97 protein-coding genes (2 of these 97 running past the window's edge) are annotated in these 115,343 nt (G+C 49.9%); 38 read left to right on the top strand and 59 right to left on the bottom strand.

Annotation, left to right across the window (positions count from 1 at the left end; translation table 11 throughout):
• Nucleotides 1-1,737, bottom strand: the 5' portion of a protein-coding gene (locus V5T57_RS02325; RefSeq protein WP_332889546.1) for a methyl-accepting chemotaxis protein. Its footprint begins 291 nt before the window's first position; 1,737 of the gene's 2,028 nt are visible here — the first part of the coding sequence; its start codon is at nt 1,735-1,737; its stop codon lies off the left edge, out of view.
• Between the two features lie 646 nt (nt 1,738-2,383).
• On the opposite strand from V5T57_RS02325, the gene V5T57_RS02330 reads away from it, so the two are divergent.
• Entirely contained in the window at nt 2,384-3,712 is a 1,329-nt protein-coding gene (locus V5T57_RS02330; protein ID WP_332889547.1) for a deoxyguanosinetriphosphate triphosphohydrolase, read from the top strand.
• Here the strand turns inward: V5T57_RS02330 and V5T57_RS02335 are convergent.
• From V5T57_RS02335 to V5T57_RS02345, 3 genes are all read right to left on the bottom strand, one after another.
• Nucleotides 3,709-4,029, bottom strand: a complete 321-nt coding sequence (locus tag V5T57_RS02335) for a hypothetical protein (protein WP_332889548.1) — start codon at nt 4,027-4,029, stop codon at nt 3,709-3,711. The genes V5T57_RS02330 and V5T57_RS02335 overlap by 4 nt on opposite strands.
• A gap of 303 nt (nt 4,030-4,332) precedes the next feature.
• Nucleotides 4,333-6,111: a hypothetical protein gene (locus V5T57_RS02340; protein ID WP_332889549.1), complete on the bottom strand. Its 1,779-nt coding sequence runs from the start codon at nt 6,109-6,111 to the stop codon at nt 4,333-4,335.
• Nucleotides 6,112-6,218: 107 nt separating this feature from the next.
• Nucleotides 6,219-6,929 carry a LexA family protein gene (locus tag V5T57_RS02345; protein ID WP_332889550.1) on the bottom strand — a complete coding sequence of 237 codons (711 nt, stop codon included), beginning with the start codon at nt 6,927-6,929 and terminating at the stop codon, nt 6,219-6,221.
• 510 nt (nt 6,930-7,439) lie between these two features.
• On the opposite strand from V5T57_RS02345, the gene V5T57_RS02350 reads away from it, so the two are divergent.
• Nucleotides 7,440-8,327 (top strand): NAD(P)-dependent oxidoreductase, encoded by an 888-nt coding sequence (locus V5T57_RS02350; protein ID WP_332889551.1) that lies wholly within the window; start codon nt 7,440-7,442, stop codon nt 8,325-8,327.
• Between the two features lie 26 nt (nt 8,328-8,353).
• Nucleotides 8,354-9,901 (top strand): tetratricopeptide repeat-containing sulfotransferase family protein, encoded by a 1,548-nt coding sequence (locus tag V5T57_RS02355; protein ID WP_332889552.1) that lies wholly within the window; start codon nt 8,354-8,356, stop codon nt 9,899-9,901.
• 98 nt (nt 9,902-9,999) lie between these two features.
• Here the strand turns inward: V5T57_RS02355 and V5T57_RS02360 are convergent, their stop codons facing one another.
• Together V5T57_RS02360 and phoU are read right to left on the bottom strand one after the other, a co-directional pair.
• Nucleotides 10,000-10,407, bottom strand: coding sequence for a c-type cytochrome (locus V5T57_RS02360; RefSeq protein ID WP_332889553.1), 408 nt, complete (start codon nt 10,405-10,407; stop codon nt 10,000-10,002).
• Between the two features lie 378 nt (nt 10,408-10,785).
• A complete protein-coding gene (gene phoU, locus V5T57_RS02365; protein WP_332889554.1) occupies nt 10,786-11,496 on the bottom strand; it encodes a phosphate signaling complex protein PhoU in 711 nt (236 codons plus the stop codon).
• Between the two features lie 364 nt (nt 11,497-11,860).
• Between phoU and V5T57_RS02370 the strand changes: the two genes are divergently transcribed.
• Nucleotides 11,861-12,688 carry an ion transporter gene (locus V5T57_RS02370; RefSeq protein WP_332889555.1) on the top strand — a complete coding sequence of 276 codons (828 nt, stop codon included), beginning with the start codon at nt 11,861-11,863 and terminating at the stop codon, nt 12,686-12,688.
• A gap of 60 nt (nt 12,689-12,748) precedes the next feature.
• On the opposite strand, the gene V5T57_RS02375 is transcribed toward V5T57_RS02370, so the two are convergent.
• Nucleotides 12,749-13,747: an AEC family transporter gene (locus V5T57_RS02375; protein WP_332889674.1), complete on the bottom strand. Its 999-nt coding sequence runs from the start codon at nt 13,745-13,747 to the stop codon at nt 12,749-12,751.
• Between the two features lie 43 nt (nt 13,748-13,790).
• Between V5T57_RS02375 and V5T57_RS02380 the strand changes: the two genes are divergently transcribed.
• Together V5T57_RS02380 and V5T57_RS02385 are read left to right on the top strand one after the other, a co-directional pair.
• Entirely contained in the window at nt 13,791-14,045 is a 255-nt protein-coding gene (locus V5T57_RS02380) for a DUF2164 domain-containing protein (RefSeq protein ID WP_332889556.1), read from the top strand.
• 76 nt (nt 14,046-14,121) lie between these two features.
• Nucleotides 14,122-14,904: an endonuclease/exonuclease/phosphatase family protein gene (locus V5T57_RS02385; protein WP_332889557.1), complete on the top strand. Its 783-nt coding sequence runs from the start codon at nt 14,122-14,124 to the stop codon at nt 14,902-14,904.
• Nucleotides 14,905-15,084: 180 nt separating this feature from the next.
• Here the strand turns inward: V5T57_RS02385 and V5T57_RS02390 are convergent, their stop codons facing one another.
• The 5 genes from V5T57_RS02390 to V5T57_RS02410 form a co-directional block, all read right to left on the bottom strand.
• The gene (locus tag V5T57_RS02390; protein WP_332889558.1) at nt 15,085-16,854 is read right to left on the bottom strand and encodes an AMP-dependent synthetase/ligase; all 1,770 of its coding nucleotides are present in this window, start codon (nt 16,852-16,854) and stop codon (nt 15,085-15,087) included.
• A complete protein-coding gene (locus V5T57_RS02395; protein ID WP_332889559.1) occupies nt 16,775-18,928 on the bottom strand; it encodes a 3-hydroxyacyl-CoA dehydrogenase NAD-binding domain-containing protein in 2,154 nt (717 codons plus the stop codon). The genes V5T57_RS02390 and V5T57_RS02395 overlap by 80 nt, the downstream gene beginning before the upstream one ends.
• Nucleotides 18,925-20,241 carry an acetyl-CoA C-acetyltransferase gene (locus tag V5T57_RS02400; RefSeq protein WP_332889560.1) on the bottom strand — a complete coding sequence of 439 codons (1,317 nt, stop codon included), beginning with the start codon at nt 20,239-20,241 and terminating at the stop codon, nt 18,925-18,927. Before V5T57_RS02400 ends, V5T57_RS02395 begins: the two co-directional genes overlap by 4 nt.
• On the bottom strand, nt 20,238-22,580 hold the full coding sequence (locus tag V5T57_RS02405; RefSeq protein WP_332889561.1) for an acyl-CoA dehydrogenase: 2,343 nt from the start codon (nt 22,578-22,580) through the stop codon (nt 20,238-20,240). Before V5T57_RS02405 ends, V5T57_RS02400 begins: the two co-directional genes overlap by 4 nt.
• 186 nt (nt 22,581-22,766) lie before the next feature.
• Entirely contained in the window at nt 22,767-23,828 is a 1,062-nt protein-coding gene (locus V5T57_RS02410; RefSeq protein WP_332889562.1) for a YiiX/YebB-like N1pC/P60 family cysteine hydrolase, read from the bottom strand.
• Nucleotides 23,829-24,194: 366 nt separating this feature from the next.
• Here V5T57_RS02410 and V5T57_RS02415 point away from each other — a divergent pair, with 366 nt between their 5' ends.
• From V5T57_RS02415 to V5T57_RS02430, 4 genes are read left to right on the top strand one after another with little or no spacing between them, the layout of a single operon-like run.
• On the top strand, nt 24,195-26,282 hold the full coding sequence (locus V5T57_RS02415) for a TonB-dependent copper receptor (protein WP_332889563.1): 2,088 nt from the start codon (nt 24,195-24,197) through the stop codon (nt 26,280-26,282).
• Nucleotides 26,283-26,306: 24 nt separating this feature from the next.
• Nucleotides 26,307-27,173, top strand: coding sequence for an energy transducer TonB (locus tag V5T57_RS02420; RefSeq protein WP_332889564.1), 867 nt, complete (start codon nt 26,307-26,309; stop codon nt 27,171-27,173).
• An 11-nt stretch (nt 27,174-27,184) separates the two neighbouring features.
• A complete protein-coding gene (locus V5T57_RS02425; protein WP_332889565.1) occupies nt 27,185-27,796 on the top strand; it encodes a MotA/TolQ/ExbB proton channel family protein in 612 nt (203 codons plus the stop codon).
• Nucleotides 27,793-28,200, top strand: coding sequence for an ExbD/TolR family protein (locus V5T57_RS02430; protein WP_332889566.1), 408 nt, complete (start codon nt 27,793-27,795; stop codon nt 28,198-28,200). Before V5T57_RS02425 ends, V5T57_RS02430 begins: the two co-directional genes overlap by 4 nt.
• 51 nt (nt 28,201-28,251) lie before the next feature.
• On the opposite strand, the gene V5T57_RS02435 is transcribed toward V5T57_RS02430, so the two are convergent.
• The 13 genes from V5T57_RS02435 to V5T57_RS02495 all read right to left on the bottom strand — a co-directional run bounded on the left by V5T57_RS02435 (nt 28,252) and on the right by V5T57_RS02495 (nt 41,489).
• Nucleotides 28,252-29,655: an MBOAT family O-acyltransferase gene (locus V5T57_RS02435; protein ID WP_332889567.1), complete on the bottom strand. Its 1,404-nt coding sequence runs from the start codon at nt 29,653-29,655 to the stop codon at nt 28,252-28,254.
• Nucleotides 29,636-30,766: a hypothetical protein gene (locus V5T57_RS02440; protein ID WP_332889568.1), complete on the bottom strand. Its 1,131-nt coding sequence runs from the start codon at nt 30,764-30,766 to the stop codon at nt 29,636-29,638. The genes V5T57_RS02435 and V5T57_RS02440 overlap by 20 nt, the downstream gene beginning before the upstream one ends.
• Before the next feature lie 50 nt (nt 30,767-30,816).
• On the bottom strand, nt 30,817-31,701 hold the full coding sequence (gene speB, locus V5T57_RS02445) for an agmatinase (RefSeq protein WP_332889569.1): 885 nt from the start codon (nt 31,699-31,701) through the stop codon (nt 30,817-30,819).
• Between the two features lie 339 nt (nt 31,702-32,040).
• Nucleotides 32,041-32,823, bottom strand: a complete 783-nt coding sequence (gene fliP, locus V5T57_RS02450) for a flagellar type III secretion system pore protein FliP (RefSeq protein WP_332889570.1) — start codon at nt 32,821-32,823, stop codon at nt 32,041-32,043.
• Complete coding sequence (locus V5T57_RS02455; RefSeq protein ID WP_332889571.1) at nt 32,823-33,206, bottom strand: flagellar biosynthetic protein FliO; 384 nt, start codon at nt 33,204-33,206, stop codon at nt 32,823-32,825. Before V5T57_RS02455 ends, fliP begins: the two co-directional genes overlap by 1 nt.
• A 255-nt stretch (nt 33,207-33,461) precedes the next feature.
• A complete protein-coding gene (gene fliN, locus V5T57_RS02460) occupies nt 33,462-33,878 on the bottom strand; it encodes a flagellar motor switch protein FliN (RefSeq protein ID WP_332889572.1) in 417 nt (138 codons plus the stop codon).
• A 38-nt stretch (nt 33,879-33,916) separates the two neighbouring features.
• A complete protein-coding gene (gene fliM, locus V5T57_RS02465) occupies nt 33,917-34,915 on the bottom strand; it encodes a flagellar motor switch protein FliM (protein WP_332889573.1) in 999 nt (332 codons plus the stop codon).
• A 113-nt stretch (nt 34,916-35,028) separates the two neighbouring features.
• Nucleotides 35,029-35,529 carry a flagellar basal body-associated FliL family protein gene (locus V5T57_RS02470; RefSeq protein ID WP_332889574.1) on the bottom strand — a complete coding sequence of 167 codons (501 nt, stop codon included), beginning with the start codon at nt 35,527-35,529 and terminating at the stop codon, nt 35,029-35,031.
• A gap of 153 nt (nt 35,530-35,682) precedes the next feature.
• The gene (locus tag V5T57_RS02475; RefSeq protein WP_332889575.1) at nt 35,683-37,167 is read right to left on the bottom strand and encodes a flagellar hook protein FlgE; all 1,485 of its coding nucleotides are present in this window, start codon (nt 37,165-37,167) and stop codon (nt 35,683-35,685) included.
• Between the two features lie 110 nt (nt 37,168-37,277).
• Entirely contained in the window at nt 37,278-37,952 is a 675-nt protein-coding gene (locus V5T57_RS02480; RefSeq protein ID WP_332889576.1) for a flagellar hook assembly protein FlgD, read from the bottom strand.
• 468 nt (nt 37,953-38,420) lie between these two features.
• A complete protein-coding gene (locus V5T57_RS02485; RefSeq protein WP_332889577.1) occupies nt 38,421-39,530 on the bottom strand; it encodes a flagellar hook-length control protein FliK in 1,110 nt (369 codons plus the stop codon).
• Nucleotides 39,531-40,017: 487 nt separating this feature from the next.
• A complete protein-coding gene (locus V5T57_RS02490) occupies nt 40,018-41,013 on the bottom strand; it encodes an NAD(P)H-dependent flavin oxidoreductase (RefSeq protein WP_332889578.1) in 996 nt (331 codons plus the stop codon).
• A gap of 116 nt (nt 41,014-41,129) precedes the next feature.
• A complete protein-coding gene (locus V5T57_RS02495) occupies nt 41,130-41,489 on the bottom strand; it encodes a hypothetical protein (protein ID WP_332889579.1) in 360 nt (119 codons plus the stop codon).
• Nucleotides 41,490-42,637: 1,148 nt separating this feature from the next.
• Between V5T57_RS02495 and V5T57_RS02500 the strand changes: the two genes are divergently transcribed.
• The 11 genes from V5T57_RS02500 to V5T57_RS02550 all read left to right on the top strand — a co-directional run bounded on the left by V5T57_RS02500 (nt 42,638) and on the right by V5T57_RS02550 (nt 55,566).
• Nucleotides 42,638-45,967 carry a hybrid sensor histidine kinase/response regulator gene (locus tag V5T57_RS02500; protein ID WP_332889580.1) on the top strand — a complete coding sequence of 1,110 codons (3,330 nt, stop codon included), beginning with the start codon at nt 42,638-42,640 and terminating at the stop codon, nt 45,965-45,967.
• Nucleotides 45,968-46,057: 90 nt separating this feature from the next.
• Nucleotides 46,058-46,579 (top strand): chemotaxis protein CheW, encoded by a 522-nt coding sequence (locus tag V5T57_RS02505; RefSeq protein ID WP_332889581.1) that lies wholly within the window; start codon nt 46,058-46,060, stop codon nt 46,577-46,579.
• A 512-nt stretch (nt 46,580-47,091) separates the two neighbouring features.
• The gene (locus tag V5T57_RS02510; protein WP_332889582.1) at nt 47,092-48,087 is read left to right on the top strand and encodes a methyl-accepting chemotaxis protein; all 996 of its coding nucleotides are present in this window, start codon (nt 47,092-47,094) and stop codon (nt 48,085-48,087) included.
• Between the two features lie 85 nt (nt 48,088-48,172).
• A complete protein-coding gene (locus V5T57_RS02515; RefSeq protein ID WP_332889583.1) occupies nt 48,173-48,490 on the top strand; it encodes an STAS domain-containing protein in 318 nt (105 codons plus the stop codon).
• Between the two features lie 16 nt (nt 48,491-48,506).
• Nucleotides 48,507-50,201: an ATP-binding SpoIIE family protein phosphatase gene (locus tag V5T57_RS02520; protein ID WP_332889584.1), complete on the top strand. Its 1,695-nt coding sequence runs from the start codon at nt 48,507-48,509 to the stop codon at nt 50,199-50,201.
• 18 nt (nt 50,202-50,219) lie between these two features.
• On the top strand, nt 50,220-51,575 hold the full coding sequence (gene cheB, locus V5T57_RS02525; protein WP_332889585.1) for a chemotaxis-specific protein-glutamate methyltransferase CheB: 1,356 nt from the start codon (nt 50,220-50,222) through the stop codon (nt 51,573-51,575).
• Nucleotides 51,576-51,635: 60 nt separating this feature from the next.
• Nucleotides 51,636-52,544 (top strand): CheR family methyltransferase, encoded by a 909-nt coding sequence (locus V5T57_RS02530; protein WP_332889586.1) that lies wholly within the window; start codon nt 51,636-51,638, stop codon nt 52,542-52,544.
• Nucleotides 52,545-52,553: 9 nt separating this feature from the next.
• A complete protein-coding gene (locus V5T57_RS02535) occupies nt 52,554-52,931 on the top strand; it encodes a response regulator (protein WP_332889587.1) in 378 nt (125 codons plus the stop codon).
• 90 nt (nt 52,932-53,021) lie between these two features.
• Nucleotides 53,022-53,480, top strand: coding sequence for a chemotaxis protein CheX (locus V5T57_RS02540; RefSeq protein WP_332889588.1), 459 nt, complete (start codon nt 53,022-53,024; stop codon nt 53,478-53,480).
• A 115-nt stretch (nt 53,481-53,595) separates the two neighbouring features.
• Nucleotides 53,596-53,955, top strand: a complete 360-nt coding sequence (locus tag V5T57_RS02545; RefSeq protein WP_332889589.1) for a response regulator — start codon at nt 53,596-53,598, stop codon at nt 53,953-53,955.
• A gap of 123 nt (nt 53,956-54,078) precedes the next feature.
• On the top strand, nt 54,079-55,566 hold the full coding sequence (locus V5T57_RS02550; protein ID WP_332889590.1) for a CBS domain-containing protein: 1,488 nt from the start codon (nt 54,079-54,081) through the stop codon (nt 55,564-55,566).
• Nucleotides 55,567-55,640: 74 nt separating this feature from the next.
• Here V5T57_RS02550 and V5T57_RS02555 read toward each other — a convergent pair whose 3' ends face one another.
• From V5T57_RS02555 to V5T57_RS02595, 9 genes are all read right to left on the bottom strand, one after another.
• A complete protein-coding gene (locus tag V5T57_RS02555) occupies nt 55,641-55,970 on the bottom strand; it encodes an STAS domain-containing protein (protein ID WP_332889591.1) in 330 nt (109 codons plus the stop codon).
• 140 nt (nt 55,971-56,110) lie between these two features.
• Complete coding sequence (locus tag V5T57_RS02560; protein WP_332889592.1) at nt 56,111-56,437, bottom strand: STAS domain-containing protein; 327 nt, start codon at nt 56,435-56,437, stop codon at nt 56,111-56,113.
• A 162-nt stretch (nt 56,438-56,599) separates the two neighbouring features.
• Entirely contained in the window at nt 56,600-57,997 is a 1,398-nt protein-coding gene (gene der, locus V5T57_RS02565) for a ribosome biogenesis GTPase Der (protein ID WP_332889593.1), read from the bottom strand.
• Nucleotides 57,998-58,399: 402 nt separating this feature from the next.
• A complete protein-coding gene (gene bamB, locus V5T57_RS02570) occupies nt 58,400-59,581 on the bottom strand; it encodes an outer membrane protein assembly factor BamB (RefSeq protein ID WP_332889594.1) in 1,182 nt (393 codons plus the stop codon).
• A gap of 10 nt (nt 59,582-59,591) precedes the next feature.
• Complete coding sequence (locus V5T57_RS02575; RefSeq protein ID WP_332889595.1) at nt 59,592-60,293, bottom strand: tetratricopeptide repeat protein; 702 nt, start codon at nt 60,291-60,293, stop codon at nt 59,592-59,594.
• A 115-nt stretch (nt 60,294-60,408) separates the two neighbouring features.
• Nucleotides 60,409-61,647 carry a histidine--tRNA ligase gene (hisS, locus tag V5T57_RS02580; RefSeq protein ID WP_332889596.1) on the bottom strand — a complete coding sequence of 413 codons (1,239 nt, stop codon included), beginning with the start codon at nt 61,645-61,647 and terminating at the stop codon, nt 60,409-60,411.
• Nucleotides 61,644-62,768, bottom strand: a complete 1,125-nt coding sequence (gene ispG / locus V5T57_RS02585; RefSeq protein ID WP_332889597.1) for a flavodoxin-dependent (E)-4-hydroxy-3-methylbut-2-enyl-diphosphate synthase — start codon at nt 62,766-62,768, stop codon at nt 61,644-61,646. Before ispG ends, hisS begins: the two co-directional genes overlap by 4 nt.
• Before the next feature lie 21 nt (nt 62,769-62,789).
• Nucleotides 62,790-64,415, bottom strand: coding sequence for a helix-turn-helix domain-containing protein (locus V5T57_RS02590; RefSeq protein WP_332889598.1), 1,626 nt, complete (start codon nt 64,413-64,415; stop codon nt 62,790-62,792).
• A 261-nt stretch (nt 64,416-64,676) separates the two neighbouring features.
• A complete protein-coding gene (locus V5T57_RS02595) occupies nt 64,677-66,410 on the bottom strand; it encodes an NAD+ synthase (RefSeq protein ID WP_332889599.1) in 1,734 nt (577 codons plus the stop codon).
• A gap of 107 nt (nt 66,411-66,517) precedes the next feature.
• Here V5T57_RS02595 and hisC point away from each other — a divergent pair, with 107 nt between their 5' ends.
• The gene (gene hisC, locus V5T57_RS02600) at nt 66,518-67,603 is read left to right on the top strand and encodes a histidinol-phosphate transaminase (RefSeq protein WP_332889600.1); all 1,086 of its coding nucleotides are present in this window, start codon (nt 66,518-66,520) and stop codon (nt 67,601-67,603) included.
• 99 nt (nt 67,604-67,702) lie between these two features.
• Nucleotides 67,703-68,602, top strand: coding sequence for a DMT family transporter (locus tag V5T57_RS02605; RefSeq protein WP_332889601.1), 900 nt, complete (start codon nt 67,703-67,705; stop codon nt 68,600-68,602).
• On the opposite strand, the gene V5T57_RS02610 is transcribed toward V5T57_RS02605, so the two are convergent.
• From V5T57_RS02610 to V5T57_RS02620, 3 genes are all read right to left on the bottom strand, one after another.
• Nucleotides 68,591-69,586 (bottom strand): glyceraldehyde 3-phosphate dehydrogenase NAD-binding domain-containing protein, encoded by a 996-nt coding sequence (locus tag V5T57_RS02610; protein WP_332889602.1) that lies wholly within the window; start codon nt 69,584-69,586, stop codon nt 68,591-68,593. The genes V5T57_RS02605 and V5T57_RS02610 overlap by 12 nt on opposite strands.
• A 117-nt stretch (nt 69,587-69,703) precedes the next feature.
• Nucleotides 69,704-70,516 carry a hypothetical protein gene (locus V5T57_RS02615; RefSeq protein ID WP_332889603.1) on the bottom strand — a complete coding sequence of 271 codons (813 nt, stop codon included), beginning with the start codon at nt 70,514-70,516 and terminating at the stop codon, nt 69,704-69,706.
• Nucleotides 70,517-70,526: 10 nt separating this feature from the next.
• Entirely contained in the window at nt 70,527-71,333 is an 807-nt protein-coding gene (locus V5T57_RS02620) for a type II secretion system protein (RefSeq protein ID WP_332889604.1), read from the bottom strand.
• Nucleotides 71,334-71,549: 216 nt separating this feature from the next.
• Here V5T57_RS02620 and V5T57_RS02625 point away from each other — a divergent pair, with 216 nt between their 5' ends.
• The 7 genes from V5T57_RS02625 (at nt 71,550) to V5T57_RS02655 (ending at nt 78,136) form a co-directional block, all read left to right on the top strand.
• Complete coding sequence (locus tag V5T57_RS02625) at nt 71,550-72,050, top strand: hypothetical protein (RefSeq protein ID WP_332889605.1); 501 nt, start codon at nt 71,550-71,552, stop codon at nt 72,048-72,050.
• A 21-nt stretch (nt 72,051-72,071) separates the two neighbouring features.
• Entirely contained in the window at nt 72,072-72,428 is a 357-nt protein-coding gene (locus V5T57_RS02630) for a DUF190 domain-containing protein (protein WP_332889606.1), read from the top strand.
• Between the two features lie 291 nt (nt 72,429-72,719).
• Nucleotides 72,720-73,559: a phosphate/phosphite/phosphonate ABC transporter substrate-binding protein gene (locus V5T57_RS02635; protein WP_332889607.1), complete on the top strand. Its 840-nt coding sequence runs from the start codon at nt 72,720-72,722 to the stop codon at nt 73,557-73,559.
• A gap of 37 nt (nt 73,560-73,596) precedes the next feature.
• Complete coding sequence (locus V5T57_RS02640; RefSeq protein ID WP_332889608.1) at nt 73,597-75,507, top strand: ATP-binding protein; 1,911 nt, start codon at nt 73,597-73,599, stop codon at nt 75,505-75,507.
• Nucleotides 75,508-75,527: 20 nt separating this feature from the next.
• Nucleotides 75,528-76,397, top strand: coding sequence for a response regulator (locus V5T57_RS02645; protein ID WP_332889609.1), 870 nt, complete (start codon nt 75,528-75,530; stop codon nt 76,395-76,397).
• A 21-nt stretch (nt 76,398-76,418) separates the two neighbouring features.
• Nucleotides 76,419-77,060, top strand: a complete 642-nt coding sequence (locus V5T57_RS02650) for a response regulator (protein ID WP_332889610.1) — start codon at nt 76,419-76,421, stop codon at nt 77,058-77,060.
• An 11-nt stretch (nt 77,061-77,071) separates the two neighbouring features.
• Entirely contained in the window at nt 77,072-78,136 is a 1,065-nt protein-coding gene (locus V5T57_RS02655) for an HD domain-containing phosphohydrolase (RefSeq protein ID WP_332889611.1), read from the top strand.
• A gap of 206 nt (nt 78,137-78,342) precedes the next feature.
• Here V5T57_RS02655 and V5T57_RS02660 read toward each other — a convergent pair whose 3' ends face one another.
• Nucleotides 78,343-83,094, bottom strand: coding sequence for a zinc-ribbon domain-containing protein (locus V5T57_RS02660; protein WP_332889612.1), 4,752 nt, complete (start codon nt 83,092-83,094; stop codon nt 78,343-78,345).
• A 421-nt stretch (nt 83,095-83,515) separates the two neighbouring features.
• On the opposite strand from V5T57_RS02660, the gene ftsE reads away from it, so the two are divergent.
• The 4 genes from ftsE (at nt 83,516) to V5T57_RS02680 (ending at nt 86,756) form a co-directional block, all read left to right on the top strand.
• Complete coding sequence (gene ftsE / locus V5T57_RS02665) at nt 83,516-84,187, top strand: cell division ATP-binding protein FtsE (RefSeq protein ID WP_332889613.1); 672 nt, start codon at nt 83,516-83,518, stop codon at nt 84,185-84,187.
• Complete coding sequence (ftsX, locus tag V5T57_RS02670) at nt 84,184-85,191, top strand: permease-like cell division protein FtsX (RefSeq protein WP_332889614.1); 1,008 nt, start codon at nt 84,184-84,186, stop codon at nt 85,189-85,191. Before ftsE ends, ftsX begins: the two co-directional genes overlap by 4 nt.
• Before the next feature lie 139 nt (nt 85,192-85,330).
• Nucleotides 85,331-85,714: a glycine cleavage system protein GcvH gene (gene gcvH / locus V5T57_RS02675; protein ID WP_332889615.1), complete on the top strand. Its 384-nt coding sequence runs from the start codon at nt 85,331-85,333 to the stop codon at nt 85,712-85,714.
• Nucleotides 85,715-86,270: 556 nt separating this feature from the next.
• Nucleotides 86,271-86,756, top strand: a complete 486-nt coding sequence (locus V5T57_RS02680; RefSeq protein ID WP_332889616.1) for a Ros/MucR family transcriptional regulator — start codon at nt 86,271-86,273, stop codon at nt 86,754-86,756.
• Between the two features lie 251 nt (nt 86,757-87,007).
• Here the strand turns inward: V5T57_RS02680 and V5T57_RS02685 are convergent, their stop codons facing one another.
• On the bottom strand, nt 87,008-87,340 hold the full coding sequence (locus V5T57_RS02685) for a hypothetical protein (protein ID WP_332889617.1): 333 nt from the start codon (nt 87,338-87,340) through the stop codon (nt 87,008-87,010).
• 166 nt (nt 87,341-87,506) lie between these two features.
• Between V5T57_RS02685 and V5T57_RS02690 the strand changes: the two genes are divergently transcribed.
• Entirely contained in the window at nt 87,507-88,469 is a 963-nt protein-coding gene (locus tag V5T57_RS02690; protein WP_332889618.1) for a glycoside hydrolase family protein, read from the top strand.
• Nucleotides 88,470-88,482: 13 nt separating this feature from the next.
• Nucleotides 88,483-90,105 (top strand): hypothetical protein, encoded by a 1,623-nt coding sequence (locus tag V5T57_RS02695; protein ID WP_332889619.1) that lies wholly within the window; start codon nt 88,483-88,485, stop codon nt 90,103-90,105.
• Between the two features lie 74 nt (nt 90,106-90,179).
• On the opposite strand, the gene uvrA is transcribed toward V5T57_RS02695, so the two are convergent.
• Nucleotides 90,180-93,017, bottom strand: a complete 2,838-nt coding sequence (uvrA, locus tag V5T57_RS02700; RefSeq protein ID WP_332889620.1) for an excinuclease ABC subunit UvrA — start codon at nt 93,015-93,017, stop codon at nt 90,180-90,182.
• A 47-nt stretch (nt 93,018-93,064) separates the two neighbouring features.
• Between uvrA and V5T57_RS02705 the strand changes: the two genes are divergently transcribed.
• A complete protein-coding gene (locus V5T57_RS02705; protein WP_332889621.1) occupies nt 93,065-93,700 on the top strand; it encodes a precorrin-2 dehydrogenase/sirohydrochlorin ferrochelatase family protein in 636 nt (211 codons plus the stop codon).
• On the opposite strand, the gene rlmD is transcribed toward V5T57_RS02705, so the two are convergent.
• The 18 genes from rlmD to ndhC form a co-directional block, all read right to left on the bottom strand.
• Entirely contained in the window at nt 93,697-94,974 is a 1,278-nt protein-coding gene (gene rlmD, locus V5T57_RS02710; RefSeq protein WP_332889622.1) for a 23S rRNA (uracil(1939)-C(5))-methyltransferase RlmD, read from the bottom strand. The two genes, V5T57_RS02705 and rlmD, sit on opposite strands and share 4 nt — an antisense overlap.
• A gap of 183 nt (nt 94,975-95,157) precedes the next feature.
• Complete coding sequence (aroC, locus tag V5T57_RS02715; protein WP_332889623.1) at nt 95,158-96,246, bottom strand: chorismate synthase; 1,089 nt, start codon at nt 96,244-96,246, stop codon at nt 95,158-95,160.
• A 90-nt stretch (nt 96,247-96,336) separates the two neighbouring features.
• Nucleotides 96,337-97,119, bottom strand: coding sequence for an enoyl-ACP reductase FabI (locus V5T57_RS02720; protein WP_332889624.1), 783 nt, complete (start codon nt 97,117-97,119; stop codon nt 96,337-96,339).
• Between the two features lie 150 nt (nt 97,120-97,269).
• Nucleotides 97,270-98,448, bottom strand: a complete 1,179-nt coding sequence (locus V5T57_RS02725; RefSeq protein WP_332889625.1) for a class I SAM-dependent methyltransferase — start codon at nt 98,446-98,448, stop codon at nt 97,270-97,272.
• Between the two features lie 79 nt (nt 98,449-98,527).
• On the bottom strand, nt 98,528-99,979 hold the full coding sequence (gene nuoN, locus V5T57_RS02730; protein WP_332889626.1) for an NADH-quinone oxidoreductase subunit NuoN: 1,452 nt from the start codon (nt 99,977-99,979) through the stop codon (nt 98,528-98,530).
• A gap of 76 nt (nt 99,980-100,055) precedes the next feature.
• Nucleotides 100,056-101,549: an NADH-quinone oxidoreductase subunit M gene (locus V5T57_RS02735; protein ID WP_332889627.1), complete on the bottom strand. Its 1,494-nt coding sequence runs from the start codon at nt 101,547-101,549 to the stop codon at nt 100,056-100,058.
• A 38-nt stretch (nt 101,550-101,587) separates the two neighbouring features.
• Nucleotides 101,588-103,507 (bottom strand): NADH-quinone oxidoreductase subunit L, encoded by a 1,920-nt coding sequence (gene nuoL, locus V5T57_RS02740; RefSeq protein WP_332889628.1) that lies wholly within the window; start codon nt 103,505-103,507, stop codon nt 101,588-101,590.
• A gap of 42 nt (nt 103,508-103,549) precedes the next feature.
• Entirely contained in the window at nt 103,550-103,852 is a 303-nt protein-coding gene (gene nuoK, locus V5T57_RS02745) for an NADH-quinone oxidoreductase subunit NuoK (RefSeq protein ID WP_011715164.1), read from the bottom strand.
• A gap of 5 nt (nt 103,853-103,857) precedes the next feature.
• Nucleotides 103,858-104,445 (bottom strand): NADH-quinone oxidoreductase subunit J, encoded by a 588-nt coding sequence (locus V5T57_RS02750; RefSeq protein WP_332889629.1) that lies wholly within the window; start codon nt 104,443-104,445, stop codon nt 103,858-103,860.
• Nucleotides 104,446-104,457: 12 nt separating this feature from the next.
• Nucleotides 104,458-104,952 carry an NADH-quinone oxidoreductase subunit NuoI gene (gene nuoI / locus V5T57_RS02755; protein ID WP_332889630.1) on the bottom strand — a complete coding sequence of 165 codons (495 nt, stop codon included), beginning with the start codon at nt 104,950-104,952 and terminating at the stop codon, nt 104,458-104,460.
• 15 nt (nt 104,953-104,967) lie between these two features.
• Nucleotides 104,968-105,999, bottom strand: coding sequence for an NADH-quinone oxidoreductase subunit NuoH (gene nuoH, locus V5T57_RS02760; RefSeq protein WP_332889631.1), 1,032 nt, complete (start codon nt 105,997-105,999; stop codon nt 104,968-104,970).
• Nucleotides 106,000-106,105: 106 nt separating this feature from the next.
• Nucleotides 106,106-108,499 (bottom strand): NADH-quinone oxidoreductase subunit NuoG, encoded by a 2,394-nt coding sequence (gene nuoG / locus V5T57_RS02765; RefSeq protein ID WP_332889632.1) that lies wholly within the window; start codon nt 108,497-108,499, stop codon nt 106,106-106,108.
• A gap of 14 nt (nt 108,500-108,513) precedes the next feature.
• Nucleotides 108,514-109,788, bottom strand: coding sequence for an NADH-quinone oxidoreductase subunit NuoF (gene nuoF, locus V5T57_RS02770; RefSeq protein ID WP_332889633.1), 1,275 nt, complete (start codon nt 109,786-109,788; stop codon nt 108,514-108,516).
• A gap of 25 nt (nt 109,789-109,813) precedes the next feature.
• A complete protein-coding gene (gene nuoE, locus V5T57_RS02775) occupies nt 109,814-110,326 on the bottom strand; it encodes an NADH-quinone oxidoreductase subunit NuoE (protein ID WP_332889634.1) in 513 nt (170 codons plus the stop codon).
• Between the two features lie 30 nt (nt 110,327-110,356).
• Nucleotides 110,357-111,550 carry an NADH-quinone oxidoreductase subunit D gene (locus tag V5T57_RS02780; protein WP_332889635.1) on the bottom strand — a complete coding sequence of 398 codons (1,194 nt, stop codon included), beginning with the start codon at nt 111,548-111,550 and terminating at the stop codon, nt 110,357-110,359.
• 10 nt (nt 111,551-111,560) lie between these two features.
• Entirely contained in the window at nt 111,561-112,124 is a 564-nt protein-coding gene (locus tag V5T57_RS02785; RefSeq protein ID WP_332889636.1) for a complex I 30 kDa subunit family protein, read from the bottom strand.
• Nucleotides 112,121-112,630, bottom strand: coding sequence for a NuoB/complex I 20 kDa subunit family protein (locus V5T57_RS02790; protein WP_332889637.1), 510 nt, complete (start codon nt 112,628-112,630; stop codon nt 112,121-112,123). Before V5T57_RS02790 ends, V5T57_RS02785 begins: the two co-directional genes overlap by 4 nt.
• Nucleotides 112,621-112,977, bottom strand: coding sequence for an NADH-quinone oxidoreductase subunit A (gene ndhC / locus V5T57_RS02795; protein ID WP_332889638.1), 357 nt, complete (start codon nt 112,975-112,977; stop codon nt 112,621-112,623). Before ndhC ends, V5T57_RS02790 begins: the two co-directional genes overlap by 10 nt.
• Nucleotides 112,978-113,959: 982 nt before the next feature.
• Here ndhC and V5T57_RS02800 point away from each other — a divergent pair.
• Nucleotides 113,960-114,586: a hypothetical protein gene (locus V5T57_RS02800; RefSeq protein ID WP_332889639.1), complete on the top strand. Its 627-nt coding sequence runs from the start codon at nt 113,960-113,962 to the stop codon at nt 114,584-114,586.
• 132 nt (nt 114,587-114,718) lie between these two features.
• Here V5T57_RS02800 and V5T57_RS02805 read toward each other — a convergent pair whose 3' ends face one another.
• Nucleotides 114,719-115,343, bottom strand: partial view of a CoA-binding protein gene (locus tag V5T57_RS02805; protein WP_332889640.1) — the 3' portion only. 2,126 nt of this gene lie beyond the right edge of the window; the window shows 625 of its 2,751 coding nt (coding positions 2,127-2,751); its start codon lies beyond the right edge, outside the window — the gene reads right to left on this strand; it ends in the stop codon at nt 114,719-114,721.

Below are 115,343 nucleotides of genomic sequence, written 5' to 3' on the forward strand. Positions count from 1 at the left end.
TAAGGATCGTGAAGCTTCACCCATTTGATTGGTCAGCGAGCCCATTTGGTTGGAGACATCATCGGTAATCACAGCGGTTTGGTCCATGGTTTCTGAAACCCGCTTGAGGATAAGCTCCTGCTCATCCGCAACTTGATTAAGGCCGGTGTTTTCTTGATGGATACGCTGGATAACCGCGGTCATCTCTTTACTGCCACGCGAGGCTTGCCCTGTGCCATCTTGAATACTATCGACCTGCAAACCAATGTTTGAGGTGGCCTCAGCCGTTTGCCGCGCCAACTCTTTAACCTCATTGGCCACCACCGCAAAACCTTTACCTGACTCACCCGCCCCTGCAGCTTCAATGGAGGCATTGAGCGCCAACATGTTGGTCTGTTCTGCAATATCATTAATAAGATCAACGACCTTACCAATCTCCTGTGCGGATTTTTCTAACTCCCCAGCCAGGGTATTGGTGGACTCTGCCTGATCGGCGGCTTTTTCAGAACCCTGTCCAGCACTGGTACAGCGATGACGCATCTCCCGTACCGCCTCTTCCAGTTCCTGAACCGCTTCACGAACCGTATGAACCGCACCGCGGTTCTGACTCGCACCTTGGTTGATCGATTCTAATGAGTTATCCACATGCTTTACGGCATCAGCCACACCGGTTAACCCTGCATCTGCTTGTTCACTGGCCGCAGAGATGGCACTCATATCCGTACTCATGTGTGCAATCGCTTCAGATATGGTACGCAGGTTATCATTACTATTACCCACAGAGACCGAAACCTCTTCCATCTTCTGGCTGACTTCCTTCGAGATATCACACGCCTCATTGGCATGACTACGCATATCGCTGGCACCATGGGTTAAATGGCTAGAGACATCCAACAATTTTTGTGAAGCCATACCCATACTTTGTGACTGTTGAGTAATCTCCTGCACCAATTGCTGCAAAGATTGGGTCATACGTAACATGGCGTTAATGATGCTGTCGGGCTGACTCTGCTGTGCTTTTTGTACAGCCTTAGGGTTAATGACCAAATTACCACTGGCAACCTTAGAGGCCATTTCAGAGAGCTGTTTGGGTTCACACCCCAATGAACTGAGAATGGATTTACCCACCACATAGCCAATAACAATCGTCAACAACAGGGCAAAGAACAGATAGATGCCAGCCTCCAGGCCATCTTCAAAAAAGATCTCATCGACATCATCAATGTAAATACCTGAACCAATAATCCAGCCCCATGGTTTAAACAGTTTTACATAGGATACTTTAGGTGAGGGAATTTCCGCTTTAGGTTTGGTCCAGTGATAATCCACCAAACCCGCCCCATCCCCTTTAACCTCTTCAACCATGGCGTTGAAGAGAAATTTACCCGCTTTATCTTTAACTTTAGAGAGATCTTTACCATCCAGCTGAGGTTTCAGTGGATGCATAATCATGGTGGGGTTTGTATCGTTAATCCAGAAGTAGTTACCGCCATCATAACGAAGAACCTTAACCATCTCCTTGGCCATGGTTTGGGCATCGGTGCGGCTAAGCTCACCTAACTTCTCAAGCTGTTGGTAGTGCACCAACAAGCTATAAGCTGCTTCAACTTCCATTTGAATAAAGCTGTAACGATCTTCCAACATTCGATCTTTTTTGGAGTCGATAAACTTCAACCCAATAAAAATCATAAACAAACTGGCCAAACCAATAATCATGCCCAAACGGGCACGCAAAGTATAATTGGAGAGATTACCCATGATGTCGGTCCCCACCAGACGCTTTTGACAAACCCAAGCACAGGCTACAAAACAACCTTTTTTTGTAGCGAATTGTACAACCTTACACAGCCTTCACTGGCTTTTTATTGAGTAAATGTATCAACACAATGTGGTAACACGAGATCTTTAACAAAAATACTGCTTATAACTTCTACTAGAAATGATCATTTGAATATAAGCCATTCATTCTTATAATCGATTTAGCCATCCAATACTTTGATAGGATATCATAAATTTTGAATCTCACAAATTATTACGCGTATTTTGTTGTGTAAAATAGAGATCTATACTTATATCTTTGCATATTAGTTTATGTACATATTCTGCAATAAGCCTTATTTAACGGAATAACCGATATTCTTACGATCTATAAAGGTTTTGCTGTTTTTGTTATATCCTTAGCTTCACGCTATAACCCATTAAAAAGCATGCTACATATATGTTGAGTAATATAACAACAATTGGTTCCCATTCACATAAAGCATGACTTTAAAAATGCTTACTTAAAGCCTTTTTTTGATCTTCAAGGTTGCATGCGCACACCTATGGCATCATAATGTAATGGTTATATTTTCATATATTTAGCCTGCGACAACCCCTGTTAATTCTTTTGGTAATGACACCTATGCAGATCCCTTGGCAACAACTGTTAAGCACCCAACGTCATGGTAATCGATCTCGTAGTAGTTTTGATCGCCGCAACGCGTTTGAGACCGATCTGGATCGCATTACCTTTTCCACACCCTTTCGTCGGTTAAAAGATAAGACGCAGGTACATGCGCTGCCAGACAACGATCATGTGCGCAACCGGTTAACACATAGTTTAGAAACAGCATCGGTGGGTCGATCTTTGGGCGTGGCAGCCGGTGATCGATTAATGGATGAACAGGGCGGCTGTGACGGGTTAACCCCCTCCCACTTTGGCAATGTGGTACAGGCTGCTTGTCTGGCCCATGACATTGGCAACCCACCCTTTGGCCATGCCGGTGAGGATGCCATTCGTCGCTGGTTTAAAGAAAACCAGTCTGTTCTTGATGCGTTAACCGACGATCAAAAGACAGATTTTTTATCATTTGAGGGTAATGCACAGGGTTTTCGCATACTTACTCAGCTGGAATATGGACGTCAGGAGGGGGGCTTACGACTAACCCATGGGGTTTTGGCGGCTTTTAGTAAATATCCCCGCAGTGGGCGCTCTATGACCATACATAATGCGGCACAAAGAAAGAATGGTCTCTATCAATCGGAATTAGATGCCTTTGCACAGGTCGCTCAGAGTACCGGTTTAAAGCCAATCAACGATCAAGCTTGGCAACGGCACCCGTTGGCTTATCTTATGGAGGCCGCTGACGATATCTGTTACGCCCCCATTGATCTGGAAGATGGCTTTGAACTGGGGTGGATCTCCTACCCAGAAATTCGGGCGTTGCTGGATCCCATCGCTCAATATGCCATTCGCGAACGTGGTTCCCAACTGGAACAAGTGCGTTTTTTGCGCACCATGAGCATCGCCAAGCTTATTGGTGCCGCCGTCGACCAGTTTATTGAACAGCTACCAGAGATCATCTCTGGCACCTTTAGCCAAACCCTCGTGGGCAGCAGCCCTTTAGGTGATGCCGTTAAACAAGCCAAACAAGCCGCACGTGAGAAAATTTTTAATCATGAAGCGGTTGTTTTGCGTATTGCCACAGGTCATCGGGTACTCACCGGTTTAATGGATATTTACTATCCGGTGTTTATGGCTCTCCATCAACAGCAGTGGCAGATCGAACAACTACCCAGCTATGAAAGGCACTTAGCCCATCTACTTGGGGAAGATCTGCTACAGACCATGCAGGAAAAACCCACCCAGAGTACATATGCGGTTTTACAGTGTTTAACGGATACCATCTCCGCCATGACCGATGGCCAAGCGATGCGATTATTCAGACGTTTAAATGGTATTGAACTTTAAAGAATGGCCAGACCAACCAGAAGTGCCACATACATACCATAGAGTGCCACCCCTATAATGGGCAGCAAGCGTCCGATAAAGGCATAGAGGATCGGAAAGAGACTGAGGGTGAGGTAAACAAGAAAAACCACCAGCAATCGGGTGGTCAGTGGTTCGCTGCTTAAACCGTGCAGAGCACTACCTTCAACCCACCCCAGGTGGGTCAGTATTTCCAACCCACCACGAGCCAGAAAAACCATGGTGATCACCCCGTGGGTGACCACCATGGCTCGACTAACTGGCTGTAGAGATTGAAACCAGGCTTTTAAAGTGGGCATGCCATTTCCTAATCCCGGCATGAAGCACAGCAACTAGCTTCCTGAAAATGCATAAAAAAAACCCAACCAGCGGAGAGCCGATCGGGTCAGCAAGAGTTTGCACGCTGATAATTATAAAACAGTGCGGTACGTTTACAAACCCTTTTTTTAACTTTTCGGTGCTTTTTTTTGAGAAACCCCTGTAAAGAGGGGAATTAGACAGTAGAAAAGCGAAGATAGGATGGCCCAATTAGGATAGCGAAGGCACCTAGACGTGGGACCGTTTCAACAACTACCTCTTTTTCAACCCGCTGACAAGGGATTTTACGCACCTGCTGCGGCTCTTCCATCCCATGGTAGGATAGCGGGCCGCCAAGGCTCCCAAGTCCAAAGCCCTTGACGCTGATCACAACTCCCCCGCAACCGCCAAAGTGGAATACGTTGCAAATGGTCTGGTGCATCCTGGTCTTGATCGTAAAAGCGGGCTGCCGCTTGGCCATTTGGCTGATTAAACCAATGCTGCATGACCAGTTGATAGAGATTGGCCATATGCCCACCTTCAACCGGCAGGTCTGACCACCCCCCGGTACTGCTATAAAGGGCCAATAGAGGTGCAAAGCGGTGCTCTAAACAGCGTTTTTTACCCAACTTCACCCCTTCATGCATGGCACCCCCATGAATGATAATGATTAAAGGCCGGTGGGCAAAAAGCTTTTTCAGAGCCTCTACCTTGGCCAGAACCGCGCCATTGAACCCTTTTAAAGCCATCATAAAACGCATGCGCTGGTGGGCACGCCACAACCCATCACCATATGGATTTTCAACCATCAGCTTAGGTAGCGCCAAATGTTCCATCACAAAAAGGGGGCGTTTATCTTGTGGCAAATTTGTATAGCGATAGGACAGAGCCTGATGGAGTAGCCGTTGGGACTGGATATGCTGAACCTTTTCTATGCGCTGATGTAACGCTGGCCAAGGAATGGCTCGTAATAATTGCTGCTCCAATGGGTTTAAGACGGGGTTTGTGGTGATGTGTAGATTTTCACCCATGTGTGACAAATAGGGTGCCTGCTGTTGGGCATCCATATAATAGGTACGGTACCCTTGGCTTTTAATAAAATGCAACCAGGGGCGTTGGGCCATCTCCTCTTTGACCAGCCACTGCAACCAGGTGTGGGAAAGCGGTTGTTCCAACACCTGTTCAAACAGCTTGGTTTCCATACCCCACATGGCCCATAGCGCCATGTCTGGTTGGGGGTGGTTCATCAAGCTGTCTTCAATAATCCGAAAACCTGCCTTGCTTAACCCTTGCTGGAAGGCAACATTTTTACCATAGGCGTTTGCTTGCAGTACATCCGCACGGGGATAGCCTTGCAGCTGAATTTGAACAATGACTGGGGCTGCATCGTGTTTAAAGGGCTGGTTTTGTACGGCACCCACCCCTTGAAGTTGCTGTTTAAAAGCTCGTAACTGCTGCAACTGGGGCCAGGGTAGCCACTGGCTGAAAAGCGCCATCCAAAACATCACCACGACACCATTAAGCACCACCGTTACAGCAGGACCCCACTGCGGACGTACCATCAAGTACCCCCAAACGGTACCGATCAAAAAGGTCGCCGCCCATAAAGGGTCCCACACCATCAATACGGCTGTGATGACAGCACTGCCCAGCATAATAGGGCTCCAGTAACGCAGCCGTTTATCCCATAACAGCACCCCCCCCCATACCGCCAAAAGCAGGATAAGCAGCGCAGCCCAGCTTAATGAGGGCAGAGCGATGGGGCCCATGGTGCCGATAAATAGATAGAGGGTATGTGCATGGTCTAACAGAAAGGAGGTCGCGGGTTCTGTCAATAGAACCATCAGCGTAAATACCGCCGCTCGGTGCGCGGTACGTAACAACCATAGCCCAAACAGATAGATCAACAGAGCCAGTGAATAGAGCAGAAACAACGGCCGGACAGCCTGCTCCAGTGCAAACAGGTGGGGTGCTTGCAAAATCCACCACACCACAGGTAGAGGCACCAGTAGCAATAAATACCACGGTAAGGTCGGAAAACGGCACCAAGCGGTACCCAGTGCATGCCACAGTGTCTTGCCCATGGTCACCACGCAATGGTTTACAATGGCCACGATGGCCTATCTGTTTAGAAACAGATCATACCACTTTGGTTCAATTGCAACCATGGACAGCCAATGGCTAAACAGACCTAGTTGATGCAGGGGTCCAAATCAATAACCACCTGACGCACCACACCCAGCAAGGTGTAACGATGGTGTGATAGATCAACAATGGGATAACGTGGATTAAGGGGCTTTAAATAACGCGCGCCACCTTCCAAAACAAGCTGTTTAAAGGTCGCTTCCGGTTCACCTTCTAGATGCACCACAACCAGATAATTGTTTTCTGCAACGCAACTTGGGTCTACTAAAATGGTTGAACCCTCTGGCACCTTAGGTTCCATAGAGTCACCATGTACGCGTAACGCATAGGCGTTTTCACCAAAAGCCTTGGTGACCTCTACAGACTCTTGCAGCTCTGCGTCCATCTCCACCAAACTGGTCTGCACCCAGCTCATCACGTCAGACCAATTGAGGACAGGCAGTTGGCGAACCATACGGTTTGGATCACCGGGCATTAACTCCCGCAGGGGACCTTTACCAATGGCCAACCACTCCGGCCGAACACCCAGCACTTGGGCAAACTCAGCGGTATAACCTGAACGTTTGGTATGCCCAGCGCACACATGCTGTACGGTTTGAGGACGAATACCCACCCGCCGGGCTAATTCTGATTGTGACATACCTGCTTGATCCAAGGCTTGGCACAGACGATCACCCAACGTAGATATTTCACCAGCAGGGACGGTTAAGTTATGCGTTGAGGAGAGGGGGTTATCCTCGCTCAAATGTCTTTTCATCTTTATATCCTTATGTGCGGATAAATGACCGTTTAACGCGCCTTACAGAGAAATACCGTCACCCCTAACCGTATATCTCTATTGCACAGGCCACATGTGGCCCTAGCCAAAGGTTACTATGTCGCACCAATGCTAAATGTATCTGGCTTAATGTTCCCTCTAATCGACACCCTAATTAAGCAACCGGTCAAAGCAAGATGGCTCGTTCATCTTGACCTAGAAACAATGATTGCCCACAATTCCCTATACCGCATGAAATATGGCAGATCATTGCTTGCCGAATATGACACATTTTGTCAGTTTTTATCGTGAACTTTCAAGATATTGGCATACACCCTATATGCCTTACACCCATACAAGAATAACACATTATCACATCCATCCGGAAACGTGAATTCTAATTTAAAGGGTAACATTTTGTTCCATTAATAACTCTTTAGGTAACAAACAGCGGACATTACATTTATTGATTGATCGTTTAAAACTCCCTATGAACAAAGGAAGTCAGTGATGCAAAAGATTGGATTTATTGGGCTCGGCATTATGGGATCGGCCATGGCTAACAATTGCCACAACGCTGGATACCCCATCACCGTATATAATAGAAGTTTTGATAAGCTGACACCTTTTGTTGAGAAAGGTATTGCCACCACCAAGACACCACGAGCCTTAGCGGAACAGTGTGATATCTTGATCATTATGGTCAGTGATCCTGAAGCATTATTGGCCATTTTAACAGACGATGAAGGCATTATTGACACAGAATTGACAAATAAAGTGGTGATCAACGCCAGCACGGTCTCTGTGGAAGCCAGTGAACACGCAGCCAAGTTGGTTGAAAAGGCGGGGGGCACCTTCCTCGATGCACCGGTCTCAGGAAGTAAAATTCCCGCCCAAACCGCCAAACTGGTCTTTTTAGCGGGTGGCGATAGCTCAGTTATGGACCGTTGTGAAGATCTACTACTCACCATGGGTAGCAGCATGATCCGCTGTGGTAAGGTCGGTGATGGTACCCGTATGAAGCTGGCGATGAATCTTCTAATGTCAGGCATGGTCCAGGCGTTGGGTGAAAGTTTAATGTTGGTTCGCCAAAGTGGGCTGGATGATCAACTGTTCATGCAAGCGGTTAAAAACAGTGTTCTCTTTGCCCCTATTTTGGGCATGAAAGGTGAGGCATTCCTCAACCGTGATTTTGATGCCCACTTTCCCTTACATCTCCTGTTTAAGGATCTTAATCTTATTCAGGATGAAGCCCGTCAAAATGGCGTTTCTCTACCGGCCGGTGAAGCGATTCGTCACTGCTATGCACAAGCCATGGAGCAGAATCTTGGTGGCCTAGATATTGCTGCCATACTACAAATTTTGGAACAATACGCCGGGGTAAAAACCCAGACGTAAATTTTATCAAGATCTGTAGGTGACACATGTCCAGCAGCCCCCCATCCCAACTGCAACGGCTCCTGGCAGATGCTGAAGAACATCTGCTACGGGGCCGTTTACCCACCGCCTGGAACCAGCTGGATCGTGCCCGACGTAATCATCCCAATGATCCTGGTATTTTGGCTTTAATGACGCAGATCCAGATCGAACGCGGGGATGGTCTACAGGCCGAAAAACTGGCACTTATGGCCACCACAGCCCACCCCAATGATGGTCGTGGCCATTTGGCCCTGGGAGATGCACAGGCACTGTTGGGCAAAAGTGATGACGCTGAAAACAGTTGGAAAACTGCAGCACGTTTGGAGGGAAGCGACCCAGAGCCCCATGTACGTATTGCGCAATTGGCAGAAAAAGAAAAACGCTTTGCTGAGGCAGAGAGTGCTGCTGATCGGGCACTTGCTCTGAAAAGTGATCATATTCTGGCCACATTCATTCGTGCCCGATGTGATGCGATTCGCAATCAACCTGATCAAGGGGCCAAACGGTTACTTAAACTCTCTATCGGCAATATGCTACCTGCCGAGCGTGTCGGTTACTATTTTGAATTGGCTCACCATCAACGGGACGCACGCCGTTTTCAACAAGCCTTTGAAAGCTACAGTGAGGCCAACCGACTACAAGGCCTCATGGGTAAAGAGGGTACACCCCCACCCAGTGCTGAACAGCTGATGCCGGAGCTGGTTAAATGGACAGCCCAACTAACCCCCCAATGGGTTGCCACCCATACCCCTGCCCTACCACCCGAAGGCGCTGAGCCGGTCTTTATTGTGGGCTATCCCCGCAGTGGATTAACCTTGCTGACCCAAATGCTTGCTGCACATCCTCGATTGGTGGTGATGAGTGGTTACCGGTTACCTGAAGAGATCCGAGCCCTCTTGGGGCCACAGGGCTATCCGCAAGGTTTGGCACAACTGGATGCGCCGCGCATCCGCGCCATGCGGCAAATGTACTACAAAAAGGTACAGAGCGTTGTCGGTGAACTGCCCCCAGCCGCTACTTTGCTGGATGTCCACCCACTCCACCTGTTGGATCTACCCTTAATTCAGCGCATTTTTCCCACTGCCCGGATTATTCATGTGGTTCGACACCCTATGGATAGTGTTCTGCAATGTTATATCCGGCAGGATCAAAGCCATGATCCCGCAACCCTTAGCGCAGGTTCTATTAAAGGTGCGGTGGCGCTTTATGTGGCGATGATGAACTTCTTCAATACCAGCCATCGGGTCAAACCACTACCAACGATGTTTTTGAGGTATGAGTCGATTATTGAGAACATGCCTCTGGCGCTTCAGGGCATGCTCAAATTTTTGAACATTGTGTGGGATGATGCCATACGCCGTTACCGTGGGGTACCTATGCGGCGCCTGTACACGCAACATGAGCTGGCCGAGCAGATCGACCCTTTGCATGGCCGACAAGTGGATCTATGGCCATCATTTCATCAAAATTTGCGCCCTTTTATACCGATGCTGGACCCATACGCACAGTTCTTGGGATATCCCAAGCTCAGCACCATTCCACCAAGGCGTTAATTCTGGTTGGTATGTCGATCACAAAAAAAGCCCAAACCCTGAAATAGGGTTTGGGCTTTTTTTATAATGACGACAACGGTCGCAAAAAAGATTGCGACTTACTTGTTGCCTGCCAAGAACTCAATGATAGCTTTACGATGCTTAGCGTTCTTTGCACCTTTAAGCTTGAAAGTCATTTTGGACTTAGCTTTTTTGTCACCCAAGAACTTGCGAAGGAACTTGGTGGGGTCCTGAAGGTACTCATCCAGGTTAGTCTCATCCCAAACCAAGCCTTTGGCGCCAGCGCCAGGCAGAACAGATTTTTTGTTGTACTTGAACTTGGCATTGGTACCAGCAGTAGCACCCATAATGGCAAACAGGTTAGGACCTTGCTTACCTTTTTTGCCAGATTCCCAACTGTGGCAGGCACGGCACTTCTTCATGGCTTTGTCGCTAGCGGCTTCAGCGGTACCGGCAAATCCAGCAACAGTCATCGCGGCAGCCAGGGCAATGTGGGCAAACTTCATGGTTGTGTTCCTCCAAAAACTACGGCACAAGTAGAATCAGATGTTTTGTCTGAGTTGCGGATTTTAGCCCATTTGTTTCACTGGGCCAACAAAAATGGTGACAAAGCAGTACGATAAGTAACCATTTTTGGTAGCAATACTGAGACATCTACGCACCTAAACCTATATTGTACCTGGGATATCTGTAATTTCCAGAATGTATGGTTGCAAATTGTTTTTTTTATTACAATTGCGGTCATCATCCTCGGATTTACCTATAAATAGGCAAACAACAGGTCCATTTTTTGATCTTGCCCAACTTTATTTTTATAGATAAAGGGAGCGCCTATCCTACCATAAGCGCTCCCTTATCTCATTCACCCGATGGACCCAAGTGACTTAACCCAGTATGTGGGGTGTGCGATCGGCTTTAGGCCGAGGTTCTCGAATAGGCTCACCTGTGATCATAAAATAGATATCTTCGACCACACTGGTCAGATGATCACCCATCCGTTCCATATCTCGTGCCATGAATAGAATATGTGTTGAACCACTGATTTCATCATGGTGGTTGGTCATATGCTGTAGCGTTTCACCAAATATGGTGTTGTGCAACACATCCACCTCTTCATCCCCACTCCATACACGCAAGACCTTACCGATATGCTTTTGGGTATAGGCCTCTATACACTCCTTAATACCCTCTGCCACACAGTTGGCCATTTGCATCATGGGTTCAATCGAACAGTGAAGTGTTTGATCACTCAGGGTATGGATACGACGTGCAACATCTTTGGTGTAATCACCCATGCGTTCTAAATGTTGGGCCATTCGCATGGCGGTAATGGCAACCCGCAGGTCCACCGCCACAGGTTGACGCAGTGCGATAAAGCGTAACGCTAGCCGTTCTACTTCCACCTGCATGGCATCCAGCTTTGCATCTTCTACAACCACACCATCGGCTAGCTCAGCCTGCATACCACGCAGTGCCTGAATAACCGTATCCAACTGGGCACCAACTTGGGTCAGCATATGCAAAATTTGCTCTTCTATACCCTTCAGATCCCCATCGACTGCACGAAATATATGGTTGGGTAATGGCGCATTCATCGCCTGCCTCCTTGGCTCGTGTCTATAAGGGCATCACCCTTCCACACGATGACTAAACTGTGATGAATATCTCTTTCCATACTCATTCATCCCAATGAATCAACCGCTGTTTCGTCTCGCTCTAAGCGATATTTCAATGACTTACAGCAGGAACGACTCACGGAATTCTTCTTTTCATCTCCATAATGTCATGCAATCTTCATATTGTCGACTATTCTTTGTCAAAAACAAGGTGGCTATTTTTTTTCAACCCACTCAACAGGGGGTGCAAAGTCGTTTGGGGGAACCTATATATAGGAGCGCATCTCTTATACCCTTCTAGGGGTTAAGAACGATTTTGCTTTATTAAGAAGGTACATGTGACATGAACGTATGGTTCGAGACACAGCTGTTAAAGTTTGAAAAGCTGCGTAATAACAAGCTATTTGAGCTTATGGTGATCTTTGTGATCATCTTCTCCGCTCTGGTCATTGGTGCCAAAACCTTTGAGGTCGGTTCAACACTGGATGTTGTATTGAATCTCTTAGATGTTGCCATCACCATCTTCTTCCTGGTGGAAATCAGCATTCGGATGTTGGCAGACCGCTCGTTAAAAAAGTTTTTTAGTCAGGGTTGGAATGTCTTCGATTTTATCATTGTCACCATCAGCCTTATCCCCATGGCAGAGGCTGATTTGGCACTGGTTGCGCGTCTGCTGCGCATCTTCCGGGTATTAAGACTGGTTTCCATTATCCCAGAACTACGTATTCTAATCAGTGCGCTGTTTCGTGCCCTGCCCCGTATGGGCTATGTGGCACTGCTTATGTTCATCATTTTCTACATCTACGCGGCACTGGGTAGTTTTCTGTTTGAAGGGGTTAATCCCATCTTATGGGGGGACATCGCCATTGCCCTGTTAACACTTTTCCGGGTCTCCACATTTGAGGATTGGACCGATGTGATGTATGAGACCATGGAGGTCTACCCATTAAGCTGGATCTTCTACCTGACTTTCATCTTTTTAACCGCTTTTGTGTTTTTAAACATGATGATCGGTATTGTGGTGGATGTGCTTCAAGAGGAGCATGAAAAACATAACCGGGAAACCGGCGAGGGAGAAGCAGGCGAAGTGCATCAACTGGTTATACAGAATGAAGAACTCAAAGAGCGCTTAACCCGTATTGAGGCGCTGCTTTTAAAAAACCAAGCGTGAGTATAACCCCCCCCGCTCCGCCTAACCGATTTGGTGGATAAGACGTAGCGGGGGAGTTTTTTATTTTAGGATATACAGCAACGCCAAAGGCATGCTGACCACACTGGCCAGATTACCCATCAAAACCATAGCCGCAACCTGTTTAGGCTCCTGATCAAAGCGTTCTGCCATCATATAATTCAGTACCGCTGGCGGAAGCACCGCAAAAAGAATTAAATAGGCCAAATGGTTCTCAGGTAACGGGATAAAGGGCATAACCATCAGTAACGCCAATAAGCCGCTCAGCGGACTCACGATGCCCGAGAGCAGGCCGATACGCCAATGACTCAGATCCATAGAGGTCAGGCGTACCCCCAAAGAGAACAGCATCAAGGGAATAGCCACCTGGCCCAGCATGGTAATGGGCAAGGCGACCCCATGGGGCAGTTGCCAACCCTGAATACTAAACAGCAAACCAGCGATTGAACTGAGGATAATGGGGCTACGTAGCAGGGCTGCAATACCTGCTTTGGCATTCAGCATCCAGCTACCCAGCGTAAAGTGCAGGGTGTTTTCCACCATAAACAGAATAATCGCAGCAGGTAGTGCTTCCTCACCAAACGCCAATACGGCCAAAGGAATACCCATGTTTCCCGAGTTGGTAAACATCATGGGGGGAACAAAGGTTTTCCATGCATATCCGCCCCACCGGGCAACTGGCCATGCCAACAGACCAGAGATCAGTACAATCAGTAAAGCAGCCAACGCCATCCATCGGTAGGTCACCAGATCCGGGGTTTGCCTGGATAACACATCAAAAATCAATGCCGGGATAAAGACATCAATCGAGATACGGTTAACCAACGCCATATCGGGTTGATGACGTCGCCCATAGAGATACCCCACACCAACCATGGCCAGGATAGGGAACAGAATTTCAAACAGCTTTTGTGCCAGTAACATGGGGTTTACATATCGTTTTAAAAAGGGAAGAAGAGGCTGAGCATAGTCAGGGTATGCCATGGGATCAAGCAGATAGATTTTGATGCCTATGCAGATCCACAATAACCATGTCAACATGGCCACTGTAAAGACCCTTACCTCACCTTAAAGGATACTGACCATGGATCCCCAGCCCTCTCTCACCCCCCAACAACGGGATCATTTAGTCAATAAGCTGAAAGCCTATTTATTGGATGAGATGGAGCTGGATGCCGGACGGTTTGAAACCGAGTTTTTGTTGGATTTCATTACCAAAGAGATGGGGGGGTATTTTTACAACCATGGACTTAAAGATGCTCGAGCCATTCTAGAAGCCAAGCTGGTGCAGATTGATGATGAAATTTATGAAAAAGAGATGCCCACTGACCATGTGTAAAATCAACCGCTCCCCCTGTTGTATTAAAACCAAGCGGTCCAATCTATGGTTTGCGCTGCTGTTAGGCTTAGCTGTGATGAGCGGGTTACCAACAGCAGTCCAGGCAGACATGAATGTGGCCACCTGGAATATCTATGGCGGACGCAGTGCCCCAGATAAACGCTATGATGCACTTTTTAATATTCTGCAACCACTCAAGCCCCATGTCATTGCCCTGCAAGAGGTAGATGAACCCTTTTTGCACAGGGCCGTTCAACAGCCAGCTTTAGGCAACCATAAGGCTGTTTCCACCCCGGACTGTCTGCAAGGTGGTTTGGCTTTTTTGGTCAACCTACCGGTTATGCACCGGTACTGCCTGGATCTACCCGGTCCCCTGGGGCGTAAAGCACTGTTTGTAGAAGTGAAGAAAAAGGGCCAAAACTGGCTCTTTGTGACCCTGCATCTTGAGAGTTTTTTAGAGGACGGGCCTTGGCGTCAAAAGCAGTTGGCTAAGATCAAACCCCTTTTCCAACGCTACCCTGCACCGCATAAAGTTCTACTGGGGGATTTTAATTTTGGTGATGCTGAGCATAAAACCGCAGCGGTGTTAGCATCCTTTCAGCTCCTGGATATCTGGCGTCTACGCCACCCTGGGCAACCCGGTTTTAGCTGGGACCGTACCCGCAATTACATGGCCGACCGCAACAGCTTTGATCAGGAACCCAGCCGCCGTTTGGACCGGATACTCCTAAAATCGTCCACCATGCAGCCTAAGCATATAACCCTGTTGGGCACACAATCCATTGGCGCTGCAGCCCTGCCTTGGCAAACCTTGTTTCCATCCGACCATTTTGGGTTATTTGCTCAGTTTGCAGAATAACCGCACCATTAACCTTGGCTCAGAGCTGAGAACCCGCACACCATGTGCCCCACGTTCGATAGAATACAACAAGGGTGCAGCCCTATGTGGCCGCACCCTCGGGCAGTGAGACGCATCTCGGGGAGGCATCGACGGACGCACCCCACTCGCCTCAAACCATCATCCCTGACGGCTCGTCTCTCAATGACCCTGATAGAGCTGCTCAATCAGTGTTTGATAACGGTTTAATACCGCACGGCGTTTTAACTTCAAGGTTGGTGTTAACAGACCATTATCAACGGTCCAGCTCTCCTCCACCACAGCGACACGTATAATCTCTGCATAGCGGGGAAAACCGTGTAGAAGTTCGTTAATACGCGCGACCAGGGCCACTTCATCCCATATTTTACCCTCGGCCACTTCAGGATTAAGCACCACCAAAGCTGCCAAATAGGCACGCCCCTCACCCAACACCATCACTTGGTTGAACAGAGGATCCAACTGGATCGCCCCTTCAACATCGGCTGGTGGTACCTTGCGACCGGTAGCAGTTACCAAAATCTCTTTGATCCGACCCACCACTTTAATGTGGCCCTCTGCATCAATCTCCCCTTTATCACCGGTATGGTACCAGCCATCTTGATCAATGGCGGCGTGGGTGGCACCAGGATCATGCCAGTAACCGGTCATGACACCAGGCCCTTTGACACAGAGCTCCCCTTGCCGGTTCAGCCGTACTTTGACACCCGGTAAAGGCTGACCCACCGAACTGGGTTCATTGTCCGTAGGGGTGTTAACACTCACCACAGGCGCGGTCTCTGTTAAACCATAACCCTGGACCAGCGGTAACCCCATACCCAGAAAAAAACGGGAGATGGTTGGATCCAACGGAGCACCACCCGATACCGCCAAACGTAAACGACCACCCAGCTTTTTTAACAACTTATTCGCAACAATCGGTTTAAGAAGTGGCCAGATCATGCCTTTAAAGTGGAAACCACTTTTACCCTGTTGGTGTAAAAAGTGATCCCAACCACTCTCAACGGTATGGCTGAATAGGCGTACCTTCCAGTGTGGTGCATGCTGCAATTTAGCCAGCACTTCACTATGGATACGCTCAAAAATACGGGGGACTGAAATCAATACCGTCGGTTGCATGGCCGCTAAATCTTCAGAGAGATAGGGAATACCCCGCGAAAAAGCGACCTCACACCCGGCCATCATGGGTAGATAGCAACCGGCGGTACGCTCCAACGCGTGGGATAGAGGCAAGAACGATAAAAAGCGGTCATCGGTATACGCATCAATACGTTTTAGTGAAGCTGCAGCATTGAAGAGTATGTTGCGATGACTGAGCATCACCCCTTTGGGCGGACCCGTCGTACCTGATGTATAGACCAACGTGGCCAGACCATCTGGATCTGTCGCACCAGCCATACGCAACCAAGGGTGTGTCCCTTGGGGTAACCAATCTCCCGCAGCTTGGCACCGACCACAACTATCGCTACAGTGACCTTGTAAAATCACCACTGTTTTCAGTTTTGTAGCGTCATATAAATGGGGTTCCAGTACGCGCCATTGAGACTCATCCTCCATGAGCAACAGCTGAACGCCTGCATCCTCCAAAATATAGGCCATCGCCTCTGGCCGATCATGGGGGTAGAGCGGTACCACCACCAACCCCAGGCTCATACAGGCCATATCAAACAACACCCACTCCATACGGTTGGGCATGCATATAGCCACACGTGCGCCCTGTTTTAAATTCTCTCGGCGTAGGGCCGCTTGCCACTGGGCCGCTTGATGGGCCGCTTGTGACCAGGTATGGGGCTCCCATCGGGGTGCCCGATCTTCAGCAAACTGCCAATAGGCAATGCTGTTGGGTGAGCGCTCAAGACGCGTGCGGAACAGGTCCGGTAGAGTGGGTGTCCGCTCCACCGGGATCAGATCGATGCCATGATGCATCCACATGGCGTGCCTCCCTCTCTTGTATCCAGTACCGTAATGATGGTTCCATCCATCCACTATGGGTCTGGAATCGTGATCCAAAATGAACTTCTAACTCTTTAAACAGGGTTATGGTGGGAATCTCGCCCAAGGTAGCGGCGTAGCCCATGGGCCCCCCACGGAAGGGGGCAAAGCCGGTCCCAAAGACCATACCTGCATCCACCAAATCTGCATCCTCCACAACCCCCTCTTGGAGTATGGCCACCGCTTCATTAAGCATGGGCAGTATCAGACGGTGGGTAATATCCCGCGCCTCCATAAAGGCACGACCCCGGCTACCGGGCTTAGGTTTACCCCGACCATATTTATAAAAACCCTGGCCAGATTTACGCCCCACATGGCCCCCATCCACCAGCTCCAACAATCGTTGTGGTACCCCGCCTGTCACGGTACCAGCCAACTCACGGGCCACCGCTTTACAGACATCCAGACCCACGGCATCTGCCAGGGCCAACGGCCCCATCGGCATACCAAAACGCATAGCCGCGACATCAATGCGGCGCATATCTACCCCTTCATCCACCATACGCACCGCTTCCATCAAATAGGGCATCAAGACACGGTTAACCAAAAAGCCAGGGCGGCTTTTAACCGGTAGGGGTAGACGTTTGATTGCCGTCACAAAACGGTAACCCATCTGTAAACCCTTGGGGTTGGTTTGGGGACCTTCCACCACCTCAACCAAAGGCATTTTGGCCACGGGGTTAAAAAAGTGTAGGCCCAACAACCGCTCTGGTTTAGTCAATCCACTGGAGAGTTCTTCTAAAGGAATGGCCGAAGTATTGGTGGCCAAAAAGGCATCGGCCCGCATACGGGGTTCCAGATCAGCGTAGAGCTTCTGTTTGGCCTGGACATCTTCAAAGATGGCCTCAATAACCAAATCCGCATGACACACACCATCCCCTTTCAGGTCCGGCATCAAGCGGTCCAAAAAATCACGACGGGCATGGGTACTGAGCCGTTTCTGTTTGGCCAGGGTTTGTGCCTCCTGGATCGCCCGCCCCAATAACTCAGGAGAGAGCCCTTGCAGGGAGACCCGCATGCCTTGGAAAGCACACCACACTGCAATTGCCCGCCCCATCACCCCATCACCCACCACATGCACATGGTTGGGAAGGGTCGCTTCACCCTGTTTAGCCAACCCTTTAAGACGATCTTTCAGGTGGAATAACCGAACCAACTGCTGGGTCGCATTACTGCCCATCAACGGTGCAACACCCTCTTGTTCCCCCATCATGGCACGGTCATGACTGCCCATATTATGCTGCCAGTGATCCAATAGGGCATGGGGAGCTGGATAGTGATCGATGGGGGCTTTTTTATTGACCTGACGGCGAATGATAGCAGCGGCCAATTTACGCCATACCGGCAAGATTAACAGTCGGTCCATAAGGGGACGACGTTGGGGTTTGGGTGGATGACTGAGCATATCACGAGCCGCTCGTTTCATCAGCCGTTCTGGGGCAATTTCATGAACCACCCCCAGGTTGAGAGCCTGTTTGGGATGGAGCAGTCGACCGGTAAGCATCATCTGTATCGCCGGCAGTTCCCCAATGGTACGACAGAGCCGCCATGTACCACCCCATGCAGGGAAAATACCCAACTGCACTTCCGGCAGGCCCATACGGGTTTGGGCGTCAGAACAGGCAATACGGTAATCACACGCCAAGGCCAGTTCCAGACCACCCCCCATACAGTGCCCATGTATCAAAGCCATGGTGGGATAACTGGTATGGGCCAAACGATCCATAACCCGCTGCCCAGCCTGGACCAACTCTTCCGCTTCATCCTGATGTTTAATGGCGGAAAAAGCTTGAATATCCGCACCTGCAAAAAATCCTGCTTTTTTGGCTGATTGAACCATTAAAGCCGCAGGGGCCCACTGTTCCAACTGTACCAAGATGGTGTGCAGCTCCTCTAACACAGAACGGGATAGAAGGTTAGCACTGCGGTCCGGGTTATCTGCGGTTAACCAAACCACACCCGCATCATCCCGTTCCCAACGCCAGTAACGTCCGATACAGCGAGGATTTTTCATGATTGACCTCCCATACCATCGACCAACATAGCCCCACCCTGCCCGCCACCGATACAGAGAGCCGCCACACCACGTTTTAAATGGCGTTGCTTCAAGGCGTGGAGGAGATGCAGGACAATACGGGCACCACTGGCCCCGACCGGATGCCCCAAACTCACAGCACCACCATCCACATTCAAACGGGCTGGGTTGATACGACCAATGGGCATGCTACTGTCGAGCATCTCTTTACAGTAAGGACCATCGGCCAAAGCTTCGTTACAGGCCATCACTTGCGCCGCAAAGGCCTCATTAATCTCCCATAGATCAATACTGCTCATATCCATCTCCAGCGCCTTCAACAGGGGCGCGATGGCATGGGCCGGACCCAACCCCATTTGATCGGGTGCCAAACCAACCCACTGGGCCGGATGGAGCTGGCCTAAGGGTTGTAAATCATGGGCTGTGACCACAGCTTCACTGGCCAACAACAACATGGCGGCACCATCGGTAATTTGGGCACTGTTGCCTGCAGTTATACGACCGTGGGGGCGATCAAAAGCCGGTTTAAGTTTAGCCAGCTTCTCTTCCTGACTGTTCACACGGATACCATCATCCCAATCGTAGTGGCGCCCTTTGGCATCATAGAGCGGCGTCACCTCATCACTCATACGCCCCTCCTCCCAGGCTGCAGCAGCCCGTAGGTGGCTACGTACGGCGAAGGCATCCATCTCCCCCCGTTTAATACCAAAGCGGTAAGCCAAATTTTCTGCCGTCTGGCCCATGGAGAGACCTGTTGTCGGATCGGTCAGCGCTTTAAGCAGAGTGATCACCGGTGCCATAAAACCAGGACGCCATCCCATCAGGGTACGTAGCTTGGCCATAGGGCTACGGCTACGGGCCAAACGCCCCATCCACCCGGCAAAGCCACTGTTAAACTGTAGCGGGGCACGAGACATAGCCTCGACACCACCTGCCAGAATCAATTCAGCTTCGCCCCGTGCAATACGCCGAACAGCCGTATCCAGCGCCTGCATGCCCGAACCACAGTTACGCTGGACGGTCCAAGCGGGTATACGTACATCACAACCCAGACGCAGCGCCACCACACGGGCAATGTTGACCTCATCCGCACCCGGTGCGACACATCCCATGATGACTTCATCCAGGGCATCGGCCTGAAAGGGCTGCCGCATCAACAGCGCACGACCCGCTTGCAACCCCAGGTCAGAGGCACTGAAAGGGTTGGGGGAACCGTTGGTCTTAAGGAAGGGCGTACGTAACCCATCCACCACATATACAGGTTGCATTGAATTGTGTTCGTGGGTATTCATGCGGCCACCTCCTCTCCCAGCCAGCAGACAGCGGGAAACTCATCAACCCGCACCACCTGCATACGGCGTTCTAGTGCATCGGCAATACGTCTGGCCTCCATGGGTGTGATCACCCCCTCGTTGGCCGCGGTTTGCAGATACCCCTCCGGCAGGTGCAATCCTTCTGAAAGAATGGGCTCCCAACGCCGCTGTTTCATCCACTGGGTAAAGCGTTTTTCAGCTTCATCAGTCCGCTCTGTTGCGATAAAAGCAGCCTCCAGCTCACCCATAGCATCGTTCTCATCCCCACGACCTAGGTAGATACCGGCCGTCAGTCGATCTCTGGCCGGACCACTTGTTTGCATGATGGTAGCGATGGTGTGCAGGTGGTGTTGGGGTAAGGTCTGTTGTGACATACCCGTTGGGAACACTGCCAAACGCATAACCCCGGCCACCAACCGATCTGGAAAGTTAACCACCACCGCCATCAACGCCTTGCGCACCCGTAACAGGCTATCTTGCAGGGCAGCCTGCATGATGGGACGATCTTTTTCAGGATACCCTTCATCCCGAAAACGGTTGAGAATGGCCGAGGCCATGTAAAGATGGCTCAAGGCATCGCCAAACAGTGCTGAGATCGACTCTTTACGCTTTAAAGAGCCCCCCAAACGGGCCAAAGCCAGGTCAGACATAAAGGCAAATGCTGCACTCCAGTGACTGATCTGACGGTAACCCGCAAGTTCAGCAGGATTAACCGACTCTGGAATGGCTGCAGTCTGGTTGCCAAACAGCGCATAACGGAAAGCCCGGAACCCATTGCCCAAGGTATAGCGAACATGCGACCATAACAGATGGTCAAACTGGTCTAGACGATGGGGTTCCGGCCCCTCACCGGTCACCGCTTCCATCTCTTTAAGTAGATAAGGGTGGGCACGGATGGCCCCTTGACCAAAGATCATCATGGTCCGGGTTAGAATGTTTGCCCCCTCGACAGTAATACCAATGGGAATGGCTTGATAAGCGTGGGCCAGGAGGTTATGTGGCCCCCGACATATGGCGGTTCCCCCCCAGACATCCATGGCATCATTGATGGTCTCACGCATACCCTCGGTCAGGTGGTACTTCACAATACCTGCCGCCACACTGGGTCGCTCCCCTTGATCCAGAACCGTAACGGTCAGACCACGCGCAGCTTCCATACGGTAAGCATGAAGACCAATCCGACCCAGGGCCTCCTGCACCCCTTCAAAACGACCGATGGAGAGACCAAACTGTTTGCGTACTCTGGCATAGTTACCACTGGCCCGTGCGGCCAGTTTGGCCGCACCCACACTGAGTGCAGGTAGGGAGATACCCCGCCCTTCGGAGAGACAAGCCATAAGCATGCGCCACCCTTGACCAATACCCTTTTCGCCCCCAATCAAAAATGACATCGGAATAAAGACATGGTGGCCACGGGTAGGACCGTTGAGAAAAGGCACACCCAAGGGGTCATGCCGGGTACCAATGGAGATCCCTTGTAGTTGGGTAGGAATAAGCGCCAGGGTGATGCCTAGATCCCTCTGGTTACCGATCAGGTTATCGGGATCATAAAGACGGAATGCCAACCCCAGAAGGGTGGCCACCGGGGCCAAGGTGATATAGCGTTTATCCCAGTTTAGGCGGATACCCACCATGCTCTCCCCCCTAAAACGACCTTTACACACCACACCACTGTCCGGTATGGCCCCAGCATCACTACCCGCACGGGGGCTGGTCAAGGCAAAACAGGGAATTTCACGGCCATCGGCCAAACGGGGTAAATAGTGGTTTTGTTGCTCAGAGGTGCCGTAGCGCATTAACAGTTCTGCAGGACCCAATGAGTTGGGCACCATCACCGTTACCGCGGTGGTCACACTGCGGCTGGCGATTTTGGTAATGACTGCGGAGTGACCACGGGCTGAGAACCCTAACCCCCCATAGCGACGGGGGATGATCATGCCAAAAAAGCCCTCTTGTTTCAGCATCTCCCACACATGGTGCGGCAGGTCATTGGTCTCCTGCTTAATCCGCCACTCATCCAGCTGAGCACAGAGCCGCTCCACTGGCCCATCTAAAAAAGACCGTTCATCCCGGCGCAGACTATCCGGAGGAAGCTCGGTGAGCTTCTCCCAATCCGGTTGGCCAGAAAAGAGCTCCTGCTCCCACCAAACAGAGCCACTTTCCAGGGCTTCCCGTTCGGTTTGGGAGAGTGGTGGCATGGCACGTTTCATCTGCACCATGATCGGTTTTGAGATCCAGCGGCGTCGCAGATTTGGTGTAAACAGGACCACCAATAGGGTGGCCACTGGAAGACCCAGCATCCATAGCCACATAGTCATGATTGCCTCCCATGATCTGGTGCTATGGGGAAAAAAACCGGATGCGGTTAAGTGGGCTTGAGTAGATGTCCAGGTCGTGTCTATTGCTACATCACACCACCTGTATGTTGGGTTCAAGGGGCACCAAATGGTGTCAGGGCATACATCCCAAAACTTCCTGTGCCGTCTGGCTAAAACCCATACATTCTACTCAGCCTTGTGTTCCTCCTTACCGCCACGGTCTTCACGATCTGATCCCCGTAGCTGTAGATGGGTCCGGTTAAGCCAACGCACCGCGCGGCTCCACCGTCCTTCATCGTTATCATCCCAATGGAACGCCAACCATTGGGGGCGCTCCATATCTGGCAAATGCACGGTGGCTTCCTTCCACCAACTACGCATCTGCCCCTCTGCCCATTGAGCCGGCCGCCATGGCTGCTCCTGGGTTAATATTTCCGTACCAGGGGGGTAACACTCCCGCGCCCCGTTGCAGATCCACCCCTCGGTATCCCAAGGTAAGGATCGATACTCTTCGGCTTCCCCTAACAAGGGGTATTTCACCACCTCAAAATAGGGTGAATGATCAAAATCTCTCGGCATGGTCAGCCGTACATTCCGTCTAAACAGCTTAAGATCTCCCATCTCATCCCGTTTTATCACCGGTAGAATGGGATAATTAACCGCACCATAGGCTTCCGCCAACATGGTGGAACAAACGGTACTGGCCACTTCACCAGCATTATGATCAAACAGGGAGGAACGCCAACGGCGAGGAATAATGCTATAGGGCAGCAGAAAACGCCCCAAATCAAGAATCTGGCGCACATCATATTCAAAACCCAGACGGGCAATGGCATAGAGTATCGCCCGATCCCGATCCCGATCATTTAGCCCATGGGGCCGACAGATACGTAGATGATCGTTGCGATACGCACGCAGTGGCGTCACCACCGTCCCTTTACCCAGTACCGCCTCAATAACCAGCGGTTCGTTTGGATCTCCTTCATAGTGTGCAGCAACTTGACGACGCAAGGCTGCATCCTTCAAATCCCTTAACTGCCCCACATAGAGCGCAGCATGGGACCACGTACTCTGGGTGATGGTCTTGATCACCTCGGCGATACGGCTGCGGCCTTCAACCAAAATGACATCACACGGTTTTAACTCGGTGCGCATTCGATCAAAGTTACAAACAGCCATGCCCTCTGGTGGACTCTCCTCCATCAGGTATTCGATGAGACGCCGCATCCATCTTTGTAAGATGGCCATAACGGCTCGCCTCCCCTGAAGATACCCATGCTTGATCAAAGCCATAAGGTATCTATGAAAAAACAGTGGGCACAATGCCCATAAAAACAATACATTATCTTTTTTTTAAGGATTCACAACTTAAATATAGGACATCATTATTACTTAATAAGTTCCATTTAGGTACCCATTAGGTTCTTCATTACTCACAGCCAAGCCCTACAAAACCCAAAGTGGGGGATATAACCGATAGGTTGTGGCAATTCACACATAACACCCGACGAATATTATCTTTAACTCATTGTTATATTTGATTATGCAAGATGGTACAAAGGTTGCCCAAGGCGAAGGGTTACACAAACCCTTAAATTGTTAGAGGCAACTTGAATGAAAGCGCAGACCCGCTTGGCCATGTTGACGGCACTGATGACCCTGCCTGCTTCCACCCTATGGGCACAGGAGAGCACCACCTTGGGTACCTTAACGGTCGAGGATACCCAATTGCAGGGTGATGGTGCGGCGACCCTGTTTATGGATATGCGCAACAAGGGACCTGTGGCAGATGGTGGGGAGCTGTTAAAAACCATTCCCGGTATTTCAGCCGCCCGTAAGGGGGGGCACGGTTTGGACCCTTATATTCGTGGTCAGAGCCAAACCCGCTTAAATGTACTCTTGGATGGTGCCTTTGTGCATGGTGGCTGCCCTAACCGTATGGATCCCCCATCCGCTTATGGTGCCTCAGAAACCTATGAGTCTGTCACCATCCTTAAAGGGGCACAAAGTGTCGAACATGGCGCAGGGGGTAGTGGGGGTGTGGTGCTGTTTAAACGCCACACAGAACGGTTTGATGAGGATGAACCCTACCGAGGTAAAGTTGGGGGGGGGTACCGCGCCAATGCCAAGGCAATGGAAGGGTATCTGGATCTGGCAGGTGGCTCCTCCAGTGCTTATATTCGTCTGGTCGCCAACCATAGTGATGGTAATGACTATAAAGATGGCGACGGTAATGCCGTACGCAGCTCATATACGGAAAGCAGCGGTAATCTTATGTTGGGCTGGACCCCCAACGATACGGATCGGGTTGAGGCCTCTCATGAAGCGACCCATGAAAGTGATGTGCTGTTTGCCGGTGCGGGTATGGACTCCCCCTTTACCCATAACGATGTTACCCGACTTAAATTCTCCCGAGCATTAAGCGGTGGTTTGATGGAGAAGCTCGAAGGTCAACTGGCTTTCTCACAAGTTGAACACCTGATGGATAACTACAGTCTCCGCACCCCTGCAGCGGCGGCCATGTATATGAAAGCCCCTTCTACCTCCGATACGCTAACCGGTAAACTGGTTCTGAATATGAGCTATGCCGGTATGGATCTAAAACTTGGGGCTGATCATCAAGGCAATGAACGTAATGCCATCCGCTACCGGGGTACTGTTGGTGCGGTCACCAACCTACAATCCTATTTATGGCCAAATGTTACCACCCGCAGCAGCGGTGCCTTTGGTGAAGTGAGCCAACCCCTGGGTGAGCAGAGCCTGTTCAAAGCCGGTTTACGCTATGACTATGTGCGGGCCGATGCCGGCAACACCCACGCCACACCGGATGATGCCATGGGTGCTGTGGCCAAATTAAGCGGCCATGATCTCTATACGACCTACTATGGCCAGTCCACCGATGCGAGTACCGAACATAATGTGGGGGGTTTTCTACGCTATGAACGGAACTACTGGGGTGGTAAAGGCAACTGGTATGTGGCCCTAAGCCGCACCGTGCGTACGGCCGATGCCACCGAACGTTATATGGCCGCCAACCACAACTCCAGTGAAGATAGTCGTTGGGTCGGCAACCCATTTATTAAACCTGAAAAACATCACCAGTTTGATGTCGGTACCCGCTTTAACTGGCGTGGTTTGCAAAGTGACATCAGTCTCTTCTACAACCGTGTGGATGACTACATTCTACGGGATCGGGACCATAGTTCCAGCGGTGCAGGCAACGCCACCGTCTATAACAATGTAGAGGCCACACTGTTTGGTGGTGAAGCTGCCTTCACCTACGGGTTTGCCCCCCACTGGACCGGTGGCGTGACCTTGGCTTATCTGTATGGTCGCAATGAGACCTATGAATCTGCCCTGGCCCAGATTGCACCTTTAGAGGCGGGCTTTACCCTGGATTACAGTGAAGAGCAGTGGGACTTTGGTGGCAAATGGCGGGTGGTGAGCAAACAGAGCCGTGTGGATGATGACAGCAGCACAGGCACCGGGTTGGATACGGGGCAAACAGCTGGTTTTTCGACCTTTGATATTTACACCGCCTATCGACCCCTGGAACGTTGGACCTTTAAAGCCGGTGTCAACAATCTGCTGGACAAGCGTTATGCTGAGCATCTGAACGACAGCAGTACCTTTGATACCACCCAGAGCCAGGTCAACGAGCCAGGCCGAACCCTTTGGTTTACCGTGGGTACTGAGTTTTAACGGTTGGGCCTGTTAAGAAAAACTGTGGCTTTTGTGGTTGCCTGTGGCGTGCATGCTGGGGTGTGGTGGGGGTTGGGTCAATCTGCACCAACCTCCACCTCTTCACTTCAGCAGGATCAGCATGCCTTTCAACTGGTGATGTTACCAGCACCCCAGCTGTTACCAGAGCTGCCCACAGCCCAAGCCTTAGAGCCACAGACCCTACCACCTCTTATAGAACCAACAGCCCCCGAAGCACCGGTCCATGCGCCCGAGCCACCCCAGGAGACAGCCTTGGCCGAGGCTGAACCTGAGCTACCTCAGGAAACCGCATGGGCAGAGGCTATACCTACGGCTGTTATTAAATCGGAGCCTTCTATCCTCCCGACCCCACAACTCAGCCAGGAGGCTCCGACGGCACCACCCCACCCGAGGGTGGTGCCAACCCCTAAACGTCGTCCCACCCCCAAACAGGTTGCCAAGCCTCGCACCCAACCGCTGCAACCGGCTGTACGGCCACCTGTCGAGCCAAAACCGACCATACAGCAGCCTATTACGGCCGGAACCTACTCAAGTCCCTCGGTTCCTAAACAACCGATCCAGGCTCAACGCACCCTAAAGGGGCAACCCGCTGTGAAGCGATACACCCCTCCCCAGTATGGTCACAACCCCCTACCGCCCTACCCACGTAAAGCGCGTAAGCGTGGGGTGCAAGGGACCGTTCTACTGACGGTTGAGGTATTAAAAAATGGTGCGGTTAAAACCATAACCATCACCCAAAGCTCAGGTTCACGGCTGTTGGATCGTGCCGCACGCCGTGCTGTTAAGCGGTGGCATTTTACCCCAGCCCAACGGGGTGATCGGGTGGAGGCTGCGACCGTTCGGGTCCCCATTCGGTTTCAACTTAAGTAAGGAGTTTTTCCATGCATGATCTTTGGTTTGGCTGGTGGCAGGATGCCGATTGGGTGGTACGTTCCGTTTTTATGACCCTACTGTTTGCCTCACTCATCAGCTGGAGTGTCATACTGTATAAATGGGTTCAACTACGCCATCTATTGCACGGGGAGCGTACGCTTTTTACCGCCTGCCAAGATCCATCTACCCAACCCGTTTGGCGATCCAACATGCCATCTGCCCAGCTTCAAGCACATATGCATGCTTTAACAGCAGCACAGCACCATGCCATTGAACGCATCTTGGCACAGTTGTTAAAGCAGCAACGGCTTAAACTGGAAAATGGGCTCTCCATCCTGGCCAGTATTGCCGCTTCTGCACCGTTTATCGGTCTTTTTGGTACGGTCTGGGGCATTATGCATGCCTTACAAGGTCTGGGTGCTCAATCCACCGTCTCTCTGGATCTGGTAGCAGGACCGGTTGCTGAAGCGTTGGTGGCAACGGCGCTGGGCCTATTTGCGGCGATCCCTGCCCTGTTGGGTTACAACATGCTGGTACGTCTACTTAAACGGGTGATGGGGTATCTGGAGGGTATTGCAGTGTATCTCAGTGTTCAGGACCAAAAGGGGATCCAACCATGATGGGGTTACCTGGTGATGAAGATGATCAGGTCCTGCATGAGATCAACGTTACACCGCTGGTTGATGTGATGTTGGTTTTACTGGTGATCTTTATTATTGCCGCGCCGCTTATGGCCCGCGCACTTCAAGTTGACTTACCCCAGGTAGAAGCAGCTATGTTTCAAGAATCAACCATTATGGATTTAACCGTTCAATCCAATGGGCAGTGGCTACTCAATGGTGAGCTGCTCACCCATGAACAGATGGAGAGCCGGTTAAAGCAAGAGATGGCCAGCAGCCCCTCCTCCATTGTCCGTCTCTCTGCAGCGGCGGATACACCTTATCACCATGTCGCCCAGGTTATTGCCATTGCCAAGCGGCACGATGTTAAACGCTTGGCTTTTGCCACCCAGGCCAGACCATAATCCATACATCATGTATACCGTGGCTATTGCGCTCACGATCAAAAGGTTGAGCTAAAATTGAAAATAGATAAAGTCCGCCATGCGCTCAGCATGCAGAATACTGATTAGAAACAGCAGAACCGATGTGGCCAAATAGTAGGGAATACCCGGCAGTTGCCACAGACCACTGCGCATCCACCGGTGGTGCCAGCGTGCCCATAAGGCATGTAACCAGATCGGCAAACTGTATAGAAAGACGGTAAACAGGATATAGAGCCCTGCCAAGCGCTGATCTGGTGACTCCCCAAAGGGGGTTAAGGTCAGATCATGCATCAGATAGCCCAGATCACCTTCCCGGAATATCAACCACCCTATATTGGTAAACATAAACATCACCAAGATCTGAATGACCTTGGGTGGATGCCAGGATGTGGGGACAAAATGATCCATACCCCGATACAAGAGAATCAACAGACCATGATAGGTCCCCCAGATTACAAAATTCCAACTGGCCCCATGCCATAAACCACAGAGCGAAAAGGTGATCATTAAGTTCACCGCAGCCCGTAGCGGCTTGGCCTGGGAACCACCCAGCGCAATGTAGACATAATCACGAATCCAGTAGGAGAGTGACATATGCCAACGGCGCCAAAAGTCGGAAGGGGAAACCGCCAAATAGGGGTGATTAAAATTGGGGGAGAGTTCAAAGCCCAACAACCGGGCTGTAGCCCGTGCAATATCACTATAGGCTGAGAAGTCACAGAAGATCTGAATGGCAAAAGCAAAGACCCCAGCCCATAACAGGGTAAAGGAGGGATCTTCTACAGCAAAAACCTTATCCACCAATACCGCCACATTATCGGCGATCACCAGCTTTTTAAAAAACCCCCACGCCATAAGCATAAGGGCGCCGGTAAACTGGCCAACATCGATGGTACGGGTTTGCTCAATTTGCGGTAACAGGCGTTTGGCCCGTTCAATGGGCCCAGCGACCAACTGGGGGAAAAAGGCGACAAACAGCGCCATATCCAAAAAATTACGCCGTGGTTTTAAAGTTCCACGATAGATATCAATGGTATAGCTCAGTGTCTGGAAGGTATAAAATGAGATACCAACAGGCAGGAGAATTTCCAGAGTAAAGGAGAAGCTCGGCAACCCAGCTAAAACCAACAGCTCCTGAACATTCTCCACAAAAAAGCCAAAATATTTGAAGATCGCCAACATGCCCAGGTTAATCACCAGGCTTATGATCAGATACCACCGTTTATAGTGTGGGTGTCGAGCCATACCCAAACCACAGAAATAGTCGGTAACTGTCGAGATCAGGATGAGATTAAGAAACCAGGGGTGGATATAACCATAAAAAAAGTAACTGGCCGCGAGCAGAAACAGATTTTGAGCACGTCGACCCAGCAGCCAATAGCCACTTAACACCACCATGAGAAAGAGAATAAAATCAAAACTGTGAAAGATCATGGAAATGGCTTTTCATTTTTGTCGCGAACAGGTCGGTATAATGCGCTTTATATTGAGGATGAATATGGTCACCATCAAAATAGAAGGTGGGCTTAATATCTTCATCATCGGTTAGATCCCACAACACCATCTGATGAGCTTTAAGATAGTGATCCAGATCCGTGATATAGCGTTTTAGTGTGTCTGACTGCGCAACCACACCTTGAGCATCAGGTCGTCTTTTGATCCGTACAAACACCAGTTGAATCCCGTTATCCTTGGCCAACTGCACCATGGCAGGCAGGTAGGAGTCTGCGACAGATGCTTGAAAATCGCACCCATACATGGTGGTTGCATCAGATTCGACACAAAGACTGTAACTGGGTTGATCATCCACACTTTGACGCAACCGGTCTCGTGTAAAATTGGTATTAATACGTTGGATCAGCTGGTGACGTTGATGAAGCATATCCGGATTATGCGCCTTGACCTCTGCGCCGACATACCTGTGCCATACGTGGCTGGCATAGCCCTTTAAAAAGGGGAGAATACGGATAGAATCCAAGTGCCACTGCGCCGTCTGACGTATGTCAGAATCTGGCCGTATGATGGGAAAAAGCTGAGCTGTCCAATCATACGCATGGTCACTCCATTTCTGGTGGTGGCTCTGTATCCGCTCAAGCGTTGGATCTTCCTTTTGCATACGCTGGATCACACCACGTCTTTCACGCAGTGTACGTTTTTTGGGGATAACATCCTTACTATCAGCCAGCCAGGGCACCGTTAAAAACTGATCCCGAAAGAGAATAAAAACCTTATCCGGTGTTTTGGATAACGTGGCGACAAAAAATTTTAGGTTGAGGTACCAGCTACGGGAGTAGCTGTTATTCTCTGGTATGAGATCAAGGGTCTTATGGGGAAAGTGGGCTTGCAGTTGGTCGGCATTTAGCCGTGTACCCAACATGGAGTTACCCATAAAGATGAGATCAGGCTGGCTGGACTGTAACTGACGCTGCTTTTTGAGATCAAAGATCGAGTTGGTATCACGCAGTAAGGCTACTGGAGCACAGATCAGCACCAATAAGAGTAGGGTGGTAAGTATAGGTAACCCATGTTTAACCAATGTTGACATGATGATAGCTTTTTTGGTTAGACCCAAACATCACATGGTTCTACTCATCGTTATAGATAGCCTAATATACGTTGCACCAAACGTGCCGCAAGAAATTCCGAAACCTGTTGACCCGGTATGGGGGCCAGTTCTGTCACATCAAACCCAATAATGTCGCACTGGGCGGTAATACGGTCAATGATATCCCCTACCATATACCAGTCCAAACCACCGGGTTCTGGGGTGCCGGTTCCTGGTACGACGGCGGGGTCAAACCCATCCAGATCAATGGTCAAAAAGACCTTTTTCTTCAATAAAGCTCCCAGCCGGTCCAGCCACTGTGTCTCACCTTGCCGGTGCCAACGCACAATATCCCTGGCCCAAAACACCCGCTCAGACAAACCATTGTAGCGGATATGACGGATCTCCTCCCGGCTCAGTGAGCGAATACCCAACTGTACGGAGTTTAAACTCATATCCCACACCCGGCGCATGATACACGCATGGGAGTGGGGTGTACCTTGGTAGCTGTTGCGTAAATCCGCATGGGCATCAATCTGCACCACCGTAAAGTCACACCCATGTACATCCAGATAGGCTTTGAGGATGCCCTCGGTCACCGAGTGCTCACCACCCAACCCCACCACCCTACGCCCAGCCTGGATATGAGGATATGCTGTTTCATAAATGGTTTGTATAACCTGTTCAGGATTAAGCCCTTTAAAGCAGGGGGGTTGCAACGTATGGGTCGGTAGATCAGGCAGAATTTCACGATTATGCAGTTCGTCCCACAGCTCTAACTGCTGCGACGCTTCCAAGATGGCTCGGGGACCTTGAGCGGTACCGGTACCGTAGCTAACGGTACCTTCATAGGGCAGTGGTAAAATCACCACCCGAGCATCCTCTAACGGGGCGGGTGGGGCTTCACTAAAAGCGGGGTATGGGGTCTCTGGCATGTCTGTTCGTGCCTAAAAGGGGGTGAAAAGATCGTGCCGATTCAAAGTAGCCAGGTGAGTTTATGGGCAATGACATTCCAAATGCCCACCCTGTGTTCATCGGTTTTGTGGCTCAGGCTGCTCCCCTGGCTGGCCAGGTAGCATCTCTACATCGTCCAGAGAGGACGATCCCCGAGCTTTTGCATATCCTGCTTGCTGTCTCTTTAGACCTAACAAGCCTATGCCAGCCCCTTACGATAGCAACGCGCTACAACGTGCAGAGTGAAACCTTACTTCGGTTCCTTGCCAAGCCAACATGCCGTATCGCAGCACCCAGATGGACAGACAGCCACCACCTTGCTAACGGAACGACTGAACCAGAGAGCCCACAACCAAGACCCAACCATCGACCAATACAAAAAGAATAAGCTTAATCGGCATGGAAATAACCAAGGGAGGCAACATCATCATACCCATAGACATAACCACCGAGGCCACCACCATGTCCACAATCAAAAAGGGCAAGTAGACCATAAAGCCAATCTGAAAGGCGGTTTTTAACTCCGACACCATAAAGGCTGGAATCAACAAACGTAGTGGTGCGTCCTCCCGTTCTTTAACCTGCTCCATACCCGCCAAACGCATAAACAGACCCAAATCACTCTCACGGGTTTGACGCAACATGAAGTTTTTGACGGGAATAACCGCATTCTCCCATGCCTGTTCCCCAGTGATCTGCTTCTCCAGATATGGGTTCAAGGCGGTATCCCACACCTTGTCCATAACGGGCCCCATCACAAACATGGTCACAAACAGGGCCAAGGCGATCAAAATTTGGTTCGGGGGCTGGCCCTGCAAACCCATGGCTTGACGGACAAAAGACATCACCACAATGACACGGGTAAAGGAGGTCACCATCACCAGCAGACCTGGCGCCAGTGAGAACAGGGTCATAAAGGCGAGAATCTGCAGAGCAACACTGACTTGCTCCGGACTCGCATCCCCTGGGTTTCCACCACCTTCAAGGGTCAAACCCGGTAGATTGACCTCCACCGCATAAGCTTGACCGCTGAACAGCATTAACAGCGCCAGCGTAACCAGACCAAAACCGGTTAAGGGCCACAACCAACGACGTCCCTTCATCACTTGTCTGCTCCGTTCACCGCATTTACCTCATCCTCATTGAGCTCTGCCAGCAGGTTAATCCCCTCTTTGCTGACACCCACCAACCAGGCCCGCTTGTGAATACGGATAACCCGTACACCCACACCCTGCCCCATATTACGTCCAGAAAGCAGCTCAATACCACTGTTGGAACCCACATGGTTGTGCAGTTTCCGACCAAACCGGTTGACCAGTGCTGCCACAACAATAAGAACCAAGAGAAACCCGGCAATACGTAGGCCCTGTGTGGTCAGATCCAGCTCATCAGGTGGTGTTAAACTCAAGGTTTTACCCACCTCCTCAGCACCAGCTAGAGCAGGAACAGCCAACAACAGCGTTATAATGAATAGTCGAACCAGCATCGTCTTGCGCTATCTCATTGCCAGGGATGAAAAACCTACAAATGCACAGTGTAGCGTTACCCTATGGTGAAATGCCATGGACAGCGTGGTTGTGTGGGACTTTTGGTTGTACTTAGCGTGGGTATGGTGGAGAAACCATCACCCTTTGTCGGGCTATAGGTGCACGCATACTTTAAAGAGAAGGACATTAAAAAAGCGGCTTCCAAAATTTGGAAGCCGCTTTGATCCAACCTCTGCCCAATAAGGATAAACGCCTCAGCGCAGATTTTCCAACCGCTCCTTCAAGGAGACAATGTCGGTAATACGGATACCCAACTTATCTTTGATCATCACCACTTCGCCATAAGCCAGCAGTCGATCATTGACATAGATCTCCAGTGGATCATCCGCCTCTTTCTCCAGCTCCACCAAAGAGCCTTTGTTAAGACGCAGAAGATCCTTGATCTGATAGCTTACGCTACCCAGACGAATGGAGACCTCCAGGGGAACATCCATCAGGAGTTCAAGATTCTTCGGCAGTTCCCCATCCGCACTTACTTCAAAGGGGCTCTCCGCATCATCCATCTCATCCTGAAGTTCACGGGCCAGATCACTCATGCCCTCTTCTTCACCCATGGCATCGGCTTCTTCTTCCAGGGCATCCAACTCGTCTTCAAAGTTACTATCTTCCATCGCGTCCACTCCTGTGTATCACCGCGCCCGGTTATGCATCACTTTTCGGGCTCAACAATCCGTGTGATCCGAATCGCCCGCTTACCATCCACAACACCAGCATGGCCCATATATTTATCCATACCGCCAATCTGAATGGCCATCTCTTCGGACATATCGGTGCCCAGTACAAACTCATCACCAATCTGTAGATCCAGCATCTGCTGCACCGACATCTCAACGGTCCCCATCACAGGTGTGATGTCTACCTCAATCATACCCAGCTCATGGTTGAGTGCTTCCATCCAGGCCGAGGCACCTTCCACCTCTTCCTTCTGCTGGAAGCCTTGTTTGAGCTGCTGTTTAAACAGTTCCAGAATAACCGCAGGGAAACAGATGGTAATACTACCCTCTGCATCACCCACCTCGACGGAGAAGGTAATTAAAAATACCGTCTCATCCAGGGGCATAACCGCAGCAAACTGTGGCTGGTTCTCCCATCGGGTTAAGACCAAACGGAAGGATGGGTCCAGCTTTTTCCACGACAGTTCAATCTGTTCCCTGGCCACATCCATGATGCGGTCAATCACCTTCATCTCAAAGGGAGAGAAGTTACGGAACGGGCGTTCACTGTCACCAGGGCCACCAAAAAACCCTTCTAACACCGTGTACATCACATCTCCATCGATGGAGATCAATGCCATGGATTGGGAGGGCTCAACCCGTAGAATATTGATAAAGATCGGCGGTTCTACCGTGTGCAGAAAACGACCAAACACTTGGTTGGTGGTTGTCTTGGGCTGCACATGAACTTCACGCCCGACCTTCTGGGTCAGTTTGAACGACAGCTGAGATGCCAAATGTTCATTGATCAGATCCAGACCCGGCAGGGCACCAACACGAATGGCTGTTTTCTGGCCAAAAGTGAAGGGAGTGGTCTTTTTCTCATCCTTGGAGGCTGAGGGCATCTCCTCATCGATCTCATCCAGATCGATGGTGCCCTCCTCCAACCCCATCATTAGGGCATCAATTTCATCTGTAGATAAAATTTGAGACATACGCTTGTCCCCACTCGGCCCGGATCATTCGCGTTTCAAAAAGGATCTTAAGAGATACTGTTTTGAAAACCTGCCCACCACCCGCCGAAGCGTGGTGGGCTTAACCGCGTTTTTTACTGAATTACAAAAGCGGTAAAGTAGACGCGCTTGACATTGCCGTTAACCAGTACCGCATTGATGCGTGACAGAATCTCTTCACGCAGACGGAATTTACCCTCTGCATCCATGAGTTCTTTGGCGCCTTTGGAACCCAACAGCGACAGAATTACGTCACGGATCTGTGGCTGACGGCGTTCGACCTCAGGCCGCAGCTCTTCGGTATCCAGTTCCAACTCAATGGTGGCCTTCAAATACCGGTTACCCCGACCTTCATTGAGGTTAACCAGGAAGTCCTCAAGGGGAAAGACATCACCCACCATCGCCTGAATATCTTCAGGTTTTTTCGTGTCTTCTGGCTCGGCCTGGGCTGCTTCTGCGGTCTCTTTGGCAGCCATCATATCACCAAGGAAATAACCACCTCCGACGCCAAGCAAAAGCGCGACAACCGGGATGATGATCTTCATTAGACCACCGCCACCACCGCCTTCTTCTTCGGGATTGCCTTCTTCAGCCATCTCTCTATTCCTTCTTCCAACGCGTCACAGTTCCATTGGCATGGTCCTTTTTTCAGGACCCAACCTCACCGTATGCGATTTCCACGCCAACTGGCAACACCGAACCAAAATCCGGTGTTGCCCTGCGTGGCATTATTTAAATCAAGTCAGGGATTAGCGCTTCAGAGCGATCAGCTCTTCCAACATACCATCGGTTACCGTAACCAGACGGGAGTTGGCCTGGAAGGCCCGCTGAGTGGTGATCATATTGACCATTTCGTTGGACATATCAATGTTGGAATTTTCCAACGTAAAGCTCCGTACCGTACCTAATGCTCCGGAGTTTGGTGCCCCTTCACGCGGTACGCCAGAGAGGTGGGTTTCTGAAAAAAGATTGGCACCCACTTGGTCCAACGCCTGTTCGTTGTCAAAATCTACCAATCCAATCTGATAGAGCGACTTGGTCTGACCGTTGGTATAGGTACCGTTCACGGTACCATCCAATCCCACAGAGAGGCTCTCCAAGAACCCAGCTGACAAACCATTTTGAGAGGCCGACATGGTGGTAAAGCTGGTGGCACGCTGCACACTACCGGCAACCCCAGTATTATCGGTATCTGCCACAACCGCACCGGCATCAAACAGAACCGCGCCATCGGTAATGGTAAAGTCGTTGGTGGAGTCATCGGTCAATGCATCCCCAAAGTCAAACAGGATCTCTTGGGTCTCTGCATCACTATCATTACCGGTGAACATAAAGGTAATGGGGGTTGAACCTTCGGTATTCAAACGACCATAGCTGTCAAAGGTCAAGGTACCTGATGTATAGGTTGCACCCGTCGGTACATCCTCTACCGCACCGGTCACACCCATCATATTGGTCAAGTCACCTGTACCAGCCTGAGTTGCATTCAAGTCAGAACTAGGCGCAGCTGCATACCATTCCCAGGTATTGCTGGCGGTCTTCTTGAAATGCACTTCAATGTTATGCCCTTGACCCAGGGAGTCATAGACCCGAATGGGGGTGGCATAGTTGTAACTGGAAGGATCGTTAGGATCGTAAGTGGCAGGGTCGGTGATGATCTCATCATCCGATTGCAGATTCAGCCCCACAGTCACTTCTGTGGTGGCTAGAGGGGCGGCGGTTTGGTAGGTCGACAGATCAATATCTGTCATGGAACCACCGGTTTCACCCGTGGTCTGATCGACCGGGTAACCTTGCAGGATCAGACCGGCATTGGTCACCAAATACCCTTCTAGATTCTGTTTAAAATCACCAGCACGGGTGTAGAAGGTATCCATACTGGAGGTTGCGTTACCACCACCACCACCTAACTGAGCAGCCCCAGGGTTGGAGTCCCGAACCTTATAGAAGCCCTGACCATCAATGGCCAGATCCATAACGTTGGAGGTTCCACTGAAACTACCTTGCTGCATCATCTGATCGATGGCCGAAACACCCACACCCGTACCGATTTGGGTCGAGGCGCGTGTTCCACTAATACCAACGGTCTGAATGAGCACATCCTCAAAGGTGGTTCGACTCCCCTTAAACGCCGTTGTATTGGTGTTTGAGAGGTTGTTACCGATTACCGTCATGGCGTTACCGTAGTTGGTTAGCGCACTGGAACCGGCATACATCGCCTGATGGATGGACATGTTTTATCTCCTGGTCACCGATAGAGACCCTTCTCGTGGAGCCTCTATGCGAAAACATACTTTGCCTCGGGATTGTTCTTCTCAAGGGCAACAGCCCTTAAGTGGCATGATCAATCCGCAAGTTGAATACGGCGTACATCGGCCAAGCTGACCTGACTACCGTTCATATCCAGTTGTACTCCGGTGGCATCATTAACCACACCGGTTACCACACCTGTGGTGAGTGCCGTGGCGGTTGTCTCACTACCATCGGTAATCTCAACACGGAACTTGTAATCGCCTGCGGCGGTGGCATCACCATACAAGGCACTATTAAGATCCAAGTTCTTAATACCAGCCCCATCGTAGCTCTGTGAAACCCGCTTGAGCTCTTCACCGGCTGTGTTATACATCACCACATCAACACTGGCCGCATCCGACAGCTCAAAGCTGACGTTGGCCTGACCATCCTCACCAATGTTCATACCATTGCCTTCCACCAGCACTTCACGGCCAATGTAAGAAACAGCTTGGCTAACTTGGTCTGTGCTGCCACTCATTAGCTCGACCATTTGCTGTAACAGCTGAGTGGTGCTCTGCTGCTGGCTCAACCCTTCAAAGGTGGCCAACTGGCTGGTAAATTCGGTGTTCTCCATGGGCTCCATGGGATCCTGATGCTCCAACTGCGCCGTCAACATACGCAGAAAGTCTGATTGCAGATCCTCTGCATTGTTGGAGCTATCCTTGTACTTACTCGCATCCGGATCGTAAACCGCTACGTTATTAACAATCCCCGTTGTGCTCATATCCCTATCTCCTTCAAAACGTCAGCAGCCCTACTCGGACGAATTTTAATTTTCTTTAGCGTTAATACTTAACAAACCCCGTGCCAAGCTGTTTTTATATTTTAAAGCCTTGTTTTCTTTAGACTTTAAAATGTATGTAACTTTTTTCTAAGGACTGAAACCCGGTCTTTTTTACCGGCAACTCTTGCCTCAACTGGTTCGATTCTGCCCTTTTTTACCCACAGCCTATCTCACACACCTGGGCATTCATTGTTCGTTTTCAAAGCCATGAAATGGTTTAAAAAGTGCTCTATGGCCCACACACCAACTGCCAAGTTATCCACAGCCTTCGTGACCCTTTTTACGCGTGATCAGCTGACTGCGACACCGGGCCAATCAATAGGAAAAAGCGACCATTCAGGGATCGTATTTCACCCTTGTTCACAACAAAAAAACGGCCACCTTATTTGGTGGCCGTTTCTTAAAAACCTACGCAATAACACTCAACCCTGGTCCAACCACACCTGGACCTCGTATTTGTCCAGATTGAATGATCTCCTCAACCAGATCCCATTCACGCTGCCAAGGGGAGCGTTCATCCCCGCCCTCTTGATCTTTTCCAGAAGGGTCTTCAAAGGCACCTTGGGATTGGGCATCGGCAAAATCTCGTTCGCCGACCTCAACATTGAGTTCAGCAAAGCCCAGATCCTGTTTGGCCAATGCTTCTCTCAGTTGAGACATGTTGCGGTTCAAGGCATCTTTCGCCGATTCGGACTCAGCTGTAATGGTCAAATGCACCTGTTTATCGGCATCCACTTGGAGTTTGATATCCAATGATCCCAGTTCACGGGGCTCCAACCGAAGACGAATTTGCTCTTGCTGTCCAGGCTGAGAGATCAACTTCATGCGACCAATACGGTTGGCCAGTTGATCACCAAACTGTGGACTTTGTGCCCGAACCGGGGTTTGAGAGACGGCCCGTTGGGCTTTTAAGCTCTCTCCTTTATCCCCTTTAATAAGGGCCATGCCATCTTTAGCCTGTGTCTGGATTTTATCCATCCCCTTTTCCGCCTGTTCGGCAGCTTGGTTCTGGAGTTGATCCATAACACGACCAAATTGAGGCTCTTGCCCCCCGACTCGACCTGGCTGTTCCATCTGGGGCGTATTCTGCCCTTGTTGGAGTTCACCATTGGTCGACACACGGGGCATCTCCCCACTTCTTCCCGGTTCACCGTTACCATCCACGGCGACCCGTTGCCCACCCTGCTCAGCCTGCCTTGCCTGACCTTTGGGGTCCTGCTGGGCACGTTGAGCTTGGGTATGCTCTCCACCTTGCACGTCCTTATGCGCATCTGACCCATCTTTCCGCTGTGCCGATTCGTGTTCCTTACGAATGGTTTCAGCGGAGGGCTGCTGCTCGTCCTTGGTCAGGCGTTGCTTTTGTGCATGCTCCTGGGCGCGCTGGGCGTCCACATCATGGAGCGTATCTTCAAAGCTCTGTCCATCTTCAGTGATGGCAGCCTGTTCTGACCCAGTAGGTGTACTTTCCGTACTAGGTGCAGATCCCAAGGAGGCGAGCTGCATGGCGAATGCGCTCATGAGCCACTCCTCTATTAGGGTTATACCGATTTTGGCTTTTAGTCTTATTACAAACAGCGTGCCAATCATATCTAACTGTTTTTACGTTTGTTTTTTAATGTAACATGACTTGTTTGATCATTTTGCCGGGTTAAATACGGTAAAAGATGCCCGTAGCCATACAGTAGGCAAACCATAAGGTGCCATCACTTTTGAAATACGCATGAGCGTATTGATCTAAAGCACTTGTTCAACAACAGGAGCCCATATACTTGGGTAAATAGGGGATAAAAGAGGCAGGTTAAGTCGATTAAGGCGGTCAGACCATCTACTGGTCTTTTAAAGGTGCTGCGACTATGGCCCGCATCTAAGCCGCTCAAAACAGCACATAGCCAAATAGATCATGCTTAAACAGAGCCTACCTATCTTGCGTGACCATGCATCAAAAAAGGCAGACGCCTATAGACGCCTGCCTTTTCAAGATTTTCTTGAACCACTGTGGAACAGATTACAACTGGGCTTCAACCCCACCAGCCAACTCTGTAATCACATCTGCAACCGGTTCAATGGCCTTGATTAGGCCGATGCTCTGCCCCGCCATAACCGAACCATTTTCAATATCACCATCAATGGCAGCACGCTTTAAAGCACCTACCCAAAAATGTTCCAGTTCCAAAATGGCTTCTTTACGCTCTTTTTCACCTGCTTTAACCTCTTGCACCAGTTTTAACTGCAAGCTGTTAAAGTCATCCGTTCCTTTATTGGCAATCGCCCGAACCGGAATAACCGGTAAAACCGTATCAAATTGAGCGGTGACCACAGCATCCTTAGCGGATGCTTTAAGGAATAGCTTTTTAAAGTTCTCATGGGCAATACACTCATCGGTACAGACCAGACGGGTACCAACTTGGCATCCTGCGGCACCCATGGCCACCAGATGAGAGACCATTTGACCGTTCGCAATACCACCAGCCACAAACACAGGCACTTCATCTATATGTGGTAAAATTTCCTGTGCCAATACTGTGGTTGCTACAGGTCCTACATGACCACCCGCTTCATGCCCCTCAATAATCAAGGCATCTGCACCCCGTTTAATCAAGCGCTTAGCCAAGGCTAAATTAGGGGCAAAGAGCATAATCTTGATATCATCCTCTTTTAAAGCGGCCATGGTGGATTTATCAGGGAAGCCCCCTGCAATTACCACATGGGAGACTTTTTCTTCCCGGCAAATGGTCACCAAATCTGCCAATTCAGGGTTCAGTGCAATCAAGTTCACCCCAAAAGGTTTGTCCGTTAACTGACGGACACCTTGGATCTCCTGACGAAACAGTTCAGGGGGCATATTGCCGGTTGCAATGACCCCAAAACCGCCAGCTTCTGAGATGGCAGCAACCAATTTATGCTCAGACAGCCAGGACATGGCCCCACCTAGGATGGCATAACGTGTACCCAGAAAGGCTTTTCCCTTTTCCCAGGAATTGCGCATGATTTCACTGCTCATACTTCACCTCTTTTATCCCAACTTATGGCGGGGCGTTGCGCTTTAACACCCGCTATGACAGAAAAAGCCGGGCATCAATGCCCGGCTCTTTATGATCTAACAAAACCCGGCGGGAATTAAGCCGCTTGTGCAGCAGCATCCACCAGGGCCTCACGATTTTCACGACGAGATTCAGGCAACAGACAGACTTCCAGACGCTCTTCTAGCCGACGTAAAGCCCATTTAGGATCAATATTAACCAGAGAACAGATCCAGTTAAATGAACCTGGTTCCATAGATGTAGAGTGGAACCACTTCTTTAAGGTACGGTAGTCATAACGAAACACAGGATCATCTACAACAGCGGGATCTTTACGGTAACGCTCCAGTGCGACCAGATCACGAACAGCACGATCCATAACTGCCATCCAAAGATGGGTATCGTTGTTGTCACCTGAGGGCTCGCTGATAATCTCCGAAATCATCGATTTACGCATGGTGATTACTCCCTTGTGCAATAGTGCGACGCAGCCGTTCAAATAGACGGCTTTTATGTTCCGATCCCTGTTTTATCCGGTGACGCCGGACCCGCTATTTTATTTTTTAGGTGCGGAGGGCTCGGTTTTATAGATGTGTTACAAGCGCTGTTATCCTAACGGGAAATTTTTAAAATTGGTACAAAAATCTACGCGCACCCTTGCAAAACACACAAAAAGAAATTTTACCCATATTTTACATGCAGATATATATCAACATAAAAAATATATTAAAGATTTTCTAACCTGTATTACCATATGGCAATATCTTATATATTCTGTTATTTCAGTTACATGCAGAGACTCTCCAAAAAAGATTAAGTCCGCTTAAAAAATTCTTCTCACCATAGGATATATTTTGATATATTTATTATATTCACTTTTTTATTCAATCGGTTGCATAACATACAAGTATTCCAAAAAACACGGTTCTTTATCACTCAACACCCTTTTTTTTAACCCTCTCTATCCCTCTGATTTAAAGGTTTTTTCAGATTTACCTTCAAGATTTGTTCATAGACAAGGCATGGTGTGAGATCGGGTTTTTTCACAAACATCTATGAAGTTTTTGTTGCAATAGCCGATCATAAATCAGGGGGTATGCTTGCAAGTATGCGGTTCACAGATTGATCATCTTTCTGTTTGAGTGGAAGATTCACCACACGGAACCTGCTTGAATTTTTACCCATACTGTTCATGGTTAAATTGTCATACATGTATAGAGATCATCCCCCTTATAATGTATCTAGCGGTACAATAAGGGGCACTTGTCACTATTATGTGTTATTTTTTTGTTTTTCTTTAAATGTCCCACAACAGCCTATAATGTGACCTAAGCTAATACGGCATTGATTTTTTGTTTTCTTCTTTCTTTTCTGTTTGTTAGAATAACCATATAGAGGGCTAGAACGCCCTAAAACGTTTGCTTTTCAAGGGGTGTAAAAGCATATGTATTTATGATAAATCTGCAATAAAGTTAAAAGAAGACCTCTTGAGTGTCTGTTTAGGATTGACGAGGAAAAATAAATCCTCAACAATCAACACGATTCCCTACGTGTCAATAAGGCGCTTTTTACAAACGCTTACCTTCAGCGAGTAGAGTTCAGCTCATGAACATGGAAACCGATGAAAATGATGAACTATTGGGCATGTTTGTCCAAGAGGCCGTGGAACACATCGAGACCATCGAGCCCGACCTTTTAACGCTGGAGGAACAGGGCGCGGATACCGATGACGAAGTCATCAACCGCCTGTTCCGTAGCGTGCACTCTATTAAAGGCTCGGCTGGTTTCTTTGGTTTAACGGCTATTTCCAAGCTTTCTCACATCATGGAGAACTTGCTTGGTAAAGTGCGTGAACACGCCATTGAAGCTTCCCCTGAGGTCTCGGACAGTCTGCTTTCAGGTTTGGATAAACTTCAAACCATGATTGACGATGTGGCCAACAGTGAATCTGTGGATGCCACCGAACAGATCAAGATCATCCAGTCTATTTTGGATCTGCACGAAAATGGTGGTGCCGCACCGGCCGCCGCCGCAGAACCTGAGCCCGCCCCTGAGCCTGAAGCTCCTGCAGCAGCGGAACCAGCCCCTGAGCCTGAAGCTTCTGCAGCAGCACCGGCAGCGCCAGTCTCTTTTGACTTCGCCAACTACAATGAAGACGTCAAACATGCGGTGCAGCATGGGCAGAAGTTCTTTTCTGTTGTGTTGGGTACCGAAGGCTCTGCAGACGATAAAAAAAGCTCGTTTGAAAAACTGCAATCGCTACTTGCATCTGTTGGCAAGGTCGTGGATACCTCACCTAAGGTAGCCGGCGGTGATTTTTCAGCAGTCGGCGACCATCTTGATATCTTTCTTGCCACAGTACTTGAAAAGGATCTTTTACAATCCTTAATTCAGGTGCCCATGGAAAATATCAATAACACCCCCATTCCAGACGATCTGGTTAAAGCTTGTAAAGAGGCATCAGCAGCAGAGGGCGGCTCAGAACCAGAGGCAGCACCAGCTCCAGCTCCTGAGCCCACACCAGAACCTGCGGTAGCCGAACCAGCGCCCGCTGCAGATCCCATGATGGATCCGATGATGGATCCCATGGCCATGGGTATGGGTGATGTTGCACCCCAACGCACCAAACCCGCTTTGCGTAAGCCTAAACAGGGCAATGCCAAAGGCAAAAGCGCTGAGAACAGCAAAGCGGCCAGCAGCAGCAGCGGGGGTGTCCCCTCTGTGGAAGAGACCCTGCGTGTTAGCGTCTCGTTGCTGGATGAACTCATCAACAATGCTGGTGAATTGGTGCTGGCTCGTAATCAGCTGGTTCGTGCCAGCGCAGATGTCGCCACCAAATTCCCCAACTTTACCTCTTTGGTACAGAACCTAGACTCCATCACCAGCCGCATTCAGGAGCGGGTGATGCAGGCTCGAATGCAGCCTGTGAGTGTTGTGTTCAACAAATTCCCACGGATTATCCGAGATCTTGCGCGTAAATTGAGTAAGAAGATTGATCTTGAGATCCGCGGTGGTGATGTTGACCTGGATAAGTCGGTCATTGAGCATCTCTCCGATCCACTGACACACATGATTCGTAACGTTGCTGACCACGGGATTGAAGAACCAGATGCCCGTATCGCTGTCGGTAAACCGGAGTCTGGTCAGGTAGAACTGGCGGCCTATCATGAAAATGGTATGGTCAACATCTCCCTCTCCGATGATGGCGCCGGTATTGATGCCAACCGCATCAAAGCAAAAGCGATGGAAAAAGGCCTGATTACAGAGCGCCAGGCTGACACCATGCCAGAAGAAGAGGCCTTAGGTCTGATCTTCGCACCCGGCTTCTCCATGGCCAAAAAGGTTTCTGACGTATCAGGCCGTGGTGTGGGTATGGACGTTGTGCGTACCAATATTGAAAAGCTTGGTGGTACGGTCCACATTGAATCGAAAATTGGTAAAGGCACACGCATTATCCTGAAGCTGCCTCTGACACTGGCTATTATCCCAGCTATGATCGTGTCAGCCGGCAAACAGCGCTTCGCCATTCCTGAAATTGGTTTGGTTGAGATTGTACGTGTGGCTGAATCTGATCGTGCCAACCAGATTGAAGTGGTTGGTAATGCTCCGGTTCTACGTTTACGTAATATGCTGCTTCCGTTGGTGGATTTGGCCGATGTGCTGGGTATTCAGCGTGTCTGGCCCCCTGAGACTGACTCCCCAGATCGCCGTCAGAATCTTCATGACCGTCGTGCTAACCGTCATGAAGAAGGGGAAGAAGAGGATGACAGCCCACGCCGTGGTGACGCCAGTGATCGCCGAGCACCCGGCGGTTTGGTAGCCTATATTATGGTACTGAACGTTGGTGGTAATGAGTTCGGTATGGTGGTGGATGAAGTGCTGGATAGTGAAGAGATTGTGGTGAAGCCCCTGCCTTCATTCTTCAAAGATAACCCCTGCTTCTCTGCAACCACCATTCTTGGTGACGGTACCGTTTCTCTGATTATCGACTATGCCGGTGTCATGGAACAGGCCAACATCAACTTCAGCAATGTTGAACGTGCAAGCCGCATGGATCTGGATGATGAGCGTCGCGCAGCCTTGCGTGAAAAGCAGAATATCATTCTTCTAGAGACTGAAACCGGCCTGTTAATGGGTATTGTGCATAGCATGGTACGCCGTGTTGAGAAGATCCCGCCAGATCTGCTGGATAATATCGGTGGCCTACCCTACGTACGCTATGACGGTAAAACCTTCCGTGCCGTCTACCCTGACCAAGTATTGGGTCTTGAGGGTATGAGCATGTCCATGGGTTACTCGTCTGAGCCAATGGAAGGTGAAGAGGAAGATGACAACCTCTGCATGGTTGTTCCTAACATTCCTGACATGCAGGCGGGTCTGATTTTCAAACGCATTATCGACACCCGTGAGACCGCCATTGATCTGGATTGCCGTGCCATTCGCGCCGAAGGTCTGTTTGGTTCTGCACAAATTGATGACCGTGTGGTGTTGTTCCCAGATGTTAACTTGGTCTTTGATATCGCCGGTATCTCTTCACCACACCCACCACCGCAGGTCAATGGTACAGGGCTGCGCGCTTTGGTTGTGGATGACACACCATTCTTACGTGCACTGACGGCCAGCTACCTTACTGGTGTAGGTTTTGATGTGGTGCAAGCTGAAGAGGGTTCAACAGCGCTTAAATCACTTAAAGAAGAGGTGTATGATCTGCTGGTGACGGATCTTAACATGCCATTGATGGATGGATTTGAACTGGCTGCTGAGGTTCCAGGTACACCAATGGCTGAAATTCCTATTATTGCGACAACCTCTTCGATCTCTTCAGATCTGGAGCAACGTTGTAGTCGTGCTGGGTTTGTCAGCTGTGTACCAACCATTGATAAAAACCGACTGCTGACCGTCGTAGCCTCTTTGCAGACTGAAGAGTTCTATTAAACAGAAGATTAACCCCTTGTCCAATCGGGCAAGGGGTTATTGTTATCCAGTTTGATGGGGTTTGCCCCTTGCTCATGGGAATGATAAGCCATGCTGGTTAGTACCTTTACTTTGGGTGAACTCTATCTAGGCATTGATATTATCCTGGTTCGGGAAATCAACCGCTCTATGGAGTGTACACCAGTTCCTGGTGCACCTGAGTACATTCGCGGCATGCTCAATATTCGTGGTCGTGTTATTACACTGTTTGATCTTAAAAGCCGTTTAAGCTGGTCCGAAGATCAGCGTACAGCCCCACCGCCTGTCTTAGTAGACAGCAGCAACACCCAACGGGCTAAACAGTATAATGTCATCATGAAAACCCGTAATGAAGTGGCACAAATTGATCGGGATGTTGCGGATGCACGCTGTCCTTGGCTCGACCCAGTTGGCTTGGTCGTTGATCAGTTAGGGGATGTGCGGGATATTGTGGATGATACCATTCAGCCTTCACCGGCCAACCTGCGAGGCATCTCTGCAGATTTTGTGCATGGTGTGGTTGAGTTCGAGCGTAAGCTACTGGTTATTTTGGATGTAGCACAGGTTTTGGGTATTGAGCAAAACGCCGCTTAATAGCAACAGAACCAAACATAGAATTTCTGTACGTAATCTACCTAGCAATAGGTTAAAGAATATGGCGCGCATGGTGCCATGGCAACGCGGTGTCGGGTGAGCGGATTCTCTGATCCCCGTAAAACCACGAGTGCTGGCCAATGTGCGTTTTTTTATGCCTTGTAAGAACCATGAAAAAGGCTCATTCGGTGGATTCATCCTACCGATAGAATGTATAGAGCTTTCCTGTTTCAAGATACAGAGACCTTCATAGGACGGTCTTAACTTAGGGCTGGGTAGAGTCTCTCATCAGATTTGCAGGTTTATGAGCAGAAACTGAGCAGGGGTTTTATCATAAAGCCGTTTTTTATCTATACCTGATGCTGCGGTTAATGCCATGATGGCAGGTGTTCTTGGTACTTTGTTTTTTGCTTGTGCAAAAAGATCCTTAAAGATTCATCCCTCCTTCTTTACTGAATGAGCATGATCTTTAACAAGTGACCAACGTTTGGTACGCAGTAGGATGATATGGTATGCCCGAGCAGCAACTCTATAGCGAAATAAGACAGGTCCTCTCGCAAGAGATGGATGTGATGCGTGAGGAAGTTCACCGTGTCCGTGATCTGGTGCAAGACGCTATTATTAAACTGACCGATAGCTTTAACGCTTTGCGTGATCAAACAGAGGAGCAGACTCAATTGCTGCACTGTTTGATTCACTCAATGGAAGATGACGGTTCAGAGCCTAAAACGGAAGAGCAGCAAAAGAGCATTAATGTGCATGAGTTTGTTGGTGAAACCGACCAAATTCTGCACTCCTTTGTCGATCACATCCTTCTGGTCAGTCGCCAGAGTATGGAGATGGTCCATCGGGTTGATGATCTGGCCAAGCAGATGGATGCCATTGGTAAACTACTGGGGGATATTAATGGTATCTCTGAACAGACCAACGTATTGGCCCTTAATGCCCGCATCGTAGCAGCCCGTGCTGGTGAAGCAGGTCGTGCCTTTGCGGTGGTTGCGGATCAGGTACGTAAGCTGTCGCGGGATTCCGCTCAGTTTAGTGGACAGATTGATACCGTTGTAACCACGTCTCAGCGTAACATTGGTAGTGCTAAAAATATCATTGAGGTCATGGCCTCCAAGGATATGAGCTTTGCCATTGAATCCAAGAGCCGTGTGGATGAAATGATGAAGGAGATCAGCGAGCTTGATAAGCTGACCTCTAATACTTTGGCCTCTGTTACGCGTCTATCGGAACAGATCGCTCAAAGTGTGGGATTAGCGGTTATGTCTTTGCAATTTGAAGATATGGTGACGCAAATTTCACAAAGTCTTGAAAAAAAACTGGATATGATGGAAACTTTCATGGCTGAGACCTTAGAGGTTTCTATTAGCAGTGCAGACCAGCAAACAAGACGTATGCAAATTCAACAGGTCTTGGACCGTCATCGTTCTCTTTATGACGAGATGGGGCATAACCCTGTTGAGCAAGAATCTATGGATGAAGGTGATATTGAGCTCTTTTAAAACAGCTTGATAAGAGCGTGCTTTGGTTCGTTGTTTTAAACGTTAGGTAGTAATCGGTCATTCTTGATCACTATGGGGACACAATATGTCGGGTACCATTAACGTCAGTCGTGGTAACGGTGAGCATGTTATCGCCATCAAGGGGCGGTTTAACTTTGAGATGCACTCTCAGTTCCGTACCGCTTATCAGGGTGAAATCGAGAATTGTAAAGAGGGCAAAGTTCGCTTTGTTATCGATCTAGCTGGTACAGAATATATCGACTCCTCCGCATTGGGCATGCTGCTTTTGCTGCGTGAAGAGGCAGGTTCTAATGATGCGAATATCGATATTGTAAATGCCCGCCCGGAGATTCGTAAAATTTTGGAGACTGCCAACTTCCAGCGCCTATTTAAAATTGGCTGATCGGTAGTCTTGACGTATGAAGATTCTTATTGTTGACGATGATCGCATCAACAGTACGATTCTCACCCGTCTTTTAGAAAAGGACGGGCATGGGGTATTGACCGCCCCAAATGGTCAACGCGGTGTGGAGCTGTTTACCGAAGAGCTTCCTGACTTGGTGTTGATGGATATCCGCATGCCATTGATGAATGGTTATGAGGCGGCACGACGCATCAAAACACTGAGCCCAGATCGTTTTGTACCCATTATCTTCCTCACTGCCGTGACAGATGATGAGGGCTTGGCCAAATGTATTGATGCGGGGGGTGATGATTTCCTAACCAAGCCTTTCAACCGCACCATTTTGCAGGCCAAAATTGGTGCGATGGAACGAATTGGGCAGTTGCATGGCGTGTTAAGAGAGCAAAAAGAGCTTTTGGAACGCCACCAGCAGACCATTCGCCAAGAGCTTGAAGTCGGTAAACACCTCTTTAGTAAGATTGTGCAGGCTGGAAATTTGTTGGATGCCCCCTGTCTTCAGCACTGGACAGCGCCAATGTCACTGTTTAACGGTGACTTGCTCATGGCGAGTTATAATCCAGCGGGTGGTTTGCACATTATGCTGGGTGATTTCACCGGGCATGGCTTATCGGCAGCGGTGGGTGCGTTACCGATCTCAGAAATTTTTTACGGTTTGACTGCACAAGGTTTTTCCATCAGTGATCTGGTGGAGGAGATGAACGACAAGCTCACGGATGTGCTGCCTGCTCGTATGTTTTGTGCAGCATGTTTGATTGAGGTTGATCCCAGACAAAAGAGCCTTTTGATCTGGAATGGTGGTCTACCGGATATCCTCATTGCAGATGGTTCTGGGGAGATTGTACGGCGTGTACCCTCCTCCCATTTACCGTTAGGCGTTACCCGCTTTAGTGCAGAGGATCGCTCGGTTGAAATGGTAGAGATTCTGCCGGACTATAAAGTGTATCTTTACTCTGACGGGTTGACTGAGGCGATCAATCCACAAGGTCAGATGTATGGAACAGATTTGCTGGAATCTCTGTTTAAACCATCGATTGCCGGTGATGAACGGTTTCAAACCATTTTGGAAGATGTGAAGCGCTTTCGGGCAGCTGCACCCCAAAATGATGATATCAGTTTGCTTGAGATTGATTGCAATCGCGCTGCACTACCAGCGACGAATGAACAGCTCTACCAGCAGCATAAGCAGCATGTACCAGGTACGTGGGAACTGAGTTTTCATTTTGATATGGATATGCTCAGTCAGCAGGACCCACTGCCCACAATGGTCAATGCGGTTATGAATGTGCAGGCACCAGCTGGTCATCGTGAGCGGTTGTATATCATTTTGTCTGAACTGTTTACCAATGCGCTGGACCATGGCATTTTGGGACTTCAGACTAAAACAAAAGATACACCTGAAGGCTTTACCGACTACTACTTGCAGCGAGAAGAACGTCTGGCGCAACAAGAGTGTGGTTATATTCGGGTTGAGGTGCAGCATAAACCCCATGGTGAGGGAGGCGGAGCTTTCCACATACGGGTAGAAGATAGTGGTAAGGGATTTGAGTTGGATAAGGTAAACTCCTTTATTCAATCCAACTACGGACACGGCAGTCGGGGAATTGCCCTTGTACGTTCCCTATGCAAATCGTTGGAATATTCTGGCCGCGGCAATATCGCTGAGGCTGTGTATACATGGAACAATACTTAGAATAACGGATAGGCATCCATGGCGGATAAGTTGAAGGCAATGGTGGTTGATGACACCATTACCTACCGCATGATCATGAAGAAGGTGGCCGAATCCATCCCGGGTGTCGAGGTGGTGGCTTCTGCCCCCAATGGTAAGGTTGCACTGGAAAAAATTCCGGGTGTAAAGCCTGAGGTTGTCCTGTGTGATGTTGAAATGCCGGTCATGGACGGTTTAACAACACTCAAAGAGATTAGTAAAAGCTTTCCTGATGTGACGGTGGTTATGGTCAGCGGCTTATCCCGTTCCAACGCCAACATCATCATGGAGTGTTTAAATGCAGGCGCCTTGGACTTTGTGACCAAACCCCTGGAAAGCAATGCCAATGCCGCAATGCAGGCACTACGCCTGGATCTTGAGCCGATATTGTCGGTCATTGTATCGAAGCGTAAACCGGCAGTTGGCGCAGCGGCGGCGGCGGCACCGAGCGAAGAATCCTCGACGCCACCTGCTCGGGCAGGTAGAGTAAACCGTCCAGGACCAGCAGGTCGTCCCGGTTCCGTAGCAGGTGGTCGTCCACCGGCAACGGGACAACAGCCCGCTCGCGCGCCTTTTGGCGGTGCAACGCGTGAAGCTGCGACTGCAGCTCGCCCTGGTATGGCACCAAGACCTGGCGCACCTGGGCAACGCCCTGGTCTACCGCCGGTTGCACGTCCTGGACAGCCTCAGCGTCCCGGCATGCCTGCGGTTGCGCGTGGTGGCGCACGTCCAGCTGCTGTACCAGCTGCGCGTCCCGGTGCAGGCCCTAAAGTAAAGCGCCCTGATCTACTATTGATTGGGTCCTCTACGGGTGGCCCTGCAGCATTAACCAAAGTTTTGACAGGCCTGGGTGGGAAAAAACTTCCTATTCCGACCTTAATTGTACAACATATGCCGCCTGTCTTTACGGCATCTTTGGCCGCGCAGTTAACACGCTCCTCCAAATTGGAGGTTGTGGAAGCGGATGCTGGAATGTCCGTCACCCCAGGTGGCGTTATTCTGGCCCAAGGTGGAAAGCATATGACCCTGAAGGTTCAGGGTAAGCAGTTTAGTGTGGATCTTAATGAAGGTCCAAAGGTCAATGAATGTCGCCCAGCGGTAGATGTGTTGTTTATGTCTATTGCCGCGGCTTTCTCTGGCCACACACTGTCGGTTATCTTGACCGGTATGGGTCGAGATGGCACCAATGGTGTGGATGCTTTAAAGCGCAGTTCTAAGACCTATTGCATTACCCAGGATCGGGACTCATGCGTGGTCTATGGTATGCCTCGCTCAGTTGAAGAAAAAGGCCTTTCGGATGAGGCACTTCCTTTAGAGCAAATTGGTAGGCGTATTCAGGAAATATGTGGTGTATGATTTCGTGTTTGTGTAGGATCTAGTAACACTTGGATCCGTTATTGAATCGACGGTCGGCTTATGGCTATCACTCCCGAAGAGTTCACTAAGATCTGCCAGTTTATTCACGAGCACAGTGGGATTCTCATTGGTGCTGGTAAAGAATATCTGGTAGAAAACCGCCTCACTGTTTTGATGGTTCAAAACGGGTGTGAGAACTTTATGCAACTTCATGAGAAGTTGCTAAAGGACACGGGCATGTTGCGAACCAAGGTCATTGATGCAATGACCACGAACGAGACCCTATGGTTTCGCGACACCTCGTTTTTCACTGCCCTATCGGACTTTGTTGTTCCGGAACTGATCAAAAAGGCAAAGACTCAACCCAAAGTGCGGATCTGGTCGGCGGCAGCGTCTACTGGCCAGGAAGCCTATTCAGTGACGATGCTCATTGATCAGGGGTTGAAGAAGATGGGGGCAGGTGCACCACCGCTGGATAAATTCCAGGTGGTAGGTACCGATATCTCGCCCTCTTCTATCTTTATTGCCAAGGCGGGACGTTACAGTCAGTTGGCTATCTCAAGAGGCATGAAACCCAACTTCCTCGATGCCTATTTCGAGAAGAAGGGTATGGCTTATGAGATCAAGCCAGATCTGCGTAAACTCATTGAGTTTAAGCAGTTCAATCTGAAGGACAACTACTCAAGTCTTGGGACTTTTGATTTTGTGCTTTGCCGCAATGTTCTCATCTATTTTTCTGACGAGCTGAAGCGGGATATCTACGGTAAGATACATGGTGCCATGTCTCCTACTGCTTATTTGGCCATTGGCGCCTCGGAATCACCGAGGGGTTATACCAATGCCTTTGAGCAAGTAATGGTAGGCGGAGCAGCCCTGTTCAAACCATCTGCCGGGGGGTCGGCTCGCTCGATGCCCGCAGGACGTGCTGCGGCTGCACGTCCTATGGCTTCACGTCTTCAGCAACGTTAGGGGTCACCGATGAAACTCCTCTCGATCGATGATTCCAGAACCATCCGACGCGTCATTAGTGGTGTTGGCGCTATGTTGGGGTTTGAGGTTCTGGAAGCAGAAAATGGTATGGTTGGGCTTCAGGTACTTGAAGAGTCCAGCCATGAGGTTGGTTTGATTTTGCTGGATTGGAACATGCCAGGACTTAACGGTCTTGAAGTTCTAAAAAAAGTAAAAGCAGATGAACGCTTCATGCATATTCCCGTCATGATGGTCACGACAGAGGGTGAGAAGGATAATATTATCCGTGCCATCCAAGCTGGTGCGTGTCACTACATGACCAAGCCTTTCTCTCAAGAAGAGATGGCCGGACGAATCATGGAAGCCATAGGCATGGGCGGCATGTAACTTGGCACGTCGTGTGCTTAGTATAAAATGGCCTGACATCATTGTCGTAACATTGACACAGGTCTGATTAAAATCCGGAAGGATGTAATCATGGATAAAGAGATCCTCATCAGCGCCCTACAAGCAACGGTTACCGAAGTTATGGGAACCATGGCCTGGGCAGAAGTGGGTTTTGCCGGCCAGGAACATTCAAACTCCCTTACCCTTAATCAGGAAGTGGGAGGGCTAATCCGTCTTCGTGGTGAGAGTGAAGAGGGTCTGGTTGGAATTGCATGTAATAAACGCATCGCGTCAGAACTGGTATCACGGATTGTCGGTCTACCCGCCGAAGAACTGTTACCAGAAGATCTGATCGACGGTGTGGCTGAGCTGGCCAATATGATCTGTGGTGGTATGAAAACCAAAGCAGAGATGAAGCAGCTCGAACTTTCGCCCCCTGTGGCCATTGTTGGCAGTGACTATACTGCAGAGTGGAAAACCATTGGTGGTGCGGAAGTATTGACGTTTTTGTTAGAAGGGGAAAACTTTCAAGTTCATCTTTCCCTTTAAAAAGTGACCAAATGGCATTTTGCGGGAAAGTTTGACATTTTATAACTCGAATTTTCCCTTAGATTCCTGTATCAATGGTCAGGTTAAGCTACCTAATAAACCTGGGAGAAACTCCATGCGTGTTTTGATCGTCGATGACTCCAGCGTCATGCGTAAAATCGTCACTCGCGGTTTACGTCAAGCCGGATTTGCGATCGATGAGATTCTCGAGGCTGGCGATGGCCAAAAAGCCTTGGAAGTCCTGAAGGATAACCAAGTGGATTTAATCCTCTCTGACTGGAATATGCCCAATATGGACGGGCTGACTTTCGTCAAAGAGTTCCGCAAGATTGGCCAGACCCCCATCGTGATGGTGACCACCGAAGGTGGTGAGGGCAAAGTGAATGAGGCAGTGGCCAGTGGTGCCAACGGTCACATCAAAAAGCCCTTCACCCCTGATACCCTTAAAGAGACCTTGGGTCAGTTCTTCAAATAAGTCCGTCTTTAAATAACCGGATGGCAGGAGCCATCCGGTTATTAGGACTGGACGGAGGAACCGTCTGGTCTTGATGGACGCGAAGAACCGCGTTCCCGAACCAATTTGGATGGTGATACCGGGATGAGCGACGATAAAGCTTTAAAAAAGCTAAGACCTTTCGTTCTTAAGTTCTTCAACAGGCTGAGTAACGATATGAACATGCTTACAGGTGCTCCTGTAAGCTGTACATTGAGCGACTCCCAGCTGTTGCGGGGACTTGAAGAGATCGATGAGGTTTTTGAGCTGGACAAGAGTGTTGCTCGAGCGGTCGAAGATGGTACCGGGGCGGGTGACGCCTACATCTGTTTCGACCTAGCCACATCCATTGCCCTTGCCGGGTATATGATGATGATGGGTGAAGGGGTCATCAAGGAACAGGTCAAAAAGAAGATCTATACCGACGAAATCCAAGAAGGTTTTCAGGAAGTTGCCAACCAGCTGGTCGGTGCTTTCAACGATCTGGTGGAAGACAGTGCCGCCGACGGCCATATGTTGCTGATGCTCCCTACAGAGCGGATCACCTATGGTGAATACCCTAATGGTCTCGAGGATGATCGCTCCTACTGTGTCTATACCGCTGACATTCAAGTCGGCGACTTCGATCCTGTTCCTTCAAAATGGCTGTTTTCTCGTGACCTAACCAAGCTTTTGACGGGTGTGGAGATGGATCCCACCGAGTCAGAAAAAGCGATGGAAGCGGAGAAATCTGCTGGTGGTGGTGAGGCGTCCGAGGATGCTGCTTCAGAGGCCGGTGATGATTTAGCGGCAGATTCTGATCTAGGTTCAGATGATGGTTTAAGTGGATCTACCGATGACTTAAGTCTCGGTGGAAGTGATGACTTATCCCTGGATGATGACGGCGACCTAGATGGTGGTTTTGATCTAGATGGCGACAGCAGCGGATCTGACGTAGGCGCAGGTGATGATGATACATTCGCCATGCTTACGGGCGGGGCGGATAGCAGTGGTGGTTCGGGCGACAGCGCACTCATGGGTGGTGCTGAATCCAGCATGAGCGGCGAAGGCGGTTATGATACAGCCCAAGTCGGTGGTGCAGAGGGCTCTGGTGACTTACCAGACTTTATGCGCGAACCCATGCCTAGCCATGGCTATAGTGAGAATGACGGCCTGCCCAACCCCAGTATACCGGGTTCTGTACAACAGGTCATGAGCGAGGCCCCTTTTACCCTTAAAGAGACAGATCGGGTTATTAAGGCCATTAACGCCATGCGTCGGGATGGCTATAAGTTTATCGGCATTGATAACCGTGAAGGCAAATTGATCAGGGTGCTATCCACCAGTGATATTCGTCACTTGATGGGGCCATTCTTTGGTACAAAGTCTCTTAGTAAACGCGATAAGGTGATCTATACCGTACCTTTAGGCAAGCTCAACACCAAACAGGATATGATCGCCATCTCCATTGATGGTTCTGTCGCGGAAGCAGCAGATTTGGTGACACAATATCAATTAAGAGCCATACCTGTTTTAAGTCGCCAGGGTGTTTTGCGTGGTTTTGTTACCAGCCACAGCTTGGTTGACTTTTTCAGAAGAAAACGTCAAATGTAGCGTAACTAACGCTATATTTAGTGTAAAAGGCAGATCTCCATGAGATCTGCCTTTTTTTATGCACTACGCATAGGTTAGTGCATCGTATACAACACATCCATACGCGCCACATCAAACACACTTTTAACATTGGTATGGATATGGGATAAGAACAGACGATTTCGATCTTTACCAAAATACTCATGGGCAAGCATCAACATACCCAACGCTGAACTATCTATAGAGGTCACATGACGCAAATCAAACTCAACACTGTCGTCGTGATCTAAGGATTCGCACATCTCACGAAAACGCTGATGACTGTTAAACTTAAAAGGATTGGGAAGTTTAATGATATAGCGACCATGTTTGGTGTGATATTTTTTTGTCATCTCTAAGACAGAGTTTTTTGACGTTTCATACATAGAACAACTCCTCTTTACCTAACAGCATCTTTTTTTCACTATCTTTTAGAGAGAGATATACTCTTAAAATTTCATAAAGATAAAAAAAGACCAATTTTGTCCTAATTTGAATGATCTTACCCCTATGCGTGTCGGTTTCTTTAGGAAGGCAAGATGGTAAAGACACGGTCAAGGTTGGCCATTTCAAGAATAACTCTAACCTGCTGATGTAGATTGGATAACACCACATGATCACGGTTGTGACCAAAGTGCTCAAAAGCCACCAACAACATACCGATGGCTGCACTATCTAACGAAGTAACTTGGCTAAAATCAAACTCTACTTTTTGATCTTCAGGAATAGAGAGATAGGCTTGGCGAAATGATTTACGCAGATGAAATTTGAACGGGTTGGGTACAGCAATCACATAGCGATCTTCTTCTGAAGAATGGCGAACATAGAGTGGTTTAATCTGGTCAGGTGACATGATACACCTTGGCGGGTTGAAGGATGAATCAAGCAAATCTAGAAGTATTGCTTGATTCAATCAACCAAGGATATTGCTTCTACGCATGAAAAGTCGACACGAAACCTGTTCATTTGATGCATTTGGCGTTATCGCACCTGGCCATTGGATTTGTCTGGGCCTCTAACGCCTTTTTTTACCCTTTTCAGCAAAGGGATTTGCTCCCCCTTTGAACATCATGCGTACGGGTGTGCCATCCAGATCAAAGGCCTCCCGCAGCTGATTTTCCAGGTAGCGCTTATAACTCTCTTGCATCTTTTCAGGACGGTTGCAGAAAAACACGAAGGTGGGCGGGGATGCACTAACCTGGGAACAGTAGCGTACCTTAACGGGGCGACCACCGGCACGGGGTGGTGCTTTCTTCTGTATGGCCTGTTCCAACCAGCGATTAAGGTTGGCTGTAGAGATACGCATACGGGTAGCTTTACGCACCTTACGGGCAGCGGGAATAAGCTTATCCACTTTTTTACCGCTTTTAGCTGACAGGAAAAAGACCGGGCAGTGGGTTAAGCGCGGAAAATGGATCGCCAAGCCTTCTTTAAACTCTTTAATAGGCTGTTGACCCGCAGGCATGGTATCCCATTTATTAACCGCAAAAACCAAACCACAGCCTGCATCTAACGCATAACTACCAATCCGTTTATCCTGGTCGGTCACACCCCGTTGAGCATCCAACACCAAAATGGCCACTTCAGCACGTTCCATGCTCTTTAACGCGGCAATGACCGCAAATTTTTCAACACGCATAGAGACGCGGCTTTTACGGCGAATACCCGCTGTATCCACCAAAATGGCAGGCTCTCCATGTTTATCCATAATCGGCACATCAACACTATCACGTGTTGTACCGGCAATATCGGATGCCAAAACACGCTCTTCACCCACTAGGCGGTTAATGAGCGAGCTTTTACCAGCATTTGGGCAGCCTACTACGGCCAAACGCATAGGCCCGCTCTGCCGTGCATTGTGGTCTTCTTCTAACGAGATCTCTTCGTCTTCTTGCAAGGAGAACTCAGGCATGGCCTCGGTCATCGCCTCTAAGGTCTCTAACAGATCGCCAATACCAATACCATGCGCCGATGAAATGGGAATAATAGGATCCAAACCCAGCTCATGAAACTCATAAGAGGTCGCTTGCGACTCTTTTTTCTCCGCTTTATTGGCGGCAATAATGACCGGTTTACCACTACTACGCAGTTTATCTGCAATGGAATAATCATCGGTCAGAGGGCCAGCACCGCCATCCACCACAAAAACGATGATATCGGCTTCTTCGATGGCCAATAAGGTCTGACCACGGATCATGCCCGCCATGGTCTCCCCCGGGTCTGCCTCAAACCCACCGGTATCCACCAGAGGAAAAGCGGTATCTCCGCGTTTCATTTCACCATATTGGCGATCACGGGTTAAACCTGGCGTATCATCCACCAGTGCGTCACGGGTACGGGTGAGTCGGTTAAACAGGGTAGATTTACCGACATTAGGTCTGCCGACCAGTGCGACGAGAGGTAGTTTGGCCATGGTGTGGTCTTATCCGAAGTAACAGCTTGGGTTTGTTTGGGTGCTTAATATAGCAGAGTTTGCACAAAACGGGGTGGGCGTTTATCGGGAAAATGTGAAATCCCTAAACCCTTCAAACGATCATGGCTGTTCGAGCCATATCTTCTGTTTACCTCATGCGATACGCCACGGTCCTAGCGGTAACCCCGTTGTACACAGAAGCGATATGTAACCGGTGCCATTAAGGGAGATACCAGCGTAAAGCGGCACAGGGTCGCATGACGTTGTTCTGCAAGCGATCCCCACTGCAGCAAAGCGCATGCTCAGTGTACGTCGCAACCCCGTACCCCTACCCTTAGGGCATTAAAAAAGGGGAAAGCTGTATAGCTCCCCCCTTTTTACCGAACATATGTTGTGCAGAAACTATTTCATCACGATCAAGTTGCCCTCATTGGTCCAGACCGCAAGGGTATCCCCCACCACACTCAGTGACAGAATCGGTTCCCCAAGTTGATCCAACCCATCCACACGTCCTGTCAGTGCATTGATGCGGAAAAGACGACCGGCATCATCACCCACATAGACCCCACCGGCCAGCTGAACAGGCTTGGTTAAGACACCATCACTGATCTGAGTTTTCCAGATCAACGTACCTTCACGCAGGTTCAAGGCACGAATATGCCCTTCTAAATCAGACACCACCAACTTACCTGGTAGCACTAAGGGAGAACGAATGGCAGACATGTTATGGCGCCAAATACGTGAGCCATTGGCCGGGAACAAGGCCCGTAACTGACCCCGGTGGTTAACCACATAGAGCTGTCCATTGGCGACAACAGGGTCAGCATCCACATCCTGCAACGTACTGAGTTCTGTACGGCGTGAAGCCAAACGCACCAGATTATCGGTCCATTTAGTTTGCCCCGTCGCGGCATTCACCGCCATAACCTCACCCGAAGAATAGCCCACCAAAATGGTATTTTTATCCAGCACCACCGGGGTGGAGGCCCCCAACAAGGTCAAAGCTTCAGGGACTGAACTATGGGTCCAACGCCGTTCACCACTCTTTGTATCAAACGCATAGGTGCGGTTATCCAGTGTGGTAATGATCACCAAGCCTTGGTGTACCAGCGGGGCAGATACCGCTGAACTAGAGAGCACCCCACGCCAAACAACCGAGCCATTATCCCGATTAAGCGCGACCAGCTCGGCTTCTGCCGTACCAACATACAGATGCTGGCGATCAACCGCCACACCCCCACGTAGATTGACATCCAGATCCTCATGCCAGACCTTATCCCCATCCAGACGGTTTAAACGGGCAACATCCCCATCAAAACCACTGGCATACAGACTGTCGCCATCAAAGGCAATACGGCGTGGATGCAGCAGATGTTTTTCAGGATCACCAGCAATGGCGCGATCCCACACTTCCGTCAGTCCTGTACCTTTACCTGGCATAGGTTCGGTATAGAGGGAAGCACGCTCCTCCTCTACAACCTTATCATCACTGAACCAGTCAATGGAGTCTTCCCAAACGGAACACCCACCCAGCATCAGTGCTGTGGCCAACACAGCACCCATTCGCATCCCTGATCTGTACATGATCGCTTCCCTACTCTACTTTGGCAGGCTGAACCATTTGCGCTTCTTTAACGGCATCCATACCGCCCAGACGCACCATACGCTCCATCAATCGTTGTGAGAGTGTCATGGCAGGTGTGTACTGCATCGCTTTTTGATAATGGGCCAGTGCCTGTTTATTCTCACCGGCAACCTGAGCAATCAGACCGCGCATCTCATAAGCATGGGCCGAATATGCGGAAGGATCCTTAATAGCATCCAGATACGCCATAGCACGCTCAGGTGTTTTAGAGAGCACATAAGCGGCATTCAAACGGGCCAGATCACTTAATGGTGCGCGATCGGCCTTGGCAATCATGCCATCCAAAGTTTGAATAGCAGCGTCATTATCGCCTTTTTCCACCAACATACGGGCTTCTGCCAAATGGCTTAAAAGACCGTAGCCGTGATCTCCATGTTTGCTCTGTAAACGCTTGAGGGCACTGTCGGCTTGTGCTGCATTATTGCTTTGCAGCGCATTCACCGCCTTCAAATACTGGTCTGAAGCATCATGATCCAACGAGCGGTAGTAATCCTTCACCCCAACAAAAATGGCCAAGGCGGCAAAAAAGGCGACAAAACCGCCCACAATCCAGACCTTGTAGTTCTCCCACAATCGGCGAAGGCGCTCCTCCGCTAACTGTTCATCGACTTCCTGAAATACCAGATCCTGGTTATGGTCATCATGGGCCACGTTGTTTGCTCCACATCAAAGATTCTGTACCGAACGACATACGGCACGAAAAAACCGTGTTATTAAGCATGATCCAGTTTGTATGAATCACTCTGGATCTTGGTCACCAGCGTTATTACGACGCCTGTAGCTTGGCCAGTGCAACATCCCAATCCACAGTCTGTTGCTCACCTTCAGCCATATTTTTCAAGACCACTTGCTGATTTTGAGCTTCGGTCTCTCCCACAATGGCACACCAAGCGGCCTGGGAACGCCCTGCTTTTTTCATTTGGCTCTTCATAGAACCACCTTGCAGATTGATTTCAACCTGCAAGCCAGCACTACGTACTTTCTCCGCAAAACCAAAAGCTGCGGTATCTGCACCCAATGAAACCACATAGAGCGCTGGAACAGGGGCCTCTACAGCCGCTTCATCCATCAGCAGCGCCAACCGTTCCAGACCCATGGCAAAACCGATTGCCGGGGTTGCCTTACCCCCCATTTCGGTCACCAAGCCATCATAGCGGCCACCCGCGGCGACAGCATTTTGGGCACCCAGTGCATTGGTGGTCACCTCAAAAGCCGTACGGGTATAGTAGTCCAGGCCACGTACCATCATGGGGTTAATATGATAAGGCAGATCCAGAGCATTCAAGTGGCCAGTCAAACCCGTAAAGTGATCCTGGCACCCCTGGCAGAGGTGATCCAACATCTTGGGGGCCTCTTTTGCAATGGCTTTACAGCTCTCTACCTTACAATCCAACACCCGTAAGGGGTTCCGCTCCAGACGGTTTTGGCAGTTGCCACACAACGCCTCAGCCTGTGCTTGCAGGTGGGTGATCAATTTTTCCCGATAGGCTGGCCGACACTCTGGGCACCCTAACGAGTTGATCTCCAACTGTAACTTGCCAGATAAACCAATCTGCTCCAAGGCCCGTAATACCATGGCCATCATTTCAGCATCAGCCAGCGGCCCTTCCGGACCAAACAGCTCGGCGCCCGCTTGATGAAATTGGCGATAACGCCCTTTTTGTGGACGCTCATAACGGAACATAGGGCCGACATAGTAGGATTTCCAAGGTAGTTGGCGATCCAGACTATTGTTGATAAAACTACGGACCACAGAGGCGGTTCCTTCAGGGCGTAGCGCTAGGGACTCCCCACCACGATCCTCAAAGGTGTACATCTCTTTTTCAACAATATCGGTTGTCTCACCCACTGCACGGGCAAACAGCTCTGTTTTTTCAAAAATGGGAATCCGTATCTCACCAAAGCCATACTGGCCAAACACACGACGTAAGGTGGATTCAATAAACTGCCAGCGGACACTCTCATCGGGCATGATATCCCGTACGCCGCGAACTGGTTTGATCATAACTTCTTTTCCGCTTCTTCTTTTTCTTTGGCTTCTCGCATCTGTTTAGCAATGGCTTCTACTTGCGCCACAACTGACTCCACCAGATCCTCATCACCACGTTTACCCATGGTCTCACCATGATGGTACATCAAGTTTTCACCCTGAGCGCCCACCACACCAACCATCGTCTCCTTAGCCTCACCCGGACCATTAACCACACAGCCAATAACCGACAGCGAAACGGGTTCACGAATATGGGCCAGTCGTTTTTCCAACTGCGCCACCACATCGATCACCTGAAACTCCTGACGGGCACAGGTAGGGCAAGAGATAATATTGACACCCAAACTGCGCAGACCCAGAGATTTGAGAATATCAAAACCAACTTTGATCTCCTCGACCGGATCTGCCGAAAGGGAAACCCGCAGAGTATCGCCGATTCCCTCTGCAAGCAACAGCCCAAGACCAATCGCAGACTTTACCGAGCCACTGCGCATTCCACCAGCTTCCGTTATGCCCAAGTGCAGGGGATAATCCACCTGGGTTGCCAGTTGCCGGTAAGCCATGACGGTCATCCCTACATCACTGGCTTTAAGGCTGATTTTAATCTCTGGATAGTTCAGATCTTCTAGTACACGTATATGGTGCAGGGCGGACTCAACCATGGCATCGGCACAAGGCTCACGGTATTTATCCAACAGATGTTTTTCCAGCGAACCTGCATTGACCCCAATACGTATGGGCACGTGCCGTTCACGGGCCGCCGCCACAACCTCCCTCACCCGTGCATCACTACCAATATTACCGGGATTGATCCGTAAACAGTGAATACCATTTTCCAAGGCCTTTAAAGCCAGGCGGTGGTCAAAATGGATATCCGCAATCAAAGGGATGGGGGATTGTGCCACAAGATCTTTTACAGCATTGGCCGATTCCATATCCGGGCAGGAGACCCGAACCATATCCGCACCTGCCTCAGCAATGGCGTTAATTTGGGCCAGGGTAGCGGCGATATCACGGGTATCGGTATTGGTCATGGACTGTACCGAAATGGGGGCATCTCCCCCAACCTGTACAGAACCGACCTGAACTGGGCGTGTTTGACGTCTGGGTGCGACCAAAGAGACGGTATGGGCCATGATGATGCCAGTTCCTGTGGGTTAACGTGACTGACGTTCCCGCTCATAGCGGGCCAACAGTGCGTTGGGGTCGAGATTGAGCTTACGAATCAATGTGCCACGACGACCCAAAGGAGGAATACGGCGCCCATGCACGGTAAAACTGATGCTACCGGCATCACCAATCCGCACATAATAGGGGCCCCCTTGATTGGGCACCTCATATTGACTGCCTGGGTTGATAAAGAGTTCGCGCTTATACCCTTTACCATTATAGACCCGTACCCATACCCGACGTGCCGCATGCATGATTACATCATACTGAGCGATGGCAGCCTGACGGATTGATGTATTGGGTGTGCGTACTTGCCGTACAGTTTGCGGTGTTTGACGGGTTGGTTTATTGGGGGCAAAGACACCATCCAGTGGATTGTAAGCCTCCTGCTGAAACAGGGTGGCTAAACCAGCCAGTTCATCATCAGAGGTGCGGTTGGGTTTAAAGACCACCTCTGAAGCCAAAGCGGCTTGGGCTTGGCGGGCCACTTGGGCTTGACGGGCCTGCTCGGCTTGGCGGGCCTGTTCAGCTTGGCGGGCCACTTGGGCTTGACGGGCCTGCTCGGCTTGGCGGGCCTGTTCAGCTTGGCGGGCCGCTTGGGCTTGGCGGGCCTGCTCGACTTGGCGGGCCTGTTCAGCTTGGCGAGCCGCTTGGGCTTTTAGGCGAGCCTCTTTCTCTTTGGTACGACGTACCTGTTCTGCACGGGCACGGCGGGCCTCTTCCTGTTTAAGACGCTTGGCTTCAGCCAGACGATTCTGTTTGATCAGGCGGGCCTGTTCCAAGCGGGCTTGCTCTGCCAGTCGGGCCTGTTCGGCACGACGCGCTTCTTCCGCACGCTGCGCTTCCGCCTGAATACGTTTTTCCTCAGCAGCCGCTTGCTCTCTCTTGAGGTTCTCCATGGAAGCGTTATCAACTTCTGTTTCTTGTGGTGGCGTCATGGTAATGGAACGCTCCCCCACCAAAACCGGCACTGGAGCAGGTTTGACACCTTCACCTAATGCCTCCATTGGCTCAGGTTCAGCCATGGCCTCCATGGGTTCAAGCTCTTCATCCCCATTAACCGGCATCGCTTCACTTTGATCCAGCGCTTCCGTACGGGCCAGTTGCGCTTCATCACTCTCTTGCTCAGCTACGCGGGAGGAGACCGGTGCGGGGACGGCAACCGGAGGATCCTGCGGCTGGGCATTCATCCACTCATAGCCACCAAACAGACCCCCTAAAACCACCAGGGTTGCCATAATCAGCCAGCGTCCTGGATGGGTACGGCTGGTCTCCGTGGGGGGGGCAAAATACTCTGTGGCCAGACCATCATTATGGTTGGTTAACCCATCGCTAAAGCGCTTCATCATTAACGCTTCATCCAAGCCCAGATAGCGTATATAGATACGCATAAAACCGATGGCAAAGGTTTGCCCCGGTAAGGACTCAGCATCCCCGCTCTCAAGAGAGACCAGGTGAGAATCACGAATGCGGGTTGCGCGGTGGGCCTCTTCAATGGAGAGACCACGAGCTTCACGAGCTTGCCGTAGTTCCGCACCCAACTGCTGTAACGGCTGGCCAGCTAGACGACCGCCCTCCCCGGCTCCATCCTTGGAATAGGCTTCCTGCTCCATCTAATGTACTCCACTTACTCTATATTTGACGCTTTTCAACACGTTTAAGCATCTGACGTCTACTCAGTCACAGAACACCCACTCCTGCATGGCCAAACCCGACGGGCGACAATGACTCCACCACGGATCACCATCAGGATCATGGATGGTCTATCCCACAGGCTTACCACTAAGCCACCCAGCCTAAACCCATTTATGGTTTGACCAGGGAAGAAATTCTATGCTTCACAAACCTCTTTACATTTGAAAATAAAGAGGATTTTATTTCACCTTAAACCCATTGGTCAGGGGATAACGGCGGGCTTTACCAAAGTTACGGTTCACAATCCGTACCCCAGGGGGGGCCTGACGCCGCTTATATTCATTGCGATCAACCATGGCAATAACCCGTGCAGCCTCGGCCCGATCGACACCCGCAGCCACGATCTCATCCAGCCCCTGTTCCAACTCCACATAACGATGCAGGATTGTGTCCAAAATATCGTAAGCAGGAAGGGAGTCTGTATCTTTCTGATCCGGGCGTAGTTCGGCTGAGGGGGGCTTATCGATAATGTTTTGGGGAATCGGCAACGGCTTGCCCGCCAGACGGGCCTGTTCATTACGCCATTCGCAAAGCTCAAATACTTTCAATTTGAGCAGATCTTTCAAAACCGAATAGCCACCTGCCATATCACCATACAGTGTGGCATAGCCCACACTCATTTCACTCTTATTACCGGTGGTGAGCAATAAGGTCCCTTTTTTATTCGAAATCGCCATCAACAGAGTGCCACGAATACGGGGTTGTATGTTCTCTTCGGTCACATCTTCCGGTAGACCCGCAAATTCTTCGGAGAGTGTCTGTTTAAACAGCTCAAAGAGCGGCCCAATGGTCAGGTTACCTAGCTGAACACCCAGGTTGGCCGCACACACCTCCGCATCAGAGAGGGATTCCCCACTGGTAAATTCCGAGGGCATCATCACCGTCTCTACCGCATCTGCCCCCAAAGCATCCACCGCAACCGCGGCAGTAAGGGCCGAGTCCACCCCACCAGAGAGACCCAATACCACCCCACGGAACCCATTTTTACGCACATAGTCGTGGAGGCCCACCTTCATGGCTTCATATATTTCCGCCAAGGGATCCATGGCCGGTTCTACATCAGCACCATGCTCACGGGGTGCTCGCCAATCCCCCCCCTCAACCGGTGCGGTCAGCCGTACGGGACCTTCATCAATGCCATGAACGGGCACCCAAGCCACCGGGTTTTCTCCATCCCAACGCACCCGCATTAAGCGTAGTTCTTCACTAAAAAAGCGACAACGTTCTTGCAATTGGCCGGTATGGTCCATGGCAAATGAACCCCCATCAAAAACCAGTTCATCCTGGCCACCCACCAGATTAACGTAGAGCACCGGTAGGCCAGTTTCGTTGACCCGATCCCGAATAACCTGCTCCCGATCCTGCCATTTGCCCACCCGGTAGGGGGAAGCATTCAGATTAATGATCAACTTGGCGCCCTGTTTGGCCAGTGCCGCCGCGGGACCATTAACCTGCCAGATATCTTCACAGATATTGACACCCATGGGGATATCCCGATAGGTAAAGCTCTTTACCTCTACCGCGGGCTCAAAATAGCGCCGTTCATCAAACACCCCATAATTGGGAAGTGCCTGTTTAATACAGAGCTGGGTTTCACGTCCTTGCTCTACCAGGGCTGCCGCATTCCACAGTTCACCGGTTTCACTGAGACGGGGAGCACCATACAGGGCATCAATACCAATCTCCCCAAAGGCATCCTTCAACACCATTTCTTCTTGCTCTATACTTTTAAGAAACAAAGGCTTATGAAGAAGATCTTCTGGCGGATAACCGGTCAGTGACAGCTCAGGAAAGAGCACCAACTGAGCCCCCATGCGTCGGGCATGTCGAGCAGCTGAGATCATGGCCTGCCGGTTTTTTTCTAATGCACCCACATGGGTATTGATCTGTGCAATGGCTAATGTGAATTCCATACTGCCTCCCAATTGGTTAAACTTACCCATTTTAACCCCTGGCCTACCGTTTTCCAACGGTACGCGGACAGGGGTTAACAGAATCTATGGATGAATGGGAAGCAAACATGAGTGTGCAGCGCTGGGTACGACCCGAAATTTTGGCCATGGCTGGCTACAAACCAGGTGAACAGCCCAAACCAGGTGAGCGGGTTATTAAGCTCAATACCAATGAAAATCCTTATGGCCCACCTGAGGCCGTGAAAGCGGCCATGCATGCCGCGATTAATGATGATCTACGTCTCTACCCAACCCCAGATGGTTATTTGGTGCGTCAGGCTGCAGCACGCACCTTAGGCCATGGCCTAACCCCAGAGCAGATTATTATTGGCAATGGTTCTGATGATCTGTTGACCATGATCCTGCGCACTTTTGTGGGGCAAAACGATGTTGTTGCAGCCATGGACCCGACCTATACCCTTTATGAGCCCCTAACCATTATTCAAGGTGGGGACTATCAACAGATACCTTGGCTGGAACAGGGCGCCCTACCCATGGATGACTTGGTGGCTTTAAAAGCCAAGGTGATCTTTGTGACCCGCCCTAACGCGCCAACCGGTCATCTGGTTCCCCTGGAACAGGTGGCTCAACTGTGTAAGGCCACCCAGCAGACCGGTGTGGTTATTTTGGATGAAGCTTATGGGGATTTTGCCGAGGATCACGGTTTGGCCCTCTTGGCCGACCATAGCAACCTGATTGTGACCCGTAGCGCCTCAAAATCACTCTCTCTGGCTGGTATGCGTATTGGTATTGGCTTTATGCACCCAGATGTGGCGTTACAGATGCATAAAGTACGGGACTCCTACAATGTCGATCGCTTAGCACAGGTGGCCTTATGGGCCGCCTATGAAAATTGGGAGGCCTATTTACCTTTGATTGCCCAGATCAAAAAGCGACGTGATTGGACCCATCAGCAGTTGGTAGAACGGGGTTTTACCATTACAGCAAGCCACGGTAACTTTGTTTTAGCCCAAGTACCTAAAGGCGAGCTCGACGGTTTGCAGTGGCTTGAAGCACTGAAAAAACGTGGCATTTTAATCCGCTACTTTGGCAACGATCCCAACCTAACAGCCTTTTTACGCATTACCATTGGTACCGAAGAGGAGATGGCGATCTTGATCACAGCCATTGATGAGATTATGAAAGTCGCCTAAAAAACTCCTGGGATTTGTGGAATTTTTCGTGAAGCGTCTCGATCCAATGGATAGAGACGCTTTTCTTTTTATCACCACAACTTATACCCCAGGTTGACCATGACCCAAGCCAAACACCGTTTGGATATCCTTGCCATTACCCTACTGCTGATTCTCTGTATCAGCTGGGGCGGGCAGCAGGTTGCGGTTAAACTGATTATTGATGAGGTCCCCCCGCTGATGCAGGCGACCATACGTTCCATGGGGGCTATGGTGTTGGTGGCTGTATGGTGTCGATGGCGAGGCCGGTCACCCATTATCTGGGATGGCACCCTCTGGTGGGGTGTTGGTGCGGGGGTGCTGTTTTCCCTGGAGTTTCTTTTGGTTTACTGGGGGTTAACCTATACCAGTGCATCCCGTGCCGTCATTTTTATCTACTTAAGCCCCTTTGTGGTCGCCATAGGTTCCCAGTGGTTGATACCAGAAGAGTCACTAAACCGTACCCAGTTTTTGGGCTTGGGGTTGGCCTTTTTCGGTATTGTCATCGCCTTTGGGGAGTCCTCTACCCGACCCTCGCATCAGATGCTTGTGGGGGATCTGATGTTAACCTTATCTGCGGTATTCTGGGGGGCGACGACCCTGTTGATCAAGGTCAGCCCTTTGGCCCATATTGAAGCCAGCCGTACTTTACTGTATCAGTTGGCGGTATCGGCCATGATCCTTCCCCTGGCCTCCCTCTTCCTGGATGAACCGATGGTTACCAGCCTCTCCAGCACAGCCCTATGGAGCTTGCTCTATCAAACCATCTGGGTCGCTGCTGTTACCTATCTGGTTTGGTACTGGCTGGTTACCCATTATCCAGCCTGTCAGCTCTCCAGCTTTACCTTTTTGGCCCCACTGTTTGGGGTGTTGGCGGGGGGATGGATTTTGGATGAACCGTTAACCACCGCGCTGCTGGCTGCTTTGGTCTTGGTTGGCAGTGGTCTATATTTGGTTAATCGATCTAAATCACCCCAGTGAACGCGCCAGCAGATAGCGGGTAATCTGAGCGGCGTAGCCCCACTCATTGTCATACCAGATCAGACCCCGTACCTCCTTACCGGAGACCTCCAACCAGGACCAATCCATAATCAAACTGGCGGACTCTCCTACAAAATCCAGGGAGGTTGCCGGGTGATCCACCCCAACCACCAGTGCAGCCCCCTGCTCTTCGATCCACCCCAACAGCTCTTCACGTAGCGTTTGCAGGGTGGATTCGCTTTTAAGGGTGAAATGGAATTGGGCACAGGTCACCGCATTGGTCGGTACACGGAAGTTGAGCACACGTACCGCACAGTGGGGAAAAAGCTGCTGTAAAATAGGCTGAAGGGAGCTTGTTTTAGGAATGACCGCATTCAGGGCACTGCGCCCCAGTTGTAGCTGGTCATCCGGGGATTTACCATCCAGCACATTTTGATTGTTCAAGACAGGGTGCAGGGTGGTGATGGCTACCTCTTCAACCCCATAGGTCTCTTCAAACCACGCCATCAACGGGGCCACGGCCGCGGCATCACAACTGCTAAAACTGACCATGGGATCTTCCGTACTGGCCTGTTGCACCCCATAAAGGTTGAGGGCGACATCGGATTGATGCAGAGGACAGGTTATCAAGACCTGATCAACCTGGATGGCCAGCGCCCGACATGCACCCAGGAGTTGCTGTTTATCCCCTGAGGCATCGATCAAAATCTGGGTGTTGGCAGGTATCCATGCAAAATCGGCTTGGCTAAAGGTCAAAATAGGTTGATCTTCCAAGGCCAGTTGATGGTCATTGATGACCGTCAACGGTACCCGGCACCGCCCATAAACTGAATCGAAGTTAGCCAAGTAGGCCATTTCACGGGTTGAGAAGGCGGTATCGTTAATGGCCACCACTTGGATCTGCGGTAGTAGCGCCAACTGCCGAAACAGTACCCGCCCAATACGCCCAAAACCATGAATGGCTACCCTGAGGGGAGCTTGCATGAACCCAATTCCTATCCAATATTTGGCATGAGAGCTCAGTTTTAGTCTGCTTTGGCTCAAAAGAAAAGGCCGATGCATCAGCATCGGCCTTTTTTCACCACTTTATAGGCTCGGAATTTAAGGACATTGCGCACAACCGAGCCGTGTACACAGCTCCACCAACCCACCATTGGTTCGGTTGGTGCCACTATGTACCACCCAATCATCGTAGTTACTAAACTCCTCTAACCCTTCTCTTAAGCGGTTAGAGGATTCAAAATTCAGAGTATCGATATTGGTATTGCGACCATCAAACAGATCGCCATCTCCATCCATATCCAAAAGGCCACTTTGCACAATGAAAAAGGGCTCATTCACAATGGCACCCCCATCCGTTTCTGTATGGATGTAATTGGTGTCATCCATACTACCGGTTCTCAGGGTATCCAGCGCGGTACATAGTTCATTGGTGGTTGTAAGAATAGCTCCCGCCAGGTGGCCTGCGGATAAATCCGTCGTGCTGGGTACATCATTCACAACCGCGGCGGCATCCCCAACCGTGTTGCCATCACTAAACACGGCATATCGGGGCATTTGGTGGCCTAAAAAACCAGCTTCACGCATCCCTAAACTGCGCCAGGGCAAAGAGCCTGTCACCACAGAATTTTCATCCGCATTGGCACAGTCTTCAATACCATCACCTGTAGTATCCGGACAGGGTAGACGGAAGTTCAGGTGGGCAAAGCCCTCCACCGTATTCCGTGCCAACAGCAGATGTTTGTCATAGGCCCGAGCTGTGTTGGTCTGTCCCTCTCGGTGAGCGGTTGTGACCGAACGAATAATGACACTGGTTGCCAAGCCGGTAAAAATTAAGATGATGGCAAAGTAGAATAAAAATCCACCCTGCTCATTTTGCCACCACGGTTGGGTTGTGTATTGTTGGCGTGCCATGTTGGTTCTCTTAATCAGTCAGGCATGCTTTGGCGTAAAGTGAGGTAAAGCCCATGACCGCAACAACATCATCATAGCTATCATTAACAGCGACCTCCGGGGTGTACCAGCGCCGCTCAGGTGAGTCAAAACAGTTGGTCTCTAGCGCCCCAGCATTACCATTGAGGGATTCATTATTACCATCAAAGCGTTGATGGTACACATCCGCCCCATCATTGGATTCATTGGCATCAACAAACCCTTTACTAACCAGCACAAAAGCAACCCCCATGCTGTCTGCATCGGTACAGCTAAAGTTAATGGTAGGGGTTTGCAGTTCCTGATTAACCATTTCACTAATGCGCACCCCAGTGTTCAGATTAAGGGCATCACTGGTTGCTAAATTACGCAGGTTGGAAGCGACATCACACATAGGTGTGGTACTGTCCGTCAGATCATTGTCTGCCCCACCCCCATCATGAATGCCATAAACCACATGCCCGCCCCAGGCATCCACCCCCGTACCTAAACCCAATGTTCGGTAGGGAAAAACCCCTACATCACTCGTACAGTTGGGGTCAGCTCGGTTCTCAGCACCATCGGGTACGGCATCGGTATCTGGGCAAGGTAAGCGACCGTTGGCTGCGGCAAAACCAATAATGGCGGCCTTCATCTCCCTTAAAATACTCTTGGTCTCTTTTAACTCCAGCGTTTGTCGAGTACCGGGTATAAGACTAATACTGGCAGCGATAATCAAACCCACAATAACCAGCACCATGGAGAGCTCAATCATGGTAAAACCAGCTTGTGAATGGCGATAAATAGAACGGCCTGACATGGTCAGCCCCCGTTGCAGATGCAGTTGAACTTCTGGACCTTTTTGTAAAGGGACAGCCTTTTTGGTCCGATGGTGTTAAGGAGAAGGTTTGTGTCAATCTACCCTCTCTGGATGGTACTTGTTGTCATACGCTCTTTAGTCGTATCATAACTATGTGACCATTGATATAAATCCAGTGGCAAAAAAAGTAAAAAAACACCCATGCTGGAGGATCTCATGGCTGAAGCACCCGAAAAACGCCCCAATGCTGACCAACCCCCACCAAAGCCTCAATCCATGGAGCAGCAAATTGCCCAGGACCCTGAACTGGCTGCAGCGCACGCTTACCATGAAGCACGCCGTAAAAAGGCCAACGTCTCCTACCTGGGTGATAATAACCGACGCAAAGGTATGGATATTATTTTAAAATCCGTAGCTGGATTACAGACCGCAGGTTGGGGGCTGTATGTGGCCATGTTGGTGTTTATTCACCGGGGGTTGCCTGATTTTTCCACCTTTTTCACCCAAGCCTACAACGTCTCTAAAACCGCACAATACAATACCGATATTATGGGGGATGCAACCATATTAGCCCTTTTGATTGTGGTGACCTCATCCATTGGCTTGGTACTAAAAAACATGCGGAAAAAACGCAGTACAGACGGCTTAGAAAAAGGGTTATTGTTTCAAGTAGCGACATCACTGTTGCTGGCACTCTATCTGTTTGCCGCATTTTAAGTGGTCCGAAAGGATCTATGGATGAAAGCTCAACCGGCAGCTCATGCCTTATTGAGGATTTACTTCAATGAAGATGATCACGCCAACAAGCGTGGTCCCCCCCTGGCTGAGGTTCTGTTGGAACATCTACAAAATGCAGGTATACCCGGTGCCACTATCTATCGAGGTGTCATGGGCTATGGTAGTCACCATCAGGTTCATGCCACATCCCTGCTGCGGTTGACCGAACATCTTCCACTTATGTTAGAAGCGGTACATGAAGAGTTACCATTACGTCATTTGGTTGAAGAGCTACACCCTTTACTGCAAGAGTGCCTGGTCTTAATTCAGCCGGTTGAGATCCTACACCAGCCCCATGGTGAGGATAAGGTGCAGTAAGACAAGCGCTCCCCCCGTTGCCATACACACACCCCTGTGTTGATGGCTACGCCCTGCCTGCCATTTCTGACTATTCAACCCCTGTTTACATCCAATCGGGCTCTCCCTTATTGCAAAATTCAGCAGATCTTTTGCAATTTGCAATGAAAGCTGCAGAAACAATCATAACAAAATATTTTATTACACCTATTTTCAATAGGTTATGTAGTGGCATACCTCTTGAGATGATTGATACCAACGGACACAGCACAGTGCTGGTCCCGGTTCAAGCCATTTCAAGGGAGCTTCACCATGAAACCCATTTTATATACCAGCATAATCACCCTGGCGACATTGAGTTTATCCAGCGCATGGGCTGACCATAAAGATTCTGATGTTATTCATTTTGGGATCGTTCCCCAACAATCCGCAATCAAACTGGCCCGTAAATGGACACCTGTTTTTCAATATCTGAGCCAGAAAACGGGCTATACCATCCGTTTTAAAACCGCACCAAATATTCCTGTTTTTGAACAACGTCTGGCAGATGGCCGTTATGACGTCGCCTATATGAACCCTTATCACTACACCGTTTTTGGCCAAAAACCCGGTTACCGCGCTTTTGCCAAACAGAAGGATAAGCAGATTAAAGGGCTGATCGTTGTTCATAAGGATAATGCCATTCAAAGCTTGCAGGATTTGTCGGGGCAAGATCTGGCCTTTCCAGCCCCAGCCGCTTTTGCGGCCAGTGTTTTGACCCGGAGTAAATTGGTGGATCAAGGCATTGTGTTTCAACCCAACTATGTCTCTTCACACGACTCTGTCTATCGCACCGTCGCCAAAGGGCTCTTCAGTGCTGGGGGTGGGATTAAACGTACCTTGGAAAATGTGGATCCGACCATTCGTGCACAGTTAAAAATTCTCTGGACCACTCATGGTTACACCCCCCATGCCTTTGCAGCCCACCCCGCATTGACCACAACTAAGGTCGCCAAGCTTCAACAGGCCATGGTGAATATGCATACCGATCCTCTGGCTCAACCACTCCTTAAATCCCTTAACTTCAAAGGCATTGAAACCGCACAACATCAAGACTGGAACGATGTGCGGGATCTGCAAGTGGACAAACGTTTAGGGCGTCTTATTCAGTAATGGTGTGCCAAAACAGCGTGGAGAGAGGGAGGTTGTCATGTCATTTCGTTGGAAAGCCATTGGTTTTATTGCGTCCGTTGAAGGGCTATTTACCATCGCTTTTGCTTTCATTGTCGTCAATGTCATGCAGGGCATGATCGAAGATCAGTTTCTTAAACGGGCTCAGGTAAGCGCACAGCTGTTTGCCACCACAACTCAGGAAGCCCTACTTACCTCTGATCTGGCCTCGTTAGACAGCTTTGTCGAACAGGTGTTGGAAAATCCAGATATTCTCTACGCCCGAGTTAGGGATAACCAACAGGTTCTGGCGCAAGCCAGTCAAGATCATTTTTCCATGAACCGGTTGTTTAAAGAAGATCAGGATCTGCTCAGTGTGGATGACCGTGTGTTTGATACCTATGCGGAGATCCAGTTTAACGGTGAGAGTTATGGGCGGGTTGAGATTGGCCTGAACACTACGTTGTTGGAACGTACCGTTTCGCTGGTTCGTTGGAAAGTGATCGGTGTGGGTGTGGGTGAGATCTTCATTTCAGCCGTGGTCTCCTACCTACTCGGTTCACTATTGGTTAAGCAGTTAAGCCGTTTACAACAGGCTGCCCGCGCCATTGCCCAGGGAGATATGTCCATACAGATCCCTGTCAAAGGGCAGGATGAACTGGCTGAAACATCGGCCGCGTTTAACCGAATGTCTCAGGAATTAGACGACCATGTACAACAGCTACAGGACCGTAATCGGCAGCTAAAAACTGCACGTAATCATCTGCAAGGGGTACTAGACACCGCCCTAAATGGCATTGTCACCATAACAGAGGATGGCATTATTGAGCAGGTAAACCCCCATACTGAAAAGATTTTTGGATTTAGTCGGCAAGAGATGCTGGGGCAGAACATCGCCATGTTAATCCCCCATCCACACAACAAATACCATAACGAATATCTCAAACTATTTTTAAAGACAGGGCGTAGCCAAGTGTTGGGGTCTGGACGTGAAGTGATCGGCCAAACCAAAGCAGGCTTGATCTTACCCATCTGGTTAGCTGTGAGTGAACTACCTGAGGATGGTGAGGATGGTCTACGACGCTTTGTTGGTGTGATCGCCGATATCAGTGATCAAAAAGAGGCGGAACGTAAGCTCATTGAAGCCAAAGAGGTGGCTGAGGCAGCCAACCAGGCCAAAACCGACTTTTTACATGTGATGAGCCATGAACTCCGTACCCCTTTACAAGGTGCCAAAGGACCTCTGCAGGAATTTAAAGATCAGTTTAAGGATTTTGAGGGCATGTGGACGTTGGAGGAGCTCAACGATCAGTTAACCGCAGCACAACAAGCTGTTCTGCAAACCGCAATGCAACAACTGCATGATGAAGTGCAGACAATCTCTGCTCAAGGTCTGCGCTCAGCTGATCATCTTCTTCACTTGATTGAAGAAATTTTGGACTTTGCCCGTATTGAAGCCGGCAAACTTAAGGTTGAACCCACCACCATAGAGCCCCATACAACGGTTCAGGATGTGTTGGAGATCAATCGTCATTTGGCTGAAAGCAAAGGGTTGGCACTCAACAGTCAACTGCCAGATCACCTCTCTGTTTATGTCGACCCACTACGCTTTAAACAGGTTCTACTGAACTTGGTGGGTAATGCCGTCAAATTCACCGAACTGGGTTCGATTACCCTAACGGCTCAATCACAGGGGGATCTGGTGCAGTTTGAAGTGATCGATACCGGATGTGGCATACCAGCTGACCAACTACAGACTATTTTTACCCCTTTTGAACAAGTGGATAACAGTGCCACCCGACAATCCGGTGGAACCGGTTTGGGCTTGGCCATTACCCGCAAACTTCTGCATTGCATGAACGGCACCCTGGAGGTCCAAAGCGACGTCGGTGTTGGTAGCCGCTTCATCCTAACCCTACCCAGCTGTGACACGGCTACCCAAGTCGCTTAACAGGCCTTAGGAGAATGATCATGAACACCGTTCTTATTGTAGATGACGAACCAGAACAGATACGTGCCCCTATGAAACGACAGATCCAGCGCGCTTTCCGTAAAAAGGTGGACAACCTCTCCGTACTGGAAGCAGACAATGGACAGATCGGTCTTGAAATGGTTGAAGAGCATCGACCTGAAGTCATTATCCTCGATGTCATGATGCCGGTTATGGATGGGGTCACCGCTTGCCGGAATATTCGTGCGAACCCCGCCTTTAGCGACCTGTTTGTGATCATGCTGACCGGACGTGATGGTGGTATGGCTGAGGGGTTGGAAGTGGGTGCCGATCTCTACCTACGCAAACCCTATGATTTTGAAGTCCTTGAAGTGGCGGTTGCCAAAGGTCTTACACGCCAAAGCTCGGATAAACCGGGTGCTATGGATGCCCAAACCGGCCTATTTACCCGGGACTTTTTTATTAACACCATCCTGCCTAAGGAACTGAATGCTGCTGAACGTTACCGAGAAGCTTGCATGCATCCTGTCTCTTTGGCCATGGCCAAGATACGCGGACCCCAGGGTGAAATGCCCAATGCAGAAACCATACGTCAAATCACCAAGGGGTTTCACCTGCGTTTGAGTGATCGAGGGGCTGCCATCAGTGAAGGGGAGATTGCCATCTTAATGCCCAACACCCCCGCCCCCAGTGCAGCCATTACGGGACAACGGTTACGGGATGAGATCGCCAAACATGGCTTACATAGCTACATCGGTATCACCAGTTACGATCATGCTGAAGCCCTATTACTCCCCCTAGCAGAGGATAACTGCAACCAAGCTCAGCAAATTGGACCCAACACCATCTGCTTGAATGATGAAGCTCTCGCTTCTTTCAACCCCAGTTAATTTCACAGAGGAGCGTTAATCATGTCACGTCAAACCCTCTCAAAAGGTCATGTTTTGCTGGTTGATGACAATGTTAATGAGCTGCAAGCTGTCCAGCGCTATTTAAGCCGTGAAGGCTATACCGTAACCAGTGTCCGCAGTGCGGCTGGCGCCATTGGTTTTTTAAAGGATGAAGAGATTGATCTGGTGATCACCGACTACAACATGCCCATACGTAATGGTATGGATCTGTTTCGAGAGGTCCGTGCTACCTACCCTGAGTTACCGGTCATTATGATGACCGGTTTGGGCACAGAAAAACTGGCTGCCGATTTTATCCGGGAACGGGGTAGTGACTATTTGGTCAAACCGGTCAACATGCAGGAGCTGACTGCCAAGGTAAAACGGGGCATTGGTGTCAGTTGTGAACGTAAACTGATATTAGCCAATCAAGCATTGGAATCTGTTCGGGGTTCACTCAATCTCAGTTTGGCCACATTACGGACCATCCATTCGGTTGCAGAACACATTACGGGTCAGGGCAATCAAGAACGGGTGCGTGAGATTCTTTATCTGGTCAAGCAAAGTAGCCGCGAGTTGGCCGCAGCTGTCCAGTTGGCACAAAGTCAGGATGATTCGGAAGAGACGCCCAACAATCCTCCTCTTAACCATTCAGCGGCCTAAAGGAGCAAACCATGAAACCACGTATTCTGATTGCCGCACAGCCTAAAACCGTGCAACCCCTGGTAGAGATGTTAAACCCTTATTATGAAATTGGTTTAGCGACCCATGCCAGCCGGGTTAAGTTAGCCGCACAGAACCAACCCCCTGAGATGATTCTCATGGCTGCCCCTTTTCATCATCAACACCCCGCATTATGTCACCAGCTTAAGCGGGATGACGCCGACACTCAGTCTGTTCCCCTGTTAATGTTGGTTGAGGATGCTGAAGATCGCAGCACTGCCCACCAACAAGGCTATGCCGACTATTTGCAAATGCCTTTTGTCCCCGCTGAGGTGAGAGGACGTGTACAAACCCACTTGGCTCTCTATCAAGCCCAGCAGGCTCAGCAGCACTACAGTACCCAGTTGGAGGATGCGGTTAAACACCGGACAGCAGACCTGCAGCGCAGTATGGAAGCCCTAACAGAGAGTCGCCAAGAGGTGATCCATAAACTGGCCCGTGCTGGTGAGTTTAAAGATACAGATACAGGTGTACACATTTGGCGTATGGCGGCTTATGCCAAGGTCTTGGCTCTCGCTGCGGGTCTTTCTGAAGAGATGGCCACCCGATTAGAAGAAGCCGCCCCCATGCATGACATTGGTAAGATCGGCATACCCGATGCCATCTTAAAAAAACCGGCTAAATTAGATGAGGAGCAATGGCAGGTCATGCGCCAACACACCACCATTGGCGCTCAAATTCTTAGTCCAAGCCCCTCTGCACTCATGCAGTTGGCCGCCATCATTGCCGAGCATCACCACGAGCGTTGGGATGGTAGTGGTTACCCCCATGGATTAAAAGGAACGGATATTCCCCTGGAAGCACGCATTGTTGCCATTGCGGATGTTTTTGATGCTTTGACCATGCGCCGTCCCTATAAAGAACCCTGGTCTGTTGAGCGTGCCATGGCTGCCATTAAGGAAGATGCAGGTCATCATTTTGACCCACAGTTGGTAACGCAGTTTACCTATGCCTTACCGCAGATTCTGCAGGTTAAAGCACGGTTTGAAGAACAGAGTGAACAGACCCTTCAATAAATAAAACCCCGCTGGTAACAGCGGGGTTTTATGATCGGTGCAAACGGTCTAAGCAACCATGGAGATGCCTAAGCGTCTGTATGCTTACCCTTCCAGAACTTATTAAGGGGTTGCGCTACCCCATGGCCCCTCTTGTGTTGAGTGGTGGGGGATGACCCTGCCTTAGCCTGTTGCATGGAACCAAGCTCTTTCGAAAACCTATAGATTTAGAACTGCCCCATAAAGGTTCGTGTTCCTTCTGGTTTTTTGATCGCTTGGGATTTCTCTTTTTTCTTTATTTCCCAATCCGCCAGGGGGGTTGGATCAAAATCTACCCGGTAACGTACGGCTTCCATAGGGGGTTCAAAGAAAATCGCTTGGAATTTTGTGGGTTGATTGGCAAACATTTTATCAAAACGTTTTTCAATGTTCCCTTGTAACGAGATGGTACGTTCCAAGTTTTTGGTACTAATGTTCATGGCCCGCTCAGGAATGACCCGTCCAGGCAAGATATTGACAGAAGTCAGCTCCTGATTGTTCTCATCAAGCAGAGTCACCCGTGCTGTCATGGGGCGTCGTGCTGAGCGACGGTCCATCTTATTGGTCATGACCCCTTCAATAATTAACAAGGCCCCATAGTTGGACTCTCGCCATTTAACCTCAACCGCTTCCAGTTTAAAGCGATCCACCGAATGACTGGCACCACCACGGCTTAGATAATCTTTACCAAACCAGGAGCCCAACACCGCGACCAACATCAAGGTAGCAACACCCCAACCGATCATACTACCTTTACCCTTGTCATCATGCTCACCACTGTAGGGTTTGGCCAGATCTAGATCATCATCTTCATCATCATCGCTGCTGAGATCGATGGTCTCATACGCATCATCAGAACCACTGTCCAATTCAATGACCTCTTCTTCAGGCTCGGGGATCTCAGGTTCAGGCAGATCCAACTCCTCAATGGTCTCTTCAGAGTCTGGTACGGCTAAGACCGTCTCATCTTCATCCTCTTCAAGATCGGGTAGAAGCTCTTCTTCACCCAGTTCAATCTCATCTGTGGCCAGATCACCCAGGTCAAGGTCAGATTCATCCTCACTCTCCAAGGTTAACTCATCTTCATCCGAAGCCAGTGCAGAGAGCTCTTCCATCCCTTCAGCAGGGGTAATCTCTTCTTCTTCAACCGGAGGAAGCTCAGGCGGTGCCATGGCAGGCAGATCATCATCCAAGGAAAGATCATCACCCGGTTCATTCACCAACTCGGTCAATGCATTTAGATCATCGGGTAGATCATCATCCATGCCACCAAGCTCTTCCGTACTCTCATCGGCCAGATCGACCTCATCGGAGCTTTCAACCGCATCGACTAAGCCTTCCAGATCCATGGAGGGAGGCTCTGCCAGGATGGTTTCATCCTCATCATCCAGCGTGAGTTCATCCTCTTCATCAGCCAAGGCTGAGAGGTCATCTTCTTCTGTCAAAACATCCGCAAAAGCAGCATTTTCCTCTTCATCTAAAGCAAGTGCATCTGTTTCTATGGAGAGAGGCTCCTCTTCAACATCCACAGCATCCTCTTCTTCCAGGGCTAATTCAGCATCCAAGGGTTCTGGTTCTGCCATGGCTGAAGGGTTAAAGGTCTCATCAGCACTCGGTTCTACATCTTCTTGAACCTCAGCCAACTGCTCATCATCCTCTAATCCCTCGAAGGCCTCGGGCTCTTCCATGGTTGCGGCATTAAAATCATCCACATCCGAAAGATCATCCCCTTCCTGTATATCGACCAACGCCCCATCATCCAATGAATCTTCACGATCATCAGAAGTCTCTAAATTTTCTGATGCCGCTTCCGTTACTTGCACCTTATCAGCTTGTGATTCTTCTACATTTTCAGGTATTTCAAGATCTAACTCTTCTTCACCATCAAGAAGTGCTTCAACTTCAGACGCTTCCTCAGTTGCGGGCTCTTCTACCGCTAGATCTTCTTCGGCAGCTGGCTCTTCAGATGTTGTTTCAAGCTCATCGCTCGAAATATCAAGCAGCTCTTCTTCTTCAGCTTCTGGCTCTGGACTATCAAGCAGCTCTTCTTCTTCAGCTTCTGGCTCTGGACTATCAAGCAGCTCTTCTACCGCTAGATCTTCTTCGTCAGATTCTGTTTCAAGCTCATCGCTCGAAATATCAAGCAGCTCTTCCTCAGCTTTTAGCTCTGGTTCTTCAGCTTCAATCGCTTCTTCTTCTGGAGCTTCCTCAGCTACAGGCTCTTCTCCTACGTCAGAAACTTCTTCGAGCTCTAGTTCCTCGGCTTCTGGCTCCTCTTCTACTTCTGGAGCTTCCTCAGATTCTGGCTCTTCAGCTTCTAACTCTTCTTCGGCTTCAATAGCTTCTTCTTTTGGAGCTTCCTCAGCTTCTGGAGCTTCCTCAGCTTCTGGAGCTTCCTCAGCTTCTGGCTCTTCCTCAGCTTCTGGCTCTTCCTCAGCTTCTGGCTCTTCCTCAGCTTCTGGCTCTTCCTCAGCTTCTGGCTCTTCCTCAGCTTCTGGCTCTTCCTCAGCTACAGGCTCTTCCTCAGCTACAGGCTCTTCGGCTTCTGGCTCCTCTTCTTCTTCTGGAGCTTCCTCAGCTGCTGGCTCTTCGGCTTCAATCGCTTCTTCTTCTGGAGCTTCCTCAGCTTCTGGCTCTTCAGCTACAGACTCTTCCTCTTCAGCTGCGGGCTCTTCCTCTTCAGCTGCGGGCTCTTCTTCGAGCTCTGGTTCCTCGGCTTCTGGCTCTTCAGCTTCAATCGCTTCTTCTTCTGGAGCTTCCTCAGCTACAGGCTCTTCTTCTACGTCAGAAACTTCTTCGAGCTCTGGTTCCTCAGCTTCTGGCTCTTCTGGAGCTTCCTCAGCTACAGGCTCTTCGGCTTCTGGCTCCTCTTCTTCTTCTGGAGCTTCCTCAGCTGCTGGCTCTTCGGCTTCAATCGCTTCTTCTTCTGGAGCTTCCTCAGCTACAGGCTCTTCTTCTACGTCAGAAACTGCTTCGAGCTCTGGTTCCTCGGCTTCTGGCTCTTCTGGAGCTTCCTCAGCTGCTGGCTCCTCTTCTTCTTCTGGAGCTTCCTCAGCTGCTGGCTCTTCGGCTTCAATCGCTTCTTCTTCTGGAGCTTCCTCAGCTACAGGCTCTTCTTCTACGTCAGAAACTGCTTCAAGCTCTGGTTCCTCGGCTTCTGGCTCCTTTTCTTCTTCTGGAGCTTCCTCAGCTGCTGGCTCTGGACTATCAAGCAGCTCTTCTACCGCTAGATCTTCTTCGTCAGATTCTGTTTCAAGCTCATCGCTCGAAATATCAAGCAGCTCTTCTTCAGCTTCTAGCTCTGGTTCTTCAGCTTCAATCGCTTCTTCTTCTGGAGCTTCCTCAGCTACAGGCTCTTCTCCTACGTCAGAAACTTCTTCGAGCTCTAGTTCCTCGGCTTCTGGCTCTTCCTCAGCTTCAGGAGCTTCCTCAGCTTCTGGCTCTTCCTCTTCGGCTGCTGGCTCCTCTTCCACTTCAGGAGCTTCCTCAGCTTCTGGCTCCTCTTCCACTTCAGGAGCTTCCTCAGCTTCTGACTCTTCCTCAGCTTCTGACTCTTCCTCAGCTTCTGACTCTTCCTCAGCTTCTGGCTCCTCTTCTAATTCTGGAGCTTCCTCAGCTTCTAGAGTTTCTACTTCAGGAGCTTCCTCAGCTGCTGGAGCTTCCTCAGATTCTGGCTCTTTAGCTTCAGGAGCTTCCTCAGCTGCTGGCTCTTCGGCTTCAATCGCTTCTTCTTCTGGAGCTTCCTCAGCTGCTGGCTCCTCTTCCACTTCAGGAGCTTCCTCAGCTTCTGGCTCTTCCTCAGCTTCTGGCTCTTCAGCTACAGACTCTTCCTCTTCGGCTGCTGGCTCCTCTTCCACTTCAGGAGCTTCCTCAGCTGCTGGCTCTTCAGCTTCAATCGCTTCTTCTTCTGGAGCTTCCTCAGATTCTGGCTCTTCAGCTTCTAACTCTTCTTCGGCTTCAATCGCTTCTTCTTCTGGAGCTTCCTCAGCTACAGGCTCTTCTTCTACGTCAGAAACTTCTTCGAGCTCTGGCTCCTCGGCTTCTGGCTCCTCTTCCACTTCAGGAGCTTCCTCAGCTACAGGCTCTTCGGCTTCTGGCTCCTCTTCTACTTCAGGAGCTTCCTCAGATTCTGGCTCTTCAGCTTCAATCGCTTCTTCTTCTGGAGCTTCCTCAGATTCTGGTTCTTCAGCTTCAATTGCTTCTTCTTCTGGAGCTTCCTCAGCTTCTGGCTCTTCCTCTTCAGATTCTGGCTCTTCCTCTTCAGCTGCGGGCTCTTCTTCGAGCTCTGGTTCTTCAGCTTCAGGAGCTTCCTTAGCTTCTGGCTCCGGCTCGTCCTGAACTGTAGATTCTTCTTCTACGTCAGAAACTTCTTCGAGCTCTGGTTCCTCAGCTATAGGCTCTTCTTCAGCTTCAAATTCCTCATCTGGTTCTAAATCTTCTTGTGCTATTTCGACCCCTTCAAGCTCTTGGGATGTCTCTGCCTTCTCAGATACCGCCTGTTTTGTCGCAGCGGCAATCATCTGATCCACATCAATCTCTTCAAGATTGGGTTCGGTGACCGCATCATCATCAATGGGCGTATCATCATCAAAGCTGGGCTCTTGACGCCCATCTGTGGTGGCGGCTTCAGCCTCAGCCATGGCTAATGTAGCCTGAGCTGTGAGCTGTTCGATCTCATCGAGATCAACCTCTTCCAAAGGGGACTCTTCAAACGCAAATTCAGAAAAATTTTGCTCTTCTTCCGTCTCACGCTCTTCTGTATGGGTATTGTCTACCTGCTCCTCGTCCACAACAGGTGTCTCTTGCTCTTCCGGTTGGGTAGGAGGGGCTTGGAAAAAAATATGATGGCATTGTGAGCACTTTAATTTGCGCCCTTTTGAACCCAATAAAGTGGGATCAACGTCAAAACGCGCATCACATTTTTCACAAGTTACAATCACGATGTTCTCCGGTTCCGTCAGAAATCAGGCAATCAATAGCCCATAGACGAATAGATTATACCATCCATATCAACAACTTAAATGCCACACCCCTGACAACAAGCAAAGGGGATCTGCAACATAGAGAAAAGCAATTCTTGTTCCATTGTTACCGGTGTTTGTGGGTTGATCCATATCTATGTTGCACAAAGCTATGAAATACCCGCAACCATCAGCACCGGTTGAGTCCTGTCCTGTGGAACGTTACCATGTTTCAAGATCTGGGAAAAAGAGCCTTTCAGATTCTACAAGTTTTTCAGTGGTTGTTTGATTTCAAAGCGTTAGATAAAACAGCAACCATTGGCTAACTTAACTGCTGAAGGTTACTCAATGTTTTAACCAACCCCTTCTTTTTCCATTCCAGGGTTACACGGATAGAGCCATGGTACGTTTTCATAATGTCAGTCTTCGTTACGCTACCGGTTTTGAGGCGTTACATAACATCTCTTTCCAGGTAAAACCCGGTCAGTTTGTTTTTCTAACCGGCCACTCCGGGGCTGGAAAAACATCCATTCTCAAGTTGATCTATCAAGCCGAAATGCCTTCGGAAGGTACCATTTTACTCAATGGCCGCAATGTTGAACGTCTGGCCAGTAAGCAACTCCCTGCACTACGGCGTGGCATTGGGGTAATCTTTCAGGACTATAAACTGCTCTATGACCGCACAGTTTATGAAAATGTTGCGTTGGCCATGGAGGTTGCTGGACAGCCGGTTGATAAGATCGAACCTCAGGTAGAACGTACATTGGAGTATGTGGGATTAAAAGAGCGTATGTTCCACAACCCCATTGCTTTATCCGGTGGTGAGCAGCAACGGGTCGCCATTGCCCGGGCTATTGTTAACCGTCCTCCTGTGGTGATTGCCGATGAACCAACGGGTAATCTGGACAAAGCCATGGGGCAACGCATTCTTGGCCTGTTCCAATCTCTACACCAACAAGGAACAACCATCATTGTCGTAACCCATGATGTTGAAATGGCACAGGATATGGGCCACCCCATTATTGTCATGGAGGATGGCCGTATTTTGACCACGTTGGAGGGACGCTCATGAACCGCCCAACGCGCCCCGCCCGTTCTGTCAGCCGTAGCCGCCCACAACGTCGGGTGCGTAAAGCCCCTGCGCCCAAACCCACACCTTTACTTGAGAAACCACCCAAAGTCAGTGGGGGGTTTCATCAACGGGCCATACGCCAAGCTTTAAGCCAATTCCGTAGTGGCTCGATGGCGCATTGGACGACCATTGTCGTCATTGCACTCTCCTTGACCATCTATGGGGTGTTTGCCTTATTGATTACAAACGCCAATATGGTCCTGGAGCAGTGGCGGGGGGATAACTTAATCGCGGTTTTTTTGGATATCCACGCGAATCAAAACCAAATGGATAGCGTTTATCAAAAGCTGGCCGATACACCGGGTGTTATTGAGCTCAATGCGGTCTCCCCCACCGATGCTTTGCAACGCATGAAGGCCTTGTTAGGGACCGAGGCTGGACTCCTTAATGGTCTGGATGAAAATCCCCTACCCTACTCATTGGAGTTTAAGCTCTCGACAGGCCACGAACATAAAATCAAAGCGCTGGCCCAGCAAGCAACGGCTTGGGAGGGGGTAGATGCTGTTACCTACAACCGTCAATGGGTTGAACGCTTGGACCTAGTTGTTAGTTCGGTACGTATGGGCGGGAATGTGCTCTCTTTTCTACTGTTAACGGCCGTGGCTTTTATTATTTCCAACACCTTAAAGTTAACCATTGTTGCCCGTAAAGATGAAATTGAGGTCATGCGGTTTATTGGAGCGACCAATGGCTTTATTAAAGCACCCTTTGTTTATGAGGGTGTTTTTCAGGGTGTATTAGGCGCGTTTGGTGCGCTGCTTTTAATGATCCTGTTTCACCAATTGGCCGCACATGCCATTCAAAACTTGGGTAACAGTTTTGGGTTTACATTGATATTGGTCCCACTACCGTGGGTTCAATCTATGTTTATTTTGGGTATTGGTATTGTCTTGGGCCTGATTGGGGCCATGCTATCAACCATGCGTTTTTTACACGAACGGTAAGAAATAGCCGTATGGTATCCATACTTTACAAAACCGACCATTTTAGCCACTCTATGAGCGGCTGAAATCAGCTTTTGTAAAGATCCTACACTTGGGTTGCGAACAGCACCTACCACCTTTTTCTGTCTGGGAGAGCAGGATGTCCATTCCTCAGGAACTGAACTATACCAAAGAACATGAATGGGTACGTAAAGAGGGGGATGAGGTGGTCATTGGTATCACCCGTTTTGCCGCCGATCAGCTTGGGGATGTGGTGTTTGTTGAACTTCCCCAACCTGAAGATACGCTGGAAGCAGATGGTACATTTGGTGTTGTAGAATCTGTCAAAGCTGCATCTGATCTGTTTGCACCTATTACTGGTGAAATTGTAGCCATTAACGAAGATCTGGCTGATGCACCTGAATTGGTCAATGAAGATCCATACGGCAAAGGTTGGATGTTACGTGTAAAACCAGCTGATCCTGCCAAGATCGATGCGTTGCTTAGTGCAACTGACTATGCGAGTTTGATTGAAGCATCGTAATAAATGCTTCAATCAAACTAAAAATACTTTTATTATCTAAACCCCCCTGCTTAGGCAGGGGGGTTTTTTAAATAAATTCAAATTGTTCTTCCCTTATAGTCTTTCTAAAAAAATACAGATCATACATTAAAAAAAAGAATTTATATAAGATCATTATACATTTTACATGAGCTACATCTGTTAATAATCGAAACAATTATATCTATTTTTCGATTTTGTCTTGGTAAAACAAAAATACATGTTATAGGATTTACATGTTTCTCCGTCTTTACGATCTTAAATGATCGGTTACCATTAGACTGAGCAACACCGTTGTATATCATGACCCGTGGTTTGTACCAGTCGGCCCTAAATCATGGCTTATACCTATTTTGGTTCTTCATAAAGATCCATGGATGCTTTAAGCATCAATTGGGTAGATCATTGGATATACCATGGTGAACGTGCCGGGAACATTCTTGCACAGCCCTTTCATGACAAGTTGGGTATTTGCGGCTCTAACTGTTCCTTTTATTGACTTAAATGGTGTTTTTGTCTGTATGTAGGAGTGTTTGAGATGTCGGATCTGGTCCAGAAAACTGCAGAGATTGTTGAAGCTTTTGTGAGCAACAACTCCATAACCGCCCGTGAAATTCCTCAATTTATCAAAGAGGTACACACCTCCTTGAACAGTTTGACCCCAGCGAGTGACATTTCTGTAGCGGCACCCGCACCGGTCGCCGCTCAGCCGACCTCTCAGCCTGAACCTGCCCCGGTTGAAGAGGCTGCGCCAGCGAATACCAAGCCTGAGCCAGCGGTTCCTGTTGCAGAAAGTGTGAGCGATGAATTTGTAACCTGCTTGGTCTGCGCCAAAAAATGCAAGACCCTGAAAGGTCACCTGACCCGCTCTCATAACATGGATCTGGACACCTACCGGAATATGTTTGATCTGCCCTCAAACCACCCCGTCGTTTCCCCCGACTATTCCGCCAAACGCCGTAAACTGGCCATTGATGCTGGATTGGGAGAGAAACTACGTAAATCCCGTAAGAAAAAGAGCTGATTAGACGCTCTTGCATCCACCATAAAAAAACGCCCGTCTGTGTGACGGGCGTTTTTTTATGCGTATGGTGTTGCTTATGTCATCAAGCTAGTACACATCATACATCATGCTCTTCTTTATCCTACGCACAGTATATGTGCACATCTTTGGTGTATGTCGGTGCTAAACCCTCTCATGTGATGAAATAACATGCGTATCTTATACACAGTATCCTTTTATAGGCAGGTATCTGTATAACGTACGAGATATCATCACTGATAATGGATGATCAACTCATAGACCGGGTCTTGCGTTGGCCGTTTGGCTTCAGATGCAGCCAGTCGGTTTTGCCCAGCACGGCAGGCACGAGGGCGGGCTTTTTTACGGGCCATATCCCAATCCCGCAACTTGGTTGCATTGCTCATGGAAGAGGATTGCTGTGCTTCCTGTTGCCTCTTAATAAGCAGAGGAATAATAGCCTGATGCCATTTTTTTCTTAGTTCCGTGTCTGAGTGACCGGTGATACGCAGTTTCGGAAAAAGCGTACAGGTGGTAATCCATAGATCATTCTGCTCATCCCGTTGTGCTTCTATTTCAAGTTTCACGCGACGCTTTCCTTGCATACTCAGGGCTATGGATTATAAGGATGATCTGTCTGTGTTTGGGTACCTTACCAGATGAGATAGGGCTTGGACCATGGCACAATCACACCTGAGGGCCTAAGATTGCTAGAGTTTGGTTAAATTTTTTGGTTGGAGTAGGATATTTACCATGCATTGGCGTTTGCAACAGCTTTGGAACCGCGTCAGTCGCCGTATGCATTTGCCATCGGCCTTACCCCACATGGCTCAACCCATCCTTACCCCCACTTATGATGGATCGGGTCAGGTTACCCATCCTGATGTTTTGGATTTTGTAACCCCTTGGCAAGGATATCGATTTTGGATGGTCACAACCCCCTACCCCTTTTTAGATGATCAAGTGGAGAATCCATCGGTATTGGTCAGTCACAATGGGGAGCAGTGGCAACCACCACCGGGTTTAAGGAATCCCCTGGTACAAACCCCAAAACAGGGTTTTCACGCTGATCCTGACTGGTTTTATCATCCACAAAAACAACAGTTATGGCTTTATTATCTGCATACCGAGCGGGGTGATCAGCAGGGGTTGATGCATATGCGATCCCAAAATGGGGTAGAGTGGAGCACAGCGGAACGGATCTTAACCCTGCCCTACCAAACCATACGTTCTCCCGCTTTTTTATTTCATAAAGACGAGATCTGGATGTGGTCGGTCAATATTAGTGATGGTCGACGGTTGGAGTGGTGGCGTAGTACCGATGGTATTCACTGGCAAGATCCCGAACCCGTTGCATTAACCCTACCCGGTTATACACCTTCTCATGTCGATGTGGTGTGGGATGCCCAGACCAACCACTTTTTTATGGTGATCCAGGCCGATCCTCTGGGTGGTGGACCCAATCGGTTATTCTTATTACGAAGCACCGACCCCAAAAGGTGGAAATGTGGGCGACGCCCCTTACTCTCCCCTTTTGATGCCCCACCCTGGGCTGAGCAGACGCTTTATCGCTCCAGCTTTACCATGGCCAACGGGGAGGATGATGTTCATCTTTGGTATTCCGGTCGCAGTGGACGTCATGAAAACCGAATTAGTCATCAAATCATTGCCCGTCAGCAGTGGCTCAGCAAAGCCAATGGTCCTTTGTTTTCATAGAAAGTGGATACCCATGTTGCGTTTTTTGCTCATCCTTTTTGTTCTATGCCTACCCAGTGCATCACTGGCCCAGTCAGATGATCAAAACCGCCTGCTTAAACTCAACGATATCCATCAAGATCTATCTTTGCGTCAGCAGCGCTTGATCCAGCAAGAACAGGCATTAAAGCAGGCTAAGACCGATAAAAGAAAAGCACAACTACGCGCTCAGTTGGATGACACACAAAAACATATTTTGGAACAAGAGAAGGCATTTGAGTTAATTGTTACGGGGGGCGAGACCCTAGCGCGTTTAGAGGGCGATGGGGAGAAGAAAAAGTTTGATTGGCAAAGTGAGCTGTTGGAGATCGTACAGCCCATTATGAGCGAACTGCGCAAAATGACAGAACAACAGCGCATGCGCGATACCTTAAGCAAACGGATTCTCTTTCATCAAGAACGCATCGCTGTTGTACAAAAGGCCCTAGAGCATCTGAATAAAGGGCGTATGAAGGGGTTAAGCACGGGTACACAAACCCGCTTTAAACAGGTCGCTCAAGCTTGGCAGGTACAATTAAAGACCCACACACACCTGTTGGAAGTCGATCGGGTGCAGCTCTCTAACCTGGAACAAGCTGCGGCAAAAAAAGAGAAGAGTGTTGGAGAAAAACTGCATGAATTTTTGATGGGGCGCGGGTTAACCCTGGCCCTGGCGCTGGGGGCCGCACTGACTGTGTATCTTGTCATGCGTCTCCTGCGTTCACTGTTACGCCTATGCATTCGGGGTCGTAGCCAGCACAAGTTAAAAATTCAGCGTGTTATGGCATTTAGCTATCAGAGCATTGCCGTTTTATTTTCCATTATTGCGATGTTTTACATCTTTAACCTGCGTGGTGACCGGGCCATGCAGGCAGTGGCCATACTGGTTGTTGTCGCGGTTATTTGGGTTTTGCGTACCTCTATCCCCCGCTATGTGGAGGAGGTCCGCCTACTGCTTAATTTTGGGGAGGTCAGGGAGGGGGAGCGTATTCTCTATAAAAACCTACCGTGGGAAGTAGCCAGCCTTAATCTCTATACCACCTTACGTAACCCCTGTATTCAGGGGGAAACCCTGTTGGTCCCTCTATCCGCTTTACTCAACCTACGTTCACGTCTTTATGATGAAGATGAGGCTTGGTTTCCCTGTGCCATGGGGGAGTATGTGCTGTTAAAGGATGGTCTCTATGGAGAGGTCATTCAAATTACCGATGAGCAAGTACGGGTACGTTTGGAAGGTGGTGCAGAAAAACGCTATGGCATCACACCCTTCTTGGCCACCAACCCCGTGAACTTATCCAAAGGGTTTGGGGTAGAAACCCGGTTTGGGGTGGACTATCAACATCTCACCACCAGCACCACGGATATTCCCCGACAACTGGCCCAGAGTGTACGCCAGGGCTTGCAGGCACGTTATGGCGAAGCCTTTTTAGATCTCTCCGTACACTTTGACCGTGCTGCCGACTCCTCCCTGGATTACCGCATCTTTGCGCAGTTTACAGGTCAGGCTGCCCAATACTACCCCCATACCTATCGCGATTTACAACAACTGGCCGTTGAGCGTGCCATTGAGCAAGGTTGGAAGATACCCTATACCCAACTGGTTATTCATCAGGCATAAAGGGTGTACAGGGCTGCTGTTGACGATGCCCCCCTAGCTGGCCAATGCCTAAAGGTTCAGAGCAGGTAAAAGGATTATGAGACATCAGCCAAAAAGGGTTTTAGGTAGCGCCCTGTCCAGGAGTCTTCACAGGCGGCAACCTGTTCAGGCTGCCCCTCAATAAGGATCCGCCCACCATGGCTACCCCCCTCCGGGCCAAGGTCAATAATCCAGTCTGCGGTTTTGATCACATCCAGGTTGTGTTCAATCACAACCACAGTATTGCCTGCTTCAACCAAGCGTTGCAGCACCTCAACCAATTTTCGGATATCATCAAAATGTAAGCCGGTGGTTGGTTCATCCAGGATATAGAGTGTTTTACCGGTGGAACGTTTAGAGAGTTCACGGGCGATCTTAACCCGTTGTGCTTCACCCCCAGAGAGCGTTGTTGCGGACTGACCCAAACGCATATAGCTCAATCCCACATCCATCAATGTCTGTAAGCGGCTACGAATGGGGGGATGAGCCTGAAAAAATTCCAAAGCCTCATCAATGGTCATATTGAGCACTTCTGCAATGTTCTTACCCTTGTAGTGAACCTCCAGGGTTTCCCGATTGTATCGGGCCCCATGGCAGACATCACACTCAACAAAGATATCTGGCAGAAAGTGCATCTCAATTTTAACCAACCCATCTCCTGAGCAGGCCTCGCACCGCCCCCCTTTGACATTAAAGCTGAAACGACCCGATTTATAACCACGGGCTCGGGCCTCTTCCGTCGCAGCCATCAGTTCACGTATGGGGGTAAACAAACCGGTATAGGTGGCAGGGTTAGAACGCGGTGTACGGCCAATAGGCGTTTGATCCATATGGATCACTTTATCCAGTTGATCGAGCCCTTCAATGGACTCAAAAAGACCACTGGTGACCTTGGCATTGTGCAGACGTTGGGCCAGGGCAGGATAGAGGGTATCCAACACCAAAGAGGATTTTCCCGATCCAGAGACACCGGTAATACAGGTCAACAAACCAACAGGTATATGGGTGGTTACCTCTTGCAAGTTGTGGGTTGCCACTTTCTCCAGGGTGATCTGTCGTGTGCGATCCACCTGGCGCCGCTGCTCGGGCACAGGGATGGTGCGTATACCATTAAGATAGTGGCCGGTCAGGGAATCAGCATGGTCCATAATCTCTTGGGGCGTACCCGCCGCGACAATCTGCCCCCCATGTTCACCAGCACCGGGGCCCATATCGACCACATAGTCTGCGGTACGAATGGCATCTTCATCATGCTCCACAACAACCACGGTGTTGCCCAAATCCCTTAAACGTACCAGGGTATCCAACAGTCGTTGGTTATCACGTTGATGCAAACCGATGGAGGGCTCATCCAAAATATAGAGTACGCCCACCAAGCCGGAACCAATTTGGTTGGCCAAACGTATACGCTGACTCTCCCCCCCCGATAGGGTTGAAGCGGTTCGATCCAGGGTTAGATAGTCCAACCCCACGGCAATAAGGAAGTTTAACCGGTCTGTGACCTCTTTTAGAATACGTTCGGCAATGGCCCGTTCTCTTGGTGTCAGATCCAGATCTTCGGTGTAGCGTTGGGCCTCTCGTAGGGGTAAGGCCGTAAAGCCCGCCAAATTCTCAGACCCCACTTTAACGTGGAGGGCCTCTTTACGGAGTCGTTGCCCTTCACAGGCTGTACAGGGGGTGGCATTACGATACTGGCGATATTGCTCACGTTGATCTTCAGATTGTGTTTCTAAATACCGACGTTCCAGGGTATGGGCTACCCCTTCCCAAGGGCGATGCACCGTACGGGCCCGCCGGAAGCCCTTCCAACGGAATTTAACCTTCTCTTCCCCAGAACCGTAGAGCACAATATCTTTAAAGGTTTCCGGCAAATCCTTCCAAGCCAAGTTGACATCCACCCCAAAGTGTTCCGCCAAGGTATAGAGTGACTCCTGCGCAATACGCTGGGTAGGTTTGGCCCATGGCGCAATGGCACCTTCACGCATAGAAAGATCAGGGTTGGGTACAATCAGTTCAGGATCAAAAAACTCTTGTGTTCCCAAACCATCACAACTGGGGCATGCACCAAAAGGGTTGTTGAAGGAGAAGAGACGTGGCTCAATCTCCGGATAGGAGATATTGCAGTGAATGCAGGCATTTTTCTCTGAAAAAAGCCAATCCTTCTTCTCCTCACCCACCGTCTCTACCCGTGCGATGCCATCGGTCAAACGCAATGCTGTTTCCAGTGAGTCAGCCATCCGGGTTTGAATACCTGTCTTCACAACCAGACGATCCACCAACACCTCAATGGTGTGTTTTACCTTTTTATTCAGGGTTGGTGTATCCCCTAGATCATAGGTCTCACCATCGATTACAACTCGTGTAAAGCCCTGTTTTTGTAGCTCTAACAGCTCTTTTTTGTACTCCCCTTTACGTCCCCGTACAATGGGTGCGAGTAGCAGCAAACGGGTCCGTTCTGGCAGCCCCATAACCGCATCAACCATTTGGCTGATGGTTTGACTTTCAATTGGTCGACCACAACCGTAGCAATAGGGGCGACCCACACGGGCATAGAGCAGGCGCAGGTAATCATAGATCTCGGTCACGGTCCCCACCGTGGAGCGGGGATTTTTAGACGTGGATTTTTGCTCAATAGAGATACTGGGGGCTAACCCCTCAATGGCATCCACATCCGGTTTGTTCTGTAGACTCAAGAACTGGCGTGCATAGGCCGAAAGCGACTCTACATAGCGTCGTTGCCCTTCTGCAGAAAGGGTATCAAAAGCTAGAGAGGATTTACCCGAGCCTGAAACACCGGTAATCACCGTAAGGGCATTACGGGGCATCTCCAGGTTGATGTTTTTCAGGTTGTGTTCCCGGGCACCACGGATGATGATCTTCTTTTCTTCGGACATTGCTTCAGATATTCCTTAACGCCATACCATCCCCATAAGGAGAGATCATGGCCCACTATATGGCAGAACTAATTTTAACCGGTCGCCCGGTATTGGTCATTGGCGGTGGCAAAGTGGCCCAGCGTAAACTGCGTAGCTTATTGCCCAGTGGTGCCCAGCTGACTGTTATGGCCCCACAGATCTGTGCAGATATGACCACGCATGTACAAACTGGTTTAGTCACCCACCTAGCACAAGCGTTTGATCCGAAGATCTTAGAACAACCCTGGGCACTGGTCTTCGCCGCCACTGGAGAGGCCGAACGTAACCGGCAAATCGCACTATTGTGCGCCCAGAAGGGTCTATTATGCAACTCTGCTGATGGTCCTGAGGTCAGTGGCTTTATTGTACCAGCGGTGGTGCGACGGGGTGATGTAACGGTTGGTGTCAGCACTGGGGGGTTGAGCCCTTCCCTCTCCCGCTTACTTAAAGAGCGTATTGAACGGTGGTTGGAACCAGGCTGGGGAGAAGTTGTTGAGGTATTTGGGGCCATGCGACAAACCGTTTTACAGCGTATACCCATCGCTGAAAACCGTTATCGGTTTTGGCGGGAAACATCCCTTGCCGCAGAGGCTGAAGAACGTTTTGCCAAAACCGATAACCAGAAGTGGTTTAAACAAAAACTTGAGCAGAGAGCGGATTAAGCCCCCGTTTTTGTGAACCGGGCAATCAGCTCCACATGACTGGTCATGGGGAACATATCCAGCGGTTTAACTTTTTCCAGCTGATACCCCCCGGAACATAAAATGAGCGCATCACGGGCAAAGGTTGCAGGATCGCAAGAGACCCAAACAATGGTCTCTGGTCCTCCATCCGCATGGATCTGCTTGGCCAAATTAGCGGCACCATCTCTGGGCGGATCCACCACCAAGGCATCTACATCAGCCAAGGGTAATCCTTTAAGCGCCGTCTCATCAAATAGATCAACCGTCTTAAAGGTGACCGAAGGGTGCGCCATGGTATTACTACGTCCCCGTTTGACAGCAGGTTCATAACTTTCATAGCCTGTAGCCCGTTTAAATTGACGGGCTAACGGCAAGGTAAAGTTACCTATGCCAGAGAACAGATCAAGAACCCGCTCACCCTTACCCACCCACTCAAGCACCAGATCCACCAGTTGGCGGTTCTGTTCAAAGTGGGCTTGGGTGAAGTCACCTGGCATAAACTTGAGGGTAGCTTCACCATCCGGGCTATAGCGCATAGGTTCATTGTCAATAAAGGCAATGAGATCATCCCGCCGGCCCCACTGAATCCACACTTGATCAATCTTATTTTCTTCCGCAAAGTTCTGAAGGATCTCTTTATCTTTAGCAGAGAGTTTTCTCAAGACATGGATAATCATGCCAAGACCTTCATCACCGCAGCTTAGATCTACCTGAGGGAGCCGCTCGCGCACGCTCAACTTACCCACCAATTGGCGAATAGGTTCAATCATCTTTTCCAGTGTCGGGTGTAACACCGGACAGCCGGGCAGATCCACAATGCGCTTGGTGGCTGTTTGGAAAAAACCCACCACAGCATGATCCCGTACCCAACGGATCTTTAGACCACACCGACGTCGATACTGGGTTTCAGGCTCACCCGGTAACAGGGGCTGCATGGGTGGGTTTTCAAACTTGGCAATATGCTCAAGGGCCTCTTTAACAACCGCGGCTTTATAGTCATTTCTTGTTGGGGCATCCAGGTGCTGTAGCTGACACCCCCCACACTGTTCATAAACGGGGCACAGAGGCTCAGTACGTTTAGGACTGGGGGTAATGATTTTAACCAGCTCGGCATGGGCGTGGCGCTTACGCTTACTTTTAATTTCAACCTCAACCACATCACCGGGCGCCGTGTTGGGTACAAAAATAGCCATACCCTCGTGAAAGCCGAGGCCGGATCCACCAGAAGCAAGTTTGTCGATAGTGATTTCCATGGTGGTATGACCGATCTATAAGCTGGTATGTGGTAGGATTTAGATCTTTATTTTAAAGATCTTAGACAATCTTTTCTCAATGACTGATACAACGAGATAATGATTCATGTGGCGTTAACGTGCCACCCATCTATGTTCTTTTTGGTCCATATGACCAATGAACACAACTGCGGTTTAATAGCCTTATCCAAGCGGGCTACTGGCACGCCATTTCATCCAATGATCCGCCAGTGTCATGGCCACCATGGCTTCTGCAATGGGAACCGCGCGGATCCCTACACAGGGATCGTGCCGACCTTTGGTCACCACCTCGCAGGCTTGTCCATATTTGTCTACCGATTGACGCGGGACCAAAATGGAGCTGGTAGGCTTAATGGCAAAACGGATAACTATGGGTTGTCCCGTCGAGATACCCCCGAGAATACCCCCAGCATTGTTACGCATAAACTCGGGGTGCTGGGCATCATCTCCTGGGCGCATTTCATCGGCAAACTCCACACCGGTAGCCCGTGCACTGGACATACCTGCACCAATCTCCACCCCCTTAACCGCGTTGATCGACATCACGGCTTTGGCCAAATCCGCATCCAAACGATCAAACACTGGCTCACCCAAACCAGCAGGTAGCCCTTCCGCATGCACTTCCAGCAAAGCACCGACGGAGTTACCCGCTTTACGGATCTTATCCAGATACGTTTCCAAGGCTGCAACAGAACCAGGATCTGGGCAGAAGAAACTGTTGTTCTCTGTTTCGGCCCAATCCCACCGGCTTGGATCAATATCCACCGGCCCCATACCCGTCAGGGCAGCCCGTATAGAGATACCACATGCCTGCTTAAGCAGTTTTTTGGCAATAGCCCCTGCTGCAACCCGAATGGCAGTCTCGCGGGCACTGCTGCGCCCACCTCCACGATAATCGCGGTTACCATACTTCCGCCAATAGGTGAAGTCCGCATGTCCCGGACGGAATTTATCTTTGATCTCACTGTAATCTTTAGAGCGTTGATCACTGTTCTCAATGATAAAGCCAATCGGTGTACCCGTGGTTTTACCTTCAAACACACCTGAGAGAATCTTAACCTGATCCTTCTCCTGGCGCTGGGTGGTAAAGCGGCTTTGACCCGGACGACGACGGTTTAAATCCCCTTGCAGGTCCTCTTCACTCAGGGACAACCCTGCCGGACACCCATCGACAATGCCCCCTAATGCCAAGCCGTGGCTCTCACCAAAGGTACTAACTTGAAACAGGGTACCAAATTGACTGCCTGCCATGATGCAACCCACTTTTAAACGTTGGTCTTAAACAGCAAAGGGGTCGGCACAGCGCCAACCCCCTTGGAAATTACGATTCTTTAGCGTCCATTATTCAGGAACAGCCCGCATACCCACAACATGGTAGCCTGCATCGACATGCATGACTTCACCAGAAACCCCTGAACCCATGGAAGAGAGGAACATCAACGAAGCTTCGCCCACTTCCTGCTGGCTGATATTACGGCGCATGGGGGAGTTATCTCTATTCCAGTTCAAAATCTCTTTAAAGTCAGAGATACCCGCTGCAGCCAAGGTACGGATAGGACCCGCAGAAATGGCATTAACACGAATACCGCGGCCACCCATATCTACCGCCAAATAGCGCACACTCGCTTCCAATGCAGCTTTGGCAACACCCATCACATTGTAGTGGGGTAGTACCCGTTCAGCGCCAAGATAAGAGAGTGTTAGGATACCTGCGCCATCGGTTAAACGTGGCTCAGCGGCCCGGCACATGGAAACCAAGGAGTAGACCGAGGCTGTCATAGCCAGTTGAAAACCCTCTTTGGAGGTATCGTAGAACTTACCTTTGAGCTCCTCTTTTTTGGCAAATGCCACAGAGTGCACAATAAAGTCGATACCATCCCAATGCTTGGCTGATTCATCGATCACAGCTTGCACATCGGTATCGTCAGTGGCATCACAGGACATGGTGAAAGCAGCACCTAATTTTTCACCCAATGGTACCACCCGCTTGGCCATGGCATCACCCAAGTAGGTCATGGCGACTTCAGCCCCTTCACGCTTGCAGGCCTCGGCTATGGACCAGGCAATACTCCGGTCGTTGGCAACCCCGAAAATGATGCCCCGTTTCCCTTCCATCAAGCCCATGGTACTGAACTCCTAACGCTATAAACGATGTACAGACTAAAGAAATGGCACAAGCAAACGCAGGCCATCTCCCTTTTCTCATCATGGATTTTCAAAGGGTAAACTTTAACCTGTAAGAACCTGTGGGTAAAGCGGTTTCAAGCATATCCCCTACAGACGGTGGCTTTGGTCCTTCATAGAGAAGCCTGCCAGTGGATCTTCACCTAAGCCACGGCCCATGGCCAACACCTTAAAACGTTCTCCCATAGCGTCGGGCATAATCAAGCGTGAAACCGTATGTCGTAGCTGAGTAACACGTTCACTGTTGGTATCGGCTTTAATCACCTGCTCTAACCTCTGCAGAATGCCTAACCCCATAAGAAACCAACCCTGAGTGGTAAATCCCAACAGATCCATACCCTGTTCGCGCCCCACTGTCGACATGGCTGAAAAATCAACATGAGCGGTCAAATCCATATCCCCAGGCACCAACCATGGGTCCATAATACGTTCATGGCGATGGTGCGCCATTAACGTGCCGTGGGGTAACCCGCTTTGATAGTAATCTTTAGCAACGTAGCCATAATCAATGAATAGCAGGGCACCCTGTGCAAGATTGTTAGAGACCTTTTGTACCCACGCTTGAGCATCTAAACAAAACTCTGTGCGCATACCGACATCCAGTTCAATGTCACGTGAGGTAAAATAATCTGCCCATGCACGGTCTGTCGGTTCAATAAGGCGCTCTGACCACTGTGTGCCATCCCAGTGTGCTGCAACCTCTTTTAAACCCTCTTCTGTCTGTTCGATCCATTGAACCGGAAAGGCATCCAAAATTTCGTTGCCATAAACAACACCATGGAACGCCCCCTCTTGCTCCCAGCTTTCGATATCCTGCACCCAACGCACTTTACTCAGGTTGACCTTACCTTGTTCCAACGTTTTGGCCTGCACACAGCGAAAATCTGGACTTTTCTCCAAGATAATCAAAGAGAGTGCTTCATAAAACGGTGGAAATTTTTCAGCAGTTTTTAAGACATCTACCGCCAGTTTGCCACTACCCGCCCCAACTTCCATCATAGAGAAGAATCCGGGGGAACCCATACGTTGCCATACCTCTATGAACTGCAGTGTCAGCAGCTCACCAAAAAGAGAGGTCATCTCTGGCGCAGTGGTGAAATCACCCTCTTTACCCAAACGCGCATACTTACGCATGTAATAGCCATGGATGGGATGGTACAACGCGTGTGACATAAACTGATGAAAACTCAACCAACCTTGGTGAGCTTTAGCCATCTCAATCAGTTCATGCTGAAGCGCTTCTGACGCAGCTGTGGGGGTCAAAGTCATGAGGAAACATTCAGTTAGGCTAACAACAAAAAGGGGATGGTGAAATCACCATCCCCTTTTCCAATACACATCTTCCCGCTTACATAAAAGCTTTGATAGTCGCTGTTGCGGTAGCAATGAGTGAACCCGGTAGAATACCCCAGATTACAATCAATACACCGCTAAGACCAACGATGGCACGGCTGGGGAAATCGATCGTCATATCGAACTCACGCTCAGCTTCGTCAAAGTACATGGTCTTAATAATGCGCAGATAGTAGTAAGCAGAGACGGCACTAAACAGCACACCTAAGATCGCAACGGTGTACATATGGGCATCAACAGCGGCCATGAAGATCTGCAGTTTGGCCATAAACCCTGCAAGGGGCGGAATACCTGCCATGCTGAACATGAAGATACCCATCAACAAGGCCAACCCAGGACGCTTGGCAGAGAGACCTTTATAGTCGTCGATCTCATCCCCAAAACCTTCTTTATTCAAGGCCAGGATAAGTGCAAAAGCACCGACATTCATAAAGATATAGATGGTCAGATACACCAAGACAGACTTATAGCCCATCTCGTTACCTACCGCCAAACCGATCAGTGCATACCCAACATGACCAATGGAGGAGTACGCCAACAGACGCTTAATGTTGCTCTGCCCCAAGGCCGCCAAAGAGCCTACCGCCATTGAGAGAATGGCCAGCAGCACAAGGATAGGGCCCCAGATATTGTGCATGGAACCGAAGGTGTCCGCCAAAACCCGGAACAGCACCGCAAAGGCTGCGATTTTTGGCATCGCCGCCATGAAAGCTGTCACAGAGGTTGGAGCCCCTTCATAAACATCCGGTGCCCACATATGGAAAGGAGCAGCGGCAATTTTAAAGGAGAGACCAGCAATAACCAAAATCAAACCCATGGTTAATGCAGGACCTGCCTGTTGAGCATCGTGCAGGTAAGCGGTAATGGCTGCAAAATCGACACTACCCGTCACACCGTAGATCAAGGAGATGCCATAGAGCAGAATACCGGAAGCCATGGAACCCAACAAAAAGTACTTCAAGCCCGCTTCGTTGGATTGAATCCGATCACGTTTGAATGCTGCCAGCACGTAGATGGAGAGTGACATCAGTTCGATACCCAGATAGAGCATCATAAAACTGCCACTGCTGATCATCAACATACCGCCCAGTGCGGCAAACAGGGAGAGTACATAATACTCACCATTGCCCACTTTGCTCTTTTCCAGGTATTCCCAAGAGATCACCATGGGGAAGAGCGTGGCAATATAGAGCATGACCTTCATAAAGGCGGTCAAACGATCGTTGACAAACATGCCATCAAAGGTACTGGTATCTTCTGCACCCACACTAAGCAGGGTCAGAAGCATGGCCAACAGCAGGCTACCAGCGGCAATGCGTCGGATCCGGCGAACACCATCGGTGCCCTCCCACCAAGCACTGGCTAGAAGCAGTCCCATGGCCACCAAAGAGATCAGGATCTCAGGCAGCATAAGGGCGAGGTTAATATCGGGCAGTTGAATCGCCATGGTCACATTCGCTCCAATTCATCACGCATGGAATTGAGTTCAATTCCGCGTAAGGACACGCTTACTTAATATCGGCTCAGTGAGCCGCAACCGCTTGGGTAATAGCTCCGGTCTTAACAACCTGAACCTGCTCCACAAGATGACCCACAGAAGCGTGGAAAGCATCCAGGAACGGATTGGGATAAAAACCAATCCACAGCACCAGAATCATCAAAGGAACGAACAGTGCAATTTCCCGTGCATTAACATCCAGTAGCTTTTTATTCTCTTCATGCACGATCTCACCAAACATAACCTGTTTGTAGAGCCAAAGCATGTAGGCTGCACCCAACACCAAACCCGTTGCCGCCACAAAGGCCACCGCCGTGTTGGCGAGGAAAGCACCCATTAAGATCAAGAACTCACCGATAAAGCCATTGGTTCCTGGCAGACCCACAGAAGCCATGGTGAAGAGCATAAAGATCACAGCATAGATGGGCATACGTAAGGCAAGACCGCCAAATTTGGAGAGCTCGCGGGTATGCAACCGGTCATAGATGACACCAACAATCAGGAACAGTGCGCCTGAAACAATACCGTGGTTAATCATCTGCAGAATGCTGCCCTCAATACCCTGCTGATTAAAGGCAAAGATACCGATGGTAACAAAACCCATATGCGAAACAGATGAGTAAGCAATCAGTTTCTTCATATCAGTCTGAACCAGTGCGACCAATGCGGTGTAGACAATGGCGACCAGAGAGAGAATGAAAATGAAATCTGCCATGTAACGGGAGGCATCTGGCAGGATTGGTAGTGAGAAGCGTAGGAAGCCGTAGGCACCCATCTTCAACAAAATACCAGCCAGGATGACGGAACCCGCCGTTGGTGCTTGCACGTGCGCATCAGGCAACCAGGTGTGTACGGGCCACATGGGCACCTTCACCGCAAAGGCGATAAAGAAGGCCAGGAACAACCACATCTGGTAGTTAAAGGGCAATTGGACGTTCATCAACTCCGGAATGGAGAAGGTCCCAGCGGTAAAGTAGAGGCTGATCATAGCGATCAACATCAATACCGAACCAGCCAAGGTGTAGAGGAAGAACTTCATGGCTGCATAAACCCGGTTCTTACCACCCCAAACACCGATGATTAAGAACATGGGGATCAGCATTGCTTCCCACAGCACATAGAACAGGGCAAAGTCCAGCGCGCAGAATACACCGATGACAAAACTTTCCAGTGCCAGGAAAGCGGCCATGTATTCTTTAACCCGTTTCTGAATGCTCTCCCATGAGGCCAACAGACAGATTGGCGTCAATAGGGCGGTAAGCATCACAAAGGGATAGCTAATGCCATCCACACCCATACGGTAGTGAATGCCCAGTGCAGGTAACCACGCAAACTCCTCAACAAACTGGAATTCGTGGGTACTTGGATCAAAACTGCCATACAGGATCAATGAAATGATCAGGGTAACAACAGAGATTCCCAAGGCCGCCAGACGTGCCAGATCAGCACGTTCACGGTCCACAAAAGCGAGAATCGCCAGTGCGCCGATCAAGGGCAGGAAAGTTAGAAGGCTCAGCATGATTGAAGCATCCCCTTTAATGGTTCCTTAATCGGACCTTAGCTGTAGAAGGTAGCCAGGGCCAGTACGCCAACAAACATGGCGAAGGCGTAGTGGTAGACATAGCCAGACTGCATACGCCGTAGCGAAGCACCCCAACGACCCAGGGTCCGAGCCCAACCGTTGACACCGTAACCATCAACAATGGTTTCATCACCGGTTTTCCAAAGACCTCTACCCAGACACTTGGCTGGCTGAATTAACAGCTTGTCGTACATCTTGTCGAAATACCAAGCGTTGAGCAGGAACTGATAAGCTCTGGGGAACGCTTCAGCCATGGTTGCAGGCAATGAAGGCTTGACGACATACATGATAATCGCCAGGACCAGACCAATCAGAAACATAACAAACGGTAAATTTACAACCCACTTAGGAACATGGTGGGCATTGGCCAATGCATCGTGACCAGGTGCCAGTACAATGGCTTCTTTAAACCATCCGTCTGAGATAATACCCAGCTTATAACCCGCCCAACCGGCGATAACAGCACCGACCGCAAGAATCAGGTTAGGACCACGCATAAACCAAGGGGCTTCATGGGCGTGATCAAAAGCGTGTTCATCTTTTGGCTTACCATGGAAAGCCATGAAGATGAGACGGAAGCTATAGAAGGTGGTCATACCCGCGGCCAGAATACCCATCCAGAAAGCAAAGGTTCCGGTCAGGGTATTGGCGGCGTAGGCAGACTCTAAAATGGCATCTTTTGAATAATAACCGGCTAATCCTGGGAAACCTGTTAAGGCTAAGGTACCGATCATCATTAAAGCGTACGTCAGTGGAATCTTTTTCCACAAACCGCCCATTTTCCGCAGATCCTGCTCATGGTGCATGGCATAGATTACGGCACCAGCACCGAGGAACAGCAACGCTTTAAAGAAAGCGTGTGTCATCAGGTGGAACATGGAAGCCGCGTAAGCTGAAACACCAGCGGCAAAGAACATGTAGCCCAACTGAGAACAGGTAGAGTAAGCAACCACCCGTTTAATATCATTTTGGACCATACCCACAGTGGCGGCAAAGAATGCAGTCAAGGCACCAAGAATGGTCACCACGGCCAAGGCAAACTCAGAGAGCTCAAAGAGTGGGGAAGCACGACACACCAAGAAGACACCTGCAGTCACCATGGTTGCGGCGTGAATCAGTGCTGAAACCGGTGTTGGACCTTCCATGGCGTCAGGCAGCCACGTGTGCAAAAACAGCTGGGCTGACTTACCCATGGCACCCAGAAAGAGTAACAGACAGATCAGGGTGACGGTGTAGAACTCAAAACCCAAAAACTCCATGGTCTGGTTAAACTCACCACGACCGGCCATACCAAAGACCGCTTCATAATCCAGCGTACCGAAGATCAAGAAGATCGCCAGAACACCCAGTGCAAAGCCAAAGTCACCTACACGGTTGACCAAGAAGGCCTTGATCGCCGCGTTGCAGGCCGACTCTTTTTTGAACCAGAAACCAATGAGCAGATACGAGGCCAAACCCACGCCTTCCCAACCAAAGAACAGTTGCAGGAAGTTGGGGGACGTGACCAACATCAGCATGGCAAACGTAAACAGTGAAAGGTAGCTGAAGAACCGGGGATTATCCGGATCATCCTGCATATACCCAACGGAGTAGATGTGGACCAATGTGGAAACACCTGTCACCACAATTAACATCACTGCGGTTAACCGGTCCACCAGGACACCCAAGGTAACCTGGAACTCCCCAGAGATGACCCAACTCCAAAATACTTCACTCACAGCAGGGCTATCACCCACTGCAATGGCCATAAAGGCTTGGATAGAGAGCAACAGGGAAAGAACCATGCCCCCAATGGTGACCATCTGACTCATACGATCACCGATAATCCGCCCGAACAGCCCCGCGATCACAGAGCCCAGCAGTGGTAAAAGTACGATGAGTTTATACGTGCTCATATTCTTACGCCGTCCCTTCAGCTGGATCGGCCCACAAGGTGATTAACCCTTGAGGGTGTCGATCTCCTCCACGTTGATGGTGGTCCGATTACGGAAGAAGGTCACCAAAATGGCCAGACCGATGGCCGCTTCTGCCGCAGCCACCGTGACCACGAAGAAGGTGAAGATCTGACCGGTCAGATCATGCAGATAGTGGGAGAAGGCCACAAAGTTAATGTTCACAGCCAGCAGCATCAATTCGATACTCATCATGATGCTGATCACATTTTTGCGGTTAAGGAAGATACCAAACACCCCAATGGTGAACAGCATCGCCGCCAGAACCAGATAGGCATTGAGACTCATGGTGTTCAGGCCCCCTCGCCGGTATTGACCTTTTTAAGCGCGACCGATCCTTCACGGGTACGGGCAAGCTGGTCAGGAATATTTTGTTTACGTGCGTTACTACGTTTCCGATGCGCCAAGGCCACCGCCCCGATCAAAGCCACCAACAAAATCAGCGAGGCCACTTCAAAGGGGTACAAAAACTTGGTGTAGAGAATCTTACCGATCTCCATGGTGTTGTTGACATTTTCAGCCACCTCACCCTGTACTTCAGGATGAATACTGGTTGCCACTGCAATAAACTCAAACAGTACAACCACACCCACACCAATACCTAAGGGCAAGTGATCCTGGGCACCTTTACGCAGGGTGGCAAAATCTACATCCAACATCATAACGACGAAGAGGAAGAGAATGGCCACTGCACCCATATAAACCATCACCAGAATGACCGCTAGAAACTCCGCTTCGAGAAGCAGGAACAATCCAGCAGCGGTGAAGAAGGCCAAGACCAAAAACATCACCGAGGAGACCGGGTTCTTAGCGGTGATCACCCGTAGGGCAGCCACCAGCAGAATCGCGGAGAGAAGATAGAAGACGACGTCCACCAACATGTAGCGCGCTCCTCAGCGGTATTTGGCATCGGCATCTAAACGTGCGTCAATCTCTGCACGCCAGGATTCACCGTTGGCCAGGAGTTGATCTTTTTTGTAGAAGCGGGCTTCTCGGTCTTCATAAGCAACGTCAAGGTAGGGACCCATAACGATGGCTTCAACCGGGCAAGCCTCTTCACACAAGCCGCAGTAAATGCATTTGAACAGGTCGATATCATAGACCTTGGTCAAACGTTTTTCTGCTGAGCTATCGGTATCAATTTCAATAAAGATGGCCTGAGCGGGGCAGATCGCTTCACACAACTTACACGCCACACAGCGCTCTTCACCATTTTCAAAACGACGCAGCACATGGATGCCACGAAAACGCGGAGAGTAAGGTGTACGCTCTTCCGGATACTGAATGGTGATATTGGGCCGGAACATGTAACGCAGGGTCACTGCCATGCCTTGCCACAATTCCCGTAAGGCCAGTGAGGCCAACATCTGTTTCATATAAGTACCCATTTGGATCGACTCCCCTTACGCCATATCCAGCAGGTGCATGGCTAGGCCGACAATAAAGATCCACGCCAGTGAGATGGGCAGAAACACCTTCCAACCGAGACGCATTAATTGGTCATAGCGGTAACGGGGGAAGGTAGCACGCAGCCACAGGAAGAAGAAGATCAACACGCCGGTCTTGAGGATTAACCATACAATACCGGGAATAAAGCTCAGAGCTTCGACTGGTGGCAACCAACCTCCTAAGAACATCAAGGCACCCAGTACGGCGACCATGATGATGTTGGCGTATTCACCCAGGAAGAACATACCGTAAGTCATGGCTGAATATTCTGTACAGAAACCAGAGACCAGCTCTGCTTCTGCTTCAGGCAAATCAAACGGTGCTCGGTTGGTTTCAGCAACGACGGAGATAAAGAAGATGAAGAAACCCGGCAGCAACGGCAAGGCGTACCAGAGATCCTTTTGCGACTCAACAATATCGCCTAAGTTCAAGCTACCAGCGAGCATGATCACAGGTACCAGGGTGAAACCCATGGAGACCTCATAAGAGATCATCTGTGCCGCGCTACGTAACGCACCAAGCAGTGAATAGCGTGTGTTGGATGCCCAACCAGCTAAAAGAACGCCATACGCACCTAATGATGACATCGCCAGGATAAACAGTACCCCAACATTGACATCTGCCAGTACCAACTCGGGAGAGAAAGGTACCACAGCCCAACTGACCAATGCGGTGGTAAAGGTCAGCATAGGTGCCAGGATGAACATGGTCTTATGGGCTTTGTTGGGTAGCATGGTCTCCTTGACGAAGAGCTTAACAGCGTCCGCCAAAGGTTGCAGGATACCAAACATACCCACCCGGTTTGGACCGAGACGGATCTGCATAAAGCCGATCAAACGACGTTCTGCCAAGGTCAGATAAGTGACACAGAACAGAATCGGCGCAATCAATGCGGCGATTTTCAGGATGGTCCAGACCAGCGCCCAAAGAGTATCCCCTAAGTACGCCACGCCCATCGCTTGAATGGAAGAGATGTATTCAGCCATTGCGTGTGCCCGCTTCCCGTTTCAAGCCGACAGCCACATTCACATGTAGCCAATTATGATGATCCTGGTTCAGCTTAGGATCACCCCAAAGTATTCAATTTAAAACTCAGATCGATGCAATGGAGACATCGGGGTAGCCGCTATCCCAGTCGGTGAGTTTTTGTACTGCTTGTGCGCCATAGCTGGCAAAGGCCACCACGGTTCCCGCAGGAACACCGGCATCCAACACCGCTTTTAGCTCCACCGTGTCATCACCGCGGATAAGGCGAACCATACCGTCGTTCTCAACCTTAGCCTTCGCGGCATCATCCGGGTGAATACGTAGCACGTTGCCACCGTTCATGGACTTCATGACATGTGCACGTCGTACCATGGCATCACTATGGTAGAAAGGCAGTTCCATGGTGAGTACCAACCCTTTGGCTGCAGCAGGTACGCTGACCTGAGCAATCTCAAGACCTGTTGTAACCGGTTTATGGTCACAAGCTGGGGTCAGATCCTCACACACCAAGCGCTCTTCCTTATAACGCAGGTCTGCTGCTTCCAGTGACTGATGCAAGGATTCAAGCGTGGTATAAGGCAGCGGGCTGGAGAACCAGTCCGACAGTTTACGCAGGACACGCCAATCTTCTTTGGCTTCACCCTGGGCAGGCAGCAATTTTTCCATACGTTGGGCACGGCCCTCCGCATTGGTCACTGTGCTGACCTTCTCCCAAGCTGCTAATCCTGGCAAGACAACCGAAGCAGCCTCGCAGGTAGAGTTGCTAAAGGCACCCAGGTAGATCACATGGGCTTTATCCATAGCTGCACGTGCCAGTTTAGGATCCGCTGCTTCTCGCTCAAGATCCGCCCCTAAGACAAACAGAACCTTGATGCTGCCATCGGCCGCTGCTTCCAGGATCTGACGCGCATTTTTACCCTGCTTCTCAAGCAGCGCGTAACCAGGACCACGGTGAGGAACCACACCCAAGTCTTGCGCGGGTACAGCTGCGGCACGTGCACTGACTCGGTTGTAACCATTCCACTCATCAGAAAGCTTACCCAGCTTTTCCAAAATGGCGACAACCGTACGGCGCATGGTCTCAGCTGCTGGGTGATTAATAGCAAAGTCACCCAGAACGATGGCGGGCTTTTCAGCAGCACTTAACATGGCCGCGACACGACCTGCATCGCTGTCAGCTTTTCCGCCAAGCGCTGCCAGAACATCGGCCAAGAAAGCCGGCTCATGACCCGGTGTTTGTACCAAGGTCTCTAAACCGGGAAGGGCCAGATCTTTTTCACTGGGGTTGATGGCGATCAGTTTAGAACCGTTACGCGCAGCTTTACGCAGACGCAGGTTCAACAGAGGCACATCATAACGGCTGTTGGAGCCCACCAGGAGAACGCCATCGGCACCCTCAAGTTGACTCAACGAGGTATTCATAAGGAGATCGGCACGGGTCAGAGCAACGGCATCTCCACTGAAATCACGCTGACGAATGCGGTGATCGACATGGGACGTACCCACCACATTGCGCAGGAAATCCTGGAAAGCATAAAGCTCTTCAGCAGCGGATTGCTCTTCAGAAGCAAGACCCGCAACTGTGCCAGCATCCCCTTCTTTAATGAGCTCAGCAGCTCGGGTCAGGGCTTCAGCCCAGGTGACCGACTCCTGCCCGTTTTCACCACGAACAGCCGGTTGGGTCACACGATCCACACCCAGACCGTCGTATGAGAAACGACCACGGTCACACAACCATGTTTCGTTGATCTCGTCACATTCCCGCGCTGTCACACGCTTCACTTCACCCTCAAGCTGCTCAACCTGTACTTGGCAACCGACAGAACAGTGCGTACAGACAGCATCGGAGCTGGACATCTCCCAGCTACGGGCTTTGAAGTGGAAAGGTTTGTCATTAAGTGCACCTACGGGACAAACCTGCGCCAAGTTACCGACCAACTCGGAACTTAGTGCTTTCTCCACATAGGTACCCACCAACATGTGGTCACCCCGACCCGTGGCACCCATCTCTTCAACACCTGCGATCTCCGTGGAGAAGCGGATGCAACGGGTACAATGGATACAGCGATCCATTTCCGTTTCGATAATGGGACCTAGGTTGAGATTGCTGGGTTCGCGCTTAATTTCAATATAGCGGGAACGATCTGGACCATACTTCATGGCCAGATCCTGTAGATCACAGGCACCACCCTGGTCACACACAGGGCAATCCAGCGGGTGGTTGATGAGTAAAAACTCCATCACACCCTGGCGGGCTTGAATCACCATATCACTATGGGTATTCACCACCATTCCATCACCCACAGGCATGGCACAGGCCACAACTGGTTTGGGCATTTTTTCTACTTCCACCAAACACATGCGGCAGTTACCGGCCACAGAAAGTTTGGGATGGTAGCAGAAATGGGGAATTTTAACACCCAGCTTTTTAGACGCCTCCATAATGGTGGTGCCAGGCTGGACTGTAATTTCCTTACCGTCGATGATCAGGGTAGGCATCGCGTTGCGTCTCCTCAGTCCACCATGCAGCGACCATGTTCAACATGGTACTCAAACTCGTCCCGGAAATGGCGGATGGCACCCACAATGGGCATCGCCGCCGCGTCTCCCAGGGCGCAGATGGTCTTGCCCTGAATGTTGCCGCACACATTAAGCAGCAGATCAATATCTTCCTGACGACCTTGACCGTTCTCAATCCGATCCATGATCTGCGCCAACCAACCGGTACCTTCCCGGCACGGAGTGCATTGACCACAGGATTCATGACGGTAGAACTTACTTAGCCGTGCAATGGCTTTAACAATACACGTGGATTTATCCATCACGATGACAGAACCAGCACCTAACATCGTGCCAGCCTGGGCCATGGCATCATAATCCATGGTGACGGTTTCACACTGCTCTGGGTTAAGAACCGGTGTAGATGAACCACCGGGAATAATCCCTTTAAGATTCTCCCAACCCCCACGCACACCACCAGCGTAGTCGTTGATGAGCGTCTTCAGAGGAATACCCAACTCAACTTCGTAGTTACCGGGCTTGTTCACATGGCCAGATACACTGAAAAGCTTGGTACCACTGGATTTTTCAACACCCAGCTTACTGTACCAGTCTCCACCTTTTTCAATGATGGAGGGTACGGAAGAGAGGGTCTCAACATTATTGATCACTGTGGGGCAACCATAGAGACCAACGTTGGCAGGGAAAGGTGGCTTCAGTCGAGGCTGACCTTTATCCCCTTCCAGAGAGTTGAGCAATGCACTCTCTTCACCACACACATAGGCGCCAGCGCCACGGTGCACGGCCAGATCAAACTCAATGCCTTTGCCGAGAATATTCTTACCCAGCAGGTTGGCAGCGTAGGCTTCTTCAATCGCGGCTTCCAGGATCATCGCTTCGCGGTAAAATTCGCCGCGAATGTAGATATAACCCTGTTTAGAACCAACGGAATAGCCGGCAATGATCATACCCTCCACCAAAAGGTGGGGGTCATAACGCATGATATCACGGTCTTTACAGGTGCCTGGCTCGCCTTCATCAGCATTGCAAACCAGATATTTGGGCCGGGGATCATCCTTGGGAATGAAAGACCACTTCAAACCCGCCGGGAAGCCCGCTCCACCGCGACCACGCAGGCCAGCGGTTTTAACCTCTTGGATAATCTCTTCACCTTGCATCCCCAGGGCTTTTTCCATCTGCTTGTAGGCGCCCTGTTTCTTGGCGACTGCAAGGGTGTTCTGCCCCTCGATGTGGATGTTCTTGAAGAGCACCAGATTGGCATCGCTCATGGTGTGTCCTCGCCGTTATCCGAACTTAAGCCTTAGCGGCCAGTTCGTCGATAATCTTAACCGCAGACTCAGGTGTCAGATTTTCGTAGTAGTCGTCGTTGACCTGGAACATGGGTGCATTAACACACGCACCCAGGCACTCCACTTCGGTCAGGGTGAATTGTCCGTCGTCCGTGGATTGACCGTAATCAATCTCTAGACGCCCCTTCACCGCATCACCGATGCCGTCAGAACCACAAAGCCAACAGGAGATGTTGGTGCATACCTGTACGTGATGCTTACCAACGGGCTTCAGGTTGTACATGGTGTAGAAGGTGGCAACCTCATACACACGGATCGGCGCCAGCTCCATAATTTCAGCGACATAATCCATGGATTCTCGGGAGAGCCAACCACCAAATTCCCGTTGTGCAAGATCTAGTACCGGCAGCAGAGCTGACTGGCGCTGATCTTCGGGATAGCGGTTATAGATGGTCTCTACCTTCTTGAGAGCCTCTTCTGTAAAAGCGGGCTTAGCCGCTTGTGCATTCTCACTCATCGCTTTCCATCACCTTATTGGGTTGATGCCTTAGCGGTCGATTTCGCCAAAGACGATATCGATACTGCCGATGATGGTGGTTACGTCAGCAATCATATGCCCCTTGGCCATATCCTTCATGGCTTGCAGATGGTTGAAACCAGCTGCACGGATACGGGCACGGTAGGGTTTGTTGCCACCGTCGGATACCAAATAGATCCCCAATTCACCCTTGGGGGTCTCCACCGCTGCATACACTTCACCTTCGGGCAGATCAAAACCCTCGGTACACAGTTTGAAGTGGTGAATCATCGACTCCATGTCTTGCTTCATATCTTGACGATAAGGCATGGAGATCTTGAAGTTCTCATTGCGCACAGGACCGGGTTTGATCTGATCCAGACACTGCTGGATGATTTTAACCGCTTCACGGCACTCTTCAATACGAACCAAATAGCGATCATAACTGTCGCCATTTTTACCCACAGGGATATCAAACTCCACCTTATCATAGGCGTCGTATGGTTCCGCTTTACGTAGGTCAAATGCAACACCACTACCCCGTAACATAGGACCAGTAAAGCCCCAGTTGTAGGCTTCCTCTTCACTGACGGTACCAATATCTACCAGACGCTGTTTCCAGATCCGGTTATTGGTTAGCAGTGTTTCATACTCATCCAGCTTTGCAGGAAAGTGGTTGCAGAAATCACGAATACGCTCTTCCAAACCATCGGGCAGGTCACGCGCCACACCACCAGGACGGAAGTAGTTGGCGTGCATACGTGCACCACAAGCAGCTTCATAGATATCCATCAACTCTTCCCGCTCACGGAAACAGTAGAGGAACATGGTCATGGCACCAACATCAAGACCGTGGGCACCAAAGAAGAGCAAGTGGTTAATAAAGCGGGTGATCTCTGCATAGATGGTACGGATATATTGGGCCCGTTCAGGCACCTCAATGTTACCCAAGCGCTCAATGGCTACGACCCATGCATGCTCTTCGCTCATCATAGACATGTAGTCTAGACGGTCGAAATAGGGTGTACCCTGAATGTAGGTTTTTTGCTCAAGCAGTTTTTCCGTACCCCGGTGCAACAGACCTACATGGGGATCGGCACGCTCAACGACCTCACCATCCAACTCCAACAGGAGACGCAACACACCGTGAGCTGCAGGGTGCTGGGGGCCAAAGTTGATGGCGTAGTTTTGAAACTCTTTATGGTCTGTGATGGTTGCTGGCATCGTCGCCTCCTTACGCTTTTTCGTCGGTGGCGTTACCGTAGAAGATCCGGTTTGGAATGGTCAGATCAACCGGTTCACGGACGATGCGCTGTTGGGTTTCATCGTAACGCAGCTCAAAGGGGCCGGTTACATCAAAATCCTTACGCAGGGGGAAGCCATCAAAATCGTAGTCCAGTAACAGACGGCGGAGATCCGGATGACCTGAGATCATGATGCCAAACATCTCATACATCTCACGCTCAAACCAATCGGCAGCTTTCCATAACGGCGTTATGGAGGGAACAGCGATGGACTCATCCACCAGGGTTTTAACCCGGATACGATGGTTCTTATGTACCGAAAGAAGCTGGTAGACCACTTCAAATGGCTTTTCACGCTTAGGGTAGTGTACCGCTGTTACATCGATAAACAGCTTAAAGTCCATGCCAGGATCATCACGCATGGTTTTTAGGGTTTCCACCACAGCATCAGGCTCACACCAGACAACCAGCGCGCCACAAACCCACTCTCTTTTTAACTCAGGTAGGATTGCTTCAACACGCGATTCCAGACGTTGTAACTTATCGGTGGTCATACACGCTTCCTCCAACCGGAGTAAACCTGACCGTCACGGTTGATTTTCTTCTGTAACTGCATAATGCCGTACATGACCGCTTCCGCTGTGGGCGGGCAGCCTGGAATATAGACATCAACAGGCAGAATACGGTCACAACCACGTACTACCGAATAGGAGTAGTGATAATAACCGCCACCATTGGCGCAGGAGCCCATGGAGATAACATAGCGGGGCTCTGGCATTTGGTCGTAGACCTTACGCAGAGCTGGCGCCATTTTATTGGTCAGTGTACCCGCAACAATGATGACATCGGATTGCCGAGGCGAACCCCGGAACACAACACCAAAACGGTCGAGGTCATAACGACTGGCCCCGGCATTCATCATCTCCACCGCACAGCACGCCAGACCAAAGGTCATGGGCCAGACGGACATGGAGCGACCCCAGTTGACCAGTTTGTCAGCGGAGGTTAGCAGAAAGCCACGGTCATTAACCTCTTGATGCAGCTCTTCGATCATTCCCATTCCAACGCCCCCTTCTTCCAGGCGTAAGCGTAGCCAACCAAGAGCACCATCAGGAACAGCATCATCTCAATAAAGCCGATGATCCCGATTTCCTTAAAAGCAACCGCCCACGGAAAGAGGAACGCTGCTTCAATATCGAAGATGATGAACAAGATCGCGAGGAGATAAAAGCGAACGTCAAACTTGATGTAGACGCGCGATAGAGGGGCGAAGCCGCATTCGTATTGAGAGCCTTTTTCCTCATAGGGGCGCTTGACCCCGACCAGATAGCTGGCAGCCAACATGAACACCGCCATACCCCCGGCTATGATCAGCAGAACCAGGACCGGAAAATAATTCTCCAGCATGCTGTCACCCTTTCCTTGAGTGCGTATTTTTAGGGTGGGTTAGCAGCCACACCCACGCATTTATCAGGTAGCCGGACGATGAGTACCATCCCAGGCATCCCACGTCAAGCGATACATCGGAAATCATACACACGTTGCTGTTTCGTCATCACCCTATTACACCACAAACGCACCAGCATAGACTCACCTAACACTTTGTATTGGCGAATGAAACATAAAGACTAAAATTCAGAAAAAATATTTTGTATAACGGCATTAAAATGCCCTATATAGACTCTGTTTATTTTTCTCTTTTTACTTTCAGCATCTTACATTTGCCGATCTTCATATACCGCATATGACATATATAAAATGTTCTGTTTATCCCTTAACCCCACCTAAACTCTTAACCCATATTATTATCTTCTTATATTCGCTCATCTTATTAACAAAGCGGCTCAAGGATACAGGCCAAGCTTTTTACGCTCAAAGAACGATGTAACTTAACCTAATCTCATCAAGATATGCGCCAAGTTTTACACAACATGCGTAATGATAATTCTTTCAAACCCATATGAACTGTGGCATTATCAAAGGTATATCTTACTGCCTAATAACCTGCTATAGGTTATGGATTACAACCTACGGTTATAACCAAATGAATCGCCCAATGAATCTCATCACATTAGAGCCACGCCTGAAACCGTGGCTAGAATGGTGCAGGAACCCACTACACAGCAACGGTACGATCCAACTTGTCGAACAAAAAAATGGTATGGCTGATTGTTCAGATTTCAAGTATATGGAGCTACCGCGTCCTTCCCTACAATTACTACAAGAGCTTTTTAAACCGTGGCCTTTAAAAGAAACTTGTAATGAAAAGCATACGCCACTCAATGGATTTGACAGCCCCTACTTAAAATCCCTGGCATGCCTGCACAACAGGACTAACATATGTACTGATGACACAAATGCTAACTACGCTTCAGCATTACCTAACGTATTGAAACTCTGCCATATCGAACAGTTGACACTCAACCAGCATGCAACTCTCGTTTTAGAGGGGGACAATACGCTATTTTGTATCGATACGTTAACTTTTAATCCCCATGCCAAACTGATCATACGTTCACCTTTCCCTATTTTAATCGGTACGTTAAACCGTAAAGGCAAACGTGAAATCGAACCCCATTGTCGGTTAACCGATATTAATTTTGTGGGGCGTAACGGCCAAAAACTGCAACAAACCAAGCTGGCTGATAATCCACACAAACACGGTACAGATGCACCAGCTTACGGCACCTTACTCATCCATCGGGTTAAAGGTATCTTCCATGTTGCTGCACGGGGGGGGGATGGAATCAACGGTCGTCCTGGCCATAACCAGGGGTGCGGTGAAGATGGGGGCCATGGAGGTGATGGTGGCCATGTCTCTATTTACTATGGTAAAGCCCGTACATCCGATGGCTCTATTTTACAAGACGAACAGCGCTGTCGAAGTCGAGGTGGGCAAGGTGGTGTGGCCAGCTCCATGAGTAATGCTCATGGACAATTAAACCATGCTGGACGCATGGGCCTTTCTGGTAAGCCAGGTCAGGTCACTATACGCTTATGTAAAACACCCATCTAAGACGCTCTAAGGAGCTTTGATACGTATGATCAGCTCAGAGGGCACAACGCCTGACCATACGTATCAACCAAAAAAAGCCGACCCTAAACGGGCCGGCTTTTTTTATAACATCATGGTTCTCAAGAGGATGGATTAACCCACATTCGTGACCTTACTGGCCGCGGTACGGGTATCCATATTCTTACCACGGTTGGTGTGGTCATCCACTTCAGCCGCTGTACCGATCATACGACCAAACAGGAAGGTGGTGAAGGCTGCGGATTCCATGCTTTCGTTACTGATTTCGCCTTTACTAAAGGCACCCCACAACATTTTCAGTAGGATCACAGCAATAACAGCATCCACGTTTACACAGTAAACATTTTTACTGACACCCGCCTTGTACAGACCATTAACCAGTTCATGGTAGTAGTCCAAGAAGACGTTGTAGTCACCACGCTTTTTGAACAGACCATTTACAAACTGTTCACGGGGATCGTAGTTCACATCTTTGTTCTTAAACACGGGGTGGTTAATACAGGGAACCTTGAAGTAGTTCAGGTCACCTTCAGCTTTTGCCTTGGCCTTATACTTCTTGTACTCCTTGGCATAACCCAGCGCCATTTCGGACAGGTCCAGACTGGTCGCCTGACCAGGATCCGTCAGACCGCTATCCTTAAAGCGCTCAACCAGGAAGGCGATGGCTTCAAAACCGTTACCACCATGGGCAAATCCGGTGTGGGTCAGGAAGCCAATGTAGCCTTTGTTGATCTGAATA

The organism is Magnetococcus sp. PR-3 (assembly GCF_036689865.1).
GTDB lineage: Bacteria > Pseudomonadota > Magnetococcia > Magnetococcales > Magnetococcaceae > Magnetococcus.

Bases quoted from the DNA above. Each gene is read 5' to 3' on its own strand.
- fliM (WP_332889573.1), bottom strand. From the start codon at position 34,915: ATGTCTCAAATTTTATCTACAGATGAAATTGATGCCCTAATGATGGGG.
- uvrA (WP_332889620.1), bottom strand. From the start codon at position 93,017: ATGTCCGAAGAAAAGAAGATCATCATCCGTGGTGCCCGGGAACACAAC.
- V5T57_RS02655 (WP_332889611.1), top strand. From the start codon at position 77,072: ATGAAACCACGTATTCTGATTGCCGCACAGCCTAAAACCGTGCAACCC.
- nuoK (WP_011715164.1), bottom strand. From the start codon at position 103,852: ATGAGTCTCAATGCCTATCTGGTTCTGGCGGCGATGCTGTTCACCATT.
- rlmD (WP_332889622.1), bottom strand. From the start codon at position 94,974: ATGGAAATCACTATCGACAAACTTGCTTCTGGTGGATCCGGCCTCGGC.
- V5T57_RS02515 (WP_332889583.1), top strand. From the start codon at position 48,173: ATGTCGGGTACCATTAACGTCAGTCGTGGTAACGGTGAGCATGTTATC.
- V5T57_RS02485 (WP_332889577.1), bottom strand. From the start codon at position 39,530: ATGAGCGCATTCGCCATGCAGCTCGCCTCCTTGGGATCTGCACCTAGT.
- V5T57_RS02680 (WP_332889616.1), top strand. From the start codon at position 86,271: ATGTCGGATCTGGTCCAGAAAACTGCAGAGATTGTTGAAGCTTTTGTG.
- V5T57_RS02330 (WP_332889547.1), top strand. From the start codon at position 2,384: ATGCAGATCCCTTGGCAACAACTGTTAAGCACCCAACGTCATGGTAAT.
- V5T57_RS02620 (WP_332889604.1), bottom strand. From the start codon at position 71,333: ATGTCAGGCCGTTCTATTTATCGCCATTCACAAGCTGGTTTTACCATG.
- V5T57_RS02695 (WP_332889619.1), top strand. From the start codon at position 88,483: ATGTTGCGTTTTTTGCTCATCCTTTTTGTTCTATGCCTACCCAGTGCA.
- V5T57_RS02590 (WP_332889598.1), bottom strand. From the start codon at position 64,415: ATGGAGCAGGAAGCCTATTCCAAGGATGGAGCCGGGGAGGGCGGTCGT.
- V5T57_RS02535 (WP_332889587.1), top strand. From the start codon at position 52,554: ATGAAACTCCTCTCGATCGATGATTCCAGAACCATCCGACGCGTCATT.
- V5T57_RS02780 (WP_332889635.1), bottom strand. From the start codon at position 111,550: ATGCCAGCAACCATCACAGACCATAAAGAGTTTCAAAACTACGCCATC.
- aroC (WP_332889623.1), bottom strand. From the start codon at position 96,246: ATGGCAGGCAGTCAATTTGGTACCCTGTTTCAAGTTAGTACCTTTGGT.
- hisC (WP_332889600.1), top strand. From the start codon at position 66,518: ATGAGTGTGCAGCGCTGGGTACGACCCGAAATTTTGGCCATGGCTGGC.
- V5T57_RS02750 (WP_332889629.1), bottom strand. From the start codon at position 104,445: ATGTTGGTGGACGTCGTCTTCTATCTTCTCTCCGCGATTCTGCTGGTG.
- V5T57_RS02705 (WP_332889621.1), top strand. From the start codon at position 93,065: ATGGCCCACTATATGGCAGAACTAATTTTAACCGGTCGCCCGGTATTG.
- V5T57_RS02360 (WP_332889553.1), bottom strand. From the start codon at position 10,407: ATGAAGTTTGCCCACATTGCCCTGGCTGCCGCGATGACTGTTGCTGGA.
- V5T57_RS02500 (WP_332889580.1), top strand. From the start codon at position 42,638: ATGAACATGGAAACCGATGAAAATGATGAACTATTGGGCATGTTTGTC.
- V5T57_RS02480 (WP_332889576.1), bottom strand. From the start codon at position 37,952: ATGAGCACAACGGGGATTGTTAATAACGTAGCGGTTTACGATCCGGAT.
- V5T57_RS02650 (WP_332889610.1), top strand. From the start codon at position 76,419: ATGTCACGTCAAACCCTCTCAAAAGGTCATGTTTTGCTGGTTGATGAC.
- V5T57_RS02555 (WP_332889591.1), bottom strand. From the start codon at position 55,970: ATGTATGAAACGTCAAAAAACTCTGTCTTAGAGATGACAAAAAAATAT.
- V5T57_RS02335 (WP_332889548.1), bottom strand. From the start codon at position 4,029: ATGCCCACTTTAAAAGCCTGGTTTCAATCTCTACAGCCAGTTAGTCGA.
- V5T57_RS02495 (WP_332889579.1), bottom strand. From the start codon at position 41,489: ATGCGTAAATCGATGATTTCGGAGATTATCAGCGAGCCCTCAGGTGAC.
- V5T57_RS02635 (WP_332889607.1), top strand. From the start codon at position 72,720: ATGAAACCCATTTTATATACCAGCATAATCACCCTGGCGACATTGAGT.
- ftsE (WP_332889613.1), top strand. From the start codon at position 83,516: ATGGTACGTTTTCATAATGTCAGTCTTCGTTACGCTACCGGTTTTGAG.
- V5T57_RS02430 (WP_332889566.1), top strand. From the start codon at position 27,793: ATGATGGGGTTACCTGGTGATGAAGATGATCAGGTCCTGCATGAGATC.
- V5T57_RS02595 (WP_332889599.1), bottom strand. From the start codon at position 66,410: ATGGAATTCACATTAGCCATTGCACAGATCAATACCCATGTGGGTGCA.
- V5T57_RS02545 (WP_332889589.1), top strand. From the start codon at position 53,596: ATGCGTGTTTTGATCGTCGATGACTCCAGCGTCATGCGTAAAATCGTC.
- bamB (WP_332889594.1), bottom strand. From the start codon at position 59,581: ATGTACAGATCAGGGATGCGAATGGGTGCTGTGTTGGCCACAGCACTG.
- ndhC (WP_332889638.1), bottom strand. From the start codon at position 112,977: ATGCTGGAGAATTATTTTCCGGTCCTGGTTCTGCTGATCATAGCCGGG.
- cheB (WP_332889585.1), top strand. From the start codon at position 50,220: ATGGCGGATAAGTTGAAGGCAATGGTGGTTGATGACACCATTACCTAC.
- gcvH (WP_332889615.1), top strand. From the start codon at position 85,331: ATGTCCATTCCTCAGGAACTGAACTATACCAAAGAACATGAATGGGTA.
- V5T57_RS02455 (WP_332889571.1), bottom strand. From the start codon at position 33,206: ATGCTGGTTCGACTATTCATTATAACGCTGTTGTTGGCTGTTCCTGCT.
- V5T57_RS02395 (WP_332889559.1), bottom strand. From the start codon at position 18,928: ATGAAAAATCCTCGCTGTATCGGACGTTACTGGCGTTGGGAACGGGAT.
- nuoL (WP_332889628.1), bottom strand. From the start codon at position 103,507: ATGAGCACGTATAAACTCATCGTACTTTTACCACTGCTGGGCTCTGTG.
- ftsX (WP_332889614.1), top strand. From the start codon at position 84,184: ATGAACCGCCCAACGCGCCCCGCCCGTTCTGTCAGCCGTAGCCGCCCA.
- V5T57_RS02530 (WP_332889586.1), top strand. From the start codon at position 51,636: ATGGCTATCACTCCCGAAGAGTTCACTAAGATCTGCCAGTTTATTCAC.
- hisS (WP_332889596.1), bottom strand. From the start codon at position 61,647: ATGATCAAACCAGTTCGCGGCGTACGGGATATCATGCCCGATGAGAGT.
- nuoH (WP_332889631.1), bottom strand. From the start codon at position 105,999: ATGGCTGAATACATCTCTTCCATTCAAGCGATGGGCGTGGCGTACTTA.
- V5T57_RS02385 (WP_332889557.1), top strand. From the start codon at position 14,122: ATGAGCGGGTTACCAACAGCAGTCCAGGCAGACATGAATGTGGCCACC.
- V5T57_RS02440 (WP_332889568.1), bottom strand. From the start codon at position 30,766: ATGTCAACATTGGTTAAACATGGGTTACCTATACTTACCACCCTACTC.
- V5T57_RS02470 (WP_332889574.1), bottom strand. From the start codon at position 35,529: ATGGCTGAAGAAGGCAATCCCGAAGAAGAAGGCGGTGGTGGCGGTGGT.
- fliP (WP_332889570.1), bottom strand. From the start codon at position 32,823: ATGAAGGGACGTCGTTGGTTGTGGCCCTTAACCGGTTTTGGTCTGGTT.
- nuoE (WP_332889634.1), bottom strand. From the start codon at position 110,326: ATGAGTGAGAATGCACAAGCGGCTAAGCCCGCTTTTACAGAAGAGGCT.
- V5T57_RS02605 (WP_332889601.1), top strand. From the start codon at position 67,703: ATGACCCAAGCCAAACACCGTTTGGATATCCTTGCCATTACCCTACTG.
- V5T57_RS02640 (WP_332889608.1), top strand. From the start codon at position 73,597: ATGTCATTTCGTTGGAAAGCCATTGGTTTTATTGCGTCCGTTGAAGGG.
- V5T57_RS02390 (WP_332889558.1), bottom strand. From the start codon at position 16,854: ATGTGGATGCATCATGGCATCGATCTGATCCCGGTGGAGCGGACACCC.
- V5T57_RS02505 (WP_332889581.1), top strand. From the start codon at position 46,058: ATGCTGGTTAGTACCTTTACTTTGGGTGAACTCTATCTAGGCATTGAT.
- V5T57_RS02370 (WP_332889555.1), top strand. From the start codon at position 11,861: ATGAACGTATGGTTCGAGACACAGCTGTTAAAGTTTGAAAAGCTGCGT.
- V5T57_RS02540 (WP_332889588.1), top strand. From the start codon at position 53,022: ATGGATAAAGAGATCCTCATCAGCGCCCTACAAGCAACGGTTACCGAA.
- V5T57_RS02510 (WP_332889582.1), top strand. From the start codon at position 47,092: ATGCCCGAGCAGCAACTCTATAGCGAAATAAGACAGGTCCTCTCGCAA.
- V5T57_RS02425 (WP_332889565.1), top strand. From the start codon at position 27,185: ATGCATGATCTTTGGTTTGGCTGGTGGCAGGATGCCGATTGGGTGGTA.
- V5T57_RS02340 (WP_332889549.1), bottom strand. From the start codon at position 6,111: ATGGGCAAGACACTGTGGCATGCACTGGGTACCGCTTGGTGCCGTTTT.
- V5T57_RS02350 (WP_332889551.1), top strand. From the start codon at position 7,440: ATGCAAAAGATTGGATTTATTGGGCTCGGCATTATGGGATCGGCCATG.
- nuoF (WP_332889633.1), bottom strand. From the start codon at position 109,788: ATGAGCGATGCCAATCTGGTGCTCTTCAAGAACATCCACATCGAGGGG.
- V5T57_RS02690 (WP_332889618.1), top strand. From the start codon at position 87,507: ATGCATTGGCGTTTGCAACAGCTTTGGAACCGCGTCAGTCGCCGTATG.
- V5T57_RS02610 (WP_332889602.1), bottom strand. From the start codon at position 69,586: ATGCAAGCTCCCCTCAGGGTAGCCATTCATGGTTTTGGGCGTATTGGG.
- V5T57_RS02625 (WP_332889605.1), top strand. From the start codon at position 71,550: ATGGCTGAAGCACCCGAAAAACGCCCCAATGCTGACCAACCCCCACCA.
- fliN (WP_332889572.1), bottom strand. From the start codon at position 33,878: ATGGAAGATAGTAACTTTGAAGACGAGTTGGATGCCCTGGAAGAAGAA.
- nuoI (WP_332889630.1), bottom strand. From the start codon at position 104,952: ATGGGTACTTATATGAAACAGATGTTGGCCTCACTGGCCTTACGGGAA.
- V5T57_RS02375 (WP_332889674.1), bottom strand. From the start codon at position 13,747: ATGTTGACATGGTTATTGTGGATCTGCATAGGCATCAAAATCTATCTG.
- V5T57_RS02410 (WP_332889562.1), bottom strand. From the start codon at position 23,828: ATGGCCATCTTACAAAGATGGATGCGGCGTCTCATCGAATACCTGATG.
- V5T57_RS02520 (WP_332889584.1), top strand. From the start codon at position 48,507: ATGAAGATTCTTATTGTTGACGATGATCGCATCAACAGTACGATTCTC.
- V5T57_RS02560 (WP_332889592.1), bottom strand. From the start codon at position 56,437: ATGTCACCTGACCAGATTAAACCACTCTATGTTCGCCATTCTTCAGAA.
- V5T57_RS02630 (WP_332889606.1), top strand. From the start codon at position 72,072: ATGAAAGCTCAACCGGCAGCTCATGCCTTATTGAGGATTTACTTCAAT.
- ispG (WP_332889597.1), bottom strand. From the start codon at position 62,768: ATGGCCCATACCGTCTCTTTGGTCGCACCCAGACGTCAAACACGCCCA.
- phoU (WP_332889554.1), bottom strand. From the start codon at position 11,496: ATGAATGCGCCATTACCCAACCATATATTTCGTGCAGTCGATGGGGAT.
- V5T57_RS02720 (WP_332889624.1), bottom strand. From the start codon at position 97,119: ATGGGCTTGATGGAAGGGAAACGGGGCATCATTTTCGGGGTTGCCAAC.
- V5T57_RS02490 (WP_332889578.1), bottom strand. From the start codon at position 41,013: ATGAGCAGTGAAATCATGCGCAATTCCTGGGAAAAGGGAAAAGCCTTT.
- V5T57_RS02355 (WP_332889552.1), top strand. From the start codon at position 8,354: ATGTCCAGCAGCCCCCCATCCCAACTGCAACGGCTCCTGGCAGATGCT.
- V5T57_RS02405 (WP_332889561.1), bottom strand. From the start codon at position 22,580: ATGACTATGTGGCTATGGATGCTGGGTCTTCCAGTGGCCACCCTATTG.
- V5T57_RS02435 (WP_332889567.1), bottom strand. From the start codon at position 29,655: ATGATCTTTCACAGTTTTGATTTTATTCTCTTTCTCATGGTGGTGTTA.
- V5T57_RS02790 (WP_332889637.1), bottom strand. From the start codon at position 112,630: ATGGGAATGATCGAAGAGCTGCATCAAGAGGTTAATGACCGTGGCTTT.
- V5T57_RS02415 (WP_332889563.1), top strand. From the start codon at position 24,195: ATGAAAGCGCAGACCCGCTTGGCCATGTTGACGGCACTGATGACCCTG.
- V5T57_RS02400 (WP_332889560.1), bottom strand. From the start codon at position 20,241: ATGAATACCCACGAACACAATTCAATGCAACCTGTATATGTGGTGGAT.
- V5T57_RS02785 (WP_332889636.1), bottom strand. From the start codon at position 112,124: ATGACCACCGATAAGTTACAACGTCTGGAATCGCGTGTTGAAGCAATC.
- V5T57_RS02475 (WP_332889575.1), bottom strand. From the start codon at position 37,167: ATGTCCATCCATCAGGCGATGTATGCCGGTTCCAGTGCGCTAACCAAC.
- V5T57_RS02345 (WP_332889550.1), bottom strand. From the start codon at position 6,929: ATGAAAAGACATTTGAGCGAGGATAACCCCCTCTCCTCAACGCATAAC.
- V5T57_RS02645 (WP_332889609.1), top strand. From the start codon at position 75,528: ATGAACACCGTTCTTATTGTAGATGACGAACCAGAACAGATACGTGCC.
- speB (WP_332889569.1), bottom strand. From the start codon at position 31,701: ATGCCAGAGACCCCATACCCCGCTTTTAGTGAAGCCCCACCCGCCCCG.
- V5T57_RS02725 (WP_332889625.1), bottom strand. From the start codon at position 98,448: ATGACTTTGACCCCCACAGCTGCGTCAGAAGCGCTTCAGCATGAACTG.
- V5T57_RS02550 (WP_332889590.1), top strand. From the start codon at position 54,079: ATGAGCGACGATAAAGCTTTAAAAAAGCTAAGACCTTTCGTTCTTAAG.
- nuoN (WP_332889626.1), bottom strand. From the start codon at position 99,979: ATGGCGATTCAACTGCCCGATATTAACCTCGCCCTTATGCTGCCTGAG.
- der (WP_332889593.1), bottom strand. From the start codon at position 57,997: ATGGCCAAACTACCTCTCGTCGCACTGGTCGGCAGACCTAATGTCGGT.
- V5T57_RS02380 (WP_332889556.1), top strand. From the start codon at position 13,791: ATGGATCCCCAGCCCTCTCTCACCCCCCAACAACGGGATCATTTAGTC.
- V5T57_RS02735 (WP_332889627.1), bottom strand. From the start codon at position 101,549: ATGCTGAGCCTTCTAACTTTCCTGCCCTTGATCGGCGCACTGGCGATT.
- nuoG (WP_332889632.1), bottom strand. From the start codon at position 108,499: ATGCCTACCCTGATCATCGACGGTAAGGAAATTACAGTCCAGCCTGGC.
- V5T57_RS02615 (WP_332889603.1), bottom strand. From the start codon at position 70,516: ATGGCACGCCAACAATACACAACCCAACCGTGGTGGCAAAATGAGCAG.